This window comes from Bacillus sp. HMA207 (genome assembly GCF_003402455.1).
Classification (GTDB): domain Bacteria; phylum Bacillota; class Bacilli; order Bacillales; family Bacillaceae_G; genus Bacillus_A; species Bacillus_A cereus.
On record NZ_BEZT01000002.1, the window covers coordinates 461,372 to 568,012 of the forward strand.

Consider the following 106,641-nt stretch of genomic DNA (forward strand, 5'->3'; position numbering starts at 1 on the left):
GCTTTGGACTCTTAATGTCGCCTCACGTGATGTATTCGTTTTTTCTAGCATATTTTCAGAAGCGGTTTGTACTTCCACTGATGTTTTTTGAACACGATTAATAATATGTTGTAGGTTTTCTAACATTTTATTAAATGATGTTGCGATAGCACCTATTTCATCGTTGCTATTTACTTGTAGACGTGCCGTTAAGTCACCTTCTTGAGAGGCCAATTCTTTTAGTTTCGTGTCAATTTGTTGAATTGGTTTCACCAGTTTACCAGAGAACCACCATGCAAGAATAATTGCAACGATAATACATACAACAAGTGATAAGAAAATAACATATTCGATTAAGAGTGCAGATTGATCAATTTTTTCAATAGATTGTTCACGTAATTTAGCTTGTTCATTACTGTAATTTGTGAAGTCACCAATTACTTTATAGACCGTTCCGTTTTCTGAAGAAGCTACTTGTAAAGCTTCTTCCCATTTTTGTTCTTTTGCAAGAGTGAATACTTTTTCTTCAATGAACTTTCTCCAAGTAGACCCTAATTCCATTGTGCTTTTTACGGACGAAGAAAGATTTGGATTAGAAAGAAGTTTATCTTTTGAATCCTCAAGACGTTTACTCATCTCATTAAACTTGTCTAATTCGACTTGATCATGTTGTAGTAAATAACCTCTTAAAGCAGAGAGCTGTACTTGATAAGCGTCTCCACGCTCTTTCAATTCTGTTGCCAGTGGAGAAATTTCTTTTTGTAATGTTTCAGCTTTACGAGATTGGTCGATAGCAAAAAATAAAATAAATGCTAAGGCGACACCAAATAAAGCGCAAATCGTTCCCATCATGAACATAAGTTTTTTTCTGATACTTACAAAATTCATATGATTAAAAGCCTCCTTTGTGAAATCTTAGTATTAGAATTAATAAATGTAAAAAATTGAAAGAAAGCTTTACTCCAGTTGGAATAAAGCTTTCTTATTTCCTTTAGGAATTATAGCAGACGGAATGAGAGATAGAAAGAGATATTTTAAAGTGAAAAAAGAGAGCCTGTAAAACTTTCATTCCTATACCTTTGAGCTCGTGTCATTTTCACTTTAAGCGTTTGTTTTGAAATGAGAGACGAGAACTTCAAGTTCTTGTACGATTGTTTTCATTTCAGATGATTTTTTAGCCACGATACTCATTTTGTTTACTTGATCACCAGCCGAATGCGCTGTTTGTGATGTTTCTGCAGCAACTTCGTTTGAAATAGAAGCGATATTATTTAAAGCTGCGTTCATTTCTTCAGAGCTTGCAGCCATCTCTTCAGCAGTTGCAGACATTTCTTGCATTTGTGTAGAGACTTTGTTAATGTGGTTAACAATTTCTGAGAATGAAGATCCGGCGGTACGAATAACCGTAATTCCTTCAGAAGCTTCTGCTTGACCTTGTGTCATCATGTCATTTGCTATTTTTGTATCAGCTTGAATTTGATGAAGTAAATGGTTAATGTCAGTTGCGGCTAGTTGAGATTGTTCAGCAAGTTTTCGAACTTCATCGGCAACAACAGCGAATCCTTTTCCATGTTCACCAGCACGAGCTGCTTCAATAGAAGCATTTAAAGCGAGTAAATTTGTTTGGTCGGCGATATTCGAAATAGATTGAAGTGCAGTATCTATATGATTTGTATGTGTAATGAGTCGCTCAACTACTTGTGATGTAGCGTTAACAGCTTCGTTAATTGTATGCATTTGTGTAATAGATTTCTCAATGACTTTATTCCCATCATCTGCTTTTTCTGAAGTTGTGACAGCTAAACTAGTAACAGAAGAGGCGGACTCAGCGATACGCTGAACACTCGTTGCCATGTCATCCATTGCGGTTGAACTTTCTTCAATGCTAGAAACTTGTGAACGAATATTGTGTTCAAGAGCAGTCATAGTTTCTTGGGTTCTTGCGGTATTTTCCATAGAAGCGGTTGTTTCGATAAATACATTTTCGGAAGCTTCTTTTACACTTGTTGATGTTTGTTGAACTTGTTTTATTATATGCTGTAAGTTAGTGAGCATTTGATTAAAGGAATTTGCAATGTCACCAATTTCATCTTTACTTGTTACGTGTAATCTAGCCGTTAAATCTCCATCTTGAGAAGCTAATTCTTTTAACTTCTCATCAATTTGTCGAATTGGTTTAACGAGTTTACCAGAGAACCACCATGCTAATAAGATAGACGTTAATGTACATGTAATGAGTGAGAAGAAAATAATATATTGAATAAGTGATGAAGAAGACTCGACATCAGCAATTAATGCGTCACGTTTCTCATTCTCTTCATTTGTATATTTATTAAAACGACCTAAAAGATCATTTACATAATCTGTTTGTGCTAAAGCAATTTTGGATGCTTCGTCCCATTTTCCTTCACGCGCAAGAGGTAGTACCTCATTATCTATGACGCTACGCCATTTTCCCCCCATTAAAATAGCTTCTTTCATTCCTTCTGGGAGCTTCTTGTCACTTGTTACTTTCTCTCTAGTATCAGCTAATTTTTTCCCTTCTCGATTGAACTTATCTAATCCTTTTTGATCATGTGATAGCAAATATTCTTGTAAACCAGCAACTTGTGCTTGGAACCAATCGCCACGTTCTTTTAAAATCGTCGCTCTTTTTGATACATCATTTTTTAACGTTTTGATTTCACTTGCTTGATTCATGGCGAATGAAAGAATAACAATAAGAGCAATGCTAAATAAAGAAGAAATGCTTAAGAGTGTGAACAGTAGTTTTTTTCGAATACTAACATATTTCATCGTTATCCCTACCCTCATTTAAACTATTTATTATGATTTATAGATATTTAAAACAAAATTAATAAAAACATTATTATGAAGTTATTAATCTGTTCAATGAAAATTATAGCAGATAATGGAAGGAGTCAGATTGATATTAGAAAAAGTTCTTAAAATGTATACATTTGCATATCATAAAATTCATAAATAAATATTAGAAATGCTATTGAAATTTGAAATGACATCATGTATACTTCTAATTAGTTGATAACGATTATCAGTATCAACTAAAAACATTACTCTTCGTTATGTTGGTCATACCCCTTTTTGACGACGTAAGTCAGAGACGAAATGTTGAAATATCTTGTGTCCTATTCTACAGAATTATGGTAATCTCCAACCTCAACTTATATGCGTGAGCATGCAAAAAGGATCCTATCCGTGAAGGGATCCTTTTTTGCATGCTGTCGCAATTATTGTATATAGACCAGGGATACGTTCTTCGATTCCTTCTGGTGCAGTAGAAGGGAAGAACCATCTTTGATGAGATCCATGTTCTTCAACTAGTTTTTCAATTTTAAAACGTTCTTCCGCAAGTGTTGTAATGATTTCTCCTAGCGTCCAGCGACGGATGGTTGTTTTAGGTAGCGATTCTTTCTGTGCTTCTGTAAGAAGGATGCTATAAGCAACATCATCTTCAATTAATTCTTCATCGAAATAATTTCCACTTGCTCGAAATGATGGATGGTCTACTCCTAATAGCTTTGTGTATATTGGATGGTAATCGCGAAGGATAAGTATCCCACCTGGCTTTAGTAGTTGAGAAATTTTTTTGAAAAGTGGTTTTAAATCTAGAAAGTAATGAAGTACACCAAGCTCCAGTAATACGATATCAAATGATTTGGAGAGATTTACATCTAGTACATCAGAAACGATGTAATGAATAGAGACGTCTGCGGCGGCAGCAAGTTCATTTGCATATTTTGCATTACTTGCTGAAATATCAACAACTGTTACGTCAGAGCCTAAAAGGGCGAGAGCAACAGCTTTATTTCCTTTTGAGCCGAGTAAATTAATAATACATTTTCCTTTTGGAGATTGTATGTAAGGTAAATAATGTGCTACTTCGCGTGTGGGATCTTCCATGATTTTTTTCGCATAATCAGCTGGTGCCCCATGGCGATTCGTCCAAGCTTCATAAGCAGCTGTATTCCAGCTTTTTTCATTTATAATGCTTAGTTGTTTTTGGTTCAATGTTATCACTCCTTTTGTGAACGTATAGGTATTCGGCGGGAGGATGGGAGTTCCTTTTCGTTCTGGATAAAAGTTTGATTTTTCTGTGATTAAGTCGTAAAATACTTGTTATACGTAAAAGCGTTGAAAAGGAAAAGTAGGATGAACACATTCTTTCCAGAGAGCTTCGGTAGCTGAGAAGAAGCAAGAATATTCATTTGAACAATGGCCTTTGAGCTTCGTCCTGAACTTATCAAATGATAATAGTAGGCGGCGACGAGAGTTGGTACTCGTTATCAAAACCACAGTATAAGAGCATAGAGCTCCGTACTTGTTAAGGCTAATTATGTGAGTGATTGGCGAAATAAGGTGGTACCGCGACTGTTTATACAGCCCCGCCCTTATCTTTTTTAAGATAGGGGCGGGGCTTTTTATATTTTAAAGGAGGAATATAAGATGAGTATTTTTATTGGAGGCGCTTGGCCGTATGCAAATGGTTCGTTACACCTTGGCCATATTGCGAGTTTATTACCTGGAGATATTTTAGCGCGTTATTACAGGGCAAAAGGTGAGAATGTGCTGTATGTTTCAGGGAGTGACTGCAATGGAACACCGATTGCAATTAGAGCAAAACAAGAAGGTGTGACAGCAAAAGAAATTGCTAATAAGTATCATGAAGAATTTCAGCGATGTTTTCGTGATCTCGGTTTTACGTATGATTGCTATACACGTACCGATAGCGAGCATCATCATGAAACTGTTCAAAAAGTTTTTTTACGTTTATTAGAAGAAGGCTATATTTATAAAAAAACAGTGGAACAAGCGTATTGTGAAACGTGTACGCAGTTTTTACCGGATCGTTATGTTGAAGGAATATGTCCATATTGCCATGAAGCAGCAAGAGGAGATCAATGCGATGCTTGTTCTGCTATTTTAGATCCTCTTGATTTGTTAGAAAAGAAATGTAAGTTATGTGGTAGTACGCCATCTGTAGAGGAAACAGAGCATTTCTATTTTGCATTGCATACATTTCAGGAGCAAATTAAAAAAGTTGTAGAAATCGCAAAAGAAAAAGGAACATGGCGTGATAATGCAATTCAATTAACGGAAAGATACGTAAAGGAAGGGTTACAAGATAGGGCTGTATCAAGAGATTTACCAATCGGGGTATCAATTCCAGTGAAAGGGTATGAAGATAAAAAAATTTACGTATGGATTGAAGCAGTGGCAGGATATTATTCAGCGAGTAAACATTGGGCTGAAGAAACAGGAAAAGATGATCAAGAGTTTTGGAATAGCGATGCGCAAACATATTATGTACACGGCAAGGATAATATTCCATTTCACTCCGTCATTTGGCCAGCGGTATTACTTGGAATAGGGGAAGAAGCAATCCCGCGTCATATCGTTTCGAATGAATATTTAACAGTTGAAAAAAGAAAATTATCTACAAGTAAAAACTGGGCAGTATGGGTACCTGACATATTAGAACGCTATGATCCAGATTCTATTCGTTACTTTTTAACCGTCAACGCACCAGAAAATCGCGATACTGATTTTTCATGGCGGGAATTTATTTACAGTCATAATAGTGAATTGTTAGGTGCATACGGGAACTTTGTGAACCGGACATTAAAGTTTATTGAAAAATATTATGGTGGTATCTTGCCGAAGGGAAGTATTGAGGTAGAGCTGAAAGATAAAGTAGAAGGATTATATAAACATGTAGGAGAGGCGATTGAGCAAACTAAATTTAAGGTGGCGTTAGAAACAATATTTGATGCAGTACGTTTTGTAAATAAATATTTTGATGAAAAGCAGCCTTGGAAACAAAGAGAAGATGATCCAGTTTCGTGTGAAGAAACGATTTATAACTGTGTGTATCTTATCGCTAATTTTGCAAATCTCCTTGAACCGTTTTTACCATTTTCAAGTGAAAGAGTTAGAAGCACATTGTCGATTATTAAACGAAATTGGGAACCACAAAATACGTTGCCAAGTAGAATTGATAGCGTGCAGCCACTATTTGAGCGAATCGATGTAAAACAAATTGAGCATGAGGTAGGGAAGCTATATGGAGCGGTAAAGTGAAATATAGAAAAAGACCTTTCAAGTAAATGAAAGGTCTTTTGTTATGCAGTATGATTCTCTTTCTTATCTTTCAAAAAGAAAAGTACGGCAAGGATTACAAGAATAATAGCTGCGATATCATACGTTATTTTAAATGTAGTATTAAAGTTTAAGTATTCTACGAAAGGAGTTTTCACTGCTCCTGCATATATACAAACGGGAATGAGAAGTAAATCGTAAAATTTCTTTTCTTTCATATATCTTATTAGGAAGAAGATACACATAATAGCAAAAAATACGATGCTTAAAATAGTCATTTATACCTCCAGATAAATTTACTTATTTTAATTGCAGTTATATCTTTTATATAAATTCTGTATTTTTTCAAGCGCTATGCACGCGATTGTGTTTCCTTTCTTTCCTAGCTGTAAGCAGCTGAGGAGTGAAAATCCCAACCAATATAAAAATAATACCAATCCACTGCATGAATGTTACGACTTCATGTACAAGTGTAATAGAAGCGATAATAGCAGTTGGTAATTCAGCTGCACCTAGTATTGTACCAAGTCCGGTTCCTACTTTCGGTACGCCAATTGAAAAACAAATGACAGGTACAACAACGCCGAATAATCCGAGGAAGAAAGCATATTTCCATAGACCGGCTTGGAGGGCACCATCTGTTAAAAAGGTTGGTGGGAAGAATAGACATACGATAAGAGTCGCACTTGTTGTCATGAGAAAGCTTTTCGTATAAGGGGGAACATCTGTAGCAACGCGTCCGCTTGCAAAAACATAGAATGAAAAAGAGACTGCAGCTAATAGTCCAAAGATAATCCCTTTCGTAGAAAAACTTTGTCCGAGGCCTTCAAATACACCACCTGCAAACAATGTACCAGCAAATAAAATAAGGATAGATATGATCTTATCGCGGCTTGGAAAGGTTCGATTTGCAATCGCTTCGATAATGACACCAATCCAAGTGAACTGAAAGAGTAGGACGACAGCGATAGATGCGGGTAGTTCTTCTACAGAAATAGCGTAGAAAATCCCAGTCATACTCATTGTTGTTCCGACGGTTAGTAATGAAAAGAATTGTTTTTTTGTTACCTTATGACGTGAAAAGAAAAGAACGAGTAGAAATAGTCCAATCCATCCGAAGACATATTGTCCCCCTAATAGTTGATGTGCTGAAAATCCATTTATGAATCCGAGTTTGAAAATAGTTGAAAGTATGCCATAGCTGCAAGCACCGAATAAAACGAGCAATGAATATTTAAACTTCTCCATAAAAAATCCTCCTTTTAAGTAATAAAAAACGCCCGCTATCCAAATAAGGATAACGGGCGAACGAAACAGAGTAAGACACTCTACAAAATTCCGCCACTCACACATGAAGTATAAGTTTGGGGTATGTAATTATAGTAAATGTTACATTGCTTTTGGGAATACAATAGAACATTTTACACCTTGAGGCGTGTTTTGTATCCCGTAAGGAAACTGATGTTTATCTAATATTTGTTTCACGATATATAATCCAAGACCACTACCTTGTACTAAACCGTGTTTATCAGGGTTTGCGCGATAGAAAGGCTCAAATAAATGAGCAAGTTTATCTTCATCAATTTGTGAACCTGTATTTAATACTTCTAATGCGTAACCATTTGGTTTTTCATAAAGCTTTATATATACGTGCTGATGGTCAATTGTATAATGAATTGCATTTGAAATAATGTTAAAAATAGCAGTTTGAATAAATTTAGGATCAGCTAAAATTTGTACGTCGTGTTTAATATTAGATTGTACATTTAATTGTTTTACAGATACAAAGTAATCTACTTTCTTCATAACATCCTCAATAATATTAGATAAAGAAATGACTTCTAAATTCGGTTTAAATTGAGGGTTTTGTATTTTGGATAATTCCGACATTTTTTCCGTTAATATGTTAATGTCTTGCATCATCTCGTAGGAACGTTTCAAATACTTATCTCTATCTTTATAAGCTCCAATTCCGTGAATCATGCCATCTAGTTGTCCCATAACGGCTGCGATTGGTGTTTTTAATTCATGGGATACCATAGACATAAATTCTTTACGAGATTGTTCTAATTGTTGTTCCTTCTTGAGCTCGTTTCTTAAATCTTGATTGCTTGCATGTAAATTCTTCACAATATTTGGTACTTGTGAAGCAGCTACTTGCAAATTAAAATCTGTTTGATCTGTATTTTTGTTAAGTAGCTTTTTATCTGAGAAATCAAGATTCATAATATCTTTTAAAGCATCACTCATATATTGAAAAGGTTTGGCAATTAGTTTTGTATAAATTAATGATCCGAGTAGTGATAATGCAAGCATTGTCGCGCCAATATGTGGAGCTAATTGCTGCAACGCATCTGCTAACTTTGGATTATCATTTGTATCATTTGTTTTACTTGCTGCATTTTGTGTATGTAAGGCATCATTATTAGCGGCTTTCTTTTCTGCTTCTGTAGGCGGATTAGAAGTGCTATTTTTCCCCGAAAGATTTTGTGTATGTTCTTTTGCCTTTGCAGTTTGGCTAGGCTGCAAAAGGTGATTGATAGCTGTAGAAAGAGATTTATAATCTATAATAGAAGATTGGAAATTAGAAATGCTCCCCTCTGACACAGCTTTATTTTGCTTCGTTTTACTTCCGTCGTTTTGCTTATCTGAATCGGCCTGTTCTGTAGTCGGCGTTCCATTTTCTTTCGCAAAACGTTCTTTATCGTAGTTTGAAGCTAGAAAGTAAATAATTTGATAAAGGCAAAGTGATAAAAGAATACAAAATAATAAGGTTTTGATGAAAATATTTTTGGTGATGTTGTCTTTGCTACGATTCGATTTTGTAGCCAATGCCTTTCACCGTTTTAATATAAGGAATTCCTAATTTTTTTCTTAAGTTTTTAATATGTGTATCTATAACTCTTACATCACCATAATGTTCATAGCCCCATACCTTATTCAACAAATCACTTCTTGATAATACTTTTCCTCGATTTTGCAGTAAAGTATATATAATTTCAAATTCTTTTGTTGTCAATTCAATTTGATTACCATGAACATAAGCTGCATATGCTGTAGAGTTTAACATCAATTCATGGAATTGTAGTATAGTTGCAGCTTCTGCTTCCTTCGTTGCTGCCCTTCTTAATACAGCCTCTACACGCTTAATAAATACAGTGTAATGGAACGGTTTCGTAATATAGTCATCAATACCTAACTCAAATCCTTTAATTTCACTTTCTTCATTATGTAAGCCTGTTAACATAATGATTGGTACATCAGATTGTCCTCGCATAATTTTACAAATACTATAGCCATCTATATCTGGTAACATTACATCGAGGAGGACAAGATCGTATGAATTTTTTTGGAAAAGAAGAATACCTTCTGTTCCAGCACCAACTACATCAACTGTAAAGTTTTGTGCCATTAGAAATTCACGAATAAGTTCTTGTATATCTGGGTTGTCTTCAATCACCAGTATATGCGTCATAGTAACACCTCCTAAATAACGCTTTTTACTGCAATATTCGAATTCATCATTTTTCGAGTGACTCAGATTGTTTATACATATAATAAGCCCCCGCTATAAAATAATCATGAAGGTAGCAAGGGGAATAGTTTAGTGTTACTGAATGGTTCAGAATTACAGTAGTTCTATTATAGTATGTATTATAAAATTTATAAAACATTATAACTGTATAATTTTAATATCTACGTTTATCAATGTTTAAATATTAGCTAATCAAATCTATTCCTATTATATATGTAAATACAGTTGTTTTGCTACTGTAAATGAATAAATAAAATAAGCCAAGACATAAAATTCTTGGCTACACATAAATCTTGTTTTTAGGCTATTTTACAGTGACAGTAGCTTGCTGCTGAACGCGCTCAAATAACCAGTGTATATCATTGTTATACATACGAATACAACCAAGTGTTGTCCATTTGCCGATTGCTTGATTATTGTTAGTTCCGTGAATCGCATAAGTTGTTCCGTAAGTTCCTGCCATATTTAATCCGAGCCAACGGTCACCAAGTGGATTACGTGGATCGCCGCCTTTAATTTTGCCTGTATAATAAGGGCGGTTTTTAATTTTATTTACGATTTGAAAAGTGCCTTTAGGTGTAGGTGTTGCAGCTTTTCCAGTAGCGACAGTAAAACTTTTTATAAATTTTCCATCCTGATAATAATCCATTTTATTTAACTGAGTGTCTACGATTAATTGATCTTTCGTTGTAGCTGCCTCTGCACTAGCGAATGGAAGGGTTAAAAATCCTAATGATAATAGTGCGCTTAATAATAATTTTTTCATTGTTATTCTCCTTTTACTATCGTAAGAGTCTTACATACAATGAAGTTGTAATCCTCGTAATGCTTTATTTACATTTTCATCTAATGTTTCAAAGAATGTAGTGATTTTGCTGTTGTGTTTGTTGTTGTTATCAATAAGTAATCTTTCATTTAATAAAAGCTCGCCACGTAGTCCAAAACTTTGAACTTGAATATTTAGCTCATCTTCATTTTCAGAGATGATTGGTAAGAAATAATGAAAAGCTTTTGTTGGAATGATGTAGCTTTTGCCAATCATGCTTTCTTGATTTGAATTAATCCATTTTTTCGTGACAATTTTAATATTCTTTTTTGAAACGATAAAAGATAGTGTTGTAGATTTTGTTAAACTTACGTCAAATTCACTTGTTTCACATATTTGTAAATTAAAAACGGTTTCATTTTGATGAGATTCAACATTTGTATTAATAAAATCGTGCATTTTATATGCTTCCATTTCGTATTCACCCTTTTTTCAATTTCGAAAAACGACTTATATTTATTCAAATTAATGCTTAGTCATATATTGGTTAAATTTTTCAACAAATTCCGATATAATCTTACAATACGTATATGAAGCTAATATGAAGTTAGCATGAGTTTGTGATGGTTTTTTATTGAGAACAAAATAAGAGAGGTTTTTTAATGCTAAAAAATGGATAAAATTTGCATGTTATTAATGCGCCTTTTCGCTATTTCGACTTGAAAAATGATTTTTACTATTTAATAAAGAACGAAAATCATTAGTGTGACCCTTACAAAAATGTAATAAAAATGTAAGCTATTGTGATAGTTATTTCGACAATTTTTTTATACAATAATAGTAAGAAGTTGTACGTGATTGAAAGGAGAGATGACATGGAATGGATTCATGAATTATTTCAGCAATACGGGTACTATGTTGTACTTGTCGGCTTGCTGTTAGAATATATTGCACTTCCGTTTCCGGGAGAGCCAACATTAGCATATGCGGGATTTTTAGCACATAAGGGTGATTTAAGTTTACCGATTTTAATTATTCTATCCTTTATTGGGACAAGTGTAGGAATGACGATTCAATACTTTTTAGGAAATAAATTAGGTATGCCTTTCATTCAAAAGTATGGGAAATACGTATTTTTAACACAAAGAAAAATTGACTTAACGAGAATGTGGTTTGATAAGTATGGATACTTCCTAATTTTTATTGGTTTCTTTATTCCTGGTGTACGTCATTTCACAGGATACTTTGCAGGAATTATTAATTTACCATTCCGTCGTTTTGCCATTACAATTTATTCAGGCGCTCTATTTTGGGTAGCATTCTTCTTAATCGGTGGTTACTGGTTAGGTGGAAACTTACATGATATCTTTGGAGTGCTAGAAGGTCATATCGGTAAAATCATTTTTGGAGTTATTGTGATTGTAGCGGTTACGTTAGGTATTCGTTTCCGTAAGCAGTTAAAACGAGTATTACTACAAAACGCAAGTTAATATGAAATCCATTCTATGTCAGAATTTAGGAAGTCAGTGCAAAAGCACTGACTTTTTTATTTTTAAGACTATGTTTAATGCACATTTTACATTCTTTATAGGAATTTGATACAGGATAAGAAATAAGTATCTTGTCAATTATTATAGTCGTAATGACAATTATAATTGACAAAGATAAGGATATTATTTACAATTTTAATTAAATAAATGAAAAAGAGGGAAGACATGAAGCTTCAAAATCGAGTGAGGGAATTGCGAGCAAAGCATCGTTTATCACAAGGGGATTTAGGGAAAGCGATTGGATCATCACGGCAAACGATTAGTTTAATTGAGCGCGGGGATTATGCACCATCTATCGTATTGTCGTTAAAAATCGCACAAATTTTCAATGTACCGGTGGAGGAAATATTTACGTTAGTAGAGGGGGAAGAGGACGATGAAGAGTAAACGAAAAAAACAATTTGATTCTGTGGGGAAAATAGCATTAAGTATGATGGGTGGCTTTTTAACGTCTTATATAGCTTTAAATTTACTCTCGGATGAACCGAGAAAATTATCATCCAATACATTTATAGGTATATGTACTATTTTTGGAATCTTAATGATGTACTATACTTGGAAGAATACACGTATGTTAGCAGAGGCACGCGATGAAGAAGAGAGCGTACAAGGCAGAAAATTAGGCATTATAAGTATATATTTACGTGTAGGCGATATAGTTACGCAGGCATGGTTTGTATATGCAGTTATTACATGTAGACGTGCACTGTTGCAGGATACAAATGTTTCATTTGCGGTGTGGAATTTAGTAGCTTCTATTGTTTGTTTAACTACTGTAGTAATTATCGGACTTATAACAAAAAATCGTTATAATAAGCTATATCCTGAACAAGGTGTAACGTATATGGAATCTATGAAAATGTGGACGAAAAACGCAGATGAAGGATTAAAGCACATTGTGCATGAGGCTGGATATAAAGCGTATGAATTTACGAATACAATATTGGCATATGTATGGTGGGCTGCCGTTATATATACAGCTGCTAGTAATATCGATTTTGTATTAATTGGCTTAATCTCATTTATTTGGATATTGCATCTTGGGAAGTTCATGTACGAAATGCAGAGGAAAATGATTTATTAAGGGGAGAAAAAGGTGGATATTTTAAGAAGGCCAGCTGGCTCAATGACAGTGGCGCTAATTCTGTCCATTTTATACGGAGTAATCCGAACTGGGAAATTAGAAGTAATTTTGAACCTATGGGCAATAGTTGGAATTTCATTATTAGTGTTAGCCATTCATGAGCTAGGACATGTAGTATTTGGTGTAATAGGTGGTTTAACATTTAAATTTATGACAGTAGGACCCATTACTATTCAAAAAGAAAAGGGAAAATTACGCATTCGAGCAAATAAATTATGGGCTTACTTTGGAGGCGTTGCAACACTAGTACCACCTTCTATAGAGACACCGAATCTTTCGAAAAAATGGGCGTGGCTCACTTTAGGTGGACCAATTACGAGTTTACTGTTTGGTATTACTTCCGGTTACATATACATGGTGAGTTATTATCAATATCTTTTATATTTTTCCTTTTTCCATTTTGCAATCTTTGCGGTTACAATTGTGCCGATAAAAGGAACGCTTATGAGTGATGGGATGCAATTTCTTATTTTAATTAAAGATGATGAAAGAGCTAGAAATCATTTATATGAGATTCAAATATCGAGTGAGTTATTTAGTTATAAAAGACCGAAAGATTGGGATGAAAGATTAGTAGAATTGAGTGAGGAGAAAATAAAAGAGAATAAAGGGATAAGAGAGATAATGAGTAGACTTATGCTTGTCTTTTTTGCTCGTGCAGATCAAGAGGGAATGGAAAGAGCGATACCGTATATAGAAAGAATTGTTCAACTACCTGTAACGAAAGAAAATAAGTTTTTCGTTAGTAGTTTTCATAGTTGGTATCTTTTATATAAAGCCCTTTATGAGATGGATAGTCTTTCTTTGCAAGAAGCAAAGGAACATGCAAAGGCTATTACAAAAATGGACTTAAACGGATATTATCGTACACAAGGAATTATCAAATATTTAGAGAATGATCTAGAAGCTTCCCATACTTATATGAAGAAAGCTGATAAAGAATTGGAGAGCGCCGAGAAGAGTGAGATGGGATATTTACAATTAGAAAGAAAATGGTTTGAGCAGCTGAAAGAGAGGGTATCTTACGATGGGTGAGGTATCCTCTTTTTTCTATGTCATCTTATGCCGTTCCATAAACAGCCTAGGACGAGTAAAATGAGATAAGAAGAGCAAAGCTTGGAGGAATTCTAGATGGAAATTTTAACGATTATTTTAATCGTCTTGCTCATTTATGTTGTTTTTAAAGTGGCATATGTAGCATTAAAGATACTCACGATCTTATTAATTATCTTTTTAATCGTAGAGTTCGGCAGTAAGTTGCTTGGTGGATAGGGTATGTTGTGCGTTTTGAGTGTCGAAGGTTGTCGGTAAATCGATATCTTGTGTCGAACCGTCGATATAATGAAAAAATCGTTGATATAAGTGGAGAAACGATCGATATATTTGAAAAATCGTTGATATATTTTAGTGAATACGAAGTGGGGTATATGGAAAAGAAGTTGCCGTGAGGGCAACTTCTTTTTATCGTGATGCGGGGTATGCAAACCAACATAAAAAAGCTGGAAGAGTATCTTCCAGCTTAAGAGTTACTTTCAATTTGGCGACCGCTATCTTCTTCATTGTCTTGTAATAGGTTGAATACGTCTGCTAAGCAGAATGCAATGAACCAAGTCCATAGACCGTGGAAGAAAGCTGAGCTTAATTGAAGTGGTAATGTATAGTTTGTCATTGAGTAGGAAATACATCCACCAACGATTCCGATCATTGTTAATAACATTGTTTTTTGAGCGTTTTCTTCTGGATTGAAGAGGAAGTAAATGTATCCGCCTAAAATTGAAGCGCTTACAAGTGTTTCGATTCCATTAAAGATGATATTCTCTCCAAGCTGAGTGTTTGTCCAGAAGCAGATTGTTCCGCCGATAATAGCAAACAGGACAGCTATTGTATAGCGTATATATTGATTCATATGTTCATCTCCTTATGTAATAAGATGATTTGGAAGTCAAAAAGGTAGGTATAGTATATTGAAGTGAGTTTTAATTGTACGTATCTTTTTATAAAAAGATCATTGAAGAGTAACTAAGATGATCGGTTGTTTAAACCGTTACGTGTATGGTGTCTGAAATATACCCGACTGCTCGTTTCTTTTTGCTTGTAAAATAAGAGAAACTTCCAAGTCTATATACTCTTTTTTTGTGAGTCTGCTTTCATTATAACACATTTAGGGACATAATAATAGAATTATCTGATTTTGTAATAAGTGTAAAAAATAAAAAGCGCAAGGAAATACCATTAACGGTGCAGTTTAGTGGAAGAAGGATTTTAATTTATTATGATGAAATATGTAATCAAGGTGAGATCTAAGAATGAGGCCTAAATACTATAAAAAATGTTTTATAGCATGAATGTAAGGGAGGAGAGCTAACTTGGAGTTCACAACAGAAAGATTAATAATTAGACCTTTTAAGAGTACTGATTTACAGGATGTATTTGCTATTTATAATAGTGATGATACATGTAAGTTCCTATTACATAATAAGTGGACTCATGAAGACATGCAAAAAAGATTTAATAAGAAGCTAGCAAATCATGTACTTACTAAAGAAACAATATTAAGTTTGGCAGTTATATACAAAAATAAAGTAGTTGGTGATTTATCCGTATGGTACACAAATATGAAAGACACTGTTGAGATTGGTTATAGTTTTTCAAATGAAGTAGCTGGGAGAGGTTTGGCGACAGAAGCAGTAAGTAGTTTGGTATTGAAATTATTTAATGAATTCAATGTACATCGTATACAGGCTAATCTTGATGCACGTAATACAGCTTCACAAAAATTGTGTGAACGAATAGGCATGAGAAAGGAAGCCCATTTCATACAAGATTTTTGGAATAAAGATGAATGGATAGACAGTATTGTATATGGAATGCTATCCTCCGATTTGTAGTAATAAACTTAGTGATTTTATTATGCTAAAAGGTACGTTAGTTGAATAACAAAGGGCATAACATATTATATATGACTAATATGTTATGCCCTTTAATTTATTAACCTTTTTATATGCGTTTGAAACGGCCGACAATTTCAACTGTTTCAGTAATGTTCATAAATGCTTTGTTATCCACTTGACGGATAATACGTTTCATTTCGCCTAACTCATAGCGAGTCACGACAGTGTAAATCATTTTTTTCTTATGGTTTGTATAGCCGCCGACAGCGTCTACCATTGTCACCCCGCGTATGCCGTGATGTAGTAGTGCGCTTTTTATTTCCTCGCCTTTTTCTGTAATAGTCATTATCGTTAATTTAATATGTTTCGTATGCACAGCGTCGATAACTTTGCTGACTACAAATCGACTAATTAACGTATAAAGTGTAATATCCCATCCGAAAATAAAACCTGCTGCTACAAGTAAGATTAAGTTGAATACAAATATGATTGCTCCAATTGAAACATCTCGATATTTCGCTACAATCAATCCAACAACATCAAAACCACCTGTTGAAGAAGCAAATCGGAATATAATTCCTGAAGCTGCTCCGCAGATAACACCACCGAATACAGAAGAAAGTAAAATATCGTCTGAAACTTGGTGTACCGGGATAATGTTCATCGCTAACGATGACACAGCTACAAAGTAAGCTGTTAAAAAGGTTGTCTTCTTGCCTAAGTAAAAGTGACTTAAAATAAGAAGAGGAATGTTTAGTAAAAAGATAAGTGCACCGATATTGTAGTGCATTAAATAACCGATAATCATCCCTACACCAGCGAATCCACCGCTAATCATATTATGCGGGATAAAAAACATATTCATAGAAATTGCATACAAAATAGAAGCTATAAAAATAACAACCAACTGTATCATAAATTCTAAGTGAAATGTTTTAGCTGCTGGGAAGGATAAAAAGGCGGTGTCGGGAACGTAATCGGCGTCTCCTAGTTGACCCATAGTATGTTTCATCTCCATATTCATTTTTGATTACAAGAAGAGAATAAAGGTTTTTTCAAAAACTGGCAATAGTTTTATTATAATGCAAAAATTTTATAAATTTCTAATAAATCAAGCCTATTCATTGATGTGTGTGAATATGCTAAAGAAAGCGAATACAACGTTTCTTAATTATTGTTTTCTTGAGAAAATATGCAAAATACTTTTTTTGAAAATAAAAGGAAATAGAGAATATTTGCCCGATGTGCTAAAATGACCTTATTAAGGATGTGAAGCGATGGAATTTTTATTGCAGGATGCAATTCTATATATATCGTTTGTAACGACGGCACTTTGTTTATTAGAAGTTTTCTTCCTTGCTAATGTTTCTCGCTTTGTGCGTCAACAAGCATCAAGCGGTAGACAAAGAGCTTTTGCGTTAGTTGATACATGTGAAGATAGTGCGGGAAATGTACCGCTATTTTCTATTTTTTATAAATATGGAATGATTCGTTCTGTACGCAGACAAGAATCAAGTGAAGAGAATGACGAGGTCGGTCCGTATACGCCAATGTTTCGCTAAATAATTACGAAACATTGGAGGAATGAACATGTTAAAATCATACCGAGCTGTGCTCGTTAGTTTATCATTATTATTTGTTTTTGTTTTATCTGGTTGCAGTAATGCGGCCCCAATTGATGCACATAGTACTGGGATTTGGGATCATTATTTTGTATATCCAATCTCGTTTATGATTCAATTTGTTGCTCATCATATACCTGGAGCTAGCTTTGGGATTGCTATCATTATTATGACGCTCGTTATTCGTTCAGCGATGATTCCATTAGCTGTTTCGCAATATCGCAGCCAAGCGAAAATGAAGAAAATGCAACCTGAATTGCAGAAGCTAAAGAAAAAGTACGGTGATGTAAGCAAAGACCTTGAAAAACAAAAGCAGTATCAAAAAGAAATGTCAGAACTAATGAAATCAGGCGGTTGGAATCCACTTGCTGGTTGCTGGCCAATTTTTATACAAATGCCGATTTTCTCTGCTTTGTATTATGCGATTAGCAGAACTGAAGAGATTCGCACATCTTCGTTTTTATGGGTGAACCTAGGACATGCAGATCCATATCATATATTACCGATTATTGCAGCGTTAACGACATTTATTCAGATGAAAGTTTTCCAATCGAATATTACACCTGGAGAACAAGTGCAGATGCTGAAAATGCAGCAAATTATGATGCCAGCAATGATTCTATTTATGGGGTTTGCGGCGCCATCAGGACTTGTGTTGTATTGGATAACAGGTAACTTATTTACAATGACACAAACAATTGTATTAAGAAAAATAATGGAACGTGAAGAATTACAATTACAAAAGGCTTAGTGAAACACCGCTCATTACGAGCGGTGTTTTTTTTGTTAAGTCGTTAAGGAAATGTTAAGAAACCGACATTACTATAGGCATTGTATACGAAAGTGTACATGCATTAGAAATATGAAGGAGGAAATTTCCTATGAAGAAGAAAACAGTTGGGTATTTAGCGATTGCAGGTGCGTTATCATTCGGAATCATTGGAGGAGTCGGCATTCCGGCATTCGCGGCAACGAATACTCCAACAGCTGAGCAAGCGACAAAAACAGCGAAAAAAGATTTAGATGCCGCTACAAAACAAAAAGTAAAAACGATTATGGACGATACAAAGAAACAGTTACAGGAGCTAGGTGTAAAGCTTCCAGAAAAAGAAAAACGTAAAGAAATGTTTGCGGGATTAGATGAACAGGCGAAAGAAAAAGCGAAGTCAATTTTAGAGCAAGAGAAGTCTGGTAAATTAACACGAGAACAAGCAAAAGAAGAATTAACAAAATTAGGCGTGAAGTTCCCGGAAAAGGGTAAGCACAAAGAAATGTTTGCGGGATTAGATGAACAGGCGAAAGAAAAAGCGAAATCCATTTTAGAGCAAGAAAAGTCCGGGAAATTAACACGAGAACAAACAAAAGAGGAATTAACAAAGCTAGGCGTGAAAATGCCGGAGAAAGGTAAGCATGGAGATATGTTTGCTAACTTAGATGAACAGACAAAAGAGAAAGCAAAGTCAATTTTAGAGCAAAAGAAATCCGGAAAATTAACGCATGAGCAAGCAAAAGAAGAATTAACAAAATTAGGTGTGAAACTTCCAGAGAAAGAGAAGCATGAAGACATCTTTGCTGGATTAGATGAAGCAACAAAAACAAAAGCAAAAGCGATTTTAGACAACGAAAAGAAACAATTAGAGGCATTGAATGTTGATTTACCGCACCATAAGTTTTTTATGAAAAAAGAAGATAAATAATTGATTTATGTATCTTTCGTGTGGGCAACCGGAAGGTACGTGCGAGGACCGATTTCTGTCAGTAGAAATCGGTCCCTTTTAATGATTCAATAAAATTCTTTTCATTGTTAGTATGTATCCGAAGATGCAGTAGAAGATTGCAAAACTGATAAACACTTCCGTATATTGATATTTACCCAATACGTAGAAGGAAACAGCTGGTATAATAGCTACCGCTAAAATGCTATAACCAGGATACTTGTGCCGATGCATGATAGCGAATAGAATAGAGAGAAACGTAGCAATGATACAAAAGACAGCAATCATTATTGGTGCACCTCCTAAACGGATTATACCATTTTTAGGGAAATGGAGAAGTGTCGTACCTTCTGTTATAATATAAGAAGAGAAATATTTCCTATGTTATATAAAAAATATATTGATTTTTTCTAACAATTCAATATAATGAACAATAACTACAAAATTCGACATCAAGAAGTGATGATGAGGACACGATCAATTTTTTACGATTTCCAGAGAGGGAAGCCTTTGGCTGTGAGCTTCCTAATACGGAAAAATAGATTACCACCTCTGAACTGCAGCAGTGAACGAGCATCTAGTAATTGCTTGCCGGCAAAAACCGTTATTTAGACTTGAGAAATTGGTGAAGTGTATTACTTTACGAATTGAAACAAGGGTGGAACCACGAATACAACACTCGTCCCTTTTTTAGGGAGGAGTGTTTTTTTATTTCATTTTTGCATCACACTAGGATTGGAAGGAGGATACGCAGCATGCATCATGATGAGAAGAACAAAATTGGTTTAACAGTAGCACTTTCTATCGTAGTAGGAACGATTATTGGATCTGGTGTGTTTATGAAACCAGGGAGCGTATTAGATTACTCGGGGAGTTCTAATATGGCCATTCTTGCTTGGGTAATTGGTGGCCTGTTGACGCTAGCAAGTGGTTTAACAGTAGCTGAAATTGGAGCGCAAATCCCGAAAAATGGTGGGTTGTATACGTATTTAGAGGAGATTTACGGAAGTTTTTGGGGATATTTATCAGGTTGGATGCAAACAATTGTTTATGGACCTGCTATTATCGGAACATTAGGTTTATACTTTAGTTCTTTAATGATTAATTTTTTCTATTTAGATAAAGTGTGGAATTTACCAATCGCAATTGGAACGGTTGTGTTCCTTGGCGTTGTAAATAGTATGGGAACAAAATACGGAGGTATCGTTCAAACAATCACGACAATTGGGAAGATGATTCCGATTGTGTTAATTGTTGTGCTAGGTTTCTGGAAAGGGAATAGCGATATCTTTAACGTAGTTGTGCCAATATCGGAAAATCAAAGTATCGGTATGGCAATTTTAGCAACGTTATTTGCTTATGACGGCTGGATTTTACTTGCTTCGATTGGTGGAGAAATGAAGAATCCAACAAAGTTATTACCGAAAGCAATGACAGTAGGGATTTTAATCGTAACGGCTGCTTACGTATTAATTAACTTGGCGTTATTAAATGTATTACCAGCAGCGAAAATTGTAGACCTTGGAGAAAATGCAACAGCAACAGCTGCAGGCATGTTACTTGGAGAATATGGCGGAAAAATTATTAGTATCGGTATTATCGTTTCCATTTTCGGCTGTTTAAATGGAAAGATTTTAACGTTCCCACGTATCCCAATGTCTATGGCAGAGCGTGGACAACTTCCATTTTCTAAGTTTATTGCAAAGGAAAGTCCGAGATTTAAAACACCAGCAAATGCGATTACTGTTGAAATCATTTTAGGAATTATTTTAATGATTATTAGTGATCCAAATAAGCTATCTGAGATTTCCGTATTCATTATTTATATTTTCTATGTAATGACGTTTATTGGTGTCTTCATTTTAAGAAAACGTAATAAGAATAAAGAGCGTGCATATAGTGTGCCGTTATTCCCAATCGTACCAATCGTAGCGATTTTAGGTTCGCTCTTTGTAATTGGTAGTGCAATTATCAATGATCCGGTAAGTTGTTTCTTATCAATTGGAATTGTCTTTACGGGACTTCCGGTGTATTGGTATTTAAATAAGAAGAAAGAAACAGAATGATGGAAGGGTAGGCGTATAATACGCCTACCTTTTTTACTGTAAAAAAATTATACTTGCGTCCACTTTCTATTTTGGTTACTATAGTCGTAGTAACCAAAAAGAAAGCGTGGGGAAAGACTTGAATTTTCGTGTTTATATTTTAGCTATCGCGGCTTTCGTAGTCGGAACGGTTGAGTTAATTATAGGAGGAACGCTCGATTTAGTTGCCAATGATTTAGGAGTATCTATTAGCGCAGCTGGTCAGCTTATAACAATATTTTCGGTAGTATTTGCTTTGTCAGGTCCAGTTTTATTAGCTGTGACAGGGAAGTTTGAAAGAAAAACATTGTATGTTGGAGCATTATCGATTTTCTTAATCGGAAATATTATTTCGGCATTTAGTGTGAATTACGGAATGCTAATGTTCTCAAGGGTTATTTGTGCGGCGAGTGGTTCATTAATTATTGCACTATCGGTAACACTTGCTTCTAGTGTAGTAGAACCGCATTTTCGTGCGCGTGCAATTGGAATCATTTTTATGGGAATTAGTGGATCACTCGTACTTGGAGTACCGCTCGGTCTTGTACTCGGAAATGCATACGGATGGCGTGCACCATTTGTATTAATTTCTGTATTAACAGTTATGGCAATAGCTTGTATTTCATTGTTCTTAACGAAAGTACCACCGACATCGGTATTATCAATAAAAGAACAACTTGCTACTTTAAAAGATAAAAAAATTGTAAGTGCACAGTTAACATCATTTTTGTTTTTAACGGGGCATTTAACATTGTATGCATATTTAACACCGTTTTTAAAAGATGTCATGCATGTTGAAGCAAACTGGATTAGTGTGTTTTACTTTATTTTCGGAATCGCAGCAGTAATCGGCGGCGGATTCGGTGGCTGGCTTGCTGATAAATGGGGATCGAAGAAAAGTATTATCTCGATTATTATCGTATTTGCATGTGCAATCTTCATACTGCCAATAATGACATTCTCATTCCCGCTCTTCATCATTATGATGGGACTTTGGAGTATGCTGAGCTGGGCGATTTCACCAGCACAGCAAAATTATTTAATTGAAATTGCACCGGAATCAGCTGGTATTCAGCAAGGTTTAAATAACTCTGCGCTTCATTTAGGAATTGCAATCGGTTCAACAGTAGGGGGAGTTGTTATTGAAAAATCATCTGTTATATATAATGCTTGGGTAGGCGGTGGCTTTATTATATTAGCACTGCTTTGCGCGATTTTCTCAATTACGAGAGGACGCTCTACTCAGTTCGTGAAAGAAGAATCTATCGTTTGATAGGTTCTTTTTTTATTTGTAAAAAATTGCAGGTTTTAGTAGGTAAATGGAGAAAAGGGTGTATGGCGAGGTGATAGTATATGGATTATTCAATTATTGGTTTTATATTCACAGTATTGCCGTTATTTGTAGTTATCATTGTTTTTAGATGGATTCGTTTCATCTATCAAAATTCAGAGAAACAGGTAGAGCAAAATGAGAAAATCATTGAGCTGTTGATGGAGATAAAGGAACAAAATAAAAAGGAGTCTAAGTGAAAAACTAGACTCCTTTTTATTATTTAATTAGTACCTCAATTTCATCAACAAACTCTTAATTTCCTCATCTTCCATAAAGAGATCGTGGTGCTTCTGGGTAATCTTTGCAAGTGCAACGTCGTGATAGAAAAATTCTGTAAAGAACTTTACGAAAGGTTGTGACATTGTTTTCATCGCTTGCCATGACTCTTGTTCTACGCCAGCAAATAAAATTTCACGATCGTCAACGATGAGTAGCAAGTAGCGCTCTAATGCATTAGGTTCTTCAGCTGGGATTAGAAAATGCATGTTTTCTAAGTCTGTTTCTACTTCTCCAACAATAAGGGACTCAATTTGAACACCTTGTTTTGCTTTTTGTTCTAGTAAAGGAAGATATTCTAAAAGAGTATCATTCCAAGCGGAAATACGGATTGATTCTTTTGCACTTTCAATGAGTTCTTTACTTTGAACTCGAATAGAAGATTGCATCTTTAAGCTCCACACACGGTCATCTGTAAATGATTTTTTTGATATATTTGTTTCCAGTTCTTTAATATTTGATTGGAATTCTGTCGTTAATTTTTCAATTGCTAGCTTTAGTGGTAATGCTGTATACAATTTTTTCTTTTCTGAAACAGAATCCATTACCATTCCTTTATCGATTAGGCGTGCTAGCACTTCATATATTTTTGCTTTTGGAACACCTGAATGCTTCACAATTGTTGTAGCATCTAATGGTTCATTGCTTGATACGACAACTTCATAAGCCTGGCTTTCATATTGTGAGAAACCGAATTTTTGTAACATAGTTCCCTCCGAACGAATGAGATTATATTTTAAGGATAATGAACTATTTGTTTTTGCACAAGTGGTAGTCTGTTTTCTAATTGTATTAAGGTGAGAATTAATTTCAATTTTTTAATTTTATCTATTATACTTAATATAGTGATTAATAAGATTTTAATTTAATGCGAAGGGGATGCTGGGGGGAAGATGTTAAAAAGTTTACGTTTAAAAATTGCGGTAGTGTTTTCAGTACTTATTTCTATGATGTTCGTAATATTGGGTACAGCTGTGTATCAATTACAGAAAGAAAAGGAAGTGCGTTCCTTAGACGAGTATTCTCAAAATGCGATGGATCTTGTGACAGAGCAACTTACGACATTTGTTCAAAGAACGGATGAAGATATGGGGTATTACGCGAACAGTGAGATGATTCGTAATATACTTCAAGGTGGGGTTACTCCAGAAGAGGAAGCGTTTTTAACGAAAGAGTTTGCGGAGTATAAAAAGAATCATCCTGGTATTTTAGATTTATATATTGGTACGAAAGATAAAAAAACATTAAGTGCCAATCTTGCTGAAGGTGGGCAAGTGCCAGAAGGATATGATCCAACGACAAGACCATGGTATAAAGATTCAGAGGCTGATGTAAAAAAGGTCCATTGGGGACAACCTTCTTATGAAATTGCAACAGGAAAGTTAAGTGTAGGTGTTTCTAAAGCAATTACAGCTCAAGATGGATCTTTATTAGGCGTTGTTGCGATGGATGTATCGCTTGGTACGATTCAGAAGTTGCTTCACAATATTCAATACAATAATGACGGAGAAATGTTTATTATAAATGATAAAAATATGGCTCTTGTTTATCCAGAAAAGATAGGGAAAGATGTTTCTAAAGAGCCACTTATACAGAGCTTAAATAAAGAGGTAACAAAATATGCGGTCACTACAATAAAAGGTGAAGATGTAGTTGTTTATAGTCAATCATTTGACACGATGAAATGGACGATAGGAATCTTTTATCCGAAAGAAACGATCGATGGGCTATTAAATAGTACGAGAAATACAGTTATTATAATGGCATGTATTAGTTTATTAGTTGGAATCGTAGCTTCCTACTTGTTCTCAAGAAGATTAGCAAGACCACTGCAACTATTAAAGAATCACGTGCAAAAAGTAGCAGAAGGCGATTTAACGCTGCGAATGAAAGTGACAAGTAAAGATGAAGTTGGAGAGTTGACTAAGCACTTTAATGATATGGTTGAACAAATGAATGAAATGGTAAGTAAAATTAAAAACAGCGTATCAACGGTGCAACAATCAACGAATAGTTTACATTATTTAACGAACGAAACAGTAGCGGCTAGTAGAGAAGTTTCAGGAGCGATGGATGATGTGAGCGGAGGAGCTTCTACTCTTGCGAATAGTGTGGATGAAGTTTCAGCTCAGCTCGAGAATATGGCGGAGTCAGTAGAACAAATGAATAGCTCCGTTGGTGAAATAAAAGGAGTGGCTGGCAAAGCGGAAGAGGCATCTAAGCAAGGATTAAATACAATGAGGAATTTAATCCGTACGAGGGGACAATCATCTTCGATTGTTGTTCATACAGAAGAAGCATCGGATAAGTTAGAACAAAGAGTTGGATCGATTCAAAATGTTGTTGAGCTTATAAAAGGTATTTCGGATCAAACAAATTTACTTGCTTTAAATGCATCGATTGAAGCTGCCCGTGCAGGTGAGCAAGGTAAGGGATTTGCGGTTGTTGCTGAAGAGGTTCGGAAATTAGCGGAACAATCAAAAGAGGCAACCGGAGAAATCACAATGATGATTGGTGATGTACAATTAGAAGTAAAAAGGGTTGTAGAAGTTGTAAGTAAATTGAAAGACATTGCAGATGTGCAAAATAAAGTGACGACAGAGGCGGAAATGGAGTTCCGTACAATTATGTCAGTTGTAAATACGATTAGTACTTCAGTTGAAAAAATTGTAGAAGAGGTACATAACATAGGTTATGAGCAAGGGGAAATTACAGCGGTAATGCATACAATTGCTGGTACGAGTCAAGAAAGTGCAGCTGTTTCTGAAGAGGTACATGCTGCAACGGAATCACAGGTGAATCATTTAGAAAAGGTAGCTCACACGATGGAAAGTTTGACAGAACATATGAGAGATTTAGAAAGATTAGTCGAGCAGTTTAAAGTGGAAGAGTAACATATTAGTAAAATGATGAGGATTTCGGTAAAATAGACAATGGATATATAAGAAACGATTATAGGAGGAAGACTACTATGGCAATTGTTGATGTATCGATTATTCCAGTAGGAACAGGTAATCCAAGTGTTAGTGAATATGTAGCAGAAGTACAAAAGGTGCTAGAGAAAAATGCAGATCGCGTGAAGTATCAATTAACACCGATGAATACAATTATTGAAGGAGATCTTCCTGTCATTCTAGAAGTAATTCAACAAATGCATGAAGTTCCATATACGAAAGGTGCACAGCGTGTTGCAACAACTATTCGTATTGATGATCGTCGTGATAAAGTAAGCACAATGGAGAAAAAATTAAACTCTGTTCGATCAAAATTATAAGAAAAAGCAGCGATCTTCGCTGCTTTTTTCATATAGGAGGTAAATAAGATGAGTGAAAAGTTTAATGAACAATTTGACGGGTTGTTAGAGAAATACACGGAATTATTACTTGGAGAGAGCAATGAAGAGAGAAAAGAACAGGTACAGAAGTGGGCACTGTATTCTTACATAGCTAAGACGATGCCAGCTTTAGTAAAGCATTGGAATGAAACTTATCCAGATGCGAAAGAAGAGATGGTACAGTTAATTACAGATATTAAAAGGCTGAATGAAGAGAAGCGAAATGAGCAATAAAAAAACTTGAGGTAAATATAATCGCAAGTTTTCTGTATTAATATCCTTATATAATTTACATGGAATATAAAGGATTTTATAGGCATGTCGAATATTTTCGACATGCCTATTTTATGCCTATTAAACTCCATTTTTCTAAATGTCGAAAAATATTTCAGGTATATTTATAAGCAGAAATATAGGTTTTTAAATGTTTTTATAGTATTTTATAAATTATCTAAATAATTATTTGTATCCAATAATTTTAAACAATGATATAATTTTGAAGAGGGGTAAAAAACAGATAAATTACAGTCATAGGGGTGAATTACATGGAACAATTAATGCGAAATTCGTTTCTTTTCTTATCTAAAAATAAAGCGCTAACAAAACTGGCTAAAAAGTACGGTTTACGCTTTGGTGCAGGTCGCTTCGTCGCAGGGGAGACGATTGAATTAGCGACAGCTGCCATTCAACAATTAAATAAGCAAGGTCTTTGTGTAACAATCGATTATTTAGGTGAATTCGTTGATAATGAAGCGGAAGCAAATGAAATGGCTAACCAATCGATTGAAGCGATCCGTGCAATTGGAAGAGAAGGTCTTGATTCACAGCTTTCTTTAAAGATGACTTCTATGGGATTAGATATCTCTGATGAAATCGTAATGAACAATATGCGCCGTATTTTAGAAGCTGCAAAAGAAAATGGTGTGTTCGTTACAATTGATATGGAAGATTATACACGCTGCGGAAAGACAATTGATATCTTTAAACAGTTAAAATCTGAGTACGATAATATTGGTACTGTTATTCAAGCTTACCTATATCGTACAGAAAAAGATATTGAGGATTTAAATGCTTATAAACCTAATTTACGTCTTGTAAAAGGAGCTTATAAAGAACCTGAAGAAGTGGCGTTCCCGGACAAGAAAGATGTAGATGACAATTATAAAAAGATTATTAAAATGCACTTATTAAATGGAAATTATACTGCAATTGCTTCACATGACGAAGCGATTATTGAATATACAAAAAAACTTGCTGAAGAACATAATATTCCAAGGGATCAATTTGAATTCCAAATGTTATATGGTATTCGTAATGAGCGTCAACTTGAGCTAGTAAAAGAAGGTTACAAAATGCGTGTTTACGTACCTTATGGAAACGATTGGTATGGATATTTCATGCGCCGTCTAGCAGAGCGTCCAGCAAACGTTGCGTTCGTATTAAAAGGTATGGTTAAAAAATAACCAAGGAGAAAATACTCCTTGGTTATTTTAATTGCTGAAATGCATAATGTGCCATTTTCTTCGTATCAGGATATAGTTGCGCGCGAGTAGAAGATAATACGACGTTAATGACGCGTTTACCGTCTTTTTCATCCACTGTTACGACTGTATATTTGCCAAGTGCTGATAGACCGCTTTTACTTCCAATCGCATATGGATCGTCATATAGTTCTTCTCGTCCGTAGTTTGCGATGTTTGGAGAGCGTTCTGAAGTATGTAGAGTTGTACGTGTTGAATTCATATATTCTAAAACAACTGGATACTTTAATGCTTCTTTCGTAATAATAGCAATGTCATATGGCGATACTTTATTTCCAAGTGCATCAGCACCACTTGCGTTCTTGAAAGTCGCATGCTTTGTACCGAGTTCCTTCGCTCTAGCATTCATCATTTTTACAAATTCATTTTTTGATCCTGCAATATGTTCTGCAATTGATTCAGCTATTGGATCTGCACTAATGATAAGCATCAGTTTTAATGCCTCATCACGTTTTAACTTTTCCCCAGCACGAAGTTTAATTTTCTTACTTTGACTTTCTGTTTTAATTGCGTTTTCTGTAACTGTAATTTCTTCATCTTCTTTTACATTCTCTAGTAAAAGAAGGGTTGTCATCATTTTGGCTATACTAGCCGGATAAGAGCGTTCGTCTTCACGTTTCCCATACAAAATTTCACCTGTGTCTGCATCGATTGTAACTCCGTATTGCCCAGTAATATTAGGTTGATCAGCTCTTACAGATTGTTGCCTTTGTGCATAGGAGAAGAAAATCATCCCTGTAAATAGTGTGGCAATCATTACAATCATAACTATTGTTCGTTTCATTATAATTCCCTCATTTGTTACAAATAAATTGGGCAGAAAAAGCAGCCATTAATCATTATGCCACGTTCTCTGCCCAAAAATATAGCGTTATTTTTCGCCCATATTATGCTTTTTATATTGTTGGTTATTACCTTGACGTCCTTTTTCCACGCCGTGGTTATGCGGACCTGCGTTTCCAGTTACACTAGCTGCACTAATTCCAGCCTTTGAAGGGTTCTTCTTAAGTTTTGCCATATATATTCCTCCAGTTTCGTCAGATTATAAAAAGGGAAAGTGTATTTTAGTGAAGAAAATACATATATAGCATGGGCAAATAAAAGAAAAATATTTATTTCAGAAAATTTTATCAATAAATATATTGCGAAAATTTAAACAGTATCATATATTTATTAGTAGAGGCTCACTCATTGATTGCGACTTATGTCGAAAAATTGAATGAGCATTCATTCAAGAATAGGGGGAGAATTGGATGTTCCAAATTAAAAAGGCTGCTGTTCTAGGTTCAGGCGTAATGGGTTCGGGAATTGCGGCACACTTAGCTAATATTGGTATTCCGACATTATTGCTTGATATTGTACCACCTGCGCTTACGAAAGAAGAAGAAGCGAAGGGACTTACATTAGAACATAAAAGTGTGAGAAATCGTTTTAGTAATACGGCTGTGCAAAAACTATTAAAGCAAAAACCAGCTCCTCTGACAGTGAAAGGAAATTTAGCACTGATTGAAGCAGGTAACTTAGAAGATGACCTTGAGCGTCTAGCTGATGTAGATTGGATTATTGAAGTAGTAGTTGAAAACTTAGATATTAAAAAGAAACTATTTGAAAAAGTAGATGCGGTTCGTAAACCGGGTTCTATCGTAAGCTCGAATACGTCAGGTATTTCAGTTGAAAAAATGGCAGAAGGTCGTTCAGACGACTTCCAGAAACACTTCTTAGGCACACACTTTTTTAACCCACCACGATATTTAAAACTTCTAGAGGTAATACCGACGAAAGAAACAGATCCACAAGTATTAAGCTTCATGAAACTATTTGGCGAAGACGTTCTTGGAAAAGGCGTTGTTATCGCAAAAGATACACCAAACTTTATTGGAAACCGCATCGGTACGTACGGTTTACTTGTTACTCTTCAAGAGATGGTAAAACGCGGCTATAGCATTGGGGAAGTTGATTCTGTAACAGGCCCACTTATTGGTCGTCCGAAGAGCGCAACGTTCCGCACATTAGATGTTGTCGGTTTAGATACATTCGTACACGTTGCAAATAACGTATATGAAAATGTGCAAGAAGAAGAGCGTGATGTATTTAAAGTACCAGCTTTCATGCATGACATGCTGGAGAAAAAATGGCTTGGAAGTAAAACGGGTCAAGGCTTCTTCTTAAAACAAGGAAAAGAAATTTTAGAATTAAATCCTGAAACGATGGAATACGAAGCGCGTAAAAAATTAAAAGCTGCATCCGTAGAGTTAAGTAAACAAGAAAAAGGATTAGCGAATAAATTGAAAGCGCTTGTATACGCAAAAGACCGCGCAGGAGAGTTATTATGGAACATCATTACACCAACTCTTTTATACTCTGCAAAACTTCATAAAGAAATTGCTGACGATATCGTTGCAATTGACCAAGCGATGAAGTGGGGCTTTGGATGGGAGCAAGGGCCATTTGAAGTGTGGGATGCAATCGGCGTTGAAAAATCTGTTCAAAAGATGGAAGAAAACGGCGTAGTTGTTCCTACTTGGGTGAAAGAAATGTTAGAGAAAGGTTTCACTACTTTCTATAAACATGATAACGGCGATAGCTACTATTACGATAATGGCGAATATAAACTAATCGAGCGTAATAAAAAAGCAATTTCTCTTAAGCAATTAAAAGCGAAAAATGGTGTATTAAAGAAAAATAGCGGAGCGAGCTTAATTGATTTAGGCGACGGCATCCTTTGCTTAGAGTTCCATTCGAAGAGCAATGCAATCGGTATGGATATTACGCAAATGATTAACTACGCTGTTGATGAAGTAGAAAAGAATTATAAAGGTCTTGTTATCGGTAACCAATCGAAGAACTTCTGCGTTGGTGCGAACCTAGCAATGATCTTAATGGAAGCACAAGACGACAACTACTTTGAAATTGAGTGGGTTGTGAAAAACTTCCAAGATGCAATGACGAAAATTAAGTACTCTTCTAAGCCAGTTGTAGCAGCACCATATGGTATGACGCTTGGCGGAGGTACAGAAGTTTGCTTACCAGCAGCGAGCATTCAAGCTTCTAGTGAAACGTATATGGGCTTAGTAGAAGTTGGTGTTGGCTTAATCCCTGGCGGAGGCGGTAATAAAGAGCTATACATTAAACACTTAAACAAAATGGCAAACGGTGTAGAGTTTGATCTGCAAAAAGTTGCAAATAAAGTGTTCGAAACAGTCGCAATGGCGAAAGTTTCAACTTCAGGACAAGAAGCAGTTTCTCATAACTTCTTAGGTGATAAAGATGGTATTAGTGTGAATGGTGATCACTTACTATACGATGCGAAACAGAAAGCACTTGCTTTATATGAAGCTGGTTATAAAGCGCCGATCCGCAAAAAGATACCAGTTGTTGGGGAAACAGGATATGCAACTCTTGCACTTGGTGCGGAAGCAATGCATTTATCTGGTTACATTTCAGAGTACGATCTTCACATTGCTAAGAAACTTGCATATGTCATTGCGGGCGGAAAAGTACCGTACGGAACAGAAGTTGATGAGCAATATTTATTAGATGTAGAACGTGAAGCATTTATTAGCTTAGTAAGTGAGATGAAATCACAAGCAAGAATGCAGCACATGCTTGTAAAAGGAAAGCCATTACGTAACTAATAACGAGGGGAGATATCGTTCATGAGAGAAGCTGTCATTGTTGCGGGAGCAAGAACACCAATTGGAAAAGCAAAGAGGGGTTCATTAAAAACAGTTCGTCCTGACGATCTAGGGGCGTTAGTAGTAAAGGAAACGTTAAAGCGTGCGAATTATGAAGGACCAATCGATGATTTAATTTTCGGTTGTGCGATGCCAGAAGCAGAGCAAGGTTTAAATATGGCTCGTAATATCGGCGGATTAGCAGGACTTTCTTACGATGTTCCAGCTATTACGATTAACCGTTACTGTTCTTCAGGTTTACAAAGTATCGCTTACGGAGCAGAGCGTATTATGCTTGGTCACTCTGAAGCTGTATTATCAGGCGGAGCAGAATCAATGAGTTTAGTTCCAATGATGGGACACGTTGTTCGTCCGAATAGTCGCCTTGTAGAAGCGGCTCCAGAATATTATATGGGTATGGGACATACAGCAGAGCAAGTTGCTGTGAAATATGGAATTTCTCGTGAAGAGCAAGATGCATTTGCAGTAAGAAGTCATCAACGTGCTGCGAAAGCATTAGCTGCAGGAAACTTTGCTGATGAAACAGTATCTGTAGATGTAACGTTACGTACTGTTGGATCAAATAACAAACTGCAAGAAGAAACAATCACTTTCGCACAAGACGAAGGTGTAAGAGCAGAAACAACGCTAGACATTTTAGGTAAATTACGTCCAGCATTTAACGTTCGCGGTTCTGTAACAGCTGGTAACTCTTCACAAATGAGTGACGGTGCAGCATCTGTACTATTAATGGATCGCGAAAAAGCAGTGAGCGATGGCATGAAGCCACTTGCGAAATTCCGTTCATTTGCAGTAGCTGGCGTACCACCAGAAGTAATGGGAATCGGCCCAATCGCTGCAATTCCAAAAGCGTTAAAACTAGCTGGCTTAGAGCTATCTGATATTGGCTTATTTGAACTAAATGAAGCATTCGCTTCTCAATCAATTCAAGTTATTCGTGAACTTGGTTTAGATGAAGAAAAAGTAAACGTAAACGGTGGTGCAATCGCACTTGGACATCCACTTGGCTGTACAGGAGCAAAACTAACACTATCTCTTATTCACGAAATGAAACGCCGCAACGAACAATTCGGTATCGTAACAATGTGTATCGGCGGCGGAATGGGAGCAGCGGGAGTATTTGAATTACTATAAAAAAAGTGGAAGCGGCTTGTTCAGAATGTGAGGGGGATGGAGCTTCAGACGTAGAGGCGCTCTTTGCCTCGTAGGAAGAAGCGAAGCCACCGAACATTCTAGCCGCTGGAACTGGATTTAAAAAAAGTGGAAGTGGCTTGTTCTAGCCGCTGGAACTGGATTATAAAAAAAAATGGAAGCAACAAAGGTTTATAAAAAAAAGGGAGAGCCAGCTTCTTTCAAAAAGAGAGAAGCGGCTCATGAAAATATGAAGGAGGAAATTTTCATGGAAAAAACAGTAGGAAATGCGGTTAAAGGCGGTAGCTTTTTAGTAGATGAGATTACGATTGATCAAGTGTTTACGCCAGAAGATTTTTCATCTGAGCATAAAATGATTGCAAAAACGACAGAGGACTTTATTGTAAATGAAGTTCTTCCAGAGCTTGAATATTTAGAGCAACATGAGTTTGATCGTTCAGTTCGTCTTTTAAAAGAAGCTGGGGAACTTGGTTTATTAGGCGCTGACGTACCAGAAGAGTACGGCGGAATTGGTCTTGATAAAGTAAGCTCAGCGTTAATCGCAGAGAAATTCTCTCGCGCTGGTGGCTTTGCAATTACTCACGGTGCTCACGTAGGTATCGGATCTTTACCAATCGTATTATTCGGTAACGAAGAGCAAAAGAAAAAGTATTTACCATTACTTGCAACTGGTGAAAAATTAGCTGCATACGCATTAACAGAGCCAGGTTCAGGATCTGACGCATTAGGTGCAAAAACAACTGCACGTTTAAATGCAGAAGGTACACATTACGTATTAAACGGTGAAAAACAGTGGATTACAAACTCTGCATTCGCTGACGTATTTATTGTATATGCAAAAATCGATGGAGAGCACTTCTCAGCATTTATCGTAGAGAAAGACTACGCTGGCGTATCTACAAGCCCAGAAGAAAAGAAAATGGGTATTAAATGTTCTTCAACTCGTACGTTAATTTTAGAAGATGCGTTAGTACCGAAAGAAAACTTACTTGGTGAAATCGGTAAAGGTCATATTATCGCATTCAACATTTTAAATATCGGTCGTTATAAATTAGGTGTTGGTACAGTTGGATCTGCGAAACGTGCAGTAGAAATTTCAGCACAATATGCAAACCAACGTCAACAGTTCAAACAACCAATCGCTCGCTTCCCATTAATTCAAGAGAAACTTGCGAATATGGCAGCAAAAACATATGCAGCTGAAAGCTCTGTATATCGTACAGTAGGTTTATTCGAAAGCCGCATGAGCACATTATCTGAAGAAGAAGTAAAAGATGGTAAAGCAGTAGCAGCTTCTATCGCTGAATATGCAATCGAGTGCTCTTTAAACAAAGTATTCGGTTCTGAAGTATTAGACTATACAGTAGATGAAGGTGTTCAAATTCACGGTGGTTACGGATTTATGGCAGAGTACGAGATTGAAAGAATGTACCGTGATTCTCGTATTAACCGTATTTTCGAAGGAACGAACGAAATTAACCGCCTAATCGTACCAGGTACGTTCTTACGTAAAGCGATGAAAGGTGAATTACCACTTCTTCAAAAAGCACAAAAATTACAAGAAGAGTTAATGATGATGATGCCAGAAGAAGTAGGCGATGAGCCATTAGCACTTCAAAAGTATTTAGTAACTAATGCGAAGAAAATCGGCTTAATGGTAGCTGGATTAGCGGCTCAAAAATACGGTAAAGCATTAGATAAAGAGCAAGAAATTCTGGTAAATATCGCTGACATCGTAAGCAATCTATACGCAATGGAATCAGCTGTTCTTCGTACAGAAAAAGCAATCAAAACAACTGGTCTTGAAAAGAATAAACAAAAAGTGTTATACACTGAAGTATTCTGCCAAGAAGCATTTAACGAAATCGAAGCAGATGCGAAAGAAACACTTATCGCAGTTGAAAACGGCGACATGCTGCGCATGATGTTATCATCATTACGTAAATTAACTCGCCACACACCACTTAACGTAATTCCGAAGAAACGTGAAATCGCTGCGAAAATTTTAGAAGATGAGCGTTACACAGTTTAATATCTTTAAAGAACAGTAGTCGTTTATACGGCTACTGTTCTTTTTTTTGAAAAAAAGAAATTTTTAGTGACATAAAACTAATACCATTAGTATAATAAAACTAATGGTATTAGTTTTCGTGAAAAGGGAGATGGGACTATGAGGATGATACATGAAAAAACGTTATATCAATTGTCATTTTTGCCAAGAGCGTTTCCTGTAAATTGTTACTTTGTAGAGGAAGAAGATGGTTTAACTTTAATTGATGCGGCTTTGCCATATAGCGCAAAAGGTATTTTACAGGCGGCTGAGAAAATAGGAAAACCAATTACTAAAATTGTATTAACACATGCGCATGATGATCACATTGGTGCATTAGACGCATTAAAGGAAGTACTTCCTCATGTTCCAGTCTATATTTCTAAGCGGGACGCAAAGCTGTTAGAAGGAGATACGACGTTACAAAAGGATGAACCGAATATACCGATAAAAGGCGGTGTACCTAAAAAATTAAAAACGGTACCTGATGTTTTATTGGAAGATGGCGACCGAGTTGGATCGCTTCTTGCGATTATGACACCGGGACATACGCCGGGCTCCATGTCGTTTCTTGATGTAAGAAATAAAGCTCTTATTGTTGGGGATGCATTCCAAACAAGAGGAGGTATGGCTGTTTCGGGACAAATAAAATTTTGGTTTCCGTTTCCGGCGATGGCAACGTGGAGCAAAGAAATATCATTACAAAGTGCACAGAAGCTAAGCGAATATGAGCCTTCCTTGCTTGCAGCAGGGCACGGAAAAATGATAAAGGATCCAGGGGCTGTCATAGAGCTTGCTATTAAGGAAGCGAAGCGGAATATAGAAAGTAAGAAAGAGGGTTAATTTATGTCACCGAGAATCGGACTTACATTACAGAAAATTGTAGAAACAGCTGCAGAAATTGCAGATACAAATGGAATACAAGAAGTAACGTTAGCTTCATTAGCGCAAAGATTAGGGATACGTTCGCCCTCACTATATAATCATGTAAAAGGGTTACAAGATGTACGGAAACATCTTGGTATTTACGGAATAAAACAGCTGCATAACAAACTGGAAGAAGCAGCCGAGGATAAACGTATGGATGAAGCAATTCATGCATTAGGAGAAGCATATGTAGCATTTGTCCGAAAACATCCTGGACTATATGAAGCAACTTTTTTACGAGATGAAGAAGTAAGAAAAGCAGGTGACGGAATTGTAAAGCTTTGTCTTCAGGTTTTACAACAGTATGGCTTAGAAGGAGAGAATGCACTTCATGCGACACGCGGATTCAGAAGTATTTGTCATGGATTTGCTTCGATTGAACAACAGGGCGGATTTGGTTTGCCGTTAGATTTAGATATAAGTTTACATGTATTGTTGGAAACGTTTATTAAAGGGTTACGTGAATAAGAAGCGAGGCAAACAAAAACCTTAGAAGTGATTCTAAGGTTTTTTAGTGCATATAATTCGAAAAGAGCGGTAGGCTTTTTCTCATTACATGATATTATTTAGCAGGTTTGAAAAATGTGTATATGGCTAAGAAAAAGCAAACGAAACTGAATACGGTAGGATCTTGATATGGACTAGGCTCAGAGCCCTTCTGGATTTCTGTAAGGAAGTCATGTGTTTTCATGTTCATTGCTCCTTTAACTAATAAAATTTATATGATGCGAGGGTTATGGTGGATAGATAAGAAATTTTTGGAATTTCATCTAATAATTATTCTATAGTAATCTAATTCCAAAAACTATATAATACAAAGCTTTCATGATATGTAAAATTGCATATTATTCTTTTTGAAAAATTTGTTATATTATCTATATATTTGTATTAAAGGGTTTTTGTTAAGGTAATGAAAACAAATGGAGGAATAGTATGAGAAAAACAGTATTAGACGCGTATAATGCAGAAAGAGAAGTAGATAACATAACATATAAAAATCTAGTTGTAACGATTGCAAGCATTCTAGGGTTCTCACTCTTAGGGGGATTATTCCTTGCTTTAGCCCTTGGAATTTTTGGAGAAGAGGTATTACGTGCTAATTTAGAGGGCTATTATTTACTTCTATTTGATGCAGCTGTTGTTACTATTGTTTTATTTGCGTATAAACCAGTGCTTCATTTTATTAAGAACATATGGGATGTATCTATTTTAAAAAATGGGAAAACCTACTTGTATTTATTAATAGGTTTTATCATCATTGCATTAACTCAGTATGTAATGTTAGAGTTGTTTAGCTTTGAAAGTGCAGAGCAGCAACGAGATCAATTAGGGAGCTTAGGACTTCAAAATAGTCTACAAAGTATTATATATGTGTTAAGTGTTGCTATAATTACACCAATTAAAGAAGAAATTTTATATAGAGGTATTTTGTATCGATTTTTTGAAAAGAAATATAGTTTTCTAGTTGGTATCATTATTTCTTCCTTTATCTTTGGGATTCTTCATGGTGGTTTTCCAGTTACGGCAATGATTATGGGGATTGTATTTGCTATGTTATATAAGAAAACACAATCTATTTTACCTAGCATCATTTTACATATTGTATGGAACCTACTTGTGAGTATAAGTATGATTGTTTCTTTATAAAATTGAATGAATATTTAGCATAAAAGATGAATGGCCTAGCTATTCATCTTTTATTTTGTTTATATGTGGGAAAAGTTGATGAATACAATCCAAAAAGAACCAAATACTAATGATGAATGAACAAAGAAAGGCGGGTATGTTATATGCAAAACTTAACAGAGCTTGAAGTAGAAAATTTACGTCATTTAATTGGTGGACACGCAACAATTATTAACAAGTTGGAGCAGTATGCACAGACGTGTACAGATCCACAACTGAAACAAATGCTACAAAAAGATGCGCAAGATGCACGAAATACGAAACAGCAATTAATGACTTTCCTAGGATAGGAGGAAGCGGAAAATGAATGAAAAAGATATGGTAAATGATTATTTAGCAGGATTGAATGCAAGTTTAACAAGCTATGCAAATTATATTGCTCAGTCTGATAATGAACAGTTACATCAAACGTTAATTCAAATTCGTAATCAAGACGAGGCGCGCCAACGTAATATGTATGAGTATGCAAAGCAAAAGAGTTATTACAAACCGGCAGCACCTGCTAATCCAATGATTGTACAGCAATTAAAAAGTCAATTAAGTGCGGAATAACAGGAAAAAGAAGACGAGCGAATTTATTCGCTCGTTTTCTTTTTGTATATGTCAATAAATACATAATAAATATTTTTCCAGTTGTAACAAATATGACGAAAATGGAATATAACAATTCACAAAAAGGACAAAAACTTTGTTCAATATTTCACAAAGTATCCATGGTTTCTATCGTGAGAACCTCTATAATTAGGATTGTAAAGAACAAAAGAAATAGATTATATGATCAATTAGGAGAGATTGCTATGAAAAGACATACAAGAAAAATTGCAATTATCGGTACTGGATTAGTTGGATCAAGTTGTGCGTATTCTATTGTGAATCAAGGTATTTGCGAAGAGCTATTATTAATTGATATAAATCATGAACGTGCAGTTGGGGAAGCGATGGATTTATCACATTGCATTAACTTTACAAATACAAGAACAAAAGTATATGCAGGAAGCTATGAAGACTGCAAAGATATGGACATTGTTATTATTACAGCAGGGCCAGCACCAAAACCTGGACAAAGTCGCTTAGATACTTTAGGAGCGAGTGCGAAGATTATGGAAAGTGTTGTTGGCGGCGTAATGGAAAGTGGATTTGATGGTATTTTCTTACTTGCATCGAACCCAGTTGATATTATTACATATGAAGTGTGGAAATTATCTGGATTACCTAGAAATCGCGTAATCGGTACAGGTACATCATTAGATTCTTCTCGCTTAAGAACAATTTTATCTGAAATGTTACATGTAGACCCTCGTAGTATTCATGGGTATTCATTAGGAGAACATGGTGATTCTCAAATGGTTGCTTGGTCTCACGTAACTGTTGGTGGAAAGCCAATTCTGCAAATTTTAGAAGAACAAAAAGAACGATTTGGTAAAATAGATTTAGATGAAATTGTTGAGAAGACTGCAAAAGCTGGTTGGGAAATTTATAAACGTAAAGGAACTACTTATTACGGAATTGGAAATTCTCTAGCATATATTGCGAGTTCAATCTTTAATGATGATCACCGTGTCATTGCTGTATCAGCCATTTTAGATGGTGAGTACGGTGAATATGATATTTGTACAGGAGTACCAGCTATTATTACTAGAGATGGTATAAGAGAAGTTGTAGAACTCAATTTAACAGAGGATGAAGAATCTCGATTCGCAAAATCAAACGATATTTTACGTGATTATATGACAACAATTGGTTACTAACTTATAGAAGAAGGTGAAACAAATGAAGGAATATATAATGTCTCGTGTATTTAAAGCATCTGCTGGAATCGCACAAGGTATTTTCGTATCCCTCGGAATTGGTTTACTGATCGAAAATATAGGAAGAATTGTTGATATACCATTACTTATTACAATCGGAGTTGTTGCAAAATCACTAATGGCACCGGCAATTGGTGCCGGAATTGCTTTTATGCTCGGTGCAAACGGTCTTGTAATCTTCTCGGCGATGGTAGCCGGAGCAATTGGTGCCGGATCCATTTCAATTACTGAAGCCGGTCTAATTATTAAAACAGGTGAGCCAATCGGTGCATTATTAACAGCAACTTTAGCTGTATATATTGGTAAACGTTTAAGCGGAAAAACTGCGTTAGATATGATGCTCGTTCCATTTGCAGCAATATTAGGTTCTGGTTTAGTTGGTATTTGGTTATCTCATAATATTACTCCTGTTTTAAATGCAGTTGGAGCGTTTATTAAAGATAGCTCAGCTGGTAGTCCGTTTATTGCTTCTATCGTCATTGCAGTAGTTTGGGGGCTATTACTTATCTCTCCAGCTTCATCAGCTGCGTTAGCAATTGCACTTAGCTTAGACGGTGTTGCAGGTGGTGCTGCTCTTGCCGGATGCGTCGCTCAGTTTATCGGATTCTCTGTCATCTCAGCGAAAGAAAATAATTTAGGTGGCATATTAGCTCAAGCACTTTGTACTCCGAAAGTACAGTTACCAAATATCACTAAAAATCCAATGATTCTTGTCCCAACTGTCGTTGCCAGTGCTATAGTCGGTCCAGTATCCGCATTAATTTTCCAACTGGAAGCAGGAAAGGAAATTGCAGGTCTTGGATTAAGTTCTCTTATCGCACCAATTAATTTAATTTCCAGCCAAGGATGGGAAGTTCTCCCGGCGATGGTAATTACTTATATCGTCATTCCAGTAGCTGTTTCTTATATACTTTACATTGCTCTTAAAAAAGCAGGTCGTATTCACTCTGGTGATATGACTGTACCGCAATCTTAAGTTGAAAATCTCCTTAATAATATATAAAAGCAGACTGAGAAGCCACAGTCTGCTTTTTTGTCATGCTACATTCTATGATTTTGTTTTACTGGAACTCTTATTGGTTCTTTGGCCAATAAGAGCTGAACGCCGAAGTAAAGTATACTTGCAAGCGTCATTCCAGAAATGGCATCTACAAAGGCATGCTGCTTCGTAAATAGCGTTGATAAAATAATAAGTGTACCGAAGAAAGTAAGGATGTAATATTCAAAAGCATGCTGTTCTCTACGCTTAAAGGCAGCTAACATAATTACAAATGTAGTAAGAACGTGAATGCTAGGGAAACAGTTTACTGGCTGGTCGATACTATAAATATAGCGAACTAGTTCAGAAAATACATCTGTTCCAACGACAGTCGGACGCGGTACAGTTGTTTGCCAAAAATAATAAATAGAAAAACAAGCAAGCTTTCCAAAAATAACACTACTTAAAGTGACATAATATTGCTTTCGGTCAGCAAAGCAGTAATAAATAAGTGCGCCGTATAAGTATGGAAACCAAAGTAAATAAGGAATAATAAATGCTTTTACAAATGGAATCCAATCATCTACTACAGTTGTAACGTCTACTGCGTGAACAGTCGATTTATTTAATACGTCGTAAAGGGGACTTACGAGCACGAGTAGAAGTATATAACTTAACGGAAGAAAAGATGAAAGTTTAAATTTCTTCATGTTGATCTCCTATGTTTAGTAATGTAAGTAAATTCAATTGATTATAATATAGAAACGTGAATTGGGCTATCGATTTTACTTACATTTTCTTGAATTAACCTTACGTTTTTGTCACTTGACTAAAAAGAAGGGGAGGGTGCTAAATGAAGCGTTTATCGTATTTCTTATTTTTTATATTGATATGCCTAGTCGGTGCTGGGTGTGCAAAGGATAAAGAAGGAGAGAAATTAGAATATAACGGAAGAGCACTCGTAATTGGAGTTGTTGGAGAAAAGCCGAAAGATACGTTTAGGAATGTAAAGTTTGAAGAAATGAAGTTAGAGGAACTGGAAAAGAAATCTAAGGAAGTGGATGGTTTTCTCATAATGAAAGATCACTTTCAAGAAGCCTCAACAGAGCAGTATAAAAATGTATTTTCATCGCTAAAGAAACCAGTGTTTTTTATCGGTTTACAAGATAAATCATATTCAATTTTTATTACAAAAGGAATAGAGTATAACAGTGCACGAAAAGATGTAAATGCTATGTATACGCAAGGCTTTGCAAATATCGGAAGTGGTGAAGGGCAACAATGGGCAATTGGTTTATCTAATGGTGGAAATACAGAAGAAAGTATTCATAATATGTATATAGTCGTATTTCAAACCATCGCAGATTATTTGAATAGATGATGAGGGAGCCTGTAAACGAGGCTTCTTATTTTTTTAATCAAACGTTTGTTTAAGCTGTATGTTCGGTAGGAAGAAACCGATGTAACTCAAGGGTTGACAAAGAAAAATAGAGAATTAATCAAACGTTTGTTTAAGCTGTATGTTCGGTAGAAAGAAACTCTGTAGTTCAAAGGTTAAGAAAGAAAATGGAGAATTAATCAAACGCTTGTTTAAGATATATGTTTGGTGCAGAATCTAAAAAATTTATATATTTATTTTTTTCTTAACAAATGGCGGAAAAATAAGAAAAATTCGCAGGATTATTAAAAATTATCACGAAATAAGTAAAAGTTTAGCGAATAATGGTTTGAAATAATAAAACGTTTTCTATATGATAAAGGTAAAGGTTAGTAAAAAAGTAGGTGAATTTATGACAGTAACATTTTATTCATATCCAAAGTGTGGCACATGTCAAAAGGCAAAGAAATGGTTTGAGGCAAACGATGTAGCATATGAGATGATTCATATTGTTGAAAATCCACCATCAAAAGAAGATTTACGTAATTTACATGAAAAAAGTGAATTACCATTAAAAAAATTCTTTAATACAAGTGGAATGCGTTACCGTGAACTTGGTCTAAAAGATAAGTTGAAAGATGCAAGCGAAGACGAAATGTATGAGCTTTTAGCATCTGATGGCATGTTGATTAAACGTCCAATTGTAACAGATGGAACGAATGTAACACTTGGTTTTAACGAAGAGCAGTTTGAAAGTGTGTGGAAAAAGTACCAATAAGGTATTTTTACATAATTAATACATTCACTGGAGGTACAGTCATGAGCATTCCAAATAATTTACGTTACTCTGAAGAACACGAATGGGTAAAAACTGAAGGTAATGAAGTTGTTATCGGTATCACTCACTTTGCACAAGGTGAGCTAGGCGATATCGTATTCGTTGAACTTCCTGAAGTAGGTGCAACAATCGAAGCTGACGAGCCATTCGGAAGCGTAGAATCTGTTAAAACAGTTTCTGAGTTATACGCACCTGTAAGCGGTAAAGTTGTAGCAGTAAACGAAGAATTAAGTGACCAACCAGAACTTGTTAACGAATCTCCATACGAGGGTGCATGGATGGTTAAAGTTGAACTTTCTGATGCAAGCCAAGTTGAGAAGTTATTAACTGCAGAAAAATATGCAGAAATGACAAACCAAGACTAATTATAGTCGACTAAAGGACAGCCTTTGTGCTGTCCTTTTTTATTTTTTGTGAAATAATGAAATTCAAGTTATATGTAAATAAATAAGCTATTATGAGAAAAACTGTTTTGTGGTAAGGTTTCATAAGTCTTCACAATCTAAACGAGCCGCTTGCGCTTTTCATTGTCTAGCTCCAGCGGCTAGATTGTTCGGTGGCTTCGCTTCTTCCTGCAAGGCCAAAAGCGCCTTTACGTCAGAAGCTCCATCCCCCTCACAATCTGAATGAGCCGCTTGCGCTTTTCTTTTGCAAAAATAAACAGGAAACAACATGAAAATAACGAATATACTATATACTAAGTTCAAGGTTATATAGTATATGGTGATCGGGTGATGACATATGATTTATGTAGAAAAAGTCATTATTGTAGAAGGTACATCAGATAGAAGAAAGATTGAATCTATTATTCGTGAACCGGTGGAAATTGTTTGTACAAATGGTACAATTGGTTTGTCGAAAATGGATGAGCTCGTTGATCAGTTTTTTGATAAGGAAGTGTATGTGCTAGTGGATGCTGATGATGCTGGAGAAAAGTTAAGGAAACAATTTCGAAAAGAATTCCCGCAAGCCGAGCATATCTATATTGATCGCTCGTACCGAGAAGTGGCAACTGCGCCATCTACACACTTAGCAAATGTATTATGGGGAGCCGACATTGATGTTTATACAGAATATTTACGGTAAGGAATGATAGAAGTGATTGATTGGACAGGAGCCGAAGCTACAGCCCTAATAGAGAACGAAGAAAAAACAGTATTATATGTATATACTCCAATGTGTGGAACATGCCAATTAGCAAAAAAGATGTTAACAGTCGTTGAGATGACAATTGAAGGCCTCAAAATTGGGATGTTAGATTTAAATTATGCTCCGCATTTAGCGAAAGAGTATGGGATTGAAAGTGTACCTTGTTTACTTGTTTTTGAAAATGGGACACTGATGAAGAAGATATACGCATTTCATTCGGTTGAATATTTATATACGGAATTAAAGTAGGCGGCAAAATTTTTGCCGCCTCGACATATTTCTTGGGAAATATGTCGAGATGCAGGGTGGCTACAGTATTTGTCGAGCGAAAATAACAGGATTGCTCTTTAGTGAGAGGGAATGGTATGTAATAGAAAGTGATATGAAGGATGTGATTTAGGGTGAGATTATATTCTTTGCTTCAATCATTTGTAAATTACGCTAATGGTCAATATCATTTAGAACCGCTTTTAAGACAAGAAGAAAAAACTGTTAATTTTCGCTTTGGAGATGAAAGTTGTTCGTTACAAATTTCAAGAGATTATATAGAGCTACTACATGAGGAAAGAGGAACGGAACAAATCATTTGCTTAGATGAAAAGGATATAGAACAATTGGTGAATGGAAATGTACGATTGCAAATGCTAATGAATGATGGACGTGTACAATATTCGGGAACGTACCGAACGATGTTATTAGTGGAATCGATGTTTCATATATGTAAACCGATGTCAGTAGGTGCTTAAAATTCTGAAGTTTCATTTTTTGCGAAAATTTCTGTTGACATGGTGAGTGTATATTGATACAATTCAAGTCATAAAATATAGACAATTTCATAAATTTCAAATCAGACGAAAATTGAATCTGATTTCTCTTATCAAGAGAGGTGGAGGGACTGTGCCCTGTGAAGCCCGGCAACCGTCAACTTATGTTGAAATGGTGCCAATTCCTGCAAAGCAAATGCTTTGAGAGATGAGAGAGAGGGATAATGTTGTTATATACGCATAAAAACCTTTCTGCTTCTCTAAAGCAGAAAGGTTTTTTTATTGTTTGAATGTGGAGGACATTCAAACAATAAAAGTAATGATAACAGTGGACTACACGCATTAAAAATAAAAAATTGCGGAGTCGACCTAAAATCTTTATGAAATCTAGCTCCAGCGGCTAGAACAGTCGGTCGTTTCATCCCTTCCTATGAGGCAAAAAGCGCCTCTACGTCAGGGATTCAAACGCCCTCTTGTTCTAAACGATCCGCTTGCGCTTTTTATTTAAAAAAGGGGTGAACATCATGATTCTATTAGAGAATGTAAGGAAAATATATAAGGCGAAAAGCGGTGATGTCACTGCTGTAGATAACGCCAATTTAAAAATAGAAAAAGGTGAAATATTTGGTGTTATTGGATATAGCGGCGCTGGGAAAAGTTCTTTAATCAGATTGTTTAATCAGTTAGAGAAACCGACTTCTGGCCAAATTACAATTGCAAATCGTGTTATATCAGCAATTACAGGAAGTGAACTTCGTAAGGCAAGGCAAGAAATTGGAATGATTTTTCAGCACTTCAACTTACTTTGGTCACGAACTGTACGTGAAAATATAGAGTTTCCACTTGAAATTGCAGGTGTTGATAAAGCGAAGAGAAGAAAACGTGTGGATGAATTAATTCATCTTGTTGGATTAGAAGGAAGAGGAGACGCGTACCCATCTCAGCTGAGCGGGGGACAAAAGCAACGCGTCGGGATTGCAAGAGCATTAGCTAACAATCCACAAGTGCTTTTATGTGACGAAGCAACGTCAGCTCTTGATCCGGAAACGACAGATCAAATTTTGGATTTACTATTAGACATTAATAAGCGCCTTGGTTTAACAATTGTACTCATTACACATGAGATGCACGTAATTCGAAAGATTTGTAATCGTGTTGCGGTAATGGAGAAAGGAAAGATTGTAGAAACAGGTCCAGTACTTGATGTATTCCGTAATCCGAAGCAAGATATTACGAAACGATTTGTACAGCAGTTAACGGATTCTGAAGATACAAATGAAACGATTGAAAGTTTAATTGAAAAATATCCAGATGGAAAAGTAATTCGTTTGCAGTTTATCGGTGAGGCTGTAGAAAGACCAGTGCTTCAACGATTGATGCAACGCAGTGACATAGAAGTTAGCATTTTGCAAGGAAATATCGCACAAACGAATAACGGTTCTTACGGTAGTTTAGTTGTTCATTTAAATGGTGAGGAAACAGCGATCCAGCAAGCAATAGAAGGAATTCATCAAGATCAAGTAGAGCTGGAGGTGATTGCACATGGATAAGTTACTCACAAATGTTGATTGGAATCAAATGTTAGAAGCAACTGGTGAAACGTTATATATGACGGCAATCGCAGCTCTTGCGACATTTGTTTTAGGACTCATTTTAGGATTGTTACTCTTCATGACAGCAAAAGATAATTTATGGGAAAACAAATCAATTAATACGGTGATTGGAGCATTCGTAAATATATTCCGTTCTATACCATTCATCATTTTAATTATTTTATTAATCCCATTCACAAAGATTCTTCTTGGAACAATTCTTGGAGCAAGTGCAGCTTTGCCGGCTTTAATTATTGGAGCGGCACCATTCTACGCGAGAATGGTTGAAATCGCACTTCGCGAAATTGATAAAGGTGTAATTGAAGCTTCAAAAGCAATGGGAGCAAAAACAAGCACAATTATTTTGAAAGTGTTAATTCCAGAATCGTTACCAGCATTAGTATCTGGTATTACGGTTACGACAATTGCTTTAGTAGGCTATACAGCAATGGCAGGAGTTGTTGGTGCTGGTGGCCTTGGAACACTTGCTTACTTAGAAGGATTCCAAAGAGGGAATAACGATGTAACAATCGTTGCGACAATTTGTGTATTACTAGTTGTATTTTTAATTCAGTGGATTGGTGATAGTTTAACGACTCGAATAGATAAACGATAATGAAAAACGGGAGGATGTTTCAAATGAAAAAATTATTACTTACGGCACTTATTTCAACTTCAATTTTTGGATTAGCTGCTTGTGGCGGGAAAGATAAAGATGAAAAGAAACTTGTTGTTGGTGCTTCTAACGTACCGCACGCTGTTATTTTAGAAAAGGCAAAACCTTTACTTGAGAAAAAAGGAATTGAATTAGAAATTAAAAAATTCCAAGACTACGTATTACCAAATAAATCGTTAGCGGATAAGGAATTAGATGCAAACTACTTCCAGCATATTCCGTATTTAGAAAAAGAAATTAAAGATAAAAAGTATGACTTTGAAGTAGCAGGAAAGATTCATTTAGAACCAATTGGTGTGTACTCTCAAAAGTATAAGAGTTTAAAAGAGCTTCCAGATGGTGCGACAATTATTATGAGTAATTCAGTTGCTGACCACGGACGTGGTTTAGCAATTTTACAAAAAGAAGGTATTTTAAAAATTAAAGACGGAATAGATCCAGTTAAAGCAACTACAAAAGATATTGCAGATAATCCGAAAAATCTAAAATTCAAAACGGATATCGAGCCTGGTTTATTGCCACAAGTGTATAACAATAAAGAAGGCGACGCTGTTTTAATTAACTCTAACTATGCAATTGATGCAAAGTTAAATCCGGAAAAAGATGCAATTGCAATTGAAGGAAATGATTCACCATACGCAAACATAGTAGCTGTTCGTAAAGGCGATAAAGATAAGAAAGAGATTAAAGCTCTTGTAGAAGTATTGCATTCTAAAGAAATTGAAGACTTCATTAATAAAGAATATAAAGGGGCAGTTGTTCCTGTAAAAGAATAATTGCTGAAGAGGGCTGGTGTATGCCGGCTCTTTTTATAACTACATAACCATTGGGGAGAAGGGGAAATCATATGAAAAAGGTTCTACTGTCAGTTGTTACAGCGTTGTCTGTATTTACATTAGCTGCTTGCGGGAGCAAAGAGGAGAATAAGCTTGTTGTGGGAGCTTCTAACGTGCCACACGCTGTTATTTTAGAAAAGGCACAGCCGATTTTAGAGAAAAAGGGTATTAAATTAGAAATTAAAAAATTCCAAGATTATGTGTTGCCGAATAAGGCTTTAGCGGATAAAGAAATTGATGCGAACTACTTCCAGCACATTCCTTACTTAGATAAAGAAATTCAAGAAAAGGGATATAAAATTGTAAACGCAGGAAAAATCCATTTAGAACCAATGGGTATTTATTCTAAGAAATATAAAAGCTTAAAAGACTTACCAGATGGCGGGACAGTGATTATGAGTAATAACGTAGCGGAGCGTGGCCGTATGTTAGCATTGTTACAAAAAGGTGGCGTTATTAAATTAAAAGGCGGAGTAGATGTTGTTAAAGCAACAGTAAAAGATGTTGTAGAAAACCCGAAAAACTTAAAATTTAAAACAGATGTTGAACCTGGACTTTCACCGAAATTGTATGAAAATAATGAGGGAGATGCTTTATTTATTAATTCAAACTATGCAATTGATGCAAAATTAAATCCAACAAAGGATGCAATTGCGATTGAAGGATCAGACTCTCCGTATGCAAACATCATTGCAGTTCGTAAAGGTGATGAGAAGAAAAAAGAAATTAAAGAGCTAGTAGAAGTGCTACATTCAAAAGAAATTCAAGATTTTATTAATAAAGAATATAAAGGTGCTGTACTTCCGGTAAGTGAATAAATATAAGGAAAGGGCTGGAAAATTACCAGTCCTTTTTTCTTTATATAAATAAGAAGAAAGGTGTATCATAGAAAGATGTGAAGGAAATACTTATATACATTTGTGAAAAAACGGTTACTTTTTTTCGTCGTTTGCGATATCATTTTATTTGATATAAAATTAGAATGAGAATAAAATGAGAATATGAACGTTTTAGGAATTTTTAAAATGTATATATAGGATTAATGGAGGTATTGAGATGGCTGGTTCTACATTAACGGTTAAAGACTTACACGTATCAATTGATGGCAAAGAAATTTTAAAGGGTGTAAACCTTGAAGTAAAAGGTGGAGAAATCCACGCAATTATGGGACCTAACGGAACAGGTAAATCAACTTTATCTTCTGCAATTATGGGTCACCCAAAGTATGAAGTAACAGAAGGTAGCATCATCATCGACGGTGAAGATGTATTAGAAATGGAAGTAGACGAGCGCGCACAAGCGGGTCTATTCCTAGCAATGCAATATCCAAGTGAAATTAGCGGAGTAACAAACGCTGACTTCTTACGTTCTGCAATTAATGCACGTCGTGAAGAAGGCGATGAAATTTCTCTTATGAAATTTATCCGTACATTAGATAAAAACATGGAATTCCTAGAAATGGATCCAGAAATGGCACAACGTTACTTAAACGAAGGTTTCTCTGGTGGAGAGAAAAAACGTAACGAAATTCTTCAATTAATGATGATTGAGCCAAAAATCGCAATCTTAGATGAAATTGACTCAGGTCTTGATATCGATGCATTAAAAGTTGTATCTAAAGGTATTAACGAAATGCGCGGCGAAGAGTTCGGTTGCCTAATGATTACGCATTACCAACGTTTATTAAACTACATCACTCCAGACTTCGTTCACGTTATGATGAACGGTCGTATCGTTAAATCTGGTGGCCCTGAGCTTGCACAACGTCTAGAAGCTGAAGGTTACGACTGGATTAAAAAAGAATTAGGTATTGAAGACGAAACAACAGAGCAAGAAGCGTAAGAGAGGAGCATAAACATGACAATCGGTACATTACCTTTCGATCAAGAAACAATCCGTCAACGCGCAAGCGAAGTAAACGAAGCAGCTTGGTTGACTGAGTTCCGCTTACAAGCTCTTGCACAAGCAACTGAACTTCCAATGCCAACGCCTGATAAAACGAAAATTGACAAATGGGACTTTATCGGAAAAGGCGACGCTGCTAAGCAAGAGCCTGTAAGTTCTTTAACTGAACTTCCAGAAGCAGTGAAAAACTTAATCGATGAAAATAACAGCGTATTAGTGCAACGTACTGGTACAACTGCGTTCGTTTCTTTAGCAGACGAAGCAAAAGAAAAAGGTGTTATTTTCACAGACATCGTAACAGCTGCAACTGAGCATGCTGAACTAGTACAAAAGTACTTAATGAAAGACGGCGTGAAAGTAGACGAGCATCGTCTAACTGCACTTCATGCTGCATTAATCAACGGCGGTGCATTCGTATATGTTCCGAAAAACGTTGTTCTTGAAACTCCACTTCAAGCTGTATTCTTAGTAGATGGCGAAGAAGCTAATGTATATAATCACGTGCTATTCGTAGCTGATGCGAACAGTACTGCAACTTATGTAGAAAACTATGTTGCAAATGAAAATGCTAAAGGTATTGCAAATATCGTGGCAGAAGTAATCGTGGAACAAGGCGCACAAGTGAAATTCGGTGCGGTTGATCTATTAGCAAAAGACGTAACAACTTACGTTAACCGCCGCGGCGTTGTAGGACGCGACGGCCGTATTGATTGGGCTCTAGGCCTTATGAATGACGGAAACACAATTTCAGAGAACGTTACGAACTTAATGGGCGACGGTTCATATGCTGATACGAAAACAGTAACAATTGGCCGTGGTAACCAAACACAAAACTTTACAACTAAAGTTGTTCACTTCGGTAAACACTCTGAAGGTTGGATTTTAAAACACGGTGTACAAAAAGATAGTGCAACATCTATCTTTAACGGAATTGGTAAGATTGAACACGGTGCATCTAAATCAAATGCACAACAATCTTCTCGCGTTCTTATGTTAGATGAAAAAGCACGCGGTGATGCAAACCCAATTCTTTTAATCGACGAAGATGATGTAATGGCAGGTCACGCAGCTTCAGTAGGTCGCGTAGATCCAGTCCAACTATACTACTTGATGAGCCGTGGTATTCCAAAACGCGAAGCAGAACGTTTAGTCATCCATGGATTCTTAGCACCTGTAGTTAATGAGCTTCCAATTGAAGGAGTAAAGGCACAGCTTGTTGAGGTAATTGAAAGGAAAGTTCGCTAATGAATATTCATGAAATACGCAAACAGTTTCCAATTCTTGATCAAAAAGTGAACGGCAAACAACTTGTTTATTTCGATAGTGCAGCAACTTCTCAAAAACCAATTCAAGTCATTGAAACGTTAGAACGTTACTATAAAGAATATAATTCTAACGTGCATCGCGGTGTTCATACGCTCGGTACGAAAGCTACCGACGCGTATGAAGGTGCACGTGAGAAAGTTCGCAAGTTTATCAACGCGAAATCAATGGAAGAGATTATTTTCACGCGCGGAACGACAACTGCATTAAATACAGTAGCAGCTAGCTATGGTCTTGAAAATGTAAAAGAGGGCGATGAAATCGTTATTTCTTACATGGAGCACCATAGTAATATCATTCCGTGGCAACAAGTTGCGAAGAAAACTGGTGCAACTTTAAAATACCTTCCGCTTCAACCAGACGGTACAATTTCTTTAGAAGATGTTCGTCAAACAGTTACACCGAATACAAAAATCGTTTCTATTATGCAAGTATCAAACGTACTTGGAACGATTAACCCTGTAAAAGAAATCGGAGCAATTGCACACGAAAATGGCGCAATTATGGTCGTTGATGGTGCACAAAGTACACCTCACATGAAAGTGGATGTACAAGATTTAAACTGTGATTTCTACGCATTATCTGCTCATAAGATGTGCGGACCTACAGGTATCGGCGTATTATATGGTAAAAAAGAATTGCTGAACAATATGGAGCCAATTGAATTTGGCGGTGAAATGATTGATTTCGTAGATTTACAAGAATCTACGTGGAAAGAGCTTCCGTGGAAGTTTGAAGCAGGTACACCGATTATCGGTAATGCAATCGGACTTGGTGCGGCAATTGATTTCCTAGAAGAAATCGGTCTTGATAATATTGAAAAGCATGAGCATGAATTAGCGCAATACGCTTTAGAAAGACTATCAGAAGTAGATGGCGTTACAATTTATGGTCCAAAGCATCGCGCTGGTCTTGTTACATTTAATATTGAAGACGTACATCCTCACGATGTAGCGACTGTATTAGATGTAGAAGGCATTGCAGTTCGCGCAGGACATCACTGTGCACAACCGCTTATGAAGTGGCTAAAAGCTTCTTCAACAGCACGTGCGAGCTTCTATTTATATAATACAAAAGAAGAAATTGATACATTTGTTGAATCGCTAATCAAGACAAAGGAGTATTTCACAAATGTCATTTAATAATTTAGATACGTTATATCGTCAAGTTATTATGGATCATTACAAAAATCCTCGTAACCATGGCGTGTTAGAAGATAGTGTCACCGTTAACTTGAACAATCCAACTTGCGGCGATCGTATTCAACTTACGATGAAAGTAGAAGAAGGTATTGTGCAAGAGGCGAAGTTTGAAGGTGAAGGATGTTCAATCTCAATGTCTTCAGCTTCAATGATGACACAAGCAGTAAAAGGTAAGAAAATTGAAGAAGCACTTCAGCTTTCGAAAATTTTCTCTGACATGATGCTAGGAAAAGAGTACGATGACAGCATCGATTTAGGAGATATTGAAGCATTACAAGGCGTATGCAAGTTCCCTGCACGTATTAAATGTGCAACATTAGCGTGGAAAGCGTTAGAAAAGGGCTTAAACGAAGATAAGTAATGTTAAAGGTTCCTAAAAACGAGGTTATCTAAGGAGGGACACACCAACATGGCGAAGCAACTGCCAGATATCGGCGATTATAAATATGGTTTCAAAGACAAAGACGTTTCGATTTTCCGTGCTGGACGCGGTTTAACAAAAGAAATCGTTGAAGAAATTTCACGTATGAAAGAAGAACCACAGTGGATGTTAGACTTCCGTTTAAAATCACTGGATAAGTTCTACGAAATGCCAATGCCACAATGGGGCGGCGACTTAAACGACTTAGATTTCGATGAAATTACGTACTACGTAAAACCATCTGAGAAATCTGAGAAGTCTTGGGATGAAGTACCTGATGAAATTAAAGCAACATTTGATAAATTAGGTATTCCAGAAGCTGAGCAAAAATATTTAGCTGGTGTATCTGCACAGTACGAATCTGAAGTTGTATACCACAACATGAAAGAAGACCTAGAAGCTCTAGGAATCGTCTTCAAAGATACAGATAGCGCATTAAAAGAGAACGAAGATATTTTCCGTGAGCATTTCGGAAAAGTAATCCCACCAACAGACAACAAATTCTCTGCATTAAACTCTGCAGTTTGGTCTGGTGGATCATTCATCTACGTTCCAAAAGGTGTTAAAGTTGATACACCACTTCAAGCGTATTTCCGTATTAACTCTGAAAATATGGGACAATTCGAGCGTACGCTTATCATCGTAGACGAAGGCGCACACGTACACTACGTAGAAGGTTGTACAGCACCTGTTTACACGACTAACTCACTTCACAGTGCGGTAGTAGAAATCATCATTAAGAAAGATGCATATTGCCGTTATACAACAATCCAAAACTGGGCGAACAACGTATACAACCTAGTTACAAAACGTGCGGTTTGTGAAGAAAACGCAACGATGGAATGGATTGACGGTAACATCGGATCTAAATTAACGATGAAATACCCAGCAGTTATCTTAAAAGGCGAAGGCGCTCGTGGTTTAACATTATCTATCGCGATTGCTGGTAAAGGCCAACACCAAGATGCTGGTGCGAAAATGATTCACTTAGCACCAAACACGTCTTCAACAATCGTTTCTAAATCGATTGCGAAGCATGGTGGTAAAGTAACTTACCGTGGTATCGTACACTTCGGACCAAAAGCGAAAAATTCTCGCTCTAACATCGAGTGTGACACGTTAATCATGGATAACCAATCTACATCTGATACAATTCCTTACAACGAAATCAAAAACGATTACGTTTCACTTGAGCACGAAGCGAAAGTATCGAAAGTATCAGAAGAACAATTATTCTACCTAATGAGCCGCGGTATTTCTGAGCAAGAAGCTACAGAAATGATCGTAATGGGCTTCATCGAGCCATTCACTCGCGAACTTCCAATGGAATACGCAGTTGAAATGAACCGCCTAATCAAGTTTGAGATGGAAGGTTCTATTGGTTAAATAGAAATGCGGAGCCGACTGTTCAGACCCGTTGGCTAAGGTTCTTTCGCACAGAAGATGCTTTTTATCTTCTCGTGCGGAAGGTTCTTAGACATGAAGGTCTAGGAGGCGAAGCTGGACAATATTTAAAAGTGGCAGCGGCTTATTCTAGCCGCTGGAACTGGATAATATATGTATGAAGAAAGCGTCCTGCTGTGCAGGGCGCTTTTTTGTTTTGCGGATTTGGCTTGGCTTGGCTCGGGAGAGGATACCCGGGTGGGTGTTCAGCTAAATATATCAACGATTTTTCAAATATATCGATCATAAACGGGAATATATCAACGATTATTTCAATATATCAACGTTTCGACAAGGAATATCGATTTGTCGACAAGATAAGACAAAAGAAAATCCTCACATACCCCAAACATTTTATAAGGACAGAGAACGACTAGCTTTAAGACAAAGATACTGATAAATCCACTTGAACAACCACCCACTGAATTCTCTATTAAACTTTTTGACAAATCCACCCCTCCCTCCACTATCTGGAATTTTTTCCTGCATTAGCAAAAGTTTCTCATATAAAAAGGACAATCTTTTGCTTTTTCTCACAATGCGAGTACAATGTAAAATAGCAAGAAAAGACGAAAAGTATTTACAGGATTATTGTGTGCGCATAGCGTAAATGGCAGTAAGGAACTGAGAGGAGGTTTTTTCTCTGAATACAAATAAAGAAACAATCATCCACCTTTATCATACAAACGATATACATAGTCATTTTGAAAATTGGCCGCAAATTTCTCGGTTTGTTCTAGGGGAGAAAAAGCGAAGACAGGAAGCGGGAGAGACTGTTTTGACGATTGATATCGGCGATCATGTGGATCGTTTTCATAGTATTTCGGAAGCGACAAATGGGCTTGGGAATACGAAGCTTTTAAATGAGGCGTTATATGATTATGTAACGATCGGAAATAATGAAGGAATTACGTTAGCGAAAGAGCATTTAAATCGGCTCTATGATGATGCTGGATTTGAAGTACTTGTTGCAAATTTATTTGAAAAAGAAGGTGTACGTCCATCATGGGCAAAGCCTTATAAATTACATACAACGACAGATGGGATTACGATTGCTTTTATCGGGTTAACTGTTGCGTATCCAGAGTTTTATCAAATGCTCGATTGGCATATTGAAGATCCGCTTATCCATTTAGAGTCTATTTTAGAAGAAGTGAGAGATGAGGCTCATATAACAGTTGTCCTTTCTCACCTTGGAAAAAGTATGGATGAGTATATGGCAGAGCATTATGATATAGATGTTATTTTAGGGGCACATACGCATCATTTATTTGAGCGTGGTGTTCTAATGAATAATACTTTACTTTGTTGCTGTGAAAAGTGGGGACGTTACGTTGGGCACGTGCAGCTTAATGTGGATAAAGAGACGAAGAAGCTGTTGAAAAAGGACGGTAGAGCGATTAAGACGGAACGGTTAGGTGCTTATAGCGAGCCGTTATCCACAATTGAAATACTGCAGGAAGAAAGTAAGCATATAATGGCAGAGCCTGTCGTTCATTTAAAAGAGTCATTACAGGTTGATTGGTTTCATGAGACGCCGTTTTCTCATATGTTAGCAAGTGCGCTGAAAACATGGTGCGGTGCAGAAATTGGCATGGTGAATGCTGGTGTACTTCTTGAAGGGTTAGAAGAGGGTGTCGTAACGCGCGGAGATATTCACAGAATTTGTCCACATCCAATTAATCCGTGTGCTTTGAAAGTTCCAGGAAAGATATTAAGAGAAGTTATTTTGAAAGCACGTAAGCCGAATATGGAGAATCTTGAGGTGAAAGGATTCGGATTTCGTGGGAAAGTGATGGGGAAAATGATTTACGCGGGTGTAGAAGTAATTCCAGATACGATTCCTAGGAATAAAATTTTACTCGAAGATGTATTAATTAACGGGGAATCGCTGGAATTAGATCGTATATATACAGTAGGAACAATTGATATGTTTACATTTGGCTACTTATACCCAGAGCTATCCACACTTTCTGACAAACAATATTATATGCCAGAACTACTTAGAGATGTGTTAACAGATATGTTAATAACTTATACATCTTCCGTTAAACTATAGGCTAGTTAACTTGTAACACTCATTTTTCTCTTGTCATACAGATAAGAAAGAGAGGAGTGTGAACTATGGTTAATGTGGAGCCAATTATAATTGATAATTATACGTTTATTGCGGTTAGCGTGAAACTTCCAAAGACAAATTTGCTAGCTGTAATGAGCGATAAAGGATATATTATGTGCGGTGCATTAGATGTAGGTCTTTTAAATGAGAAGTTAGGTGATCGAGGAATTATTGCTGGCCGTGCGGTTGGTGTAAGAACGATTGAACAACTTCTTGAAGCGCCGCTAGAATCGGTAACGACTGGAGCTGAAGCATTAGGCATTCCAGCAGGAACGATTGGAAAAGAAGCATTATTAAAAATGAGATAAGCATATATCGTCCCTCCTTCTTGCATAGAAATGATATAAGAAGGAGGTTTTTTTATGAGTATATTTCGCTCGAAAAACTCGCGGTTTCGAAGGGGACCTATTGCCTTTCGGTATATACTGCTTATGTCGTTTATTCTTTTTATTATATTACTTACGCAAGGGTTGTGGATTGTGAATAATAATATTCAGCCGACCTTAATTAAATATGGGGAAGTAGAGACGCATAAAATGGCGACGGCAATTATGACGAAGGCAGTAAAGGATCGAATTAATGAAGGATTCGATGTAGATTCATTAATGAAAGTACAGAATGATAAAAACGGAAAAGTATCTACAATTAATTTAAATACAAAGCAAGTAAATGAAATCGTAACGTCAACGACCACGTACATAGAAAAATATTTGCAGCAAGTAGAACAAGGGAAGTTGAAGGAGCTAGGTATTTCTGAAAAAAACGGGGCGACTATGGCAGTTCCTTTTGGGCGTGTAACTGATAATGCACTTCTTGGTAATATAGGACCGGATATTCCGATTCATTTCACGCCAATTGGGCATGTGAATACAAATATTAAACAAAAAATTGAGCCGCATGGGATTAATACTACAGCAATTCAAATTGTTATGGAAATGGAAGTAACATTGCAAGTAATTATTCCATTTCATACGAAAGAGATAACGGTGAAACAAAATGTTCCGATTGCGACGCGTATCGTTCAAGGGGAAGTGCCTACGTATTATGGAAGTGGAAGTGTTGCTGTACCTGATAAAAAGAAAACAGATAGTTAGTTGTAAATAAAGTGAAACCCGGCTCAGCCAGGCTTTTAATGGATAAAAAATAACCGTAGCAATGCAGCTACGGTTATCGTTTTGTATTTGCTCGTTCTTTGCGTTCCCAAAGGCTTAAATGCATGTATGGATCGAAGGCCCATTCTGTATAGCCATTGTCTTTATACATGCCAAAATGTAAGTGGGGCGGAAATTTTCCGGCTGTACCAGGAGGTCCATAACCAGTGCTACCAACAAATCCAATTACTTTCCCTGGCTCAACAATTTGTCCAAGCTGTATTTCTTTTGAGAACCCGCCTAAATGAGCGTAATAATGGTAATTGTTATGAAGGTCGCGAATACCAATGCGCCATCCACCAAGGCGGTTCCAACCTTTCGTTTCAATAATGCCATAGCAAGTCGATCTTACTGGCACGCCATATCTGGCAAAAATATCGGTTCCTTCATGAATCCTTCTACCCCCAAAACTTCTTCCAGCGCCGAAAGTACTACGGTAGCTATGGTCACTACGGATCGGAAGAGGAAAAGCATTTCCCTCTAAATTAATACGTCCATAATGTTTATAAATTTGGGCATATTCGCTAATTAAATCAACTGTTTTTGCACGTCTATAATATTCCCAGAGCATAATTTTAATACGGTCTTCTGACGTTCCTTGTTTCCTTAAAATAGTCGCTGCGGTATGCAGAAGATCACGGTCGCTATTTGCATTTGCAAATCCATCTTTGTCACCATCTAAACCTATTCCGCCAAATAGAGAAATTGTATGGGGGAGAGTATCGTTACTATTAATAGGTCCAGCCCATATTTCTGGTTTGAAATAAAGGGAAATGATGGCATCTGGTTTTTTCGGAATATCTTTTCTTACGCTCCGTATATTTCTTTCATATTGATCCATTGCAGCTAAGTAATACCATGGAATGCCTGAAGACTGCTCGGTTTCTTTATATAGTGCCATGCGCTTTTCGTATATGCTTTGCTGATTATCTTCACCGTAAGCGATGTTTTGGTGGAGAAGAAAACAAATAGAAAGCAAAAGAGAAATTTTTCGAAGCATGAAATAGACTCCTTTCACAACATCACTCTTTTTAGTGTGGGATATACGGAGTATTTCATTATAGGGAACGATTGGAAAAAATCTTAGAATCTTCATTTGAGCAAATCGCTTTCATACGTTAGAATAGATATGTTACATTGAAAGAAGCGAACACGGTAAACTATTTCATATTGTGCGGAGTTGATAACCATGACAAAACAAACAGAATATAAGCGCAAGCCCGAATGGTTGAAAATTAAGTTAAACACGAATGAAAACTATACAGGCTTAAAGAAAATGATGCGTTCTAAGAATCTTCATACCGTTTGTGAAGAGGCAAAATGTCCGAATATTCATGAATGCTGGGCTGTAAGAAAAACAGCAACATTTATGATTTTAGGTGCGGTTTGTACACGTGCTTGTCGTTTTTGTGCGGTTAAAACAGGCTTACCAACTGAGCTTGATTTACAAGAACCAGAACGCGTAGCAGATTCAGTAGTACAAATGGGCTTAAAGCACGTTGTTATAACAGCGGTTGCACGTGATGATTTAAAGGACGGGGGAGCAGCTGTTTTTGCTGAAACAGTACGCGCAGTACGTCGTAAAAACCCATTCACGTCTATCGAAGTATTACCATCTGATATGGGTGGAGTAGAAGAAAACTTAAAAATGTTAATGGATGCAAAACCAGATATTTTAAACCATAACATTGAAACAGTACGTCGATTATCTGACCGAGTTCGCGCTAGAGCAAAATATGAACGTTCATTAGAGTTTTTACGTCGAGCGAAAGAAATGCAGCCTGATATTCCAACTAAATCGAGCATTATGGTGGGCTTAGGTGAAACGAGAGAAGATTTAATTGAAGCAATGGATGACTTACGTGCAAACAATGTGGATATTTTAACTCTTGGGCAATACCTACAACCATCTAAGAAGCATTTACCAGTTCTTAAATATTACCCACCAGCAGAATTTGCAGAGCTTAAAGAAATTGCACTTAGCAAAGGATTTAGCCACTGTGAAGCTGGCCCACTTGTGCGTTCTTCTTACCATGCGGACGAGCAAGTACGTTCTGCAAAAGAAAAAACAGCAGAAGCTAAATAATGAAAAAAAGAGAGCTAATGATTAGCTCTCTTTTTGTTTGTACTCTAAAACGGTATTTGGACATGTTAATAAAATCTTTTTTAATTCTTCTGTGGATAATTCAATTGTAAATTCAGGAACACCAGGTGTAATTAAAATTTTATCGTACGTATAAATAGCGTTATCCACAATAATTGTTACATCGTGTGAATATCCGAAAGGAGCCACACATCCCGGCGTACAACCAGTTTTGTCTCGCAGTTCATCAGGAGAACAGAGAGATAAGCGTTCTCCTGATAGTTCTTTCATCTCGCCCCGGTTGAGCCTTGTGCCCTCTAACGTAAAAAATACGTAATAATCTCCAGACTTTGATTTTAAAAATAAGCTTTTACTTGGAGTGCCTTGTAAGCCAAGTCTCTCACGTACGATCCGATCGGTCTCATAATCGAGTACTGGTTCGTGTTCGAATTTTTCATAAGAAACATTTGTTTTATGTAGTAAAGCAAGTACGTCTTCGTACATATGAAATGATACCCCTTTCTATTGTTAGAACAGTCTCTTCTCGTGGCGTCAACTGAATGTTTTGGAAAGGGATATTACTTGGACGATGCTTCCCATAAGCGTTTTATGATACATTGTTCGTCGATTGTAATTTCGTAAATATCAGGATTCGTTAGAGTTCTCCATTCATTAAAGCCAATCGTATGATCAAAATGCTTTAAAATGAGTGTAAGTAAATTGCCATGTGTAACAAGTAGTGTTGTCGTATGGTTTAATTGTAAAACGTCTTGAATAAGCGATAGGGCCCGGTCTGTTGCTTGTTTTGTTGACTCTCCGCCTGAAAAGGCAATATCTATATTTGTAAAAGTAGATTCTAGTTTTTGCATCCAATCATCCATTGGAATGTTGCTCAATATGCGTTCAGTTAATCGTTCATCTTCTTGGATAGATAAGTTAGCTTGGAGCGCATAGGGCCGAATGGAATCGATAGCTCGGACAAATGGGCTTGAAATAATATGATCGATTTGTAGATGATTTTCTAAGAGGAATGTAGCAAGGGTGTTAGCTTGGTCTTTTCCATCGGTCGTTAATTCATCATCACGTTTTTGCCCAATTGCTGAACAATGTCGTATTACAATAATTTTCTTCATAATTCATCCCCATCTTTCAAGTTGACGCTATATACTTCGACAAATGTAGAAATAATTCCTTTTTATTGGAAACAGCATATTGATTTAAATATGTGGAAAAGTAATGTGGATAATGAACATTTGAGGTGCAATCATGAAAAAAATGATATGTATCGTATTCATTATTTGTTTTCTTGCGCAATTGTCCACAACATATGCAGAATCCAACCGAAAACTAAATTATCCAAGCAATCAAAATAAGTCATTTGTGAGTGAGGATGTTTTTTATAAACAGTTAGATAAGAAAATCTATAAAGAGTACAAAAATGCAGCATATAGTGTTCGTAAAAAAATTTCATTTAAAGAAGTGGCTGATGAGGAATTTTCTTTCCTGCAAAAAACAGCTGTCGGTTGTCGAAGTAGAGTGGTGCTTCAAGATTTTTTTGTTCACCCTGATCGCCAAGTTTATTTTTTCGCTTCTTTTACTCAAAATGAAGTAGAAGAGTTCCATAAGTACATCGTTATAGATGCAGAAACAAAGAGGGAGCTGCAAGAAGGAAAAAGCTATCACCATTGCGACAATCCATAAAAAATAACCCACCAATCGGTGGGTTATTTTTTACTCCGGCACACTCATTAATTTCGCTTTCATCTTGCGAATAAGAACGACAGCCCCAATTGTGAAGAGAAGGGTAATTCCTTCGGCAACAAAGATATTGATTGTTTTTGTTTGGTAAAGTGCCGCGAAAAAGTCTACAAATGCGTGGAATAGTATAGCGTATACTAGGAAGATATATTTCTTCTGTTTGACTGCGTATAAAACAAGCATTGTAAAGGCGATTTGAAGCACGAGTGCCATAATTCTTTCTAAGCTACCAAGGAAGTATAAGTAGGCAGGTTGCTGAATTAACATGTCCTGTAAAATGCTAAGCTCGGGTTTTTGTTCAATCAGTCGAGCGAAGCTACCATCGTTAATAGAATTAGCAAAGATTAATGCTTGTAATGCAGAAAAACCGCCAATTAAAATAGATTCAATTCCGCCGTGACCAATTCCATAAGCGAAGCCATCTTTATATTCTAGATATTTTTTTAGTAAGAAGAAGAAGGCAACGAAGCGTCCTAATTCTTCAAAAATACCAGCAGTCAATCCGCCATAAATTGCGAAGACAAACGGATTTTCTAAAAATGGAGCGATTGTTGGATTACCGCGCATAAATAGGTGGAATGGTGTTTCAAGAATTTGGGTGAATCCGATAAAGATAAGAACACCAACGCCGACCACTTTCCAATTCATATTATATTTTTTACGGAAATAAACGAGTACGATAATTGGGACCAGAATCGAGACAATAAGTTGAAAAATGATGCTGGCAATTACAGTATTTGAAACCATACTTTCACCGCTTTCTAATATATGTACATATCTATTATGCATGAAATAGGGGAGAGATGAAACTTTTAGAAAGAAAATGAATTTACTTATTGACTCTAACGTTGCGTCATACTTTATCGTATGTACTAAGGGGGAGATACAAATTACAATGAGAGTAAAAGAAGTAGCTGATTTAGTTGGAATTAGTGTGCGCACACTGCATCATTACGATGAAATTGGGTTGTTAACCCCAGACGAGACGACAGAGTCTGGATATCGTCTGTATTCCAATGAAAATTTAGAGACATTGCAGCAAATTTTGTTTTTTAAAGAGCTTGGCTTCCCTTTGAAGAAAATTAAAGAGATTATCATGAGTCCATCATTTGATCGCGAAGAGGCACTACAGCTTCATAAGAAGATGCTTCTTGAAAAGCGTGCCAGATTAGATAAGGTGATTGCGACGATTGATAAAACAATTCAGCATACAAAAGGAGAGATTGAAATGACGAATAAAGAGAAATTTGAAGGATTCGATTTCAGCCATAACCCATATGAAGAAGAAGCACGTGAAAAATGGGGAGACGCAGCTGTAGATAAAGCGAACGAATATGCAAAAGGTATGTCAAAAGAGAACCAAGAGGAGTTTAATGCTATTTATAGAAATTTAGCAACGCTTAGACACGATGCACCAGATTCTAAAGAGGCGCAGGCAGCTATTAAAGTATGGTACGATTACTTGCAAAACTTCGGTGAATATTCGTTAGATGCTTTTAAAGGACTCGGTCAAATGTACGTCGCTGATGAGCGTTTTACGAAAAATATTGATAAGTTTGGTGAGGGATTAGCGCAGTTTATGTGTGATGCGATGGAGGTTTATGCGGATCGTAATAAAAAATAAAAAGTAAAACAGGTGGAGATTTTCTCCACCTGTTTTACTTTTTAATCATATCATTCAAAGTCTGATCTCCCGTATTGTTCAAATGAGGATTTTTACTCATTTCTCGTTTTAACATATCGAGGCTTTGTGTATATTCTGTATCATTTAATGCGCCAGATTGAAGCCCTTGAATTTGAGAAATCAACTTTTGGTCTGTTGATACATATGCTTTATAATAGCGAGGAACGATAGACAAAGCAGCTCTATATACTTGATCCGCTACGAGTTTTGGATCCGTTGTGTTTGCACGGTATACAACGAACACTTCATCATCAGTAACGAGTGTAGCAGCGTTTGTAACGTCAGGAAGTTTGACTGTCATGCTTGTAATCATTTCAGCGACCTTCTCGCGATTAATGGCCCCTACTTGTTTGTTAGATACTTCATGCTTTTGTTTAGAAGAATAACCGACTCTTGTGAGTCTTGTATTTGTATTTTCCGTATGATACATGTCGTTTTTATTGGAAACAAGAACACGGCTTCCTTCTTCACGTTCCATTTCAGCTTTGTTCGCTGATTGGCAGCCTGCAAATAAGGAAAGAGTGAGAAGGGAAAGTAAAATTTGTTTTTTCACGATGTATCACCTCCTTCTCCATAGCATGTACTAATTTGCAATTTTTTGTATTTGAAATTGTTGGTTGTTATGCTTTGTGATACGATAAAAAGAAGAATGCTTAGAGAGGAAGTTAATGATGGAGCAAAAGCAAGAGATTCATGCTACGGTGAGCATTAATAATGTTCAGTACGAAGTAATTAAAAACTTTCGTGACGGTTTTAGTGAAGAAGCATTTAAAGAGCGCTATGCAGAAATTTTAAATAAATATGATTACATCGTTGGGGACTGGGGATATGAGCAACTTAGATTGCGCGGATTCTTTGATGATAGTAACCAACGTGCGACATATGATACGAAAATTAGTACGTTAACGGAGTATTTATACGAGTACTGTAACTTCGGTTGCGCACATTTTGTATTACGAAAAGTGAAGAAATAAAAAAATCCTCTTACGATTGTAAGAGGATTTTTTGCATTATAAACAAATCGAGATATAATCTCCTTCAGATAGTATTGTATTTGGCTTCATTTGTTGTCCATTCAATTGAATATCCCCATTTTTAATTTTATCCACAATGCGTGTACGGCTCCAGTCGGAAATATATGTGGATAAGGCTTTATCGATGCGGTGGGAACCGAAAACGATGTCTAATACGATCGTGATTTTAGCTATGCCGTTTTCTTTATGTTGCATAATGGAAATAGTAGTAGTTGTTTCGGCTTGATCTTGCTGCGTCATATCGACTGTTTCAACGTGATCAGTAAATGATTTATAAATACGCAGTTTTTGATTCCACGTATGATCTTTCGGACATTTATAAATGGCAAAGCGGTATATGTTTTTTCCGTTGGCGTTATGCCTACGAATATTTGTGTCGGTAAATAGGGTAGTGCGTCTGCAATTTTTACAATACTTTTCGATTGTGTTTTGCTCATTTTCATATAAACTCCAAGAAAGTTGTACTTTCTGCATTTTTCTTCACCTCTTATAGTAGTGGCAAAGAAACGTAATACAGCTATTTGGATGTCTTGTAGTATGAAGACATGAGAAAAAGACAAAAATAAAAGGAGGTTCCCTTAGGAACCTCCGTAAACATCATACTACAGATGCGTTACGTTCCTTTGTAATGGGAATGGGCAGACTACTCCCTTGAAAAAGCGTGGTGCTTTTTTGAGAGTAATGCTATCCAATTGCTGGTCCATTACAAAGTAAATGTTGGCATACGTAGATAACGTCCTTTCTATCCAAATAGATTTATTCTTAATTATAACATATTAGTTTGAAAATTAAAAATAATTACAATGAAAAAACACCAGCTAAAATAGCTGGTGCATACGATAAATTATATAAGTTCAAATAAAAATGAGCGTAATTCTTCTGCAATTTCTTCAGTCATAGAAAATGCGTGCTCTAAGTAGCCTGGTTCGTTTAAATCGTCAGCACCGATGATTGCAAATTTATTGCGTTGCATATCAAGGACAATTGTTTTACCGTAATGACGATCGGAGTATAATAGCGCTAAATCGTGACGCTCATTTTCTCCCATAAAGCTAACGAAACGAGTTTTTGTAGCGACAGTATCGTCGTACAGAAAGAAACGTTCTTCCATACACATGGCTCCTTTATTAAATATCTAAGTTTAAGTGTGGTTTATGATCTAAATGGTGATGCGTTTTAATGAATCGTACTGTTCTTGTTTTGTAACGCATTACGATAGAGTATGTTTCAGCTAAATCTCCACCAAGGAATTTAACACCGTCTAATAACTCACCAGCAGATACACCAGTTGCTGAGAAGATTGCATCATCCCCGGATACTAAGTCATCTAACATAAGAAGTTGACGAGCGTCTTCTAATCCCATTTCACGACAACGAGCTTCTTCTTCTTCGTTCATTGGAACTAAGCGAGCTTGCATTTCACCTTCAAGGCATTTTAATGCTGCTGCAGAAATAACACCTTCTGGAGCTCCGCCAATACCTACGAATAAGTCGATACCCGTTCCAGGTAGTGCTGTTGCGATTGACGCACCAACATCACCGTCACCAAATAATTTTACGCGTGCACCTTTTGCACGAACACGGTCAATAATATCTTGATGACGTTCACGTTCTTGAACGATAACTGTTAGATCGCGAATCTTTTTATTGTTAGCTTCTGCTACAATTTCAATTGTTTTTTCAATTGGATCATCTAAGCTAATTTTACCAGCTGCTTTTGGACCAACCGCGATTTTTTCCATGTACATATCAGGAGCATGAAGAAGGTTCCCTTTGTCTGCGATTGCAATAACTGCCATTGCATTTGCAAGACCTTTTGCAACGATGTTTGTACCTTCTAATGGATCAACGGCGATATCTACTTCTGGACCGTTACCTGTTCCTAGTTCTTCACCAATATACAACATCGGTGCTTCATCAAGTTCTCCTTCACCAATTACAACTGTACCTGCCATGTTTACTGAATCGAACATATCACGCATTGCTGTAGTTGCTGCATCATCTGCTTCATTTTTCTTTCCGCGGCCCATCCACTGTGCGGATGCTAAGGCTGCTGCTTCTGTTACACGGACAATTTCTAGTGCGAGTTCACGTTCCAAGATTCCATTCCTCCAATTTCAAAAATCATACAAATATAACTATAACAAATAACGGAGAAAAGGTGAATTCGAAAAATTGTCGATTTTTTCAGAAGAAAGCGTTACAATTAAAATGTAAATGCTTTAATTTCCAGGTAGGTGACATTCATGTATTTTGTAGACAGAAAGAAAATAGAACAAATGCTAGTATGTTTAGAACGAGCAACAAGTACATTTCAAGAGAAAAAGATATATGAAACCGAGTTTGAATTTTACGCATTAGAGCGCATAGCCCATCTTATTATTGATTGTGTATTAGATGTAGGAAATGCGATGATTGATGGATTTATTATGCGTGATCCAGGAAGCTATGAAGATATTATTGATATTTTAATGGACGAGCGAGTGATAAGTGAAGAAGATGGACAAGGGATGAAAGAAATTATCCTTCTTCGAAAAATGCTTACGCAAGATTATATTCAAATGAATCATGATGAATTATATAAGACGATTCAAAAACATATTGCAGTGGTAGAGAAATATCCAGCAAATATTCGCAGTTATTTAGAAAAGGAATTAGGACCTGTATCTGCATTTGTACCAGAATAATTATGCTTATAAGATCCCCAGAGAATGCCTTTTGGGGATCTTATATTGTATGTGAGAAAGAAAAGGGAGAAGGGTGAAGTATGGGGGAAGCACGTACTACGAAAGACGAGATTGTACAATTGTTGAAAGTAAAGGGAGAGCACACGGTAGCGGAACTAGCTGACGTTTTAGAGATTACAGAAATGGCGATTCGAAGACATTTAAGTAATCTTGAGAAAGACGGACTCATTTATTCTAAGATGGTAAGGCAACATGTCGGAAGACCAACTTATTTGTATGGATTAAGCGAAAAGGGAGAAGATACATTCCCGAAAGAGTATAAGCAATTTGCGATTGATATGCTAGAAGATTTAGCTCGAATGGGCGATGAAAAAATACTTCGTTACGTTTTAAAAGAGAGAACGAAGCGAATGGAAGAACAGTTACAAAAGAGAGTGAGTAATCAAAAGAATTTAGCATATAAAGTGCAAGAGATAGCAGCTATGCAAGAGAAAAATGGTTATATGGTTCAAATAAAGAGAGATGGAGAGAAATCTTTCGTAATTGAAAAACAAAACTGTCCGTTAAAGGAAATTGCCGAGAGATTCCCGCAAGTGTGTGAAGATGAAAAAGAAATGTATAAGCGTTTATTTACGAACGCAGAAGTGAAAACGCTAGCAAATATGTGCGAGGGCGATTGTAGTTGTTCTTACCAAATAAAAGAGAAAAAATGAACGTTATGGGGCGCTTTAAGGTAAAGCGTTTTTTTCTTTTGGAAAAGCGGGTAATATAAGAGTGGTATGATAAGGTGAGAACGTTAGTATAGAAGGAGAGACATAATCGATGTATAAAGGTTACTTAATTGACTTAGACGGTACGATGTATCGCGGAGAAGAACAAATTGAAGAAGCAAGCGACTTCGTAAAAGCATTAGGAGAGCGCGGCATTCCATATTTATTCGTTACGAATAACTCAACTCGCAAACCGGAACAGGTAGCAGAAAAGCTTGTTCGTTTCGATATTCCAGCGAAAGCAGAGCAAGTATTCACAACGAGTATGGCGACTGCGAACTTCATTTATGAACGTAAACAAGACGCAACTGTATATATGATTGGTGAAGAAGGCTTACACGATGCACTTGTGGAAAAAGGATTTGAACTTGTGGATGAAAATCCTGATTTCGTTGTTGTGGGTTTAGATCGTGACATCACATATGAAAAATTAGCAAAAGCGTGTCTTGCTGTGCGTAATGGCGCGACGTTTATTTCTACAAATGGGGATATTGCCATTCCAACTGAGCGAGGATTATTACCAGGTAACGGCTCATTAACATCAGTTGTAGCAGTATCAACAGGTGTGGATCCAATCTTTATCGGAAAACCAGAATCAATCATTATGGAACAAGCTTTAAAAGTGCTTGGCATAGAAAAAAATGAAGCATTAATGGTTGGGGATAACTACGATACAGACATTTTAGCAGGAATAAATGCTGGTATGCATACCCTTCTTGTCCACACTGGAGTCACAACTGTGGAGAAGTTAACAGAATATGAAGTACAACCAACGCAAGTTGTGCATAACTTGACGGAGTGGATTGAGAAGATGTAATGAAATGCAGGTAGCCGGAAGAGGTTACCTGTTTTTTTATGCATAATTGCATATGTACTATAGGTATACGGAATGTAAAATTTAAATGTATTGATATAAGGGAGGAATAAGAATGTACTGGATGTCATGTATTATGCTTGTTTTTACATTATGCGTTTTGTTCTTTGTTCTATGGAAAATATATAAAATAAATGAAATGAAAAAAAGCGCAGGAAAACTTATTGCAATGTATCCTCGGGTGAAAAGACGTTGGATTGCATTACTTGGACCAACATATTTCATTGGACAATGTATGTATATATATGCTCAGTACGTAAGTGGCGATATTGATACAGTTGAACAGTTTTTTATTCAGCTAGGTATTCATGCTGTAGCAAGTTGTTTTATGACTTTAATAGCTATACATCTTATTAAAAGTGTACAAATATATGAAAAAGGTGTAATAGATGGATTAAACTTTTATTCATATGAAGAATTGAAAGGCTATAAAACATCAACATGGGAAAATCCAAAAGAAAATATATTTTTATATCGCGGGAGAGAAAAAATGAATGACAATGTGAATTTACTTATTAGAAAGGAAGATATGAATGAATTAGAAAGCATTCTTCAAAGATATATTCCGAAATTAATGGTGAAATAAAAAAACTCCGGTTTTAACAACCGGAGTTTTTTATTAGAATGCACGATTCACAACGTCTTTAACCTCTTCAAGATATTGTTTACGCACACTGTCATCCACAGAAGGAACACTTGTATAGAATGTATGCTCAATTGTTTCAATGCCTGTAAATTCAAAAATACCAACATCCGCTGTTTTCTTCATTGCATCAAACATGCCGCCTGCTGTGTATGCTTCTTTCGTATTTCCCATTGTAGATAATAACAATCCTTTTTTACCGCTTAATAACTTTTCAATACCGTTTTCACCGTAAGCATAAGCGAATCCGTGGCTAAATACACGGTCAACGTATCCTTTTAAAATAGCAGGAAGTCCCGCCCACCACACTGGATAAATGAATGTAATGCTATCAGCCCAAGAGATATGCTCTTGTTCTTCTTTAATATCTTCTGGTGTATTTCCTTGAGAAAATGAGATGAAATCGGAAGCGCCTAATACTGGATTAAAGTTTAATTCGTATAGATCGCGAACGCGTACTTCGTGACCTTTTCCTTCTAATTCACTTTTTACCGTTTCTAAAATCGCATGGTTGAAGCTTTCTGTATTCGGGTGTGCATAAACGATTACATGTTTCATTTTTCTTCCTCCTATTTGTGGATATGTGAATAGCTTTTATGTATTCGTGTAACTATTATGGTTACTTTTTTTACGAGAGTCAATTTTTCTGACATGAGAAATATTAGTATGTTACAAAAAAATACAAAATAGTAGGAAGTTTGTATTTTGAATAGAATATATAGATTGATAAATAGAGAGAGAAGGGGATATGGGGATGAATATTATTGAGATTGAAAGGTTAGAAAAATCATTTGATATTGGAGATAGTAAAGTCAAGATATTAAAAGGCATTAATCTTCAAATTCAAAAAGGAGATTTCGTTTGTATTATGGGAGCAAGTGGCTCGGGTAAAACGACCTTACTTCAGTTGTTAGGTGGATTAGATATTCCATCGGTAGGTAGTATTCGAGTTGATGGTACAGAGATTTCCACATTAAAAGAAAAAGAGCTCGCTTTATTTAGAAGGCATAAAATCGGTTTTATTTTTCAGCAGTTTAATTTGATTCCAGTGTTTAGTGCAGAAGAGAATGTAGGGTTACCGTTACTGTTAGATAATGTCTCGCAAAAGAAGGCAACGGTGACAGCAACTCGTTTATTAGAACTTGTTGGATTGAAGGAAAAAGAAAAACATTTACCAGCACAGTTATCAGGCGGGCAACAGCAAAGGGTTGCGATAGCAAGAGCTTTTGCAAATGAACCGGCAATTATATTAGCGGATGAGCCAACAGGGGCATTAGATTCGGAAAATAGCAAAAACATAATTGCGGCACTTCGCAATGCGTGTGATGAGTTAGGGCAAACAGCTGTTATTGTAACGCACGACCCGTTCGTAGCGGCTCATGCGGATAAAGTTGTTTTCTTATTTGATGGTGAAGTGATTCATGAACATGCTGAAAGTAAAGGGTGGAAGTTTCGAAATATCCCACAACAAGTTACTCACATTCAAGAGATTATGAATCGCCACTTTAAAGTAGGGGGTAAAGGTGATGCGATGGGTAATTAAGTATGCAGTAAAATCGATGAAACAAAATTGGCTGCGAAATATGTTGATTGCTCTCGGTGCAGCTTTAGGTGTTATGTTAGCGACGATGTTATTGCTAGGAAATCAATCAGTAGAGAAGAGTGTGAAGGAACAAGTAGTAAGCCGATATGGAGATTATAATTTACAATTTGGCTATATAAAAAACGATATGTATTTAAATAATGAAAGTTTAAAGGGAATAGATGGCTTAGAAAATGCTAAGAAAATATCAAAAGCACTTATACCATATCCTTTTCCGCATTATAAAGAGTTATCGGGAAAACCGTCCTATTGGGGTGTTGAGCAAGATTCTCCAGAAATGCATTCTTATAAAATAGTAGAAGGGCGATATCCGAAAAAAGGTGCTGAAGTAGCGCTGACAAAAGGGTATACAGAACGTGAAAATATACGATTGGGAGATACGATTAAACTGCCATTCCCACAACATGGAGAAAAGAATGTGAAAGTCGTCGGCATTTTAAATCCGCCGTTAATGGCGGCAATGGGGCATGGGGCTTATTTTCCAATCCAGTGGCTTCAAAAAGAATTAAATCTACCAAATTAGTTTAATCTCGTTCAAGTGAAAACAGCCGATGTAAATGTGAAAAGGGCGATTGCTCTTGATGTAAATAAGAAGATAGAAAATATAAAGGTGGATCAACGTACTTATGTCGATAAGGCATTTGAACGACTAAATGTAATGAAGCCTTTAATTTTTAGTTTAGGTGGTATTGCCTTATTTGTAGTAGCCCTTTTAATAATGGGAAGTTTCTTCTTATCTGTCAGAAGTCGATTTAAGCAATGGGCATTATTACGTGCACTCGGTAGTAACCCAAATCAAATTATAGTAGTCGTTTTATTAGAGGCTTTATGCATCGGAGCGATCGGATCGTTAGCAGGGGTTATTCTTGGGGCAGGTACGCAAACAATTGCAGCATCATTCATTAACAAATGGGTGAATATTGAGGGGGCAGGGGAAGTATCATTCTCGATTTTAAGTGAGATTTTACTCATTACTTTTTTACTAGGGATTGTTATGTCTATCATAGGGGCTATTATACCAGCTTTCATGGTTAGAAAGATTCCACCAGTTCAAGCACTCCGCCCAGGTCTTCCTAGTAATGAGAAGAAAGAAAAAAGATGGAGTGCTTTTAGCCTTAGCATTTTAATTATTGGTACTGTTATTGGGCTAGCAGGTAGTGTATTAGAGGAGTATATCGGTTTTAATCCAAGTGCGATAGGAGCGCTTTTATTCGCGGTCGGTTTGTTATTTGCGATCCCGTTATTTATTCGCGTGATAGCACCAGTGATTGCAAAACCGATTCAAATGATATTACGAATTGAAACGACGATTAGTAGCCGGAATGTCATTCGTTATCGAAATAAGGCAGCTGTGTCGGTTGCTATACTAGCATTTGGTTTTATGTTAGCACTTGTTGGAACGATGTATGTAAACTCTATGTATGAAGGTATGAAAAAAGGATTACAAAAACATTTACCAGCGGACTTAGTAGTAAGAATTCCAGTAGAGTCGCAAGGAATAGAAACATTACCGTTTAGTTGGATGGAGAAGGTTAAAAAAATTGATGGTGTAGAGACGAGTGTTGGGAATGCTACTGACTTTACAGCAAAGCTTGTGAATTATGACTTTAAAAAAGCGAATCAAGAATGGTATGAATTTATGAAAAAAAACAATTTGAACTCTGATTCAATGGAAGTTGTAGGTAATGATATTGTAGCGTATCAGAAAGTAACAAAGGCGAAAGTGATTGCAGGACAAACTTTAAATAAGCCATTAGAAGATGGTGAGGGAGTCATTACGAAGGAAGTGGCTAAAAATTTAGGGATTCAGTTGCAAGATACGTTTGAAGTACAAGGAAAGGGAAAAGAAAAACAAACGATTAAAGTCGTTTCAATTATTGAGCAAGGATTAAGGTTAAGAGGGTTAGATGTTTTTGTAAATGAACAATGGGCTCGCGATAAGTTTCACGTACAAGGATATGAAGCGATTCAAATTATGACAAATTCTAATCAGTCATTTGAAGCAATTAAGAAGCAAGTAAAAGAAATTACAAAGAATAAAGAGAATATAGAAGTTATAAACAGTTATGATTTATTGAAAGAACAAGAGCAGTTATTATCGCAAATGATGATGTTAATTAGCTTGTTAGTTGTAATTGTTTTCATTATTTCTGGTATAGGATTAATGAATGCGATAGTAGCAAGTTTACATGAAAGACGTGCTGAAATTAGTATGATTCGTGCGGTAGGAGCTATCCCAAAGCAAATGAGAAGGATCGTTTTATTAGAGGGAACTTTACTTGGAGCGATAGCTGGTTGCATTGGCATTTTTGGTGGGATTTTGTTTAGTTATATAGTGTTATCAAGCTTAGAGTTAACGGTTATTATTATTCCGTATAATCAAGTGGTCATACTGGCTTTAGCTAGCGTGATGCTTGGAGTGGGGGCAGCATTGATTGCGTCATTACAATTAAGAAAGTTCAAATTAAGTGATACTTTAAAAGAGTTATCAGCATAAAAGACTGTTACACACCACTCATACAAAGTACAAAGAAAACAAATAAAATGATAACAATACCAATACCGAAGTTAAATACGAGGGTACTATCCATATATGTAGCCTCCTTATTTGAAAGTAAAAAGCACTCTAGTTAAGAGTGCTTTTTATTTTGAATCTACTTTATAACTTTTAGAAAGTGATTCATGCGTGTCATGATTTACATTATTTTATGTATTTATGCTTTGAAATGAGTAAGTCCTTGTGAGATATAGAAAAAAAGACACTCGTTGGAGTGTCTTTTAAGATGACAAAATGTGCCAATTGCTTGAGGTTGATAAGACGCTAATTTCCGTGTTAACGCCTTTTCTCTAATCAAGAAGTGTAGCAACAGCGATTCAAATAAATTGTACCATCTGTTTAACCGCGGTGCGTATGCAATTGTGCATATGATGATCATGAGGTAGGTAATGAACTGTGAATAATTTGAAGTGATTTATTTACGATTTCTTCTGCGGCATATATGCCGATTGCGTCTGTTTTTAAAATATGGGGTTGTAAGCTATCATGCATTGCCCCTAACTCACCATGAAGTGGTGCGAAGGCATGGTTCGCCTTTTCAAGCATGCATAAATCAAGTAAAGAATCCCCAGCTGTAATAATCGTATCTATTTGCAAAATTTCTTTTATATATTGCACGGCGTCCCATTTGTTAATTGGTTTTGGTACAAAGTATAGCTTTCTACCTTGAAGTGAATGATTCCAGCCTTGTTTGTCTAACCAGGAAGTGAAGGATGATAATTCATCATAAGGAATGTTCTCCCGTTTAATAATGCAATAATGGAATAGATCATCAGCTGTTTTTTGTGATATAACCCAATCTTTATGAGCTATTTGTCCAAATTCCTTTAGTATGTCGTTTCCCTCTATACATTCAAACGATAGTCTTTCTTTTACTATCCTGTTCCAAGTACCATCTTGTTTACCGTTATGAAGGATATTGCCGCCGTTACTTGTAATGGCGTATTCGGGAATGATTTCGTCTTGGAATAAAGAAATACGCTGAAACTGCTCAATAGTTCTTGTTGTAACTGGGATGAAATGTGAGTGCAGTTGCAATTTTTTTAGTAGTGAAATGGTTTTATGTGATATGAAAGAAATTTCTTTCCCATCTAAAGTTTCAATGAGTTGAATTGATTCATCTTCTATAGGGGCACGAAACGATTTCCGGGAATAAATAAGCGTCTGATCAAGATCACTGGCGAAAATCATATCGTTTCCCTCTTAAGAGGCTTAATGAGCCCGCAACATGAATAAGCCATATTCTCATAGATTTCAATAGGGACATTCTTTTCTTTAGCAAGAAGTAAAATATGCTTTAAATCGGGATTGTTTTGCTTCCGTATTAAAATTTTCCATGGTATTCTCCGGAGTAATACACGAGTTGTTTCGCCCACTCCTGGTTTGATTAAGTTAATATCGTCAATTTCAAAGTGATTTTGGATAGACTGTATATCTTTTAATCCTTGCCAAGAGGGATCAGTGTAAGTTGAAGTAATATAACGTAATTGATTATCTATATGAGAATGAACAGAAGGGAATAAATCTGTTACCTCATCAATGAATAAATTTGATAAGTCTTCTTGTTCTAGCTCTTTATAATATTTAACACCATGAAAATCATTTGGACCGATATAGGTGTCATTTAGTACAGTGCGGCTAATGAGTCCAGAGACTGTTGCATTTAAGCAAGCGCTAGGAATAAGAAAATCTTCACGTGTACCGTAAATTGAAGTACAGTAACCGGGATCAGCAAGCACAGCCATACAATGAGAAATGTGTGTATTATTTCGTTCGTTAAATGTGTGTACGGCATATTCTAATTCTTTTTTTATTGCACCTTTTCCAGTCCACCCATCAATGAATTGAATTGTTTCTTTAGGGTGATGTTCCAAAATATAATGGAGTGCATTTTCATCAATACCGCGTCCGCGAACAATAGAAATACAATAGTGAGGTACATCAAGGTTGTATTGATAGCGTATGTAGCGTTTGATAAGAATGCCAATAGGTGTACCAGCACGAGCTAATGAAACGAGGACAAGGTTAGTTCCTTTAGTTTGTATAATCTGTTCGGCGACAACTCCAACAGCGATGGCTAGTTTGTGTTTGTATTGTTGCAGGGAAGAAAAGAATAAATCCATATACGCTTTAGAGGGTTTATATTCCATTGGTAACATTTCGGAATAATGTGTGCCAGCTTGAATTGCTTGTTCTCTAGTTTCCGTGGAACTTTCTTTCATTAAATCACTAATATCTTTTAATAGAAAAATAGCATCATTTGGATTGTAACTACTAATATGAGAATTTAATTTTACCATAATTATCAACCTTCCTTTTCTATGCTATTTGAAAATGAGACGATATGAATAAAAGGAATAACTGTTTGTAACTGCTGTAGAAGAGGAGATAGGGCTTCTTCTCCTAAATCACGCTCAATGAAAACAAATACTTCATCGTAATCATGAGGTGAAATATTATAAAAGTAATTTGTAATAGTAGAATCTTCAGGACTTGGATATGAGAAATGATTATGAATGGCGTAGTTCACATCATTTGAAACAGAATGGATAGGGCTTCTTGTTGTAGATTGATATAAAATATTTTCACCCATTTCAGCAGCAATTTTCATTGGGATATACATAAATTCACCCGTTCCGAGACAGAGTGTTCGTTTTCCAATTCTCTTTCTTTGTAACATTTTTCCTGCTTCTTGAGTAAAAGAATGAATGTGCTTTTGTTCATATGATGAAATGCCAAAGCGTCCAGTATATTTTATGTAATTTGATGTATAGGATAATGTTGGACAAGTAATGGTATGCTTTTTGAAATAAGGTTTTGTTTCTTCAGTTTGCATAGTTGGTTTTGAAACATTCGACGGTTGGCCAGTTGTATGAATACTGCCTTCTAATAAAGAAATAACATGAACCTTAATTTGAAGTTCTTCTTCTAATTGTTTAAATTGTTTTCTATTAGTATGAGAACGCCAGTCTAATAAAGAAGCAATTATATATTCTTCTCGTGGGAATTTATTTTGAATAGATCTAATAATATTTAATGCTGTTTTTCCTGTTGTCATCTCATCATCTACGAGAACAATTGGATTGTTGTTTTGAAAAAAGCTTTCATCTACATAACAACGGTGTGATGTTGCATGAGAATGTTCTTCCTCAAATGTAATGACAGATTCTAGGTGGGGTATCGATTCCCTAGTTGTATGCACATACTTTGCATTTTGAAAGCATTGAAACATAGAATGACCAAGTGCTGTCGCTGTTTCAGCGAATCCGATGAACAAAACTTCTTCTTGCAGAGGATATCGATAACGAAATACTTCCTCTGGGATTTCATCAATTTCTAATGAAATGAGATTTAAAATTTCTTTTCGAAATGGATGAGAAATATTATGTAGTATTTCCATATATCTTGCAGCGAGAGCAACTCCACTTGATAGAGAGACTGCAGGTTTAATAGGAAGATGCTTTCCAAGGATTGTACTCACAAATAAAAAACTACGTTTCTTATTTATTCTCGCAGCCATTTGAAAAAGATTGTCTAGCGCTAAATTATATGGATTATCACGTACTTCTACATGGACTTGTATATTATTTAAAACGTTATACGTGTTGCTTTGCGTTTGTAATAAGGAGATCGGTGAATTGTTTGTTTTCATGTAGCACCCCGTAAATATTAGATTTTAAAATGGTTTTGTGAGCCCAGCTATAATGAGGTTTTACTTCATTCATTTTGTTAGAAAAACTGCTTTTTAGCACTCCATTATACGTATCTGCATTTTGTAAAATTGATCTCGCATCTAAATAATCTTCCATTGTGACAATGTGCATTGCCTGTACAACTTTAATATGAGATGGGTGAATAACTGTCTTTCCGATTAAGCCATTTGCATGGTCAAGTGATACCTCTTGAATAAGCCCTTCTTCATGATCATTAGAAAAATATTCCCATACACATCCTGAAATAATATATTCATTTGTTGCCCTTGAGAAAACGTTAATAATGTCTGAAATACAATCACGGACAACAGTAATATGATAGATAGGTGTGTATTTATTGCGCCGAATACTAAATATACTTGAAAAATCAGTAGCACCAATACGTACATTTAAGATGTAATCGTGATAAGAATCTAGTAAATTTTTTATTTGTAATAATGATTCTGCCCGTGTTTCCTTATACATAATTTCGGGGGATTCTAAAATCGGCATGCCATATAGCGATAATGAGTATAACTCGTTTATATATGCAAGCTGATCGATATAAGTCTTTCCGTTAATCGGTGTGAATTTTGGAAAGACAAAACCACATAAACAATGAACAGCACTACCTAATTCAGTAACAATTGTCTTCAGTTGACTTGGCTGTCGAACTCTAATAAAAAGAAGCGGGATGTCTGCTTGATTTAGTATGTTGGCACTGACTAAGTTAGCGATTTGCTGTATTTGAACGACGATGTTTTGCTCTGCAAGTTTTACTTCCTCATCGCTGATAGCGTCCTCTAGACAAAGAATAATTGAGGTAGCATCCACATGTTTCTTTCTAATTATATCTTCCGCAATCGTTTCTTTCGTGCCGGGAGTATATAGTGTGGCACCTAGTGCGTAAGCTAGTTGTTCTTTCCCTATATTTTTTGAAAAACTAAGGGGTTCTTTATAGAAAAAATTTTGCCGTTCTTCCGAGGAGAGATAAGAAAAGTAATTCAAATTGTCACCACCTTATTTGTAATGATTCTGTTTAATCGTAACATAATAAGAAAAATCTTCCATAAAAATAAAGCGAGAAATTAAAAAATATATTGAGAAAGATGAATTATAAGATGAATATCGAATATTGTTAATAGAAATATAATAGGGGGAAAGAGAAAGTGGATATACATAAGTTAACAGAGGAAGAAGCAAATGAGATAAATACTTGGACGTACGAGGAACCTTATAGTTTATATAGTTTTTCAGGCGAGAAAGAAGTAATAGAAGAGCTATTAGATGGAACGTATTATGGCTGTTGTGACGATCAAGGAGATCTCATCGGTTATTTTTGTTTTGGAGGAAATGCACAAGTGCCAGGTGGAAGAGATGCTAATTTATATGGTGGAGAAGATGTGATTGATATCGGACTTGGCATGAAGCCGGCGTTAACTGGGAAGGGAATAGGGAAAGAATTCTTCCAAGCTGGAATAGCGTTTGCCACGAAAGAGTTTAATGCAAAAATGTTTCGATTAAGCGTAGCAACATTTAATACAAGAGCGATTACGGTATATAAAAATATCGGATTTAAACAAGGGAATATTTTTTTGAGTCGCGGAAGAGAATTTATGCTTATGGAATACGAAAGGCCGTCAGCATGAAACTGACGGCCTAGAAAACATTATTATTCTGAGTGCTCAGCTCGGTGCGCTAAACGGCTTGAAGCTGCGGCAGCAATTCCGCCAACGATATCGTCAAGGAATGTGTGCACTTTTCCAGTTGATTTATCATTTAAGTATTCTAAAATACCAGGTTTTAATTTATCAATATATCCAAAGTTCGTGAAACCGATAGAGCCGTACACGTTTACGATAGAAAGTGCGATAACTTCATCAATTCCGTATAAGCCTTCATCACGTTTTACAATATCTTGTAACGGTTCACTTAGCATTCCCTTTTCAGCAAGGACATCAAGCTCGATACCAGTAATCAGTGCGTTTTGTACTTCACGTTTTGATAGTACACGTTCTACATTGTAACGGCATTCTGACATCTCTAAATTTGGATGATATTTTTTTTGAAGAAAATGAACAAGTTCAGCAATATCGTCAATTGTTACACCACGTTCTTGTAATAGTTGTAATGCTCTTTCTTGTAGTTGATTTGATTCTTTCATGTTTATCACCTTTTTTTCTTTTTAGTATTTGTATACGTTTCGTTGCTTTATCCTGTGCATAGGAATGAAAGGCGAGCACAAGCTCATATATATAAAGAAAAACCATAGGTGGCGACTGCGATGATTCAGCATATTTATGAGCATTATCACATGCATGTTAAAGAATTAATCCCCCTTGGCCCCTATAAAAGCTTTTGGATTCGCAACAAAATTTATGTACTTGTTCCAATTGGAGAAATGGAGGAAGAAGTACTTGTAGAGATGAAAAAGCTCAGTGACTATATGAACCAGCAAGGGGATATAACTGTAGCGACTTTCGTTCCAACTATACACGGCTACTATGTAAGTGAGATAGAAGAACAAAATTACTGCTTATTAAAAGGTATGCGAGCGTTAGAGCGACATGCTACGTCATTAGGAAGTGAACTTTCTATATTCCATAAACGAGGTGCATTCTTTCCAGAAGAAATCGAGCAATTAAGCCGCATTGGTGAATGGAAAGCGTTATGGGAAAAGAGACTCGATCAGTTAGAAAAGTTTTGGCAATCACAAGTGATGAACCACCCTACAGACGTATTCGATCAATTGTTTATTGAATCCTTCCCGTATTACTTAGGAGTTGCAGAAAATGCCATTCAATATGTTGTTGATACAGAAATGGATGATACGCCGCAACTAACTGATGCAGCGACAATTTGCCAAGAACGATTCACACCTTTATTATGGCATCAAACGAAGCGTCTCAAACTCCCTTTTGATTGGGTGTATGATCACCCAACTCGAGATATAGCAGAATGGATTCGCTATATGATGATTGAAAAAAAGAAAGACTGGGATCAAACAATCGTTCAATTTGTTACAGATTATGAACGAAATTACTCGCTGTCCTCATTTGGTTGGCGCTTATTATTTGCAAGGCTCCTGTTCCCGCTTCACTATTTTGAAACGGTCGAACGATATTACCAAACTGGAAACGAAGAACAAAAAAGCATATATAGAGATCGCTTAGAAGCCATTTTACACGATGTAAACCGCTCAGAGCAATTTATGAAGCACTTTTATGGCTCACTTCGTTTACCAGTAGATAAGCTCGGGATTAGAAAATTAGATTGGTTATCTTAAAAATATAAAAAAGAGACCGAGTGAGGTCTCTTTTTTATATACCACAATTTTATGTAATACATTATGCCCCTACCTGCTGATCTGTACATATATTTAAAACGAATTGATGCCTTTCGAGCTTTTCATTTACTTTACCCAATAATTCTTGCTGGATTTCTTTAAATAAAAATTGATAGCTTGTATTCCATGTTGGTATAACGGATGAAAGGCCTAATAAATACTCTTTTTTCTTTTCTAGTTCTTGAATTGTTACAAAAGTGTTCCCCATTTTTGGCATCTGTCGTCCCCCTATGTTTTTTTACTGTATATGTGTGAACGATTCACTATATAGTATTAATTATCGCATTTTTTGAGAAGGATTTCCAATTTTGTTTTATGATGTTAACGGATAAATGTGATTTGAATAAAAAAAGGAGACCAAATTTGGTCTCCTTTTAGCAAGTGACTTTGAACGAGCCGCTTCCGCTTTTAGATTAAAATACTTGTTCTACTTCGATAACGCCTGGTACTTCTTCAAGTAACGCGCGCTCGATACCAGCTTTTAGTGTGATTGTAGAACTTGGGCAGCTTCCGCATGCACCCATAAGGCGTAGTTTTACGATACCTTCTTCAATGTCTACTAATTCAACGTCTCCGCCATCGCGAAGTAAGAATGGACGTAATTTATCTAATACTTCTAATACTTGTTCTTGCATATGTGGGTTTTCCATTTTTATCGACTCCTTTCATCAGTTTTATTATAATCAAGATAGAGGGGAAAATCTATTTTTTCTCTTCTTGTTTTATTGTCGAAATATTGTATCGTGTTTTTTCAGTATAGGGGTATGGAATAAGTTTGTAAAATGATGTGCTTATGTAATAAGACATCTGAATATACTGTTGGAACAAGAAGTGGGGGAGAAGAAATGGTTAATGTTCAAGTGTATGGGACGAAAGTAATTTGTGCGAGCTGCGTCGGAATGCCATCTTCAACAGAAACGTTTGAATGGTTACAAGCGGCAATTGGTCGTAAATATGAAGGACAAGAAAATAAATTTAATTTCGAGTATATTGATTTCCAAGAAGAACAAGAAGATGCGGATAAAAAAGCATTCGCAGAGCGCGTAGTGGAAGAAGATTTATTTTATCCGGTCGTTCTTGTAAATGGAGAAATTGTTGGAGAAGGAAATCCTCGTTTGAAGGATGTTTACGAAGAAATCGAGAAATATTTATAAAACAAGAAGTCTTTGCGAATTTGCAAAGGCTTTTTTATTGGAGGGATAGATATGAAAAATGGAGTGAAGCATGCGTTACCAACGGAAGTACAACGGTTAATGGAGCGGTACACAGTAGAATTAAAAGAAATTTTTTTGGATGAAAAAATAGTCGGGGTATATATTTACGGATCCATCGCACTAGGTGCATTTCATAAGGAAACGAGCGATGTTGATTTTGTTACAGTGATAAATGATTCCGTGAATGAAGCTGAAAAACAGCAGCTTGTGGAACTACATAAGAAACTTAGTGACAATACGCTAGGTAAAAGAATGGACGGTATGTATATTCCGCTTGCTGACTTAGGGAAATACAATGATGAAATGAACGAGTACGTGTATTGTGCAGACGGTAAAGCTAATGTTGGTCATTGGGACATTAATGCGGTCACATGGTGGACGTTGAAAAATCAAGGCATTACAGTTACAGGAAAAGAAGCAGAAGATCTTCCGCTGCAAATACAATGGAATGATGTAGTAAATACGATGAAATACAACGTAGAACAGTACTGGAGTGAAAAGGCGAAGAAGCCATATTTATTTTTTATAGAAGAGTGGGTAGAATCAGCTGTCGTTACGATGGGACGTATTTTATATACACTAGATCATAAAACAATCGTTTCAAAAGATAGAGGGTTGCAATACTTGTCAGAACGTTCAGCGGAAGAGTGGGAGCTCTTATTAAAAGAAGTAGCGAGAATACGGCACAATCCAAAAGAAAAGCGAATGCTCTCAAGGTGGAGAAGAGCAGATATGACGAAGAGGTATTTACTGCATTTAATTGAGACGTGTAGAGAGAAATGGTAGGGAAGAAAATGGACAATACAGTGGGGTGTATTGTCTTTTTTATTTTGTAGTAGATAGAAAAGTAATTACAAGCATTGTGTAGAGGAAAGATAATAGAAAAAAATATGCGCATGGGGGAAGATGATGAGTAAATATAAATTACATATAGATAAAGAACAACTATGGAAAGGCTGCGTTTTAAATTCGATTGCCCATGCAATTAATGTAGCGCATTGTCCAGATTTCTCACATGAAAGTTCATGGGATGGATTTAACTATAGTATGCAAGATAGCCAAGGGGGACAAGGGACAATTACGTTTCATCCGAATTACACGATTGTATGTCTTCAAGATGTGAATAGCGAGAGAATTGATGAGTGGATTGATGCGAAAAATTATTTTGAAGGGGCACCTTCGGAAGTAATAGATATTGCGAAAGAAGAAGCACTTCAATACGTATTAGAAGAAGTAGAAGGCGAAACAGTTCCTTTTATTACAACTGCATTTTGGATTGAGGATAGCGGTGCGTATTCAATTGATTCATTTGAAGAGATGGAAGAGCACGGCGGATTCTTATTAGAAATTCCATTACTTGATACAGAATCAGCAATGGAAAGACTAGAAGAAGAGTATGAACTGACAGAGGAACAAATAGAGCTTTTACAACTCGTGTATGAGAAAAAAATCCAAAGGCCAAATGAGGAAATTAAGTTGTCTAAAGAAGAAGTAGCAATGATTGGAACGGAAGATAGCGAAGGATTGGAAGTTAGTAAGGACTCATTTGAAGAAATGAATATTACTTGGGAGTTGTAGGGGGGATAACATGTTTCCGATTGGTGATCAGCCGAAGATTATGAAAGACTTAGCAAGTATAGCTGGTGATTTAGAAGAAGTAGCGATTGAGGGGAAAACAAAAAATATAGAACGACTAGCATCTTTGAAAGTTAAAAAATTATGGGTGTTCACAGTAAATCAAAAGCAGTTTGATCATATTCTTACGTATGTTTGTCCCGATATATTATACGTTTACAAAATGAGGGTCGAGGATTTAAGTAGCCTTCAGAAATTGTCCAATTTACAACAGTTGTATATGTGCTGGAATACAAAAGCGAAGACGTTATGGGACATTGATTATAATAAAAAACTCAAATCCTTACTAATTGATGATTTTTCTAAGTTAGAAGATTTAAGTGCTTTAAGTAAGTGCACACAACTTAATACCTTCTATATGGGTGGTGGAATAAATACAGCGATGAAAGTACAAACTTTAAAACCACTCGCTGAATTACAGCAGTTGCAAAAGCTTACTTTGATGAATTTAAAGGTTAAAGATGATTCATTAGAACCGTTAATGCAATTGAAAAATTTAAAGGAGTTAAGCTTATCTAATCAATTTAAAGTGGAAGAGTATGCAAAACTCTCTGTAGCATTGCCATATACGGTATGCGAGTCTTTTAAACCTTACGTATATATGAACGATGCAATAGATGGGAAAAATATAATGGTGACTGGGAGAAGAAGGCCAGTCCTTAATTCAAAAACGGATACTGTGAAGATGCAAAAGTATGAAGAACGATTTAAAAAGTTACAAGAGGAATATAAAGCACTAGTAGAAAGTACAATGTGAAATTACATTGTACTTTCTACTAGTTTTTTCATATACATATCAACTTCGTGAAAGAATATGGGCTCTTTTTCCTCGGTATTCAGATGCACGGTGCAATGTAAATATTGCTGTAAGTAGCGATTAGCTTGTTCGTACTGTTTTAATTTGTAGAAAGAAAAACAGGTAAGAAGTAGAAACGCTTTTTCTTCTAATATTGGAACGACAGCTAGTACCGGAGTAATGGAATGTATATTTATTTCCACTAAATTTTCATAAGATGCCCACGTTTGAAACCAGTCGAAAATAGTAGAAAGGTAATTCGGAATGTTGATAGTTTCATGTGAAACATTGTGCAATAGCTGGTTCTGTTTGATATGTATAGGCTCTATTCTTGTTTGTAGAATGCAAGCGAATATTGAAATGTTTTCTTTTATTTGTAATTGGTTCGTAATAAGCTGCGGGAGACCGATAGGGTGAACTCCTATATTTATATAAAAATCATCTCCAAACTGGCTTTTTTGTATGTTAATGAGCTTATAAAATCCGTTTTCAGCTTTGAAAAATGTATGTCTTTTTTTCTTAAAGCCGAGTGGTTTTAAAGTGGCGTGTAAATTTGTAATAAAATCTTGCTCCTTTTTAGAGCCAGGCTTATTCTTCGTCATATTCATAAGAGCGGTCAAAAGTTATATGAAGTAAATATGTCTTTTGAAATTGAATTGCCTCCATTTCTTATCGGAGAGATGATGGTATTGTCCTTAGGAGAAGGCAGAATTTGTGGTATTAATATTCAAACAGGTAAAGTGCTTTGGAACAATACTACTCTACATGATATTACAGAGGTTCTGTTATATAAAGATGGAGAAATTTACATTGCAACTTCAAATTTAGAATTGATAATACTTGATGCTGAATGTGGTGAAGTAAAAGATATAATTAAACTCCCTAAAAATGTTGTTGTAATAGATTTTATTGTATCAATTGAGGAAGGTAATAATGGACTATTCATTAGTTGTGTAAGTGGAAATATGTTTGAAATAGTAGAAGGCTAATTTGTGAGCGCTCTTAAGTCGAGATGTTTGTTTTAAAATAGTAGTATATATTCACTAAAAAGGATGTATGAAAATGATTTTGATGCATCCTTTTTAGTGAATATATAAAATAATTAACTTAGTGTATTAAAGGTATGATACACGATTATTTTAATATATTTAAAAGTAAAATGAAATAAGAAACGGATAATTGTCGGAATATATTCGATTTCCGTTCACTTTTATGAAATATGTGTACTTTTTGTTAGATTCCTTCATTTTGTCCATATACAATAAATGTATATAGAAATAAGAAAAGGATGATGTACGTGAAGGACACGGTTTTACAAGAAACGATTTCTCCACAAGAATTACATAAAGTTGTTCAAAAGAATACAGCTTATTATGACTTTAAGTGGGGTAAAGTAGAAAATCCAGCGCAAGGGAATACATGGAATTGGGTAGCCTTTTTCTTCCCAACTTTTTGGTTAGCTTATCGTAAAATGTATAAGTTATTTATTATATTTGCGTTATTGGCTATACCTAGTATAGTTATACCCCCTTTTATAGATATTCCAGATGGGATTTATGTAACATTTAGTTTAGCTCTTCAATTAGGAATGATGATATTTACTGGATGGCAAGGAAACCGTTTATATTATAAGCAGGCTGTTCGTGTTTTTCGTAAGGGAGAAGATGCGTCTGATCATGAGAAGGCGTATTTCTTACAATCAAAGGGCGGCGTGAGTATTGCTGGTATGATTGGTTTACAGATTATAGTCGGGATTGTGTATGGATTAGCTGCGTTCGGGCTGTCCTTTTTACCAACTGAGCCGAATATTAAAAACGTTGTTCGTTCAAGTGGAGAAGGGGTTACTTTAGAGATTATGACTGATAATCCAACTTGGAAGTTTGTGAAGAAAGAAAAAGATTATGACGTAGTAGAGTTTACTGGTTATGATTATACAGAGAAGAAAAACGTGAAAATTAAATTTGCTGTTTATTTCGATGAAGATGATTTCGAGTGGCAAGAGGTATATGAAAATAATAAGAAGTTAAGTGAAGAAGAAGTGGAAGAATATCAAATTTACATTGAAGAAAATAATTTGGGTTTCTAGAGGGAACTCGTTCATTTTGAAAAGAAGAATCTTGTGAAGGTTCTTCTTTTGTTTATTAGGGGGGAGAGAAATAATTTCAGCATTAATAGAAGCTCTAATAGGATCGATTAGTTTAAGTACGGGTTTACACACGAAAAAGATTGATGCTAACATACGTTACTTGCAGCAGTATGAATGGTTTCGAATGATATATGAAGACGAAAAGTATCGAAAGTTATTTATTACGAACTACAAAGTTCGCTCATATTTACAAAGTAAGCTAAGAGTTCGATTGCTTGTAAAAAATAAAAATGCACAACGAAGATTTTTAAAATTAGTAGAAGAGCAAATAGAAAAACGGCATACAAATTGAAATTTTGTAAAATACAATAAAAAATGAGAATTTGAGGTAGGCTTGTCAATAACGTGAGACTATGGCACTATAAAGAAATGCTATACAAATTTTATTTATCGAGATGTAAACATCAATTTTGATTTTTACGTATAAATAATGAACGGAGGAAATGAATTTATGGCTACTTTACCAAATTGTCCAAAATGTAATTCAGAATATACGTATGAGGATGGCGTTCTTTTCGTATGTCCAGAATGTGCTCATGAGTGGGGCCAAGAAGCAGAAGCTGAAAATAATGATGGTGCGAAAGTTGTAAAAGATGCGAACGGAAACGTTCTTCAAGACGGCGATGCAGTTACTGTTATTAAAGATTTAAAAGTAAAAGGAACTTCTTCAGTTGTGAAGATCGGTACGAAAGTAAAGAGTATCCGTCTAGTTGATGGCGATCACGATATCGATTGCAAAATCGACGGCTTCGGAGCTATGAAGTTAAAATCACAGTTCGTTAAGAAGGCGTAAGTAAATAGAAGAGGAGGCGAATAGCCTCCTCTTTTTATTATGTCACTTTTTGTCGGTAAATCGATATTTCGTACAAAATCGTTGATATATTCTGAGTTATGATAGATATATTTGAAAAATCGTTGATATATTGCAAGTTATGATAGATATATTGAAAAAATCGTTAATATAATTTCATTCATCGTGAACTACGCACGATTCACCGTGCACCATAGTCAATTTCTTTCAATTGACATCGCTTATTAAAGAACGTTTTATATCCAAGCTGTAAAAAGATAATGACAGCAAAGGCAGTACTTCCAGAAATACCGAGTATGATGGCGATTTGATATTGAATGGCTGTGAATGGTGATACACCGGATAATATTTGACCAGTCATCATGCCTGGTAAGCTTATAATCCCCATTCCGACCATAGAATTGATTGTCGGTAAAATAGCAGAGTCAAAAGCGTCTCGAATGAGCGGAGCAGCTGCTTCTTTCGGTGTTGCGCCGAGCATAAGTGCACCTTCAATTTGACCTCTTTGCGATTTCATATTGTTTAAGAACGTATTTGCGCCGAGAGAAACGCCAGTCATGGCATTCCCAACTAACATTCCTGTAATAGGGACGATATATTGCGGAGCATACCACGGATCATGTCCGATAATAACAAAGATAAATAGTAGAAGTGGCCCAATTGACCCAGCGACCATTGAAAGGGCGGCTATTCGTTTTAATTCTTTAGACATTGGGATGTTAACTCGTTTATAAATATTAAAAATTGCAAAGGTAGTAATAGAAGTAATGAGAGCAATTGTATAAAATGGATTACTGTTTTCAAATACGTATGTAAGGACATATGCAACAAGTACGAGCTGAATCGTCATACGGAATGTTGCGAGCGCGATTTGTTTTTCGCGAGGTATTCCTTTTAATTTTACAAGTCCAATTAAAATAAGAATGAAAATATAGGCAGCTGCAAGTTGCCAAATTTGGAGTTCAATAACGCCCTTCAACAGAGAGCACTTCCTTTCTAGTTGCACCGTTTGCTTTACTAATCTCAATAATGTCGTCTGCAATTTCTTCTGGAAGTTGTTGTGAGTGTGTGATGAAGATAATTGTTTTTTTCTTTTTTCGTGCTAGTTCAGTAAATTGTTTCATAACGCGGCGTTCTGTATCACTGTCTAATGCTGAAGTAGGTTCATCTAATAAATAGACAGGCGGATCCATAAGTACGATACGTGCAAAGGCAAGTCTTTGTTTTTCACCGCCAGATAGTGAGGAGGCGCTATTTTCTAATTGCTTGTCTAAGCTAACGGTTTGTAATGCACTCCGCAGGGCATCATCATTTGGAAATGGTTTTTCAGAAAGACGAAGTCCCATTAATAGGTTGTCTTTAACGGTTCCATCAAAAATAGGTGGAGTTTGCCCAAGCATAACTACGTCACGACGTAATTGAATAGGGTGATAATCAGAAATTAATTTTCCGTTATATTCAATTGTGCCGGATGTTGGAGATTGTAAATCGTTTAACATGCGAAGCAACGTGCTTTTTCCGCTTCCGCTTTCACCGATAATGCAAGTAATCTTTTCTTTTTGAATCTGTAAATAAGGAATGTATAGTATATCTTTATATATAACGTTTTTTAATATAAACATAAATCGCTCCTTTCTGATTCTAGTTATATCGTATCAAAAAAGAGAAGATAACGGTTATAAAGAGCAACGTTTTTTCTTCGTCTTGAGTTTTATTAATAAGTTAAGTAAACGATCTAATTCTTGGCTGAAAGAAATCACTTTATCATGAGTCAATCCGTATCGTTCAACGAGATAGATTAACTCTTTCTTTTTCGCTTCTATTCGATTGTTTAGTTTCGATAAGTTCATAAGTGGAATGTAATGCCTCCTACAAAAGTATTTATCACATAAAAAATAAGACCGAATGAATTCGGTCTTCAAGGAAATAATAAAACAACTTACAAATAGCATACAATGTTTATCAATATTTTTTAATATAAAAATGAAAAATAAATCATTATAAATATTGAGAAAGATGTGTCTGATAATTTTTAAAAACTGATGCAAAGAGGCTGCCTACATAGTAGACAGCCTGTAAAGTATTAACCTTTATGATATTTGTACATCCAAAGAAGACCAGATTTTAATAATCTCGGTACACGTCCCATTAATGGTTGGTTTGCGAGTAAACCGAATCCATGCTTCTTACCAAGAGATCCTAGAACACCTTTTAATTTAATAACAGGTAGTTCATCCGGGAGTGGTTCATTATTCCAACGTTTTAATAATATTTGGACAATTTGTTCTCCTTGACCTTCAGCAAGTTGGGCAGATGGTGCATGTGGAAGTGCTGCGCAATCTCCTACAACATACACGTGCTCATTGTTTGGAATATTGTGATATTTCGTTAAGACAACCCGTCCGCTACCATCTTGTTCAACTGGAAGGTTTCGGACAACTTCATTTGCTTGAATACCAGCTGTCCAGACGATTGCATCACATTCAAGTGGTTCATCGTGGTTGTACACAATATTTGGTTCTACTTTTGTAATGTTAGAGTTTCGTATAATGTTAACTTTATGCTTTACAAACCATTCTTCTACATATCTACTTAATTTCTCTGGATATGGGAATAAAATTCTATCTTTTCGATCAAATAAATAGATTTTTAAATCAGAACGGCTTTCACGAAGTTCACTTGCTACTTCAACGCCACTTAAGCCAGCACCAACAACAGCTACTGTTGCATTTGGTTCTAGACTATTTAATTGTTCATATGTTTTACGTGTTTGTTCAATTGATTGTAGACTATGTGTATATTCCCTAGCCCCAGGAACGTTATGATATTTATCTTCACAGCCAAGTCCGATAATTAAGTCATCATATTGGATTGCTTCGCCGCCATCGAGATGAACAGCTTTTTCTTCGAGGTCAATATTTGTTACTGTGCCGTATTGAATATTGAGGCGTGGGTGTTCAGGAAACGGTATACGAATATGCGTTTCTGAAATAGTACCCGCAACTAATGCATAATATTCAGTTTTGAAGCAATGATATGGTACTTTGTCGATTAATGTCACTTGTACATCATCTGGAAGTTGGTTGCTTGGAAGTAGCCTTTGCAGAATTCTCATTCCACCGTAGCCGCCACCTAGTATTACGAGGTGTTTCATGATGGATTACCCCTTTTCTGTTGAAATATCCCCTAATCATAAAATTTTATATTAATAAAATATTTTGACTTTACTCAATCAAATTATATCGAATTTGTGAACAAATAACAATGCATGAATGAATACTCTGTTGTACAATAAGAAGAAAAGTAAAATAAACTGTTTTTCCTTTGTAGTTACTATTTCATTGGAAGTAGCATGTTATATAGAAGAAATCATCTACTTTGAAGTGAAGTAATGAAGTAACTAAATAGTTTAGACTGTGTAACGAAAACAACAAGAAACAGCTTAGTTTTCTTCTTATAGATAAAGTGAAAAGGTAATTTGTTTTGTAGTACAGGGGGGAGAATTTTGATTAAACCATTAATTGAATTTTGTGTAGGTAACCTTGCAAGTGGTTCACAAGCAGCTCTAGAAAAATTAGAAAAAGATCCGAATTTAGATGTAATGGAGTATGGTTGTCTAGGATATTGTGGTATTTGTTTTGAAGGACCGTTTGCACTTGTAAATGGTGAAGTTGTACAAGGTGCAACAGTAGAAGAGCTTGTTAATAATGTATATGAGTATTTGGATGAAAATCCAATGTTTTAAGGTGTTGCGAATTAGCAGCACCTTTTTCATTAGATAAAACTTTATTTCGTGGGGAAGACTAATACTCAGTATTAGTCTTCCCCAATCGAAAATAGTAGGATAAATAAAAAAAGGCCCTTTTTAGAAGGGCTTTTTTCTTACATAAATTGTGTAAGAGTGGCTCATCGCCAAACGTTGTCAAATATGAGAAACGGGGGACATTCATATTGTGTTCTAAAAGCATGCATTTTATACTTAACATAACAAATTATTTTTGGAGTGAATATAAATGAGCCAATTTTCTTTTACAAAAATGCATGGTCTTGGCAATAGTTATATATATGTAAATATGTTTGAAGAGCAAATTCCTGAAGAAGATTTAGCCCTTGTGGCCGAAAAGGTTTCAAATATTAATACTGGTATTGGAGCAGACGGGATGATTTTAATTTGCCCTTCAGACGTAGCTCCGGTGAAAATGCGCATGTTTAATAATGATGGTTCTGAAGGAAAGAGCTGTGGTAACGGTTTACGCTGCGTAGCGAAATATGCGTATGAGCATAAACTAGTAGAAGAAACAGTTTTTACAATTGAAACGTTGGCTGGTATTGTAACGGCTGAAGTAACAGTAGAAGATGGTGTCGTGACATTAGCGAAAATCGATATGGGAGCACCGCGTCTAACACGTGCAGAAATACCGATGCTTGGTGAAGGTGAAACACCATTTATTCGTGAAAACTTCTTATACAATAATCATCGTTATGCATTTACAGCTGTTTCAATGGGAAATCCACATGCGGTTATTTTTGTTGATGATGTAGAAAAAGCACCTCTTACAACACTTGGACCAGTTCTCGAGACACATGAAATGTTTCCAGAGCGAGTAAATGTTGAGTTTATCGAAATTTTGAATGATGACGAGATGAACTTCCGCGTTTGGGAACGTGGGTCTGGTGTAACGCAAGCTTGCGGAACAGGGGCGTGCGCTGCAGTTGTAGCTGCTATTTTAAATGGAAAGATGGAACGTGGTAAGGAAATTACAGTCCATTTAGCTGGTGGCGATTTAATGATTGCGTGGACTGAAGAAGGAAACGTGTTGATGAAAGGACCTGCGGAAGTAATTTGCCGCGGAGTGTATGAGTACAAGATAGAAGCGTAAAGATGTATAATGGACTAAGAACAGAAAGGAAGGTGTATTTCATGATTGAAGTAACAGAACAAGCAGCTTTTCAAATTAAAGATATGTTAAAAGATGCTGAAGATGGAGAGAAGTATGTGCGCCTTGCTGTACACGGCGGCGGATGTAGCGGTCTTTCTTACGGCTTAGGGTTTGAAGTAGAACCAAAAGAAGACGACACAGTTCTTGAGTTTTTCGGTGTTGAATTTGTTATCGATAAAGAAAGTGCTCCAATTGTTAAAGGAGTAAAAATTGACTATAAACAATCTATGCTTGGCGGCGGATTCACAATCGACAATCCAAACGCAATCGCATCATGCGGATGTGGATCATCTTTCCGTACAGCATCGAATGCTGGTAAGCCAGAAGAGTGCTAAGTTTTTAGCAGAAATAGAGAAAGACCTTTTCAGCGATAGAATAAAATCGTTAGAAAGGTCTTTTCTTTTGCCGTAAAAGCCCGATTACCAAGGCTAATCAATATTTCACTTTATTTTTGCATAGATGCAAGTATCAGTTAGTTGTTTGCCGTCAGCTGAAAAATCTTCATTACGTAATATCCCTTCAAGTTCAAAGCCTAGTTTTTCAGGGAGTGCACGACTTTTCGTGTTATTACATTCACATCGTATTTCAATCCTTCTAAATTTGAATAACTGAAATCCAAGGTTTGTTAACGCACTTACTGTTTCTGTCATATATCCACTGCCACTAAATTGCGTGTTAATCCAGTATCCAATTTCACATTTAGAAACCTTCCAATCAATTCGATGAAGGCTAGCTGTTCCAACAAAATCATTCGTCTCTTTATGATAGATAAGATAGCGAAAGCTTTCTCTTTTCAAAAAATCTATATGTGCATTTCTCAGAAGAATTTCCGTTTCTTCAACAGTAGGAATGGACTGAAATAAAGACAACCATTGCTTTAATTCATTAATGGAATCTTTAATAGCTTGTTGTACTATATCCCCTTCACCAGCTTGAAGTGGTGCTCGAAGAATGAGTCTGTCTGTTTCTATTTGTAACGGAACATCTAATAAAATAGAGTTCATATCATTTCTCCTCTCGAAAACTTTAAATTAGGACAGAATGAAACATATGTAAAAAACTTTCGTTCAAAAGTTAGAGAACAATAAATATATATTCAATTCATCATTTAGAAATCCTTTTTCATCTATTGACTTCTAATTTCTTTATCATTTATTTGAGCTTTAAGTTCTCTTTTTCTAGTTATAATGGAAGGATAGAAAGAGGGGGATATATGCTGGAAGATGTTTTTGAATTTGTATTGAGGTATGTTATAGGTTCTATTTTTAGATGTATAAGATACCTTGTGATAAATATTATAATGGAATGCATAATAGAAGGCGTAATAAACGGTATAAGGAAATTACGTGATAAGTGGGAAAATTGGCGTGAAAGACGTTATTGGCGGTAGTGTAGCTGATAAGCGTGCGAAACAAAAACGTTATACAGAAGTTTAATGAAATGATAGAAATCGACCCGCATTTACAATCTGTACTCGTTCCAATTGATGATGGAATGACGATTTCTAAAGTGAAGAAATAATTATTATCTTACAAAAGTGTAATGTTCATGTCATGTTTTTGAATTTCTTCTTTAAGCTCTGGGCTTTAAGATAAGAATATAAGAAAAAACATATGAGGTGAAGGAAATGAAAAAATACATTGCACTATTTAGTATTTTAGTTGTATTCGCAAGCTTGTTAGTTGGTTGTGATTTAAACCGTATGGGTAAAGATGAGTACTACGTTCAAATTACAACTGATGGAATTGAAAAAAATGAGAAGTTTGATAACGGAGAGCCACATAAATATTTCGAGTATAAATTAAAAGGATTCGATAAAGGTGGAGAAGTAAAAGAATTAGAATTCACAGCTCCAAAAAATCTTCGTAAAGATGCATTCTTACGCGTATACAATTCAGATAAAAAAGGTGTAACAGCTTGGGAAGAAGTGAAAAAAGACGAGCTTCCTGCGAAAGTGAAAGAAAAATTAAGTGTGAAATAAGACAGATAAAAAGGAATTGACGCACAGGGTCAATTCCTTTTTTGATTTTCAAAATCCTCTTCTGAAATGACTTTAAAGCCATGTCTTTTAAATAAAGCAGTAGATACCCCGTAACCAGTTTGCTTATTACCGTTAAATTCACCAGTGTAAATCGTAGAACTGCCACAAGATGGACTACGTTCTTTTAAAATAATATATTCTGGGTGTAAATCTTTAATTTGTTCTAATGCTTTATAAGCACCATTTACAAAAGCTTCTGTGACATCTTCACCATCTTTTGTCATCACTTTCGCTTTTCCGTCCAAAACGTCGTCGCCATTCCCGCCAATAATTTCAGCGGAAGGACGAGGTGTTGGCAGTCCTCCTAATACTTCAGGACAAATGAGGACTGTATCTTCTTTTTGTAGTAGCTCCTCTATTTTTGAAACGAGATTGTCATTCCCGTCATATCGACAAGCTATACCACCTAAACAAGCGCTAATTACGATCATATTTTCATCTCCATTAAAAAAATATTAACTATCACGCCAAATTCTCTTCCTGCCTCTTACTTATAAATGAGGTGATATAAATGGGAAGCTTATATAATTTAATGAAACCATATAGTGAATTTCGAAGTAAAGAAGAGTTTAATACATATCAAAAACAAGTTTTGAATTGCTATCGATTTCAATTGAATAAAACAGATGCTACCATTATTCATTTTTTAGGAAAATATGCGGTGAATGAGAAACAAAAAACAGTAGGGGTCGCCTGTCCGTTAATGGAGACGATTGCGAAGAATGTTGGAAAGAGTATTCGTACAGTACGCCGTTCAATTGCAAAGTTAGAGGAACTAGGAATTATAAAGCGTGTTGCAACAAAAGAAAGACATAAGCGCGGCGGGTATAGTGCGAACTTATATATTTTTCTTATATCTGCAATTGACCGCATGGATGACCGTATGAAAATGTCCGCATGTGAAAGTGAGGATTATACAGCTGGCTGTAGCGGAAAGGAGCAAAAAAACGAGAGGGAAACAATTCTTTCCAAAAACATTCCACAAATAAAAGAGAAAAGAAAAATAACGTACGAGCTTGATGAGACGTATTGCCGTCATGATATACCGAAGCCTTTTATATACGCACTTCTGCCGATGACGAGTAATCCGAAGAAAATTAATATATTTTGGAGTAAGGTGGAACTTGCATATAAAAAGAGCGGGTTACTAGAACAAGGTGTTTTACTAGAGCAAATATTAGCTGATGAAGAAGTGTATGGAAATTTCATTTGGCGAGTGAAGAGTGTTGTGAGAGCTTATAAATATGGGGAAATCCGTAAAAATGTGAAGGCACTTTTATATAGTACAGTACGAGATTTATTTTTAGAGGTGGGATTAGAATGGGGAGCAGCATTAAGGAGAAGTAAGGGAATATCACTATTTGATCCATTCAAAAAAGAGCCATGTGTATAATACATGACTCTAATTAGTTAATCGAACTTCCTTACAACTGGAACACGAATCGCTACAAATAGTACGAAGACGATAACAGCTATTGCACCACTTTTCATAACGGTTACGATTGGAATTCCTATTGCAAGTGCAATGGATGTGAATGCATAAGAGAGCGGGATAAAGCCCATTGATGATAGCATAAGTAAACTCATTACGCGTCCCATCATTTCTTCTTTGACTGTCGATTGAATCATTGCCATAAGCGGTACAATCGCCATTGCGATTGTAATACCGTAAAACATGCCAGCTAATAGTGCTTGCCAAAGTACGGTACTAAAGTTGATGGCTAAGAAGAATATACCAGACAATAGCATCATGATAATACAAAATAGACCGCGTCTACGATTAATATTTTTTAAACCGACAATGATAGCACCGATTGCCATTCCACCGCCTACAGATGCCTCTAAGTAACTAAACTGGAGCGAATCACCATGCAGCACGTTTTTAACAAAAAGCGGGAAACCAACTTGCATCGGACCGATTAAAAATAAGTTTAAAAAAGCGCTACAAATAAGGAAAGTTGAAAGGAATGGCGATTCCTTTACATATAAGATTCCTTCTTTAATGGAAGTGAACATACCTTTATCTGTATCTTTTTGTTCTGGCATCGTAAATTGTATTTTTTGAACGAGTATGGCAGCGACAATCAGTAATAAAATCGTAATGGAAAAGATTGTCTCATAGTTCGTAAATTTAATGAGAATTCCGCCAAGTACAGGGCCTAAGATGACCGATGCTTGGTTCGTCATTTGTGTAAGTGAATTCGCTTGTGTTAACCGGCTTTTTTCTACCAATTCCGGTAAGATAGATCCATCTGCTGACCAGAAGAAAGCATCAGCAAGTCCAAAGAATAAAGCGAATAAAGCAAATGTATATAGCGTTACATCACCAACGATAAACCACGTGAGAATGGTTGCGACAAGAATCGCTCGAATGATATTGGAGTAAAACATAATATTTTTTTTCGGGAATTTATCAGCTACAGCGCCGCCGACAATCATAAAAATAAGCCTTGGAACACTAAGGGCTACGAAAACAACACCGAGTGAAGCTTCAAGGTTTAACGTTTTTGCTATGTACCACGTTTGTGAAAAAGTAAAAAAGGCTAAAGCAAAGCTTGAAAAAAGAGTAGCTGCCCAAAGAAAAAGGAAATTCGTATTTTTTAATAACGGTTTTCCGCTTCCTTCTAAAGCAGTTTTATTTTGTTGTAGTTCCTCCATATTGCTTCCTTTCTATGTGACAAATTTAAACTAAAAAACCAGTAAACGCCCGATTGGTGAGGGCTAATACTTAATGGGAGATGCCCCCACTGATTATAGTTTCACTTTATACAGTTTCTAATATTTCTATACTGCACTTTCTCATTGTAGACAATAATAATGAATTTGCCCAGTAGCTATTTAACGACAAAAAAAGATGCCGAATGGGCATCTTTTTTTAGGCTAACGCAATATAAATATCCAATTGTGCATGATTTGGGTCTAATGCTCTTTCATCGTAAAGCTCAAAGTCTGTTGTGAAGGCACGTTTATTTTCTTTCGACCATTGCCAAATATATTCCCAAGCTTCGCAAACGACTTCAGCAACTGGTCCCTTTCTCGTTGTAAATACCGCATATGTAGCAGCAGGTATTGTTAAAGTTGTCATATTTTCAGGAACGTCTTCTAATGAAGAAACGGGCGTACCGATTGTGAATGTATATGTACCAGTTTCATCTGATTCGTAGTTTGAGTAGAAAGCAAATGTTGCTTTCGTTTTTTGGTTTGGGATGTGATGCATCATTTGTTCTTGGAAGTAGCGGTTCCAAAGCTCGGGGATTTTTCCTTTAGTAGATGCCTCTCTTTCGTTAGTCGTCGTAACTGAAACGCCGATTGCTTGGAAAGCTTCTTTTTTCATTATAATGGGCTCGTTAATCATGAAAATTCCTCCTTTAAAACAAGAACATTCGTTCTTGTTTTAATATAACATATTTTTATATGTGAAGTTTTTTTTGAAAATTTTAATTATAAATAAAAAATAAGTAAAAAATGGTAAAATTTCTATTTCGTGTACAAATAGATTTGGGAGTATGTTAAGATTTTTATGTATCCTTTAACTGTTATATAAACCTATACAATAGGGCATTTTTTACTATGTTAAAAAATGGTGAAGGTTTGTATAAGTGTCCGATATATATATGCTATTTTTGATAAATTAAAATAGTAATATTCTATGAGATTTATATTGTTGACATTGGGATTTCAACGATACATTTTCGTAGGTCGGATTGTTGCGAGTGGATATATATTGCTATGTATACGGCTACGAAATTAAGTAGACGGATAGCAAGCATATAGAAAGGAGAAAGGTAGAAAATATGAAACAAGTATTGAAGTGTTTTAATGTCGTAACAATGATCACACTTCTCCTATCCATCATATTGCCTTCACCCAGTGCTTTTGCAGAGATAAATAAAAAAAGCTGGGATGAGTTACAAGGAAATGATGTGAAAATTAAGGCAGAGCAAGTAAATGCCGAAATATATAGGGGGGAAGTAGCTAAGAGGGAGCACGTATTTCAATATACGATTGAAAATACGGGAGATACACCAATTCAAGAATTGGTGCTTAAACAAAGTAATGAAAATAAAATTACGTTCCTCTCGCAATCTGTCAAAGTAAACGGAGAGAAGTTACCTGAAAATAAAGTAGCGGATTTCTATGTAGAAGAAAAAGATAAGGGAGGAAAACTTCTTTCTTCTAATCTTAAAATTCGAGATTTAAAATCACACGAAAAAATGACGGTGCTAATAAAGGCTAGCCGCACGCAGCATTTTAATAAAGAATACAAACAAAAGATTAGTGTGCAAAAAGATCAAGTACAAATAGGAAACATGTCTGTAGATGTTGAGGGAATCCCTTCTGAAGAAAAGGTAGCAGCTAATGCCGATGAGGAGGCTGACAGTAGTAAGAAAGAAGTTGGCCCATCAGCTAATAATACAATTAAAAAAGTTGATGAAAAGCTAAAAGTATCTGTAGAAGATGAAAATAACCCTACATCAAAAACAGAACCATCAAAACAAACAGTAACCGAAGCTGAGAAACAGCCAGAAAAAGAGGCAGTAAAGCAGAGTGTTGCAGAAGTACAAGCTGCGTCAGAAAATGCTTCGAAGGTTCAAATCCAAACAGGAGATAAACAAGGGTTTGGAGATCCACTGTATTCTACAATTGCTGCTGGTAATTTAGTACAGACTGGTAATGTGACGCTTGGTTTGACAACTGACCATTACGGCAGACAAAGTATGGGTTATAAAACGAACAAAATGACAGTGGACGTTGATAACGATAATAGTACTTTTAATTCGTCAACAGGCGCATTTCCTAACATTCCTGCTGGAAGTAAAGTAAAAAAGGCGTATTTGTTTTGGACAGCTGCAATGGGAACTGTAACTAGTACAAATGTTAATCAAAGAGTTAGTGATAATGATGTACGACAACCAGTCAAAATGAAAATGGGAAATAAAGAATATGCAGAGGTGCGTGCTGATAGCATACGAAAAGCGGATTACCTACCTTATATTTCTAATTACTCAGGTAGTGGCGCAGGATATGTTGCATATGCTGACGTAACAAATGTAATTGCACAGCAAGGTATTTCTCAAACGTTGACAGTTGCAAATGTGCCACAAATTAAAGATGTAACAGGTGGCGGTTATTACTGGGGTAACTGGAATTTTATATTAGTTTATGAAAACTATAAAGAAACAGTAAAAGACATGAAGATTTGGGAAGGGCTAGTCTCTCAAAAAAGCACAGCCTGGACAGATATTAGTGTTAATAAAATAAACACACCAAAAGAAGGTGCTTTTAAGGCGAAATTTAGTTATTTTTCATCGCAAGGTGATCCAGCTGAGAAAGATGGATATGCATATGATTATGGAGAATATGATTTTGGTGCTGGATATATAAAGATAAAAAATATTAACGGTAAAGACAATGATGCGAATGATTCGTCTATGACAGAAGTACAAGTGGATGGTACTAACGAGTTTGTTACGAAAAAATATCCAGGATATAATCCGGATTGGACAAATTCATTTAGTACTGATATTCATACGTATCATCTTGAAGGACCTGCTAAAGTAAAAAATGATTTAAAAGAAGGTAAAATGCAATTTAAAGCAAATGGTGCTACTGGTGATATTTACGTATTAAATAACGCTACATTTGTTACAGAACATAATGCGCCAAACTTACAAGTTGATAAAAAGGCGTTAGATAGTGCTGGGAAAGAAATTAAGGACGTTAAAGCTGGTGAAGAGTTTACGTATCAAATTGAAGTGAAAAATGATACGAAAAATAACCAAGCCCCTGTATCTAATGTAAAAGGTTTTGATAAATTAGATGATCGTTTAGAGTATGTTCCGGGATCTATTCAATATGTGTCTGGAAGTAATAAAGGAAATAAAACAGATAATGCAAGCGATGATGAAGCAGAGTTTGTAAATAATCAAATTGATTTCCGTATTGGTGAAGGTGCAAATGCTAAAGACGGCGGTGTTTTAAAGCCTGGTGAAAGTGCTGTTATTACATTCAAAGTAAAAGTGAAAGCTTCTGTACAATCAGATACAACAGTAAAAAATATCGTTGTTGTAAAGGGACAAGATAGTAGCGAGGTAAATTATGAAACTGCAGATGATGCAGATATTACGGTTACGACTCCAAAAGAGATCCCTGGAGAAATAGAAGCTAAAAAAATAGCATCTAATAAAACACCGAAGCTAGGTGACGAGGTAGAGTATCGTATTACATTTAAAAATAAGACAAAAGATGGACGTCTAGATGTATTGACCATTGAAGATGAATTACCAAGCAATCTTGAATACGTGAAAGATAGTTTGAAAGCAGAAGGTGCAAAACCAGAGCCAGTAGAGCTGAAGTTTGAAAATGGAAAAGTAATTGCAAAGTATCCAGAAATTATGGATATGGAAGAAAGAAGTATCGTCTTTAAAACAAAAGTAAAAGAAACTGCAAAAATTGGTGAAGAAATTGTTAATAAAGCAACCGTTAGTGATAAAACAAATCCACCAAAGAATCTAGAAGAGAAGATTACACCACAGCATAAGGCCGGTAAAATTGCTGCAAAGAAAAAAGCAACAAATAAGAAGCCAAAGCTAGGAGAAGAATTTGAATATCAAATTAGCTTCCAAAATACGGTGGAAAACGGAAAACTAGATGCAGTTACAATAGAAGATGAAATTCCAGCTAACTTAGAATTTGTTCAAGGCAGTGAGAGAGCTGAAGGTGCTGAACCAAATCCAGTAGAGTTAAAAGTAGAAAATGGTAAGGTAATCGCAAAATATCCAGAGATTACGGATACAAAAGAGCGAAGCATTGCCTTTAAAGTGAAAGTAAAAGAAGAGGCAAAAGCCGGAGAAACGATCGTTAATAAAGCGGTTGTGAGTGAGCCGAATGGACAAACTGAGCATCCAGAAGAAAAGATTACGCCGGATTATAAATACGGTAAAGTGGATGTTGAAAAAAGCGTAACGAATCAAACACCAAAACTAGGAGAAGAAGTGGAATACCGAATTACATTTTATAATACGGTAGAAAACGGAAAACTAGAAAAGGTGCTAGTAGAAGATACACTACCTAAAGGTGTTGAATACGTGAAAGATAGTTTGAAAGCTGAAGGTATAAAACCAGAGCCAGTAGAACTAAAAGTGGAAGACGGCAAAGTAATGGCAAAGTATCCAGAAATTACGGATACAGAAAAAAGAAGTATTGTTTTTAAAGTGAAAGTAAAAGATTCGGCAAAAGTAGGGGAGGCAATCGTAAATAAAGCAATTGCAAAAGATCCGAAAAATGAGCCTGTTGAATCAAAGGTTGTTATTACACCGCAAAGTAAAAAAGGTGAAATTGCTGCTACAAAGGTAGTTAATAATAAGAAGCCAAAGTTAGGCGAAGAAATCGAGTACCGTATTAGTTTTCATAATACGGTTGAGAACGGAAAACTTGAAGAGGTGCGAGTAGAAGATACAATTCCAAAAGGTCTTGAATATGTAGAAAATAGCATCAAGGCCGAAGGAGAAGCACCTGGACCAGTAGAATTAGCTGTTGAAAATGGGATAGTCAAAGCTAAGTATATCGATATTATGGATATGAAAGAAAGAAGTATCGTCTTTAAAGTAAAGGTGAAGGAAGAAGCAAAAGTAGATAAAGAGATTGTCAATAAAGCAATTGTTGATGATACGAAAAATCCACCGATTGAGCCGGAGGAAAGAATTACTCCGCAACATAAGGATGGAATAATTGATTCGAAGAAGACAGTAGATAATCCATCACCAAAACTAGGAGAAGAAGTAGAATACCGAATTAGCTTTAAGAACACGGTAGAAAACGGAAAACTAGAAAAGGTAATAATAGAGGATACAATTCCTAACGGTTTAGAGTATGTAAAAGGCAGTGAAAAGGCTGAAGGTGATAAACCAGCTCCATTAAAGTTAAGTGTGAAAGATGGAAAAGTCATTGCTGAATACGAAAATATTACGGATATGAAAGAAAGAAGTATTGTCTTTAAGGTAAAGGTGAAGGAAGAAGCGGAAGTAGGTAAGGAAATCATCAATAAGGCAATTGTGGATGATATGAAACATCCGAAAGAACCAGAAGCAAAAATCACACCATTACACAAAGATGGAAAAATTAAAGCGAAGAAAAGCGTAAATAATGAAACACCGAAGTTAGGAGAAGAAGTAGAATACCGAATTAGTATGAAAAACACGGTTAAGTACGGAAAGCTAACAGACGTGATAATAGAGGATACTTTACCAGAAGGTTTAGAGTATGTAGAAAATAGTTTGAAAGCAGAAGGTATCGGAACAGATTCAGTAGAGCTGAAATTTGAAAACGGTAAGGTAATGGCAAAATATCCAGAAATTATGGATACAGAAGAAAGAAGTATCGTTTTTAAAGTGAAAGTAAAAGAAGGAGTAACAGTCGGTAAAAAAATCATTAATAAAGCAACTATTGATGATTCGCAAAATAAGCCAGTTAATCCGACTGCGGAAATTATTCCTCAGTATAAAGATGGAAAACTTGAAGCGAAAAAGATGGTAAATAATGAAACGCCGAAGTTAGGAGAAGAAGTGGAATACCGAATCAGCTTTAAAAATACGGTAGAACATGGAAAGCTAACAGAGGTAAAGATAGAAGATGATTTACCAAATGGATTAGAGTATGTGAAAGATAGTGTAAAAGTAGAAGGTTCTAAGCCAGATCCAGTGGAATTGAAATTTGAAAACGGTAAGGTAATGGCAAAGTATCCTGAGATTACAGATACAAAAGAGAGAAGTATTACCTTTAAAGTGAAAGTAAAAGGTAAAGTGAGCGATTCAATTGTTAATGAAGCGATTGTGAGCGATACGAAACATCCGCCAGAAACACCGACAGCAGAAATTATTCCGCAACATAAAGACGGAAAAGTGAAAGCGAAGAAGACGGTAAATAATGAAACGCCGAAGTTAGGAGAAGAAGTAGAATACCGAATTAGTATGAAAAACACGGTAGAAGACGGAAAACTAGCAGAGGTGAAAATAGAAGATACTTTACCCGAAGGTTTAGAGTACGTAGAAAACAGTGTGAAAGCAGAAGGTTCTAAGCCGGATCCAGTAGAATTGAAATTTGAAAATGGTAAGGTAATGGCGAAGTATCCAGAGATTACGGATACAGAAGAAAGAAGTATCACTTTTAAAGTGAAAGTAAAAGATGAAGTGAAAGTCGGTAAAAAAATCGTCAATAAAGCAATTATTGATGATACGAAAAATGAGCCAGAAACACCGACGGCAGAAATTACTCCACAGCATAAAGACGGAAAAGTGGAAGCGAAGAAAACGGTAAATAATGAAACACCGAAGTTAGGAGAAGAAGTGGAATACCGAATTAGCTTTAAAAATACGGTAGAAAACGGAAAGCTAGCAGAGGTAACAATAAAAGATGATTTACCAAATGGATTAGAGTATGTGAAAGATAGTTTACGAGCAGAAGGTTCTAAGCCAGATCCGGTAGAACTGAAAGTGAAAGATGGAAAAGTAATCGCAAAATATCCAGAAATTATGGATACAGAAGAAAGAAGTATCGTCTTTAAAGCAAAAGTAAAAGAAGAATTTAAGGTTGGTGAAGGCATTGTCAATAAAGTAGTTGTTGATGATACAAAAGATCCAACAACTTCAGAAGTAACAATTACGCCAGAATATAAAGACGGTAAGCTTAAAGCAGAGAAATTTGTAAACAATAAAAAACCGAAATTAGGAGAAGAAGTAGAATACCGAATTAGTTTTAAAAACACGGTAGAAAACGGAAAACTAGTAGAGGTTACAGTAGAAGATGAAATTCCAGCTGGATTAGAGTACGTGGAGAACAGTTTACAAGCAGAAGGTTCTAAACCAAGTCCGGTAGAATTGAAATTTGAAAACGGCAAGGTAATGGCAAAGTATCTAGAAATTGCGGATACAAAAGAAAGAAGTATTATTTTTAAAGTGAAAGTAAAAGAAGAGGCAGAAATAGGCAAGGAGATTGTTAATAAAGCAATCGTAGTAGATACAAAAAATGAGCCAGAAGAGCCTCGTGTGGAAATTACTCCGCAATATAAAGATGGTAAAATTGCTGCGCAGAAAGTAGCAAATAATCATAAACCGAAACTAGGAGAAGAAGTAGAATACCGAATTAGTTTTAAAAACACGGTAGAAAACGGAAAACTAGTAGAGGTAAATATAAAGGATACATTACCAAATGGTTTAGAGTATGTAGAAGGCAGCATCACAGCAGAAGGTTCTAAACCGAAACCAGTAGAGCTACAGGTGAAAAATAATAAGGTAATGGCAAAGTATCCAGAAATTACAGATACAGAGGAAAGAAGTATTGTCTTTAAAGCGAAGGTAAAAGAAAGCACAAAAGTGGGAGAAGAAATCGTAAATGAGGCAATTGTAGATGATACAAAGAATCTGCCAGAAGAGCCTTATGTACCGATTACACCACAATATAAAGATGGGAAAATTGAGGCAAGAAAAGAAGTAAGTAATCATGAACCGAAGTTAGGTGAGGAAATCGAATATCGAATTATTTTTAATAATACGGTGAAAGATGGAAAACTAGCAGAGGTAAAAATAGAAGATGAAATTCCAGCTGGATTAGAGTTTGTAGAAGGAAGCGAAAAGGCTGAAGGTGAAGAGCCAAAACCAGTGGAGTTGAAAGTAGAAAATGGTAAGGTAATGGCAAAGTATTCAGAGATTATGGATACGAAAGAAAGAAGTATCGTCTTTAAAGTGAAGGTGAAAGATTCAGTTGCAATAGGTAAAGACATCACAAATAAAGCGATTATCCATGTTGATGATCCGAACCATCCAGTAATTGATCCGACAGCAAAAATTACACCGCAATATAAAGACGGTAAAATTGCTACTCATAAAAAGGTGAATAATCATAAACCGAAGCTAGGGGAAGAAATCGAATACCGAATTTCATTTAATAATACGGTGAAAGATGGAAAGCTGGCAGAGGTGAAAATTGAGGATGAAATTCCGTCTGGTTTAGAGTATGTGAAAGATAGTCTAAAAGCAGAAGGTGATAAGCCAGCACCAGTAGAGTTGAAAGAAGAAGCTGGTAAGGTTAGTGCGAAGTATGAAAATATCACTGACATGAAAGAAAGAAGCATTATCTTTAAAGTGAAGGTGAAAGATTCTGTTGAAGTGGACAAAGCAATTGTAAATAAAGCAATTGTTGATGATACAAAAAATCCACCAGAGCGACCAGAAGTAGAAATTACCCCGCAGCATAAAGACGGTAAAGTTAAAGCTGATAAAAAGGTAAATAAAAAAGAGCCAAAGCTAGGAGAAGAAGTAGAGTACCGAATTAGTTTTAAAAATACGGTAGAAAACGGAAAACTAGCAGAAGTGAAAATTGAGGATCAATTACCAACTGGTTTAGAGTATGTGAAGGATAGTTTAAAATCAGAAGGTAATGAGCCAGCGCCAGTAGAGTTAAAAGAAGAAGCTGGGAAAATTACAGCGAAGTATGAAAATATTACTGATACAGCTGAGCGTAGTATTATCTTTAAAGTGAAAGTAACGGAAGTAGCAAAAGTCGGTAAGAAAATCGTGAATACGGCAATTGTGGATGATGACAATCCGAAGAATCCACCGCAAAAACCAGAAGCGATTATTACGCCGGAGTATAAGGACGGAAAACTAAAAGCTGAGAAAACAGTAAATAATCCAGCTCCAAAATTAGGAGAAGAAGTAGAGTATCGAATTACTTTCCGTAACGTAGTAGAGCATGGAAAAGTAGCGAAGGTGAAGATTAAGGATGAATTACCAACTGGCTTAGAGTTTGTAGAAGGTAGTGAAAGAGCCGAGGGAGAGAATCCGAAACCGTTGTATGTGAAAGTGAAAAACGGAATCGTCCTTGCGGAATATCCAGAAATTACGGATATGAAAGAAAGAAGTATCGTCTTTAAAGTGAAAGTGAAAGAAAAAGCTAAAGTAGGCGAAGAGATTGTGAACAAGGCGATTGTGGAAGATACAATAAATCCACCAGAGCAACCGAATATCTCTATTCAGCCTCAATATAAAGATGGTGCATTACAAGCAGAAAAAACAGTAAGTAATCATGAACCAAAGTTAGGAGAAGAAGTAGAATATCGAATTAGCTTTGAAAATACGGTAGAGAACGGAAAACTAACTGAGGTAAAGGTAGAAGATGAAATTCCAGCCGGTTTAGAATACGTACAAGATAGTATAAAGTCTGATGGGCCGGAACCATATCCGGTGGAACTTAAAGTAGAGAATGGAAAAGTAACAGCAAAGTATCCAGAAATTACGGATACGAAAAAAAGAAGTATCATCTTTAAAGTGAGAGTACAAGAGACGGTACAAGTAGGAAAAGAGATTGTAAACAAGGCGATTGTTGATGATAATAATCCGACGACTCCGCCAGTTGAGTCGCTTATACCAATCACACCGCAATATAAAGATGGGAAACTAGAGGCAAGGAAAGAAGTAAGTAATCATGAACCAAAGCTAGGGGAAGAAATTGAATATCGAATTACTTTTAACGGCACAGTAGATGGCGGGAAGTTAGTTGATGTAAAGATCGAAGATGAAATTCCGTCTGGTTTAGAGTATGTGAAAGATAGTCTGGAGGCCGTAGGTGATAAGCCTGTGCCTACAGAACTTAAAGTAGAGAATGGAAAAGTAACAGTGAAGTATCCAGAAATTACGGATACGAAAGAAAGAAGTGTCATCTTTAAAGTAAAGGTAAAAGAAACAGCAAAAGTTGGAGGAGAAATAACAAATAAAGCGATTATTGAAGTGGATGATCCGAAACATCCAGTTATAGAACCGACAGCGAAAATAAAGTCAGAATATAAAGATGGTAAGTTAACAGCAGCGAAGACAGTAAGTAATAAAGAGCCAAAGCTAGGAGAAGAAGTAGAATACCGAATTAGCTTCAAAAATACGGTGGAAAACGGAAAACTAGATGTAGTTACAATAGAAGATGAAATTCCAGCCGGTTTAGAATACGTGCAAGATAGTCTTAGATTTGAAGGTGCTGAGCCAAATCCAGTAGAGTTAAAAATGGAGTTTGGAAAAGTAATCGCGAAATATCTAGACATTGCGGATATGAAAGAACGTAGTATTATTTTTAAAGCGAAGGTAAAAGAAGCACCAAGTAAAGGGATAACAAATAGAGCGGTAGTGGATGATGGAATAAATCCGCCACTTGAGCCTACAGTTACAATTTTACCGAAAACAAAAGAAGATTTTAAGATACCGGAAGAACCAGAAGTGAAACCGGAAGATCCGAAAGAACCAGAAGTGAAACCGGAAGATCCGAAAGAACCAGAAGTGAAACCGGAGGATCCGAAAGAACCA

At 36.0% G+C, this 106,641-nt stretch carries 110 protein-coding genes, 4 pseudogenes, 1 riboswitch and 2 other annotated features (1 of these 117 running past the window's edge); of the genes and pseudogenes, 72 read left to right on the forward strand and 42 right to left on the reverse strand.

Annotated features, from left to right (window positions below; translation table 11 throughout):
* The 3 genes from HMAS_RS22820 to HMAS_RS22830 all read right to left on the reverse strand — a co-directional run.
* Positions 1–867, reverse strand: the 5' portion of a protein-coding gene (locus HMAS_RS22820) for a methyl-accepting chemotaxis protein (protein ID WP_001012208.1). The gene continues 825 nt to the left of window position 1, outside the view; the window shows 867 of its 1,692 coding nt (coding positions 1–867); the start codon lies at positions 865–867; its stop codon lies beyond the left edge, outside the window.
* 213 nt (positions 868–1,080) lie between these two features.
* Positions 1,081–2,775 (reverse strand): methyl-accepting chemotaxis protein, encoded by a 1,695-nt coding sequence (locus HMAS_RS22825; RefSeq protein ID WP_000878452.1) that lies wholly within the window; start codon positions 2,773–2,775, stop codon positions 1,081–1,083.
* 414 nt (positions 2,776–3,189) lie between these two features.
* Positions 3,190–4,008 carry a class I SAM-dependent methyltransferase gene (locus HMAS_RS22830; RefSeq protein WP_116345049.1) on the reverse strand — a complete coding sequence of 273 codons (819 nt, stop codon included), beginning with the start codon at positions 4,006–4,008 and terminating at the stop codon, positions 3,190–3,192.
* A gap of 114 nt (positions 4,009–4,122) precedes the next feature.
* Positions 4,123–4,393: a binding site (T-box leader), on the forward strand.
* Between the two features lie 50 nt (positions 4,394–4,443).
* Between HMAS_RS22830 and metG the strand changes: the two genes are divergently transcribed.
* Complete coding sequence (gene metG / locus HMAS_RS22835) at positions 4,444–6,078, forward strand: methionine--tRNA ligase (RefSeq protein ID WP_116345050.1); 1,635 nt, start codon at positions 4,444–4,446, stop codon at positions 6,076–6,078.
* Positions 6,079–6,119: 41 nt separating this feature from the next.
* On the opposite strand, the gene HMAS_RS22840 is transcribed toward metG, so the two are convergent.
* The 6 genes from HMAS_RS22840 to HMAS_RS22865 all read right to left on the reverse strand — a co-directional run bounded on the left by HMAS_RS22840 (position 6,120) and on the right by HMAS_RS22865 (position 10,871).
* Entirely contained in the window at positions 6,120–6,374 is a 255-nt protein-coding gene (locus HMAS_RS22840; protein WP_000154129.1) for a hypothetical protein, read from the reverse strand.
* A gap of 67 nt (positions 6,375–6,441) precedes the next feature.
* Entirely contained in the window at positions 6,442–7,344 is a 903-nt protein-coding gene (locus tag HMAS_RS22845; protein ID WP_000410483.1) for an EamA family transporter, read from the reverse strand.
* 141 nt (positions 7,345–7,485) lie between these two features.
* A complete protein-coding gene (locus HMAS_RS22850) occupies positions 7,486–8,928 on the reverse strand; it encodes a sensor histidine kinase (RefSeq protein ID WP_000201956.1) in 1,443 nt (480 codons plus the stop codon).
* The gene (locus HMAS_RS22855) at positions 8,906–9,571 is read right to left on the reverse strand and encodes a response regulator transcription factor (RefSeq protein ID WP_000148833.1); all 666 of its coding nucleotides are present in this window, start codon (positions 9,569–9,571) and stop codon (positions 8,906–8,908) included. Before HMAS_RS22855 ends, HMAS_RS22850 begins: the two co-directional genes overlap by 23 nt.
* Before the next feature lie 364 nt (positions 9,572–9,935).
* Positions 9,936–10,397: a L,D-transpeptidase gene (locus tag HMAS_RS22860; RefSeq protein ID WP_000735058.1), complete on the reverse strand. Its 462-nt coding sequence runs from the start codon at positions 10,395–10,397 to the stop codon at positions 9,936–9,938.
* Positions 10,398–10,427: 30 nt separating this feature from the next.
* Entirely contained in the window at positions 10,428–10,871 is a 444-nt protein-coding gene (locus HMAS_RS22865) for a DUF3978 family protein (protein ID WP_000388769.1), read from the reverse strand.
* A 401-nt stretch (positions 10,872–11,272) separates the two neighbouring features.
* Here HMAS_RS22865 and HMAS_RS22870 point away from each other — a divergent pair, with 401 nt between their 5' ends.
* The 5 genes from HMAS_RS22870 to HMAS_RS22890 all read left to right on the forward strand — a co-directional run bounded on the left by HMAS_RS22870 (position 11,273) and on the right by HMAS_RS22890 (position 14,363).
* Positions 11,273–11,887, forward strand: a complete 615-nt coding sequence (locus HMAS_RS22870; RefSeq protein WP_000454748.1) for a DedA family protein — start codon at positions 11,273–11,275, stop codon at positions 11,885–11,887.
* A 225-nt stretch (positions 11,888–12,112) separates the two neighbouring features.
* Entirely contained in the window at positions 12,113–12,334 is a 222-nt protein-coding gene (locus HMAS_RS22875) for a helix-turn-helix transcriptional regulator (protein ID WP_000776168.1), read from the forward strand.
* Positions 12,324–13,031, forward strand: a complete 708-nt coding sequence (locus HMAS_RS22880) for a DUF3169 family protein (protein WP_000837718.1) — start codon at positions 12,324–12,326, stop codon at positions 13,029–13,031. The genes HMAS_RS22875 and HMAS_RS22880 overlap by 11 nt, the downstream gene beginning before the upstream one ends.
* A 42-nt stretch (positions 13,032–13,073) precedes the next feature.
* Entirely contained in the window at positions 13,074–14,126 is a 1,053-nt protein-coding gene (locus HMAS_RS22885; protein ID WP_033687785.1) for a site-2 protease family protein, read from the forward strand.
* Between the two features lie 96 nt (positions 14,127–14,222).
* Positions 14,223–14,363, forward strand: coding sequence for a DUF3985 family protein (locus tag HMAS_RS22890; RefSeq protein WP_116345051.1), 141 nt, complete (start codon positions 14,223–14,225; stop codon positions 14,361–14,363).
* 247 nt (positions 14,364–14,610) lie between these two features.
* Here HMAS_RS22890 and HMAS_RS22900 read toward each other — a convergent pair whose 3' ends face one another.
* Positions 14,611–14,997, reverse strand: a complete 387-nt coding sequence (locus HMAS_RS22900; protein WP_001077773.1) for a DUF3938 domain-containing protein — start codon at positions 14,995–14,997, stop codon at positions 14,611–14,613.
* A 460-nt stretch (positions 14,998–15,457) separates the two neighbouring features.
* On the opposite strand from HMAS_RS22900, the gene HMAS_RS22905 reads away from it, so the two are divergent.
* A complete protein-coding gene (locus HMAS_RS22905) occupies positions 15,458–15,979 on the forward strand; it encodes a GNAT family N-acetyltransferase (protein ID WP_116345052.1) in 522 nt (173 codons plus the stop codon).
* Positions 15,980–16,088: 109 nt separating this feature from the next.
* Here the strand turns inward: HMAS_RS22905 and HMAS_RS22910 are convergent, their stop codons facing one another.
* Positions 16,089–16,982 (reverse strand): YitT family protein, encoded by an 894-nt coding sequence (locus HMAS_RS22910; protein WP_000530044.1) that lies wholly within the window; start codon positions 16,980–16,982, stop codon positions 16,089–16,091.
* 277 nt (positions 16,983–17,259) lie between these two features.
* Between HMAS_RS22910 and HMAS_RS22915 the strand changes: the two genes are divergently transcribed.
* From HMAS_RS22915 to HMAS_RS22925, 3 genes are all read left to right on the forward strand, one after another.
* Positions 17,260–17,544: a hypothetical protein gene (locus tag HMAS_RS22915; RefSeq protein WP_000394930.1), complete on the forward strand. Its 285-nt coding sequence runs from the start codon at positions 17,260–17,262 to the stop codon at positions 17,542–17,544.
* A 28-nt stretch (positions 17,545–17,572) separates the two neighbouring features.
* On the forward strand, positions 17,573–18,355 hold the full coding sequence (gene yidC / locus HMAS_RS22920) for a membrane protein insertase YidC (RefSeq protein ID WP_000920522.1): 783 nt from the start codon (positions 17,573–17,575) through the stop codon (positions 18,353–18,355).
* A 130-nt stretch (positions 18,356–18,485) separates the two neighbouring features.
* Entirely contained in the window at positions 18,486–19,301 is an 816-nt protein-coding gene (locus HMAS_RS22925) for a hypothetical protein (RefSeq protein WP_048534616.1), read from the forward strand.
* 78 nt (positions 19,302–19,379) lie between these two features.
* On the opposite strand, the gene HMAS_RS22930 is transcribed toward HMAS_RS22925, so the two are convergent.
* Positions 19,380–19,607: a hypothetical protein gene (locus tag HMAS_RS22930; protein ID WP_025709833.1), complete on the reverse strand. Its 228-nt coding sequence runs from the start codon at positions 19,605–19,607 to the stop codon at positions 19,380–19,382.
* Positions 19,608–19,772: 165 nt separating this feature from the next.
* Positions 19,773–20,009: a binding site (T-box leader), on the forward strand.
* 65 nt (positions 20,010–20,074) lie between these two features.
* On the opposite strand from HMAS_RS22930, the gene HMAS_RS22935 reads away from it, so the two are divergent.
* From HMAS_RS22935 to HMAS_RS27825, 3 genes and pseudogenes are all read left to right on the forward strand, one after another.
* Positions 20,075–21,385 (forward strand): APC family permease, encoded by a 1,311-nt coding sequence (locus HMAS_RS22935; protein ID WP_000546312.1) that lies wholly within the window; start codon positions 20,075–20,077, stop codon positions 21,383–21,385.
* 53 nt (positions 21,386–21,438) lie between these two features.
* A pseudogene (locus HMAS_RS22940) lies at positions 21,439–22,676 on the forward strand (MFS transporter).
* Positions 22,677–22,756: 80 nt separating this feature from the next.
* Positions 22,757–22,933, forward strand: a complete 177-nt coding sequence (locus tag HMAS_RS27825) for a hypothetical protein (RefSeq protein ID WP_000386584.1) — start codon at positions 22,757–22,759, stop codon at positions 22,931–22,933.
* 27 nt (positions 22,934–22,960) lie between these two features.
* Here HMAS_RS27825 and HMAS_RS22945 read toward each other — a convergent pair whose 3' ends face one another.
* Positions 22,961–23,719: a TrmB family transcriptional regulator gene (locus HMAS_RS22945; RefSeq protein ID WP_000939479.1), complete on the reverse strand. Its 759-nt coding sequence runs from the start codon at positions 23,717–23,719 to the stop codon at positions 22,961–22,963.
* A 186-nt stretch (positions 23,720–23,905) separates the two neighbouring features.
* On the opposite strand from HMAS_RS22945, the gene HMAS_RS22950 reads away from it, so the two are divergent.
* The 4 genes from HMAS_RS22950 (at position 23,906) to HMAS_RS22965 (ending at position 27,809) form a co-directional block, all read left to right on the forward strand.
* Positions 23,906–25,906 carry a methyl-accepting chemotaxis protein gene (locus HMAS_RS22950; RefSeq protein ID WP_000920272.1) on the forward strand — a complete coding sequence of 667 codons (2,001 nt, stop codon included), beginning with the start codon at positions 23,906–23,908 and terminating at the stop codon, positions 25,904–25,906.
* 77 nt (positions 25,907–25,983) lie between these two features.
* On the forward strand, positions 25,984–26,286 hold the full coding sequence (locus HMAS_RS22955; RefSeq protein WP_001018860.1) for an MTH1187 family thiamine-binding protein: 303 nt from the start codon (positions 25,984–25,986) through the stop codon (positions 26,284–26,286).
* Positions 26,287–26,334: 48 nt separating this feature from the next.
* Positions 26,335–26,580 (forward strand): YusU family protein, encoded by a 246-nt coding sequence (locus HMAS_RS22960; RefSeq protein ID WP_001290594.1) that lies wholly within the window; start codon positions 26,335–26,337, stop codon positions 26,578–26,580.
* A gap of 311 nt (positions 26,581–26,891) precedes the next feature.
* Positions 26,892–27,809, forward strand: coding sequence for a proline dehydrogenase family protein (locus HMAS_RS22965; protein ID WP_000436783.1), 918 nt, complete (start codon positions 26,892–26,894; stop codon positions 27,807–27,809).
* A gap of 22 nt (positions 27,810–27,831) precedes the next feature.
* Here the strand turns inward: HMAS_RS22965 and HMAS_RS22970 are convergent, their stop codons facing one another.
* Entirely contained in the window at positions 27,832–28,671 is an 840-nt protein-coding gene (locus HMAS_RS22970; protein WP_044794995.1) for a D-alanyl-D-alanine carboxypeptidase family protein, read from the reverse strand.
* Between the two features lie 87 nt (positions 28,672–28,758).
* Complete coding sequence (locus HMAS_RS22975; RefSeq protein ID WP_001096344.1) at positions 28,759–28,905, reverse strand: YuzL family protein; 147 nt, start codon at positions 28,903–28,905, stop codon at positions 28,759–28,761.
* 235 nt (positions 28,906–29,140) lie between these two features.
* Between HMAS_RS22975 and HMAS_RS22980 the strand changes: the two genes are divergently transcribed.
* The 10 genes from HMAS_RS22980 to HMAS_RS23025 all read left to right on the forward strand — a co-directional run bounded on the left by HMAS_RS22980 (position 29,141) and on the right by HMAS_RS23025 (position 40,181).
* Positions 29,141–31,522: a 3-hydroxyacyl-CoA dehydrogenase/enoyl-CoA hydratase family protein gene (locus tag HMAS_RS22980; RefSeq protein WP_000486378.1), complete on the forward strand. Its 2,382-nt coding sequence runs from the start codon at positions 29,141–29,143 to the stop codon at positions 31,520–31,522.
* A gap of 21 nt (positions 31,523–31,543) precedes the next feature.
* On the forward strand, positions 31,544–32,716 hold the full coding sequence (locus HMAS_RS22985; RefSeq protein ID WP_001206345.1) for an acetyl-CoA C-acetyltransferase: 1,173 nt from the start codon (positions 31,544–31,546) through the stop codon (positions 32,714–32,716).
* Positions 32,717–32,963: 247 nt separating this feature from the next.
* Positions 32,964–34,766: an acyl-CoA dehydrogenase family protein gene (locus tag HMAS_RS22990; RefSeq protein WP_002025016.1), complete on the forward strand. Its 1,803-nt coding sequence runs from the start codon at positions 32,964–32,966 to the stop codon at positions 34,764–34,766.
* 138 nt (positions 34,767–34,904) lie between these two features.
* Entirely contained in the window at positions 34,905–35,627 is a 723-nt protein-coding gene (locus tag HMAS_RS22995; RefSeq protein ID WP_001242322.1) for an MBL fold metallo-hydrolase, read from the forward strand.
* 3 nt (positions 35,628–35,630) lie between these two features.
* Positions 35,631–36,179 carry a TetR/AcrR family transcriptional regulator gene (locus HMAS_RS23000; RefSeq protein ID WP_044306504.1) on the forward strand — a complete coding sequence of 183 codons (549 nt, stop codon included), beginning with the start codon at positions 35,631–35,633 and terminating at the stop codon, positions 36,177–36,179.
* A 465-nt stretch (positions 36,180–36,644) separates the two neighbouring features.
* Positions 36,645–37,358 (forward strand): CPBP family intramembrane glutamic endopeptidase, encoded by a 714-nt coding sequence (locus tag HMAS_RS23005; protein ID WP_001232991.1) that lies wholly within the window; start codon positions 36,645–36,647, stop codon positions 37,356–37,358.
* A gap of 143 nt (positions 37,359–37,501) precedes the next feature.
* On the forward strand, positions 37,502–37,687 hold the full coding sequence (locus HMAS_RS23010) for a hypothetical protein (protein ID WP_001180555.1): 186 nt from the start codon (positions 37,502–37,504) through the stop codon (positions 37,685–37,687).
* 13 nt (positions 37,688–37,700) lie between these two features.
* Positions 37,701–37,949: a spore coat protein gene (locus tag HMAS_RS23015; protein WP_001002981.1), complete on the forward strand. Its 249-nt coding sequence runs from the start codon at positions 37,701–37,703 to the stop codon at positions 37,947–37,949.
* A 245-nt stretch (positions 37,950–38,194) separates the two neighbouring features.
* On the forward strand, positions 38,195–39,145 hold the full coding sequence (locus HMAS_RS23020) for an L-lactate dehydrogenase (RefSeq protein WP_414635044.1): 951 nt from the start codon (positions 38,195–38,197) through the stop codon (positions 39,143–39,145).
* Between the two features lie 22 nt (positions 39,146–39,167).
* Positions 39,168–40,181 (forward strand): PTS transporter subunit IIC, encoded by a 1,014-nt coding sequence (locus tag HMAS_RS23025; protein WP_000666172.1) that lies wholly within the window; start codon positions 39,168–39,170, stop codon positions 40,179–40,181.
* A gap of 65 nt (positions 40,182–40,246) precedes the next feature.
* Here the strand turns inward: HMAS_RS23025 and HMAS_RS23030 are convergent, their stop codons facing one another.
* Positions 40,247–40,894, reverse strand: coding sequence for a phosphatase PAP2 family protein (locus tag HMAS_RS23030; RefSeq protein ID WP_000713771.1), 648 nt, complete (start codon positions 40,892–40,894; stop codon positions 40,247–40,249).
* A 143-nt stretch (positions 40,895–41,037) separates the two neighbouring features.
* Between HMAS_RS23030 and HMAS_RS23035 the strand changes: the two genes are divergently transcribed.
* The 3 genes from HMAS_RS23035 to gcvH all read left to right on the forward strand — a co-directional run bounded on the left by HMAS_RS23035 (position 41,038) and on the right by gcvH (position 42,765).
* Positions 41,038–41,565: a hypothetical protein gene (locus HMAS_RS23035; RefSeq protein ID WP_000826877.1), complete on the forward strand. Its 528-nt coding sequence runs from the start codon at positions 41,038–41,040 to the stop codon at positions 41,563–41,565.
* Between the two features lie 409 nt (positions 41,566–41,974).
* On the forward strand, positions 41,975–42,340 hold the full coding sequence (locus tag HMAS_RS23040; RefSeq protein WP_000218968.1) for an arsenate reductase family protein: 366 nt from the start codon (positions 41,975–41,977) through the stop codon (positions 42,338–42,340).
* 41 nt (positions 42,341–42,381) lie between these two features.
* Positions 42,382–42,765, forward strand: coding sequence for a glycine cleavage system protein GcvH (gene gcvH, locus HMAS_RS23045; RefSeq protein WP_000026896.1), 384 nt, complete (start codon positions 42,382–42,384; stop codon positions 42,763–42,765).
* A 159-nt stretch (positions 42,766–42,924) separates the two neighbouring features.
* Here the strand turns inward: gcvH and HMAS_RS27965 are convergent, their stop codons facing one another.
* Positions 42,925–43,107 (reverse strand): hypothetical protein, encoded by a 183-nt coding sequence (locus HMAS_RS27965; RefSeq protein WP_124749732.1) that lies wholly within the window; start codon positions 43,105–43,107, stop codon positions 42,925–42,927.
* Between the two features lie 34 nt (positions 43,108–43,141).
* Between HMAS_RS27965 and HMAS_RS23050 the strand changes: the two genes are divergently transcribed.
* From HMAS_RS23050 to yunB, 15 genes are all read left to right on the forward strand, one after another.
* The gene (locus HMAS_RS23050; protein WP_000640870.1) at positions 43,142–43,486 is read left to right on the forward strand and encodes a toprim domain-containing protein; all 345 of its coding nucleotides are present in this window, start codon (positions 43,142–43,144) and stop codon (positions 43,484–43,486) included.
* 3 nt (positions 43,487–43,489) lie between these two features.
* Complete coding sequence (locus tag HMAS_RS23055) at positions 43,490–43,798, forward strand: thioredoxin family protein (RefSeq protein WP_002025020.1); 309 nt, start codon at positions 43,490–43,492, stop codon at positions 43,796–43,798.
* Between the two features lie 152 nt (positions 43,799–43,950).
* A complete protein-coding gene (locus HMAS_RS23060; protein WP_001242138.1) occupies positions 43,951–44,295 on the forward strand; it encodes a hypothetical protein in 345 nt (114 codons plus the stop codon).
* A 125-nt stretch (positions 44,296–44,420) separates the two neighbouring features.
* Positions 44,421–44,528, forward strand: a riboswitch (SAM riboswitch).
* Between the two features lie 309 nt (positions 44,529–44,837).
* Positions 44,838–45,863 carry a methionine ABC transporter ATP-binding protein gene (locus tag HMAS_RS23065; RefSeq protein ID WP_000601790.1) on the forward strand — a complete coding sequence of 342 codons (1,026 nt, stop codon included), beginning with the start codon at positions 44,838–44,840 and terminating at the stop codon, positions 45,861–45,863.
* The gene (locus tag HMAS_RS23070) at positions 45,856–46,521 is read left to right on the forward strand and encodes a methionine ABC transporter permease (protein WP_000359557.1); all 666 of its coding nucleotides are present in this window, start codon (positions 45,856–45,858) and stop codon (positions 46,519–46,521) included. The genes HMAS_RS23065 and HMAS_RS23070 overlap by 8 nt, the downstream gene beginning before the upstream one ends.
* A gap of 23 nt (positions 46,522–46,544) precedes the next feature.
* On the forward strand, positions 46,545–47,357 hold the full coding sequence (metQ, locus tag HMAS_RS23075; protein WP_000735102.1) for a methionine ABC transporter substrate-binding lipoprotein MetQ: 813 nt from the start codon (positions 46,545–46,547) through the stop codon (positions 47,355–47,357).
* Between the two features lie 71 nt (positions 47,358–47,428).
* A complete protein-coding gene (gene metQ, locus HMAS_RS23080) occupies positions 47,429–48,235 on the forward strand; it encodes a methionine ABC transporter substrate-binding lipoprotein MetQ (protein ID WP_000757014.1) in 807 nt (268 codons plus the stop codon).
* A gap of 238 nt (positions 48,236–48,473) precedes the next feature.
* Positions 48,474–49,259, forward strand: a complete 786-nt coding sequence (sufC, locus tag HMAS_RS23085) for a Fe-S cluster assembly ATPase SufC (RefSeq protein WP_000929160.1) — start codon at positions 48,474–48,476, stop codon at positions 49,257–49,259.
* Positions 49,260–49,274: 15 nt separating this feature from the next.
* Positions 49,275–50,567: a Fe-S cluster assembly protein SufD gene (gene sufD, locus HMAS_RS23090; RefSeq protein WP_000152167.1), complete on the forward strand. Its 1,293-nt coding sequence runs from the start codon at positions 49,275–49,277 to the stop codon at positions 50,565–50,567.
* The gene (sufS, locus tag HMAS_RS23095) at positions 50,567–51,787 is read left to right on the forward strand and encodes a cysteine desulfurase SufS (protein ID WP_001020767.1); all 1,221 of its coding nucleotides are present in this window, start codon (positions 50,567–50,569) and stop codon (positions 51,785–51,787) included. The genes sufD and sufS overlap by 1 nt, the downstream gene beginning before the upstream one ends.
* On the forward strand, positions 51,777–52,208 hold the full coding sequence (gene sufU / locus HMAS_RS23100; protein ID WP_000009523.1) for a Fe-S cluster assembly sulfur transfer protein SufU: 432 nt from the start codon (positions 51,777–51,779) through the stop codon (positions 52,206–52,208). The genes sufS and sufU overlap by 11 nt, the downstream gene beginning before the upstream one ends.
* Positions 52,209–52,256: 48 nt before the next feature.
* Entirely contained in the window at positions 52,257–53,654 is a 1,398-nt protein-coding gene (gene sufB / locus HMAS_RS23105) for a Fe-S cluster assembly protein SufB (protein ID WP_001118827.1), read from the forward strand.
* Positions 53,655–54,378: 724 nt separating this feature from the next.
* Positions 54,379–55,770, forward strand: a complete 1,392-nt coding sequence (locus HMAS_RS23115; RefSeq protein ID WP_074618716.1) for a bifunctional metallophosphatase/5'-nucleotidase — start codon at positions 54,379–54,381, stop codon at positions 55,768–55,770.
* A 65-nt stretch (positions 55,771–55,835) separates the two neighbouring features.
* On the forward strand, positions 55,836–56,138 hold the full coding sequence (locus HMAS_RS23120) for a YunC family protein (protein WP_000248466.1): 303 nt from the start codon (positions 55,836–55,838) through the stop codon (positions 56,136–56,138).
* Positions 56,139–56,192: 54 nt separating this feature from the next.
* On the forward strand, positions 56,193–56,924 hold the full coding sequence (yunB, locus tag HMAS_RS23125; RefSeq protein WP_012593364.1) for a sporulation protein YunB: 732 nt from the start codon (positions 56,193–56,195) through the stop codon (positions 56,922–56,924).
* A gap of 73 nt (positions 56,925–56,997) precedes the next feature.
* Here yunB and HMAS_RS23130 read toward each other — a convergent pair whose 3' ends face one another.
* A complete protein-coding gene (locus tag HMAS_RS23130; protein WP_087964787.1) occupies positions 56,998–57,981 on the reverse strand; it encodes a M23 family metallopeptidase in 984 nt (327 codons plus the stop codon).
* A gap of 189 nt (positions 57,982–58,170) precedes the next feature.
* Between HMAS_RS23130 and lipA the strand changes: the two genes are divergently transcribed.
* Positions 58,171–59,067 carry a lipoyl synthase gene (lipA, locus tag HMAS_RS23135; protein ID WP_000166372.1) on the forward strand — a complete coding sequence of 299 codons (897 nt, stop codon included), beginning with the start codon at positions 58,171–58,173 and terminating at the stop codon, positions 59,065–59,067.
* 21 nt (positions 59,068–59,088) lie between these two features.
* On the opposite strand, the gene HMAS_RS23140 is transcribed toward lipA, so the two are convergent.
* Both HMAS_RS23140 and HMAS_RS23145 read right to left on the reverse strand, forming a co-directional pair.
* Entirely contained in the window at positions 59,089–59,568 is a 480-nt protein-coding gene (locus HMAS_RS23140) for a YbaK/EbsC family protein (protein WP_000272746.1), read from the reverse strand.
* Between the two features lie 74 nt (positions 59,569–59,642).
* The gene (locus tag HMAS_RS23145; protein ID WP_000721022.1) at positions 59,643–60,197 is read right to left on the reverse strand and encodes a histidine phosphatase family protein; all 555 of its coding nucleotides are present in this window, start codon (positions 60,195–60,197) and stop codon (positions 59,643–59,645) included.
* 133 nt (positions 60,198–60,330) lie between these two features.
* Here HMAS_RS23145 and HMAS_RS23150 point away from each other — a divergent pair, with 133 nt between their 5' ends.
* On the forward strand, positions 60,331–60,765 hold the full coding sequence (locus HMAS_RS23150; protein ID WP_000738181.1) for a hypothetical protein: 435 nt from the start codon (positions 60,331–60,333) through the stop codon (positions 60,763–60,765).
* A 30-nt stretch (positions 60,766–60,795) separates the two neighbouring features.
* On the opposite strand, the gene HMAS_RS23155 is transcribed toward HMAS_RS23150, so the two are convergent.
* Positions 60,796–61,611, reverse strand: coding sequence for a YhfC family intramembrane metalloprotease (locus tag HMAS_RS23155; protein WP_002164635.1), 816 nt, complete (start codon positions 61,609–61,611; stop codon positions 60,796–60,798).
* A 100-nt stretch (positions 61,612–61,711) separates the two neighbouring features.
* Here HMAS_RS23155 and HMAS_RS23160 point away from each other — a divergent pair, with 100 nt between their 5' ends.
* The gene (locus HMAS_RS23160) at positions 61,712–62,446 is read left to right on the forward strand and encodes a MerR family transcriptional regulator (protein WP_000178775.1); all 735 of its coding nucleotides are present in this window, start codon (positions 61,712–61,714) and stop codon (positions 62,444–62,446) included.
* A gap of 34 nt (positions 62,447–62,480) precedes the next feature.
* On the opposite strand, the gene HMAS_RS23165 is transcribed toward HMAS_RS23160, so the two are convergent.
* Positions 62,481–63,059, reverse strand: coding sequence for a YhcN/YlaJ family sporulation lipoprotein (locus tag HMAS_RS23165; protein WP_000744132.1), 579 nt, complete (start codon positions 63,057–63,059; stop codon positions 62,481–62,483).
* A 118-nt stretch (positions 63,060–63,177) separates the two neighbouring features.
* On the opposite strand from HMAS_RS23165, the gene HMAS_RS23170 reads away from it, so the two are divergent.
* Complete coding sequence (locus HMAS_RS23170) at positions 63,178–63,480, forward strand: YutD family protein (RefSeq protein ID WP_000435943.1); 303 nt, start codon at positions 63,178–63,180, stop codon at positions 63,478–63,480.
* Positions 63,481–63,516: 36 nt separating this feature from the next.
* Here the strand turns inward: HMAS_RS23170 and HMAS_RS23175 are convergent, their stop codons facing one another.
* The 3 genes from HMAS_RS23175 to glpX all read right to left on the reverse strand — a co-directional run bounded on the left by HMAS_RS23175 (position 63,517) and on the right by glpX (position 65,639).
* Positions 63,517–64,014: a hypothetical protein gene (locus tag HMAS_RS23175; protein ID WP_001174575.1), complete on the reverse strand. Its 498-nt coding sequence runs from the start codon at positions 64,012–64,014 to the stop codon at positions 63,517–63,519.
* Between the two features lie 370 nt (positions 64,015–64,384).
* Positions 64,385–64,651, reverse strand: a complete 267-nt coding sequence (locus tag HMAS_RS23180; protein ID WP_000392606.1) for a DUF3055 domain-containing protein — start codon at positions 64,649–64,651, stop codon at positions 64,385–64,387.
* Positions 64,652–64,667: 16 nt separating this feature from the next.
* Positions 64,668–65,639, reverse strand: coding sequence for a class II fructose-bisphosphatase (gene glpX / locus HMAS_RS23185; protein ID WP_116345055.1), 972 nt, complete (start codon positions 65,637–65,639; stop codon positions 64,668–64,670).
* 147 nt (positions 65,640–65,786) lie between these two features.
* Between glpX and HMAS_RS23190 the strand changes: the two genes are divergently transcribed.
* The 4 genes from HMAS_RS23190 (at position 65,787) to HMAS_RS23205 (ending at position 68,457) form a co-directional block, all read left to right on the forward strand.
* A complete protein-coding gene (locus tag HMAS_RS23190; RefSeq protein ID WP_000274006.1) occupies positions 65,787–66,227 on the forward strand; it encodes a DUF86 domain-containing protein in 441 nt (146 codons plus the stop codon).
* 80 nt (positions 66,228–66,307) lie between these two features.
* Positions 66,308–66,940 (forward strand): helix-turn-helix transcriptional regulator, encoded by a 633-nt coding sequence (locus HMAS_RS23195; RefSeq protein ID WP_000503345.1) that lies wholly within the window; start codon positions 66,308–66,310, stop codon positions 66,938–66,940.
* Between the two features lie 109 nt (positions 66,941–67,049).
* On the forward strand, positions 67,050–67,814 hold the full coding sequence (locus HMAS_RS23200; RefSeq protein WP_000276467.1) for a TIGR01457 family HAD-type hydrolase: 765 nt from the start codon (positions 67,050–67,052) through the stop codon (positions 67,812–67,814).
* Positions 67,815–67,926: 112 nt separating this feature from the next.
* Positions 67,927–68,457: a hypothetical protein gene (locus HMAS_RS23205; RefSeq protein WP_000289911.1), complete on the forward strand. Its 531-nt coding sequence runs from the start codon at positions 67,927–67,929 to the stop codon at positions 68,455–68,457.
* A gap of 33 nt (positions 68,458–68,490) precedes the next feature.
* On the opposite strand, the gene HMAS_RS23210 is transcribed toward HMAS_RS23205, so the two are convergent.
* The gene (locus HMAS_RS23210) at positions 68,491–69,072 is read right to left on the reverse strand and encodes an NAD(P)H-dependent oxidoreductase (RefSeq protein ID WP_000683439.1); all 582 of its coding nucleotides are present in this window, start codon (positions 69,070–69,072) and stop codon (positions 68,491–68,493) included.
* Positions 69,073–69,268: 196 nt separating this feature from the next.
* Between HMAS_RS23210 and HMAS_RS23215 the strand changes: the two genes are divergently transcribed.
* Positions 69,269–70,057, forward strand: a complete 789-nt coding sequence (locus HMAS_RS23215) for an ABC transporter ATP-binding protein (protein WP_061113736.1) — start codon at positions 69,269–69,271, stop codon at positions 70,055–70,057.
* Positions 70,041–72,614, forward strand: a pseudogene (locus HMAS_RS23220) (FtsX-like permease family protein). Before HMAS_RS23215 ends, HMAS_RS23220 begins: the two are co-directional and overlap by 17 nt.
* Positions 72,615–73,049: 435 nt before the next feature.
* On the opposite strand, the gene HMAS_RS23230 reads toward HMAS_RS23220, so the two are convergent.
* The 4 genes from HMAS_RS23230 to HMAS_RS23245 are packed head-to-tail and all read right to left on the reverse strand — an operon-like array spanning position 73,050 to position 77,374.
* A complete protein-coding gene (locus HMAS_RS23230) occupies positions 73,050–73,865 on the reverse strand; it encodes an HAD family hydrolase (RefSeq protein WP_000575384.1) in 816 nt (271 codons plus the stop codon).
* Complete coding sequence (locus tag HMAS_RS23235) at positions 73,862–74,974, reverse strand: cysteine protease StiP family protein (protein ID WP_000239908.1); 1,113 nt, start codon at positions 74,972–74,974, stop codon at positions 73,862–73,864. The genes HMAS_RS23230 and HMAS_RS23235 overlap by 4 nt, the downstream gene beginning before the upstream one ends.
* Before the next feature lie 5 nt (positions 74,975–74,979).
* The gene (locus HMAS_RS23240; protein WP_116345056.1) at positions 74,980–76,326 is read right to left on the reverse strand and encodes a phosphoribosyltransferase family protein; all 1,347 of its coding nucleotides are present in this window, start codon (positions 76,324–76,326) and stop codon (positions 74,980–74,982) included.
* Positions 76,271–77,374, reverse strand: a complete 1,104-nt coding sequence (locus HMAS_RS23245; protein ID WP_048558113.1) for an HpcH/HpaI aldolase/citrate lyase family protein — start codon at positions 77,372–77,374, stop codon at positions 76,271–76,273. The genes HMAS_RS23240 and HMAS_RS23245 overlap by 56 nt, the downstream gene beginning before the upstream one ends.
* A 161-nt stretch (positions 77,375–77,535) precedes the next feature.
* Between HMAS_RS23245 and HMAS_RS23250 the strand changes: the two genes are divergently transcribed.
* Positions 77,536–78,015 (forward strand): GNAT family N-acetyltransferase, encoded by a 480-nt coding sequence (locus HMAS_RS23250; protein ID WP_000351150.1) that lies wholly within the window; start codon positions 77,536–77,538, stop codon positions 78,013–78,015.
* 23 nt (positions 78,016–78,038) lie between these two features.
* Here HMAS_RS23250 and HMAS_RS23255 read toward each other — a convergent pair whose 3' ends face one another.
* A complete protein-coding gene (locus HMAS_RS23255) occupies positions 78,039–78,530 on the reverse strand; it encodes a phosphatidylglycerophosphatase A family protein (RefSeq protein WP_000665103.1) in 492 nt (163 codons plus the stop codon).
* 120 nt (positions 78,531–78,650) lie between these two features.
* Between HMAS_RS23255 and yutH the strand changes: the two genes are divergently transcribed.
* Positions 78,651–79,652: a spore coat putative kinase YutH gene (gene yutH, locus HMAS_RS23260; protein WP_000614215.1), complete on the forward strand. Its 1,002-nt coding sequence runs from the start codon at positions 78,651–78,653 to the stop codon at positions 79,650–79,652.
* 61 nt (positions 79,653–79,713) lie between these two features.
* Here the strand turns inward: yutH and HMAS_RS23265 are convergent, their stop codons facing one another.
* Positions 79,714–79,929 carry a hypothetical protein gene (locus HMAS_RS23265; RefSeq protein ID WP_001125507.1) on the reverse strand — a complete coding sequence of 72 codons (216 nt, stop codon included), beginning with the start codon at positions 79,927–79,929 and terminating at the stop codon, positions 79,714–79,716.
* Between the two features lie 196 nt (positions 79,930–80,125).
* Entirely contained in the window at positions 80,126–80,362 is a 237-nt protein-coding gene (locus HMAS_RS23270; protein ID WP_000431159.1) for a NifU family protein, read from the reverse strand.
* Positions 80,363–80,557: 195 nt separating this feature from the next.
* On the opposite strand from HMAS_RS23270, the gene HMAS_RS23275 reads away from it, so the two are divergent.
* The 4 genes from HMAS_RS23275 (at position 80,558) to HMAS_RS23290 (ending at position 83,318) form a co-directional block, all read left to right on the forward strand.
* Complete coding sequence (locus tag HMAS_RS23275) at positions 80,558–80,866, forward strand: YuzD family protein (RefSeq protein ID WP_000248588.1); 309 nt, start codon at positions 80,558–80,560, stop codon at positions 80,864–80,866.
* A 51-nt stretch (positions 80,867–80,917) separates the two neighbouring features.
* A complete protein-coding gene (locus tag HMAS_RS23280) occupies positions 80,918–81,712 on the forward strand; it encodes a nucleotidyltransferase domain-containing protein (protein WP_000788488.1) in 795 nt (264 codons plus the stop codon).
* Between the two features lie 123 nt (positions 81,713–81,835).
* Positions 81,836–82,504: a hypothetical protein gene (locus tag HMAS_RS23285; protein ID WP_000049690.1), complete on the forward strand. Its 669-nt coding sequence runs from the start codon at positions 81,836–81,838 to the stop codon at positions 82,502–82,504.
* Positions 82,505–82,514: 10 nt separating this feature from the next.
* Positions 82,515–83,318 (forward strand): hypothetical protein, encoded by an 804-nt coding sequence (locus tag HMAS_RS23290; protein ID WP_000483946.1) that lies wholly within the window; start codon positions 82,515–82,517, stop codon positions 83,316–83,318.
* Between the two features lie 2 nt (positions 83,319–83,320).
* Here the strand turns inward: HMAS_RS23290 and HMAS_RS23295 are convergent, their stop codons facing one another.
* A complete protein-coding gene (locus HMAS_RS23295; protein WP_006918875.1) occupies positions 83,321–83,959 on the reverse strand; it encodes a DUF4304 domain-containing protein in 639 nt (212 codons plus the stop codon).
* 3 nt (positions 83,960–83,962) lie between these two features.
* Between HMAS_RS23295 and HMAS_RS23300 the strand changes: the two are divergent.
* From HMAS_RS23300 to phnA, 4 genes and pseudogenes are all read left to right on the forward strand, one after another.
* Positions 83,963–84,346, forward strand: a pseudogene (locus HMAS_RS23300) (hypothetical protein); the annotation flags it as partial.
* A 299-nt stretch (positions 84,347–84,645) separates the two neighbouring features.
* The gene (locus HMAS_RS23305) at positions 84,646–85,443 is read left to right on the forward strand and encodes a DUF2628 domain-containing protein (protein WP_114555937.1); all 798 of its coding nucleotides are present in this window, start codon (positions 84,646–84,648) and stop codon (positions 85,441–85,443) included.
* 70 nt (positions 85,444–85,513) lie between these two features.
* Positions 85,514–85,795 carry a hypothetical protein gene (locus HMAS_RS23310; protein ID WP_033687535.1) on the forward strand — a complete coding sequence of 94 codons (282 nt, stop codon included), beginning with the start codon at positions 85,514–85,516 and terminating at the stop codon, positions 85,793–85,795.
* A 159-nt stretch (positions 85,796–85,954) separates the two neighbouring features.
* Positions 85,955–86,296 carry an alkylphosphonate utilization operon protein PhnA gene (phnA, locus tag HMAS_RS23315; RefSeq protein ID WP_000212737.1) on the forward strand — a complete coding sequence of 114 codons (342 nt, stop codon included), beginning with the start codon at positions 85,955–85,957 and terminating at the stop codon, positions 86,294–86,296.
* 199 nt (positions 86,297–86,495) lie between these two features.
* On the opposite strand, the gene HMAS_RS23320 is transcribed toward phnA, so the two are convergent.
* The 4 genes from HMAS_RS23320 to HMAS_RS23335 all read right to left on the reverse strand — a co-directional run bounded on the left by HMAS_RS23320 (position 86,496) and on the right by HMAS_RS23335 (position 89,468).
* A complete protein-coding gene (locus HMAS_RS23320; RefSeq protein WP_025709848.1) occupies positions 86,496–87,293 on the reverse strand; it encodes an ABC transporter permease in 798 nt (265 codons plus the stop codon).
* Positions 87,277–87,936 carry an ABC transporter ATP-binding protein gene (locus HMAS_RS23325; protein WP_000470316.1) on the reverse strand — a complete coding sequence of 220 codons (660 nt, stop codon included), beginning with the start codon at positions 87,934–87,936 and terminating at the stop codon, positions 87,277–87,279. The genes HMAS_RS23320 and HMAS_RS23325 overlap by 17 nt, the downstream gene beginning before the upstream one ends.
* A gap of 54 nt (positions 87,937–87,990) precedes the next feature.
* Complete coding sequence (locus HMAS_RS23330; RefSeq protein ID WP_001054091.1) at positions 87,991–88,164, reverse strand: aspartyl-phosphate phosphatase Spo0E family protein; 174 nt, start codon at positions 88,162–88,164, stop codon at positions 87,991–87,993.
* Between the two features lie 233 nt (positions 88,165–88,397).
* Entirely contained in the window at positions 88,398–89,468 is a 1,071-nt protein-coding gene (locus HMAS_RS23335; protein WP_000682079.1) for an NAD(P)/FAD-dependent oxidoreductase, read from the reverse strand.
* A gap of 351 nt (positions 89,469–89,819) precedes the next feature.
* Between HMAS_RS23335 and HMAS_RS23340 the strand changes: the two genes are divergently transcribed.
* The 3 genes from HMAS_RS23340 (at position 89,820) to HMAS_RS23350 (ending at position 91,589) form a co-directional block, all read left to right on the forward strand.
* A complete protein-coding gene (locus HMAS_RS23340) occupies positions 89,820–90,059 on the forward strand; it encodes a YuzB family protein (RefSeq protein ID WP_000595026.1) in 240 nt (79 codons plus the stop codon).
* A 268-nt stretch (positions 90,060–90,327) separates the two neighbouring features.
* A complete protein-coding gene (gene dapF / locus HMAS_RS23345; RefSeq protein ID WP_000077396.1) occupies positions 90,328–91,194 on the forward strand; it encodes a diaminopimelate epimerase in 867 nt (288 codons plus the stop codon).
* A 41-nt stretch (positions 91,195–91,235) separates the two neighbouring features.
* Positions 91,236–91,589, forward strand: a complete 354-nt coding sequence (locus HMAS_RS23350; protein WP_000573821.1) for a HesB/IscA family protein — start codon at positions 91,236–91,238, stop codon at positions 91,587–91,589.
* A gap of 105 nt (positions 91,590–91,694) precedes the next feature.
* Here the strand turns inward: HMAS_RS23350 and HMAS_RS23355 are convergent, their stop codons facing one another.
* A complete protein-coding gene (locus HMAS_RS23355; protein WP_001084691.1) occupies positions 91,695–92,258 on the reverse strand; it encodes a GNAT family N-acetyltransferase in 564 nt (187 codons plus the stop codon).
* A gap of 342 nt (positions 92,259–92,600) precedes the next feature.
* Here HMAS_RS23355 and HMAS_RS23360 point away from each other — a divergent pair.
* Positions 92,601–92,775, forward strand: a pseudogene (locus HMAS_RS23360) (methyltransferase).
* Between the two features lie 106 nt (positions 92,776–92,881).
* Complete coding sequence (locus HMAS_RS23365; protein WP_000759860.1) at positions 92,882–93,235, forward strand: YxeA family protein; 354 nt, start codon at positions 92,882–92,884, stop codon at positions 93,233–93,235.
* 29 nt (positions 93,236–93,264) lie between these two features.
* Here HMAS_RS23365 and HMAS_RS23370 read toward each other — a convergent pair whose 3' ends face one another.
* Entirely contained in the window at positions 93,265–93,726 is a 462-nt protein-coding gene (locus HMAS_RS23370) for a DUF523 domain-containing protein (protein WP_025709849.1), read from the reverse strand.
* An 80-nt stretch (positions 93,727–93,806) separates the two neighbouring features.
* Here HMAS_RS23370 and HMAS_RS23375 point away from each other — a divergent pair, with 80 nt between their 5' ends.
* Complete coding sequence (locus HMAS_RS23375; RefSeq protein WP_000535280.1) at positions 93,807–94,688, forward strand: helix-turn-helix domain-containing protein; 882 nt, start codon at positions 93,807–93,809, stop codon at positions 94,686–94,688.
* A gap of 17 nt (positions 94,689–94,705) precedes the next feature.
* Here the strand turns inward: HMAS_RS23375 and HMAS_RS23380 are convergent, their stop codons facing one another.
* Positions 94,706–95,953, reverse strand: coding sequence for an MFS transporter (locus HMAS_RS23380; protein ID WP_000391940.1), 1,248 nt, complete (start codon positions 95,951–95,953; stop codon positions 94,706–94,708).
* A gap of 217 nt (positions 95,954–96,170) precedes the next feature.
* Complete coding sequence (locus HMAS_RS23385) at positions 96,171–96,650, reverse strand: GyrI-like domain-containing protein (RefSeq protein WP_000606648.1); 480 nt, start codon at positions 96,648–96,650, stop codon at positions 96,171–96,173.
* A 439-nt stretch (positions 96,651–97,089) separates the two neighbouring features.
* Between HMAS_RS23385 and HMAS_RS23390 the strand changes: the two genes are divergently transcribed.
* Positions 97,090–106,641 (forward strand): isopeptide-forming domain-containing fimbrial protein (locus HMAS_RS23390; RefSeq protein WP_116345057.1); only part of this gene is annotated, 9,552 nt, incomplete at its 3' end.

What these genes read in the sequence shown, in the direction of transcription:
- HMAS_RS22825 (WP_000878452.1), bottom strand. Translation starts at nt 2,775, where the DNA reads ATGAAATATGTTAGTATTCGAAAAAAACTACTGTTCACACTCTTAAGC.
- metG (WP_116345050.1), top strand. Translation starts at nt 4,444, where the DNA reads ATGAGTATTTTTATTGGAGGCGCTTGGCCGTATGCAAATGGTTCGTTA.
- HMAS_RS22840 (WP_000154129.1), bottom strand. Translation starts at nt 6,374, where the DNA reads ATGACTATTTTAAGCATCGTATTTTTTGCTATTATGTGTATCTTCTTC.
- HMAS_RS22845 (WP_000410483.1), bottom strand. Translation starts at nt 7,344, where the DNA reads ATGGAGAAGTTTAAATATTCATTGCTCGTTTTATTCGGTGCTTGCAGC.
- HMAS_RS22855 (WP_000148833.1), bottom strand. Translation starts at nt 9,571, where the DNA reads ATGACGCATATACTGGTGATTGAAGACAACCCAGATATACAAGAACTT.
- HMAS_RS22860 (WP_000735058.1), bottom strand. Translation starts at nt 10,397, where the DNA reads ATGAAAAAATTATTATTAAGCGCACTATTATCATTAGGATTTTTAACC.
- HMAS_RS22865 (WP_000388769.1), bottom strand. Translation starts at nt 10,871, where the DNA reads ATGGAAGCATATAAAATGCACGATTTTATTAATACAAATGTTGAATCT.
- HMAS_RS22870 (WP_000454748.1), top strand. Translation starts at nt 11,273, where the DNA reads ATGGAATGGATTCATGAATTATTTCAGCAATACGGGTACTATGTTGTA.
- HMAS_RS22875 (WP_000776168.1), top strand. Translation starts at nt 12,113, where the DNA reads ATGAAGCTTCAAAATCGAGTGAGGGAATTGCGAGCAAAGCATCGTTTA.
- HMAS_RS22880 (WP_000837718.1), top strand. Translation starts at nt 12,324, where the DNA reads ATGAAGAGTAAACGAAAAAAACAATTTGATTCTGTGGGGAAAATAGCA.
- HMAS_RS22885 (WP_033687785.1), top strand. Translation starts at nt 13,074, where the DNA reads ATGACAGTGGCGCTAATTCTGTCCATTTTATACGGAGTAATCCGAACT.
- HMAS_RS22890 (WP_116345051.1), top strand. Translation starts at nt 14,223, where the DNA reads ATGGAAATTTTAACGATTATTTTAATCGTCTTGCTCATTTATGTTGTT.
- HMAS_RS22900 (WP_001077773.1), bottom strand. Translation starts at nt 14,997, where the DNA reads ATGAATCAATATATACGCTATACAATAGCTGTCCTGTTTGCTATTATC.
- HMAS_RS22910 (WP_000530044.1), bottom strand. Translation starts at nt 16,982, where the DNA reads ATGGGTCAACTAGGAGACGCCGATTACGTTCCCGACACCGCCTTTTTA.
- HMAS_RS22915 (WP_000394930.1), top strand. Translation starts at nt 17,260, where the DNA reads ATGGAATTTTTATTGCAGGATGCAATTCTATATATATCGTTTGTAACG.
- yidC (WP_000920522.1), top strand. Translation starts at nt 17,573, where the DNA reads ATGTTAAAATCATACCGAGCTGTGCTCGTTAGTTTATCATTATTATTT.
- HMAS_RS22925 (WP_048534616.1), top strand. Translation starts at nt 18,486, where the DNA reads ATGAAGAAGAAAACAGTTGGGTATTTAGCGATTGCAGGTGCGTTATCA.
- HMAS_RS22930 (WP_025709833.1), bottom strand. Translation starts at nt 19,607, where the DNA reads ATGATTGCTGTCTTTTGTATCATTGCTACGTTTCTCTCTATTCTATTC.
- HMAS_RS22935 (WP_000546312.1), top strand. Translation starts at nt 20,075, where the DNA reads ATGCATCATGATGAGAAGAACAAAATTGGTTTAACAGTAGCACTTTCT.
- HMAS_RS27825 (WP_000386584.1), top strand. Translation starts at nt 22,757, where the DNA reads ATGGATTATTCAATTATTGGTTTTATATTCACAGTATTGCCGTTATTT.
- HMAS_RS22945 (WP_000939479.1), bottom strand. Translation starts at nt 23,719, where the DNA reads ATGTTACAAAAATTCGGTTTCTCACAATATGAAAGCCAGGCTTATGAA.
- HMAS_RS22950 (WP_000920272.1), top strand. Translation starts at nt 23,906, where the DNA reads ATGTTAAAAAGTTTACGTTTAAAAATTGCGGTAGTGTTTTCAGTACTT.
- HMAS_RS22955 (WP_001018860.1), top strand. Translation starts at nt 25,984, where the DNA reads ATGGCAATTGTTGATGTATCGATTATTCCAGTAGGAACAGGTAATCCA.
- HMAS_RS22960 (WP_001290594.1), top strand. Translation starts at nt 26,335, where the DNA reads ATGAGTGAAAAGTTTAATGAACAATTTGACGGGTTGTTAGAGAAATAC.
- HMAS_RS22965 (WP_000436783.1), top strand. Translation starts at nt 26,892, where the DNA reads ATGGAACAATTAATGCGAAATTCGTTTCTTTTCTTATCTAAAAATAAA.
- HMAS_RS22970 (WP_044794995.1), bottom strand. Translation starts at nt 28,671, where the DNA reads ATGAAACGAACAATAGTTATGATTGTAATGATTGCCACACTATTTACA.
- HMAS_RS22975 (WP_001096344.1), bottom strand. Translation starts at nt 28,905, where the DNA reads ATGGCAAAACTTAAGAAGAACCCTTCAAAGGCTGGAATTAGTGCAGCT.
- HMAS_RS22980 (WP_000486378.1), top strand. Translation starts at nt 29,141, where the DNA reads ATGTTCCAAATTAAAAAGGCTGCTGTTCTAGGTTCAGGCGTAATGGGT.
- HMAS_RS22985 (WP_001206345.1), top strand. Translation starts at nt 31,544, where the DNA reads ATGAGAGAAGCTGTCATTGTTGCGGGAGCAAGAACACCAATTGGAAAA.
- HMAS_RS22990 (WP_002025016.1), top strand. Translation starts at nt 32,964, where the DNA reads ATGAAGGAGGAAATTTTCATGGAAAAAACAGTAGGAAATGCGGTTAAA.
- HMAS_RS22995 (WP_001242322.1), top strand. Translation starts at nt 34,905, where the DNA reads ATGAGGATGATACATGAAAAAACGTTATATCAATTGTCATTTTTGCCA.
- HMAS_RS23000 (WP_044306504.1), top strand. Translation starts at nt 35,631, where the DNA reads ATGTCACCGAGAATCGGACTTACATTACAGAAAATTGTAGAAACAGCT.
- HMAS_RS23005 (WP_001232991.1), top strand. Translation starts at nt 36,645, where the DNA reads ATGAGAAAAACAGTATTAGACGCGTATAATGCAGAAAGAGAAGTAGAT.
- HMAS_RS23010 (WP_001180555.1), top strand. Translation starts at nt 37,502, where the DNA reads ATGCAAAACTTAACAGAGCTTGAAGTAGAAAATTTACGTCATTTAATT.
- HMAS_RS23015 (WP_001002981.1), top strand. Translation starts at nt 37,701, where the DNA reads ATGAATGAAAAAGATATGGTAAATGATTATTTAGCAGGATTGAATGCA.
- HMAS_RS23020 (WP_414635044.1), top strand. Translation starts at nt 38,195, where the DNA reads ATGAAAAGACATACAAGAAAAATTGCAATTATCGGTACTGGATTAGTT.
- HMAS_RS23025 (WP_000666172.1), top strand. Translation starts at nt 39,168, where the DNA reads ATGAAGGAATATATAATGTCTCGTGTATTTAAAGCATCTGCTGGAATC.
- HMAS_RS23030 (WP_000713771.1), bottom strand. Translation starts at nt 40,894, where the DNA reads ATGAAGAAATTTAAACTTTCATCTTTTCTTCCGTTAAGTTATATACTT.
- HMAS_RS23035 (WP_000826877.1), top strand. Translation starts at nt 41,038, where the DNA reads ATGAAGCGTTTATCGTATTTCTTATTTTTTATATTGATATGCCTAGTC.
- HMAS_RS23040 (WP_000218968.1), top strand. Translation starts at nt 41,975, where the DNA reads ATGACAGTAACATTTTATTCATATCCAAAGTGTGGCACATGTCAAAAG.
- gcvH (WP_000026896.1), top strand. Translation starts at nt 42,382, where the DNA reads ATGAGCATTCCAAATAATTTACGTTACTCTGAAGAACACGAATGGGTA.
- HMAS_RS23050 (WP_000640870.1), top strand. Translation starts at nt 43,142, where the DNA reads ATGATTTATGTAGAAAAAGTCATTATTGTAGAAGGTACATCAGATAGA.
- HMAS_RS23055 (WP_002025020.1), top strand. Translation starts at nt 43,490, where the DNA reads ATGATAGAAGTGATTGATTGGACAGGAGCCGAAGCTACAGCCCTAATA.
- HMAS_RS23065 (WP_000601790.1), top strand. Translation starts at nt 44,838, where the DNA reads ATGATTCTATTAGAGAATGTAAGGAAAATATATAAGGCGAAAAGCGGT.
- HMAS_RS23070 (WP_000359557.1), top strand. Translation starts at nt 45,856, where the DNA reads ATGGATAAGTTACTCACAAATGTTGATTGGAATCAAATGTTAGAAGCA.
- metQ (WP_000735102.1), top strand. Translation starts at nt 46,545, where the DNA reads ATGAAAAAATTATTACTTACGGCACTTATTTCAACTTCAATTTTTGGA.
- metQ (WP_000757014.1), top strand. Translation starts at nt 47,429, where the DNA reads ATGAAAAAGGTTCTACTGTCAGTTGTTACAGCGTTGTCTGTATTTACA.
- sufC (WP_000929160.1), top strand. Translation starts at nt 48,474, where the DNA reads ATGGCTGGTTCTACATTAACGGTTAAAGACTTACACGTATCAATTGAT.
- sufD (WP_000152167.1), top strand. Translation starts at nt 49,275, where the DNA reads ATGACAATCGGTACATTACCTTTCGATCAAGAAACAATCCGTCAACGC.
- sufS (WP_001020767.1), top strand. Translation starts at nt 50,567, where the DNA reads ATGAATATTCATGAAATACGCAAACAGTTTCCAATTCTTGATCAAAAA.
- sufU (WP_000009523.1), top strand. Translation starts at nt 51,777, where the DNA reads ATGTCATTTAATAATTTAGATACGTTATATCGTCAAGTTATTATGGAT.
- sufB (WP_001118827.1), top strand. Translation starts at nt 52,257, where the DNA reads ATGGCGAAGCAACTGCCAGATATCGGCGATTATAAATATGGTTTCAAA.
- HMAS_RS23120 (WP_000248466.1), top strand. Translation starts at nt 55,836, where the DNA reads ATGGTTAATGTGGAGCCAATTATAATTGATAATTATACGTTTATTGCG.
- yunB (WP_012593364.1), top strand. Translation starts at nt 56,193, where the DNA reads ATGAGTATATTTCGCTCGAAAAACTCGCGGTTTCGAAGGGGACCTATT.
- HMAS_RS23130 (WP_087964787.1), bottom strand. Translation starts at nt 57,981, where the DNA reads ATGCTTCGAAAAATTTCTCTTTTGCTTTCTATTTGTTTTCTTCTCCAC.
- lipA (WP_000166372.1), top strand. Translation starts at nt 58,171, where the DNA reads ATGACAAAACAAACAGAATATAAGCGCAAGCCCGAATGGTTGAAAATT.
- HMAS_RS23140 (WP_000272746.1), bottom strand. Translation starts at nt 59,568, where the DNA reads ATGTACGAAGACGTACTTGCTTTACTACATAAAACAAATGTTTCTTAT.
- HMAS_RS23145 (WP_000721022.1), bottom strand. Translation starts at nt 60,197, where the DNA reads ATGAAGAAAATTATTGTAATACGACATTGTTCAGCAATTGGGCAAAAA.
- HMAS_RS23150 (WP_000738181.1), top strand. Translation starts at nt 60,331, where the DNA reads ATGAAAAAAATGATATGTATCGTATTCATTATTTGTTTTCTTGCGCAA.
- HMAS_RS23155 (WP_002164635.1), bottom strand. Translation starts at nt 61,611, where the DNA reads ATGCATAATAGATATGTACATATATTAGAAAGCGGTGAAAGTATGGTT.
- HMAS_RS23170 (WP_000435943.1), top strand. Translation starts at nt 63,178, where the DNA reads ATGGAGCAAAAGCAAGAGATTCATGCTACGGTGAGCATTAATAATGTT.
- HMAS_RS23175 (WP_001174575.1), bottom strand. Translation starts at nt 64,014, where the DNA reads ATGCAGAAAGTACAACTTTCTTGGAGTTTATATGAAAATGAGCAAAAC.
- HMAS_RS23180 (WP_000392606.1), bottom strand. Translation starts at nt 64,651, where the DNA reads ATGGAAGAACGTTTCTTTCTGTACGACGATACTGTCGCTACAAAAACT.
- HMAS_RS23190 (WP_000274006.1), top strand. Translation starts at nt 65,787, where the DNA reads ATGTATTTTGTAGACAGAAAGAAAATAGAACAAATGCTAGTATGTTTA.
- HMAS_RS23195 (WP_000503345.1), top strand. Translation starts at nt 66,308, where the DNA reads ATGGGGGAAGCACGTACTACGAAAGACGAGATTGTACAATTGTTGAAA.
- HMAS_RS23200 (WP_000276467.1), top strand. Translation starts at nt 67,050, where the DNA reads ATGTATAAAGGTTACTTAATTGACTTAGACGGTACGATGTATCGCGGA.
- HMAS_RS23205 (WP_000289911.1), top strand. Translation starts at nt 67,927, where the DNA reads ATGTACTGGATGTCATGTATTATGCTTGTTTTTACATTATGCGTTTTG.
- HMAS_RS23210 (WP_000683439.1), bottom strand. Translation starts at nt 69,072, where the DNA reads ATGAAACATGTAATCGTTTATGCACACCCGAATACAGAAAGCTTCAAC.
- HMAS_RS23215 (WP_061113736.1), top strand. Translation starts at nt 69,269, where the DNA reads ATGAATATTATTGAGATTGAAAGGTTAGAAAAATCATTTGATATTGGA.
- HMAS_RS23230 (WP_000575384.1), bottom strand. Translation starts at nt 73,865, where the DNA reads ATGATTTTCGCCAGTGATCTTGATCAGACGCTTATTTATTCCCGGAAA.
- HMAS_RS23235 (WP_000239908.1), bottom strand. Translation starts at nt 74,974, where the DNA reads ATGGTAAAATTAAATTCTCATATTAGTAGTTACAATCCAAATGATGCT.
- HMAS_RS23240 (WP_116345056.1), bottom strand. Translation starts at nt 76,326, where the DNA reads ATGAAAACAAACAATTCACCGATCTCCTTATTACAAACGCAAAGCAAC.
- HMAS_RS23255 (WP_000665103.1), bottom strand. Translation starts at nt 78,530, where the DNA reads ATGAAAGAATCAAATCAACTACAAGAAAGAGCATTACAACTATTACAA.
- yutH (WP_000614215.1), top strand. Translation starts at nt 78,651, where the DNA reads ATGATTCAGCATATTTATGAGCATTATCACATGCATGTTAAAGAATTA.
- HMAS_RS23265 (WP_001125507.1), bottom strand. Translation starts at nt 79,929, where the DNA reads ATGCCAAAAATGGGGAACACTTTTGTAACAATTCAAGAACTAGAAAAG.
- HMAS_RS23270 (WP_000431159.1), bottom strand. Translation starts at nt 80,362, where the DNA reads ATGGAAAACCCACATATGCAAGAACAAGTATTAGAAGTATTAGATAAA.
- HMAS_RS23275 (WP_000248588.1), top strand. Translation starts at nt 80,558, where the DNA reads ATGGTTAATGTTCAAGTGTATGGGACGAAAGTAATTTGTGCGAGCTGC.
- HMAS_RS23280 (WP_000788488.1), top strand. Translation starts at nt 80,918, where the DNA reads ATGAAAAATGGAGTGAAGCATGCGTTACCAACGGAAGTACAACGGTTA.
- HMAS_RS23285 (WP_000049690.1), top strand. Translation starts at nt 81,836, where the DNA reads ATGAGTAAATATAAATTACATATAGATAAAGAACAACTATGGAAAGGC.
- HMAS_RS23290 (WP_000483946.1), top strand. Translation starts at nt 82,515, where the DNA reads ATGTTTCCGATTGGTGATCAGCCGAAGATTATGAAAGACTTAGCAAGT.
- HMAS_RS23295 (WP_006918875.1), bottom strand. Translation starts at nt 83,959, where the DNA reads ATGACGAAGAATAAGCCTGGCTCTAAAAAGGAGCAAGATTTTATTACA.
- HMAS_RS23305 (WP_114555937.1), top strand. Translation starts at nt 84,646, where the DNA reads ATGATGTACGTGAAGGACACGGTTTTACAAGAAACGATTTCTCCACAA.
- phnA (WP_000212737.1), top strand. Translation starts at nt 85,955, where the DNA reads ATGGCTACTTTACCAAATTGTCCAAAATGTAATTCAGAATATACGTAT.
- HMAS_RS23325 (WP_000470316.1), bottom strand. Translation starts at nt 87,936, where the DNA reads ATGTTTATATTAAAAAACGTTATATATAAAGATATACTATACATTCCT.
- HMAS_RS23330 (WP_001054091.1), bottom strand. Translation starts at nt 88,164, where the DNA reads ATGAACTTATCGAAACTAAACAATCGAATAGAAGCGAAAAAGAAAGAG.
- HMAS_RS23335 (WP_000682079.1), bottom strand. Translation starts at nt 89,468, where the DNA reads ATGAAACACCTCGTAATACTAGGTGGCGGCTACGGTGGAATGAGAATT.
- dapF (WP_000077396.1), top strand. Translation starts at nt 90,328, where the DNA reads ATGAGCCAATTTTCTTTTACAAAAATGCATGGTCTTGGCAATAGTTAT.
- HMAS_RS23350 (WP_000573821.1), top strand. Translation starts at nt 91,236, where the DNA reads ATGATTGAAGTAACAGAACAAGCAGCTTTTCAAATTAAAGATATGTTA.
- HMAS_RS23355 (WP_001084691.1), bottom strand. Translation starts at nt 92,258, where the DNA reads ATGAACTCTATTTTATTAGATGTTCCGTTACAAATAGAAACAGACAGA.
- HMAS_RS23365 (WP_000759860.1), top strand. Translation starts at nt 92,882, where the DNA reads ATGAAAAAATACATTGCACTATTTAGTATTTTAGTTGTATTCGCAAGC.
- HMAS_RS23370 (WP_025709849.1), bottom strand. Translation starts at nt 93,726, where the DNA reads ATGATCGTAATTAGCGCTTGTTTAGGTGGTATAGCTTGTCGATATGAC.
- HMAS_RS23375 (WP_000535280.1), top strand. Translation starts at nt 93,807, where the DNA reads ATGGGAAGCTTATATAATTTAATGAAACCATATAGTGAATTTCGAAGT.
- HMAS_RS23380 (WP_000391940.1), bottom strand. Translation starts at nt 95,953, where the DNA reads ATGGAGGAACTACAACAAAATAAAACTGCTTTAGAAGGAAGCGGAAAA.
- HMAS_RS23385 (WP_000606648.1), bottom strand. Translation starts at nt 96,650, where the DNA reads ATGATTAACGAGCCCATTATAATGAAAAAAGAAGCTTTCCAAGCAATC.